107 protein-coding genes, 1 tRNA gene and 3 pseudogenes (1 of these 111 running past the window's edge) are annotated in these 114,680 nt (G+C 53.3%); 52 read left to right on the top strand and 59 right to left on the bottom strand.

The genetic code is table 11. From position 1 onward, the window contains the following. The 4 genes in view from AB9F27_RS15825 to AB9F27_RS15810 are tightly spaced (each overlapping or abutting the next) and all read right to left on the bottom strand, a layout consistent with a single transcriptional unit that may run on beyond the window. On the bottom strand, positions 1 to 468 hold the 5' portion of the coding sequence (locus AB9F27_RS15825; protein WP_039002232.1) for an alpha/beta hydrolase. It extends 198 nt beyond the left edge of the window; only the first 468 of its 666 coding nucleotides appear in the window; the start codon lies at positions 466 to 468; its stop codon lies off the left edge, out of view. Then, the gene (locus AB9F27_RS15820; protein ID WP_335584895.1) at positions 465 to 1,085 is read right to left on the bottom strand and encodes a DNA-3-methyladenine glycosylase 2 family protein; all 621 of its coding nucleotides are present in this window, start codon (positions 1,083 to 1,085) and stop codon (positions 465 to 467) included. The genes AB9F27_RS15825 and AB9F27_RS15820 overlap by 4 nt, the downstream gene beginning before the upstream one ends. Further along, positions 1,082 to 1,840, bottom strand: coding sequence for a cobalt-precorrin-6A reductase (locus AB9F27_RS15815; protein ID WP_335584894.1), 759 nt, complete (start codon positions 1,838 to 1,840; stop codon positions 1,082 to 1,084). Before AB9F27_RS15815 ends, AB9F27_RS15820 begins: the two co-directional genes overlap by 4 nt. Next, on the bottom strand, positions 1,837 to 2,883 hold the full coding sequence (locus tag AB9F27_RS15810; RefSeq protein WP_335584893.1) for a cobalt-precorrin-5B (C(1))-methyltransferase: 1,047 nt from the start codon (positions 2,881 to 2,883) through the stop codon (positions 1,837 to 1,839). Before AB9F27_RS15810 ends, AB9F27_RS15815 begins: the two co-directional genes overlap by 4 nt. Before the next feature lie 95 nt (positions 2,884 to 2,978). Here AB9F27_RS15810 and cobA point away from each other — a divergent pair, with 95 nt between their 5' ends. From cobA to AB9F27_RS15795, 3 genes are read left to right on the top strand one after another with little or no spacing between them, the layout of a single operon-like run. Continuing rightward, positions 2,979 to 3,854, top strand: coding sequence for a uroporphyrinogen-III C-methyltransferase (gene cobA, locus AB9F27_RS15805; RefSeq protein WP_039002229.1), 876 nt, complete (start codon positions 2,979 to 2,981; stop codon positions 3,852 to 3,854). Further along, positions 3,851 to 5,125, top strand: a complete 1,275-nt coding sequence (locus tag AB9F27_RS15800) for a cobyrinate a,c-diamide synthase (protein WP_335584892.1) — start codon at positions 3,851 to 3,853, stop codon at positions 5,123 to 5,125. Before cobA ends, AB9F27_RS15800 begins: the two co-directional genes overlap by 4 nt. A 51-nt stretch (positions 5,126 to 5,176) precedes the next feature. Beyond that, a complete protein-coding gene (locus tag AB9F27_RS15795; RefSeq protein ID WP_335584891.1) occupies positions 5,177 to 6,388 on the top strand; it encodes an MFS transporter in 1,212 nt (403 codons plus the stop codon). Here AB9F27_RS15795 and AB9F27_RS15790 read toward each other — a convergent pair. The 3 genes from AB9F27_RS15790 to cysS are packed head-to-tail and all read right to left on the bottom strand — an operon-like array spanning position 6,385 to position 10,183. After that, positions 6,385 to 7,149 (bottom strand): squalene/phytoene synthase family protein, encoded by a 765-nt coding sequence (locus AB9F27_RS15790; RefSeq protein WP_335584890.1) that lies wholly within the window; start codon positions 7,147 to 7,149, stop codon positions 6,385 to 6,387. The genes AB9F27_RS15795 and AB9F27_RS15790 overlap by 4 nt on opposite strands. Then, complete coding sequence (gene cimA, locus AB9F27_RS15785; RefSeq protein ID WP_335584889.1) at positions 7,146 to 8,765, bottom strand: citramalate synthase; 1,620 nt, start codon at positions 8,763 to 8,765, stop codon at positions 7,146 to 7,148. Before cimA ends, AB9F27_RS15790 begins: the two co-directional genes overlap by 4 nt. Next, on the bottom strand, positions 8,762 to 10,183 hold the full coding sequence (gene cysS, locus AB9F27_RS15780) for a cysteine--tRNA ligase (RefSeq protein WP_335584888.1): 1,422 nt from the start codon (positions 10,181 to 10,183) through the stop codon (positions 8,762 to 8,764). Before cysS ends, cimA begins: the two co-directional genes overlap by 4 nt. Positions 10,184 to 10,399: 216 nt before the next feature. On the opposite strand from cysS, the gene AB9F27_RS15775 reads away from it, so the two are divergent. The 4 genes from AB9F27_RS15775 to AB9F27_RS15760 all read left to right on the top strand — a co-directional run bounded on the left by AB9F27_RS15775 (position 10,400) and on the right by AB9F27_RS15760 (position 14,370). Beyond that, the gene (locus tag AB9F27_RS15775) at positions 10,400 to 11,203 is read left to right on the top strand and encodes an isocitrate lyase/phosphoenolpyruvate mutase family protein (RefSeq protein WP_335584887.1); all 804 of its coding nucleotides are present in this window, start codon (positions 10,400 to 10,402) and stop codon (positions 11,201 to 11,203) included. A 24-nt stretch (positions 11,204 to 11,227) separates the two neighbouring features. Next, the gene (locus tag AB9F27_RS15770; RefSeq protein ID WP_335584886.1) at positions 11,228 to 12,610 is read left to right on the top strand and encodes a pyridoxal-dependent decarboxylase; all 1,383 of its coding nucleotides are present in this window, start codon (positions 11,228 to 11,230) and stop codon (positions 12,608 to 12,610) included. A 51-nt stretch (positions 12,611 to 12,661) separates the two neighbouring features. After that, positions 12,662 to 13,549 carry a TPM domain-containing protein gene (locus AB9F27_RS15765; RefSeq protein WP_335584885.1) on the top strand — a complete coding sequence of 296 codons (888 nt, stop codon included), beginning with the start codon at positions 12,662 to 12,664 and terminating at the stop codon, positions 13,547 to 13,549. Between the two features lie 65 nt (positions 13,550 to 13,614). Next, positions 13,615 to 14,370: an SDR family NAD(P)-dependent oxidoreductase gene (locus AB9F27_RS15760; protein WP_335584884.1), complete on the top strand. Its 756-nt coding sequence runs from the start codon at positions 13,615 to 13,617 to the stop codon at positions 14,368 to 14,370. A gap of 23 nt (positions 14,371 to 14,393) precedes the next feature. Here AB9F27_RS15760 and AB9F27_RS15755 read toward each other — a convergent pair whose 3' ends face one another. Both AB9F27_RS15755 and AB9F27_RS15750 read right to left on the bottom strand, forming a co-directional pair. Further along, on the bottom strand, positions 14,394 to 16,214 hold the full coding sequence (locus AB9F27_RS15755) for an ATP-binding cassette domain-containing protein (RefSeq protein WP_335584883.1): 1,821 nt from the start codon (positions 16,212 to 16,214) through the stop codon (positions 14,394 to 14,396). A gap of 39 nt (positions 16,215 to 16,253) precedes the next feature. Next, complete coding sequence (locus AB9F27_RS15750) at positions 16,254 to 16,988, bottom strand: GNAT family N-acyltransferase (protein WP_335584882.1); 735 nt, start codon at positions 16,986 to 16,988, stop codon at positions 16,254 to 16,256. Between the two features lie 107 nt (positions 16,989 to 17,095). On the opposite strand from AB9F27_RS15750, the gene msrB reads away from it, so the two are divergent. Continuing rightward, a complete protein-coding gene (msrB, locus tag AB9F27_RS15745) occupies positions 17,096 to 17,485 on the top strand; it encodes a peptide-methionine (R)-S-oxide reductase MsrB (protein ID WP_335584881.1) in 390 nt (129 codons plus the stop codon). A gap of 44 nt (positions 17,486 to 17,529) precedes the next feature. Here msrB and AB9F27_RS15740 read toward each other — a convergent pair whose 3' ends face one another. Next, a complete protein-coding gene (locus AB9F27_RS15740; protein WP_335584880.1) occupies positions 17,530 to 18,003 on the bottom strand; it encodes an outer membrane protein assembly factor BamE in 474 nt (157 codons plus the stop codon). A 57-nt stretch (positions 18,004 to 18,060) separates the two neighbouring features. Between AB9F27_RS15740 and AB9F27_RS15735 the strand changes: the two genes are divergently transcribed. The 8 genes from AB9F27_RS15735 to AB9F27_RS15700 all read left to right on the top strand — a co-directional run bounded on the left by AB9F27_RS15735 (position 18,061) and on the right by AB9F27_RS15700 (position 25,009). Beyond that, positions 18,061 to 18,681 (top strand): DUF177 domain-containing protein, encoded by a 621-nt coding sequence (locus tag AB9F27_RS15735; RefSeq protein ID WP_335584879.1) that lies wholly within the window; start codon positions 18,061 to 18,063, stop codon positions 18,679 to 18,681. Positions 18,682 to 18,893: 212 nt separating this feature from the next. Then, positions 18,894 to 19,100: a 50S ribosomal protein L32 gene (gene rpmF, locus AB9F27_RS15730; protein WP_335584878.1), complete on the top strand. Its 207-nt coding sequence runs from the start codon at positions 18,894 to 18,896 to the stop codon at positions 19,098 to 19,100. Between the two features lie 25 nt (positions 19,101 to 19,125). Beyond that, the gene (gene plsX, locus AB9F27_RS15725; RefSeq protein WP_335584877.1) at positions 19,126 to 20,232 is read left to right on the top strand and encodes a phosphate acyltransferase PlsX; all 1,107 of its coding nucleotides are present in this window, start codon (positions 19,126 to 19,128) and stop codon (positions 20,230 to 20,232) included. Beyond that, positions 20,229 to 21,200: a beta-ketoacyl-ACP synthase III gene (locus tag AB9F27_RS15720; protein WP_039002213.1), complete on the top strand. Its 972-nt coding sequence runs from the start codon at positions 20,229 to 20,231 to the stop codon at positions 21,198 to 21,200. The genes plsX and AB9F27_RS15720 overlap by 4 nt, the downstream gene beginning before the upstream one ends. Positions 21,201 to 21,433: 233 nt before the next feature. Next, positions 21,434 to 21,733, top strand: coding sequence for an integration host factor subunit alpha (gene ihfA, locus AB9F27_RS15715; protein ID WP_039002211.1), 300 nt, complete (start codon positions 21,434 to 21,436; stop codon positions 21,731 to 21,733). A gap of 13 nt (positions 21,734 to 21,746) precedes the next feature. Then, positions 21,747 to 23,663, top strand: a complete 1,917-nt coding sequence (locus AB9F27_RS15710; protein ID WP_335584876.1) for a MerR family transcriptional regulator — start codon at positions 21,747 to 21,749, stop codon at positions 23,661 to 23,663. Positions 23,664 to 23,724: 61 nt separating this feature from the next. Then, a tRNA-Pro gene (locus AB9F27_RS15705) sits at positions 23,725 to 23,801 on the top strand. 131 nt (positions 23,802 to 23,932) lie between these two features. Then, entirely contained in the window at positions 23,933 to 25,009 is a 1,077-nt protein-coding gene (locus tag AB9F27_RS15700) for a 2'-deoxycytidine 5'-triphosphate deaminase (RefSeq protein WP_335584875.1), read from the top strand. 7 nt (positions 25,010 to 25,016) lie between these two features. Here AB9F27_RS15700 and AB9F27_RS15695 read toward each other — a convergent pair whose 3' ends face one another. Continuing rightward, the gene (locus AB9F27_RS15695; protein ID WP_335584874.1) at positions 25,017 to 25,544 is read right to left on the bottom strand and encodes an Lrp/AsnC family transcriptional regulator; all 528 of its coding nucleotides are present in this window, start codon (positions 25,542 to 25,544) and stop codon (positions 25,017 to 25,019) included. Between the two features lie 76 nt (positions 25,545 to 25,620). On the opposite strand from AB9F27_RS15695, the gene AB9F27_RS15690 reads away from it, so the two are divergent. Continuing rightward, positions 25,621 to 26,775 (top strand): MFS transporter, encoded by a 1,155-nt coding sequence (locus AB9F27_RS15690; RefSeq protein ID WP_335584873.1) that lies wholly within the window; start codon positions 25,621 to 25,623, stop codon positions 26,773 to 26,775. Here AB9F27_RS15690 and AB9F27_RS15685 read toward each other — a convergent pair. The 7 genes from AB9F27_RS15685 to AB9F27_RS15655 all read right to left on the bottom strand — a co-directional run bounded on the left by AB9F27_RS15685 (position 26,772) and on the right by AB9F27_RS15655 (position 34,122). Beyond that, the gene (locus AB9F27_RS15685; protein ID WP_039002204.1) at positions 26,772 to 26,981 is read right to left on the bottom strand and encodes a hypothetical protein; all 210 of its coding nucleotides are present in this window, start codon (positions 26,979 to 26,981) and stop codon (positions 26,772 to 26,774) included. The genes AB9F27_RS15690 and AB9F27_RS15685 overlap by 4 nt on opposite strands. Before the next feature lie 71 nt (positions 26,982 to 27,052). After that, positions 27,053 to 27,736: an SMC-Scp complex subunit ScpB gene (gene scpB, locus AB9F27_RS15680; protein WP_335584872.1), complete on the bottom strand. Its 684-nt coding sequence runs from the start codon at positions 27,734 to 27,736 to the stop codon at positions 27,053 to 27,055. Beyond that, on the bottom strand, positions 27,726 to 28,547 hold the full coding sequence (locus tag AB9F27_RS15675) for a ScpA family protein (RefSeq protein WP_335584871.1): 822 nt from the start codon (positions 28,545 to 28,547) through the stop codon (positions 27,726 to 27,728). Before AB9F27_RS15675 ends, scpB begins: the two co-directional genes overlap by 11 nt. Then, positions 28,540 to 29,565, bottom strand: coding sequence for a beta-N-acetylhexosaminidase (gene nagZ, locus AB9F27_RS15670; protein ID WP_335584870.1), 1,026 nt, complete (start codon positions 29,563 to 29,565; stop codon positions 28,540 to 28,542). The genes AB9F27_RS15675 and nagZ overlap by 8 nt, the downstream gene beginning before the upstream one ends. Continuing rightward, positions 29,562 to 31,049, bottom strand: a complete 1,488-nt coding sequence (locus AB9F27_RS15665; protein WP_335584869.1) for an SPOR domain-containing protein — start codon at positions 31,047 to 31,049, stop codon at positions 29,562 to 29,564. Before AB9F27_RS15665 ends, nagZ begins: the two co-directional genes overlap by 4 nt. A gap of 76 nt (positions 31,050 to 31,125) precedes the next feature. After that, complete coding sequence (argS, locus tag AB9F27_RS15660) at positions 31,126 to 32,868, bottom strand: arginine--tRNA ligase (RefSeq protein ID WP_335584868.1); 1,743 nt, start codon at positions 32,866 to 32,868, stop codon at positions 31,126 to 31,128. A gap of 69 nt (positions 32,869 to 32,937) precedes the next feature. Further along, positions 32,938 to 34,122 (bottom strand): deoxyguanosinetriphosphate triphosphohydrolase, encoded by a 1,185-nt coding sequence (locus AB9F27_RS15655; RefSeq protein ID WP_335584867.1) that lies wholly within the window; start codon positions 34,120 to 34,122, stop codon positions 32,938 to 32,940. 70 nt (positions 34,123 to 34,192) lie between these two features. Here AB9F27_RS15655 and AB9F27_RS15650 point away from each other — a divergent pair, with 70 nt between their 5' ends. After that, positions 34,193 to 34,516 (top strand): iron-sulfur cluster assembly accessory protein, encoded by a 324-nt coding sequence (locus tag AB9F27_RS15650; RefSeq protein WP_039002200.1) that lies wholly within the window; start codon positions 34,193 to 34,195, stop codon positions 34,514 to 34,516. Positions 34,517 to 34,547: 31 nt separating this feature from the next. Further along, positions 34,548 to 35,354 carry an exodeoxyribonuclease III gene (xth, locus tag AB9F27_RS15645; protein ID WP_335584866.1) on the top strand — a complete coding sequence of 269 codons (807 nt, stop codon included), beginning with the start codon at positions 34,548 to 34,550 and terminating at the stop codon, positions 35,352 to 35,354. Here the strand turns inward: xth and AB9F27_RS15640 are convergent. Together AB9F27_RS15640 and dksA are read right to left on the bottom strand one after the other, a co-directional pair. Continuing rightward, complete coding sequence (locus AB9F27_RS15640; protein ID WP_335584865.1) at positions 35,351 to 36,535, bottom strand: FAD-dependent monooxygenase; 1,185 nt, start codon at positions 36,533 to 36,535, stop codon at positions 35,351 to 35,353. The two genes, xth and AB9F27_RS15640, sit on opposite strands and share 4 nt — an antisense overlap. 72 nt (positions 36,536 to 36,607) lie before the next feature. Next, positions 36,608 to 37,030: an RNA polymerase-binding protein DksA gene (dksA, locus tag AB9F27_RS15635; protein ID WP_039002196.1), complete on the bottom strand. Its 423-nt coding sequence runs from the start codon at positions 37,028 to 37,030 to the stop codon at positions 36,608 to 36,610. 183 nt (positions 37,031 to 37,213) lie between these two features. Between dksA and AB9F27_RS15630 the strand changes: the two genes are divergently transcribed. From AB9F27_RS15630 to AB9F27_RS15605, 6 genes are all read left to right on the top strand, one after another. Continuing rightward, entirely contained in the window at positions 37,214 to 38,053 is an 840-nt protein-coding gene (locus AB9F27_RS15630; protein WP_369757924.1) for an AAA family ATPase, read from the top strand. Next, positions 38,050 to 38,493, top strand: coding sequence for a GNAT family N-acetyltransferase (locus AB9F27_RS15625; protein WP_335584863.1), 444 nt, complete (start codon positions 38,050 to 38,052; stop codon positions 38,491 to 38,493). Before AB9F27_RS15630 ends, AB9F27_RS15625 begins: the two co-directional genes overlap by 4 nt. Beyond that, the gene (locus tag AB9F27_RS15620; RefSeq protein ID WP_335584862.1) at positions 38,494 to 39,861 is read left to right on the top strand and encodes a DUF2927 domain-containing protein; all 1,368 of its coding nucleotides are present in this window, start codon (positions 38,494 to 38,496) and stop codon (positions 39,859 to 39,861) included. A 28-nt stretch (positions 39,862 to 39,889) separates the two neighbouring features. Beyond that, positions 39,890 to 40,057, top strand: coding sequence for a hypothetical protein (locus AB9F27_RS15615; RefSeq protein WP_169798746.1), 168 nt, complete (start codon positions 39,890 to 39,892; stop codon positions 40,055 to 40,057). Between the two features lies 1 nt (position 40,058). Continuing rightward, complete coding sequence (locus tag AB9F27_RS15610) at positions 40,059 to 41,240, top strand: VWA domain-containing protein (protein ID WP_335584861.1); 1,182 nt, start codon at positions 40,059 to 40,061, stop codon at positions 41,238 to 41,240. Between the two features lie 494 nt (positions 41,241 to 41,734). Beyond that, entirely contained in the window at positions 41,735 to 42,232 is a 498-nt protein-coding gene (locus tag AB9F27_RS15605; RefSeq protein ID WP_335584860.1) for a hypothetical protein, read from the top strand. Positions 42,233 to 42,317: 85 nt separating this feature from the next. Here the strand turns inward: AB9F27_RS15605 and AB9F27_RS15600 are convergent, their stop codons facing one another. The 4 genes from AB9F27_RS15600 to AB9F27_RS15585 all read right to left on the bottom strand — a co-directional run bounded on the left by AB9F27_RS15600 (position 42,318) and on the right by AB9F27_RS15585 (position 45,125). Next, positions 42,318 to 42,866 (bottom strand): RSP_2648 family PIN domain-containing protein, encoded by a 549-nt coding sequence (locus tag AB9F27_RS15600; protein ID WP_335584859.1) that lies wholly within the window; start codon positions 42,864 to 42,866, stop codon positions 42,318 to 42,320. After that, positions 42,859 to 44,058: an RSP_2647 family RNA methyltransferase gene (locus AB9F27_RS15595; protein ID WP_335584858.1), complete on the bottom strand. Its 1,200-nt coding sequence runs from the start codon at positions 44,056 to 44,058 to the stop codon at positions 42,859 to 42,861. The genes AB9F27_RS15600 and AB9F27_RS15595 overlap by 8 nt, the downstream gene beginning before the upstream one ends. 53 nt (positions 44,059 to 44,111) lie before the next feature. Then, positions 44,112 to 44,765, bottom strand: a complete 654-nt coding sequence (locus AB9F27_RS15590) for a DUF6778 family protein (RefSeq protein ID WP_335584857.1) — start codon at positions 44,763 to 44,765, stop codon at positions 44,112 to 44,114. Positions 44,766 to 44,957: 192 nt separating this feature from the next. After that, positions 44,958 to 45,125 carry an RSP_7527 family protein gene (locus AB9F27_RS15585; protein WP_335584856.1) on the bottom strand — a complete coding sequence of 56 codons (168 nt, stop codon included), beginning with the start codon at positions 45,123 to 45,125 and terminating at the stop codon, positions 44,958 to 44,960. A 231-nt stretch (positions 45,126 to 45,356) separates the two neighbouring features. On the opposite strand from AB9F27_RS15585, the gene edd reads away from it, so the two are divergent. Beyond that, positions 45,357 to 47,162 carry a phosphogluconate dehydratase gene (gene edd, locus AB9F27_RS15580; RefSeq protein WP_335584855.1) on the top strand — a complete coding sequence of 602 codons (1,806 nt, stop codon included), beginning with the start codon at positions 45,357 to 45,359 and terminating at the stop codon, positions 47,160 to 47,162. A gap of 58 nt (positions 47,163 to 47,220) precedes the next feature. Continuing rightward, positions 47,221 to 47,862, top strand: a complete 642-nt coding sequence (gene eda, locus AB9F27_RS15575) for a bifunctional 4-hydroxy-2-oxoglutarate aldolase/2-dehydro-3-deoxy-phosphogluconate aldolase (protein ID WP_335584854.1) — start codon at positions 47,221 to 47,223, stop codon at positions 47,860 to 47,862. Between the two features lie 47 nt (positions 47,863 to 47,909). Here eda and AB9F27_RS15570 read toward each other — a convergent pair whose 3' ends face one another. Genes AB9F27_RS15570 through AB9F27_RS15560 form a run of 3 tightly spaced genes read right to left on the bottom strand, consistent with a single transcriptional unit; the run spans position 47,910 to position 51,436 of the window. Then, positions 47,910 to 48,383, bottom strand: a complete 474-nt coding sequence (locus AB9F27_RS15570; RefSeq protein ID WP_407067049.1) for a dual specificity protein phosphatase family protein — start codon at positions 48,381 to 48,383, stop codon at positions 47,910 to 47,912. A gap of 1 nt (position 48,384) precedes the next feature. After that, positions 48,385 to 48,660 (bottom strand): hypothetical protein, encoded by a 276-nt coding sequence (locus AB9F27_RS15565; RefSeq protein ID WP_335584852.1) that lies wholly within the window; start codon positions 48,658 to 48,660, stop codon positions 48,385 to 48,387. Then, positions 48,653 to 51,436, bottom strand: coding sequence for a glutamine-synthetase adenylyltransferase (locus AB9F27_RS15560; RefSeq protein WP_335584851.1), 2,784 nt, complete (start codon positions 51,434 to 51,436; stop codon positions 48,653 to 48,655). Before AB9F27_RS15560 ends, AB9F27_RS15565 begins: the two co-directional genes overlap by 8 nt. Positions 51,437 to 51,580: 144 nt before the next feature. On the opposite strand from AB9F27_RS15560, the gene AB9F27_RS15555 reads away from it, so the two are divergent. Both AB9F27_RS15555 and AB9F27_RS15550 read left to right on the top strand, forming a co-directional pair. Next, entirely contained in the window at positions 51,581 to 51,892 is a 312-nt protein-coding gene (locus AB9F27_RS15555; protein ID WP_335584850.1) for a YbaK/EbsC family protein, read from the top strand. Positions 51,893 to 52,930: 1,038 nt separating this feature from the next. Further along, positions 52,931 to 53,629 (top strand): hypothetical protein, encoded by a 699-nt coding sequence (locus tag AB9F27_RS15550; protein ID WP_335584849.1) that lies wholly within the window; start codon positions 52,931 to 52,933, stop codon positions 53,627 to 53,629. Positions 53,630 to 54,618: 989 nt separating this feature from the next. Here AB9F27_RS15550 and AB9F27_RS15545 read toward each other — a convergent pair. Then, positions 54,619 to 57,129: pseudogene (locus AB9F27_RS15545) on the bottom strand (arylsulfatase). A 733-nt stretch (positions 57,130 to 57,862) separates the two neighbouring features. On the opposite strand from AB9F27_RS15545, the gene AB9F27_RS15540 reads away from it, so the two are divergent. The 9 genes from AB9F27_RS15540 to AB9F27_RS15500 all read left to right on the top strand — a co-directional run bounded on the left by AB9F27_RS15540 (position 57,863) and on the right by AB9F27_RS15500 (position 66,535). Further along, on the top strand, positions 57,863 to 58,741 hold the full coding sequence (locus tag AB9F27_RS15540; RefSeq protein WP_369757923.1) for an HlyD family efflux transporter periplasmic adaptor subunit: 879 nt from the start codon (positions 57,863 to 57,865) through the stop codon (positions 58,739 to 58,741). Beyond that, complete coding sequence (locus tag AB9F27_RS15535) at positions 58,742 to 60,433, top strand: glycosyltransferase (RefSeq protein WP_369757922.1); 1,692 nt, start codon at positions 58,742 to 58,744, stop codon at positions 60,431 to 60,433. Between the two features lie 33 nt (positions 60,434 to 60,466). After that, a complete protein-coding gene (locus AB9F27_RS15530; RefSeq protein ID WP_369757921.1) occupies positions 60,467 to 60,718 on the top strand; it encodes a hypothetical protein in 252 nt (83 codons plus the stop codon). Positions 60,719 to 62,044: 1,326 nt separating this feature from the next. Then, positions 62,045 to 62,194: a hypothetical protein gene (locus AB9F27_RS15525; RefSeq protein ID WP_369757920.1), complete on the top strand. Its 150-nt coding sequence runs from the start codon at positions 62,045 to 62,047 to the stop codon at positions 62,192 to 62,194. Then, positions 62,175 to 62,867 carry a Mu transposase domain-containing protein gene (locus tag AB9F27_RS15520; protein ID WP_369757919.1) on the top strand — a complete coding sequence of 231 codons (693 nt, stop codon included), beginning with the start codon at positions 62,175 to 62,177 and terminating at the stop codon, positions 62,865 to 62,867. The genes AB9F27_RS15525 and AB9F27_RS15520 overlap by 20 nt, the downstream gene beginning before the upstream one ends. 221 nt (positions 62,868 to 63,088) lie before the next feature. Further along, on the top strand, positions 63,089 to 64,168 hold the full coding sequence (locus tag AB9F27_RS15515; RefSeq protein WP_335586529.1) for a fibronectin type III domain-containing protein: 1,080 nt from the start codon (positions 63,089 to 63,091) through the stop codon (positions 64,166 to 64,168). A 409-nt stretch (positions 64,169 to 64,577) separates the two neighbouring features. Beyond that, positions 64,578 to 64,994 carry a DUF2852 domain-containing protein gene (locus AB9F27_RS15510; protein ID WP_039004335.1) on the top strand — a complete coding sequence of 139 codons (417 nt, stop codon included), beginning with the start codon at positions 64,578 to 64,580 and terminating at the stop codon, positions 64,992 to 64,994. Between the two features lie 92 nt (positions 64,995 to 65,086). Further along, complete coding sequence (locus AB9F27_RS15505; RefSeq protein WP_082802324.1) at positions 65,087 to 65,605, top strand: RDD family protein; 519 nt, start codon at positions 65,087 to 65,089, stop codon at positions 65,603 to 65,605. A 75-nt stretch (positions 65,606 to 65,680) separates the two neighbouring features. After that, on the top strand, positions 65,681 to 66,535 hold the full coding sequence (locus AB9F27_RS15500) for an arginyltransferase (protein ID WP_335586528.1): 855 nt from the start codon (positions 65,681 to 65,683) through the stop codon (positions 66,533 to 66,535). A gap of 97 nt (positions 66,536 to 66,632) precedes the next feature. Here AB9F27_RS15500 and AB9F27_RS15495 read toward each other — a convergent pair whose 3' ends face one another. The 3 genes from AB9F27_RS15495 to AB9F27_RS15485 form a co-directional block, all read right to left on the bottom strand. Then, on the bottom strand, positions 66,633 to 69,011 hold the full coding sequence (locus AB9F27_RS15495) for a TRAP transporter large permease subunit (protein ID WP_335586527.1): 2,379 nt from the start codon (positions 69,009 to 69,011) through the stop codon (positions 66,633 to 66,635). Positions 69,012 to 69,029: 18 nt separating this feature from the next. Continuing rightward, a complete protein-coding gene (locus AB9F27_RS15490) occupies positions 69,030 to 69,920 on the bottom strand; it encodes a TRAP transporter small permease subunit (protein ID WP_052275122.1) in 891 nt (296 codons plus the stop codon). 115 nt (positions 69,921 to 70,035) lie between these two features. Then, on the bottom strand, positions 70,036 to 71,124 hold the full coding sequence (locus tag AB9F27_RS15485) for a TRAP transporter substrate-binding protein (RefSeq protein WP_335586526.1): 1,089 nt from the start codon (positions 71,122 to 71,124) through the stop codon (positions 70,036 to 70,038). 342 nt (positions 71,125 to 71,466) lie between these two features. Between AB9F27_RS15485 and AB9F27_RS15480 the strand changes: the two genes are divergently transcribed. From AB9F27_RS15480 to ilvN, 5 genes are all read left to right on the top strand, one after another. Continuing rightward, positions 71,467 to 72,810, top strand: a complete 1,344-nt coding sequence (locus AB9F27_RS15480; protein ID WP_335586525.1) for a cache domain-containing protein — start codon at positions 71,467 to 71,469, stop codon at positions 72,808 to 72,810. 14 nt (positions 72,811 to 72,824) lie between these two features. Beyond that, complete coding sequence (locus AB9F27_RS15475) at positions 72,825 to 73,484, top strand: response regulator transcription factor (RefSeq protein WP_335586524.1); 660 nt, start codon at positions 72,825 to 72,827, stop codon at positions 73,482 to 73,484. 154 nt (positions 73,485 to 73,638) lie between these two features. After that, positions 73,639 to 74,388 (top strand): methyl-accepting chemotaxis protein, encoded by a 750-nt coding sequence (locus AB9F27_RS15470; protein WP_335586523.1) that lies wholly within the window; start codon positions 73,639 to 73,641, stop codon positions 74,386 to 74,388. A gap of 296 nt (positions 74,389 to 74,684) precedes the next feature. Then, a complete protein-coding gene (locus AB9F27_RS15465) occupies positions 74,685 to 76,439 on the top strand; it encodes an acetolactate synthase 3 large subunit (protein ID WP_335586522.1) in 1,755 nt (584 codons plus the stop codon). Between the two features lie 13 nt (positions 76,440 to 76,452). Further along, positions 76,453 to 77,019, top strand: a complete 567-nt coding sequence (ilvN, locus tag AB9F27_RS15460; protein ID WP_039004343.1) for an acetolactate synthase small subunit — start codon at positions 76,453 to 76,455, stop codon at positions 77,017 to 77,019. A gap of 267 nt (positions 77,020 to 77,286) precedes the next feature. Here ilvN and AB9F27_RS15455 read toward each other — a convergent pair whose 3' ends face one another. From AB9F27_RS15455 to AB9F27_RS15380, 16 genes are all read right to left on the bottom strand, one after another. After that, positions 77,287 to 80,979 carry a vitamin B12-dependent ribonucleotide reductase gene (locus AB9F27_RS15455; RefSeq protein WP_335586521.1) on the bottom strand — a complete coding sequence of 1,231 codons (3,693 nt, stop codon included), beginning with the start codon at positions 80,977 to 80,979 and terminating at the stop codon, positions 77,287 to 77,289. Positions 80,980 to 81,637: 658 nt separating this feature from the next. Then, entirely contained in the window at positions 81,638 to 82,510 is an 873-nt protein-coding gene (gene rfbA, locus AB9F27_RS15450) for a glucose-1-phosphate thymidylyltransferase RfbA (protein WP_335586520.1), read from the bottom strand. Positions 82,511 to 82,512: 2 nt separating this feature from the next. After that, on the bottom strand, positions 82,513 to 83,352 hold the full coding sequence (gene rfbD, locus AB9F27_RS15445; RefSeq protein ID WP_335586519.1) for a dTDP-4-dehydrorhamnose reductase: 840 nt from the start codon (positions 83,350 to 83,352) through the stop codon (positions 82,513 to 82,515). Further along, complete coding sequence (gene rfbB / locus AB9F27_RS15440) at positions 83,349 to 84,389, bottom strand: dTDP-glucose 4,6-dehydratase (protein ID WP_335586518.1); 1,041 nt, start codon at positions 84,387 to 84,389, stop codon at positions 83,349 to 83,351. Before rfbB ends, rfbD begins: the two co-directional genes overlap by 4 nt. 3 nt (positions 84,390 to 84,392) lie before the next feature. Continuing rightward, the gene (gene rfbC / locus AB9F27_RS15435; protein ID WP_335586517.1) at positions 84,393 to 84,950 is read right to left on the bottom strand and encodes a dTDP-4-dehydrorhamnose 3,5-epimerase; all 558 of its coding nucleotides are present in this window, start codon (positions 84,948 to 84,950) and stop codon (positions 84,393 to 84,395) included. Between the two features lie 166 nt (positions 84,951 to 85,116). After that, positions 85,117 to 85,848, bottom strand: a complete 732-nt coding sequence (locus AB9F27_RS15430) for a hypothetical protein (RefSeq protein WP_369757918.1) — start codon at positions 85,846 to 85,848, stop codon at positions 85,117 to 85,119. 106 nt (positions 85,849 to 85,954) lie between these two features. Continuing rightward, positions 85,955 to 86,425: a GNAT family N-acetyltransferase gene (locus AB9F27_RS15425; RefSeq protein WP_335586515.1), complete on the bottom strand. Its 471-nt coding sequence runs from the start codon at positions 86,423 to 86,425 to the stop codon at positions 85,955 to 85,957. Between the two features lie 268 nt (positions 86,426 to 86,693). Beyond that, positions 86,694 to 87,335, bottom strand: coding sequence for an SGNH hydrolase domain-containing protein (locus AB9F27_RS15420; protein ID WP_335586514.1), 642 nt, complete (start codon positions 87,333 to 87,335; stop codon positions 86,694 to 86,696). A 782-nt stretch (positions 87,336 to 88,117) separates the two neighbouring features. Continuing rightward, positions 88,118 to 88,489 carry an Imm8 family immunity protein gene (locus tag AB9F27_RS15415; protein ID WP_335586614.1) on the bottom strand — a complete coding sequence of 124 codons (372 nt, stop codon included), beginning with the start codon at positions 88,487 to 88,489 and terminating at the stop codon, positions 88,118 to 88,120. Between the two features lie 10 nt (positions 88,490 to 88,499). Beyond that, positions 88,500 to 89,213 (bottom strand): hypothetical protein, encoded by a 714-nt coding sequence (locus AB9F27_RS15410; protein WP_335586615.1) that lies wholly within the window; start codon positions 89,211 to 89,213, stop codon positions 88,500 to 88,502. Positions 89,214 to 89,234: 21 nt separating this feature from the next. Further along, on the bottom strand, positions 89,235 to 89,465 hold the full coding sequence (locus tag AB9F27_RS15405) for a hypothetical protein (RefSeq protein ID WP_335586616.1): 231 nt from the start codon (positions 89,463 to 89,465) through the stop codon (positions 89,235 to 89,237). Further along, positions 89,429 to 89,725 (bottom strand): hypothetical protein, encoded by a 297-nt coding sequence (locus AB9F27_RS15400; RefSeq protein ID WP_335586617.1) that lies wholly within the window; start codon positions 89,723 to 89,725, stop codon positions 89,429 to 89,431. Before AB9F27_RS15400 ends, AB9F27_RS15405 begins: the two co-directional genes overlap by 37 nt. Positions 89,726 to 90,173: 448 nt before the next feature. Beyond that, positions 90,174 to 90,827 carry a DUF2461 family protein gene (locus AB9F27_RS15395; RefSeq protein WP_335586618.1) on the bottom strand — a complete coding sequence of 218 codons (654 nt, stop codon included), beginning with the start codon at positions 90,825 to 90,827 and terminating at the stop codon, positions 90,174 to 90,176. An 81-nt stretch (positions 90,828 to 90,908) separates the two neighbouring features. Continuing rightward, complete coding sequence (locus AB9F27_RS15390; RefSeq protein ID WP_335586619.1) at positions 90,909 to 91,397, bottom strand: DUF2269 domain-containing protein; 489 nt, start codon at positions 91,395 to 91,397, stop codon at positions 90,909 to 90,911. Beyond that, positions 91,394 to 92,722 (bottom strand): SDR family oxidoreductase, encoded by a 1,329-nt coding sequence (locus AB9F27_RS15385; RefSeq protein ID WP_335586620.1) that lies wholly within the window; start codon positions 92,720 to 92,722, stop codon positions 91,394 to 91,396. The genes AB9F27_RS15390 and AB9F27_RS15385 overlap by 4 nt, the downstream gene beginning before the upstream one ends. Before the next feature lie 389 nt (positions 92,723 to 93,111). Next, positions 93,112 to 93,507, bottom strand: a complete 396-nt coding sequence (locus AB9F27_RS15380; protein WP_335586621.1) for a cupin domain-containing protein — start codon at positions 93,505 to 93,507, stop codon at positions 93,112 to 93,114. Between the two features lie 79 nt (positions 93,508 to 93,586). Here AB9F27_RS15380 and AB9F27_RS15375 point away from each other — a divergent pair, with 79 nt between their 5' ends. Further along, positions 93,587 to 95,104, top strand: a complete 1,518-nt coding sequence (locus AB9F27_RS15375) for a winged helix-turn-helix domain-containing protein (protein WP_369757917.1) — start codon at positions 93,587 to 93,589, stop codon at positions 95,102 to 95,104. A 469-nt stretch (positions 95,105 to 95,573) separates the two neighbouring features. Here AB9F27_RS15375 and AB9F27_RS15370 read toward each other — a convergent pair whose 3' ends face one another. Both AB9F27_RS15370 and AB9F27_RS15365 read right to left on the bottom strand, forming a co-directional pair. Beyond that, positions 95,574 to 95,711: a hypothetical protein gene (locus AB9F27_RS15370; protein WP_335586623.1), complete on the bottom strand. Its 138-nt coding sequence runs from the start codon at positions 95,709 to 95,711 to the stop codon at positions 95,574 to 95,576. Between the two features lie 87 nt (positions 95,712 to 95,798). Then, entirely contained in the window at positions 95,799 to 96,269 is a 471-nt protein-coding gene (locus AB9F27_RS15365) for an Lrp/AsnC family transcriptional regulator (protein ID WP_335586624.1), read from the bottom strand. Positions 96,270 to 96,360: 91 nt separating this feature from the next. On the opposite strand from AB9F27_RS15365, the gene AB9F27_RS15360 reads away from it, so the two are divergent. Together AB9F27_RS15360 and AB9F27_RS15355 are read left to right on the top strand one after the other, a co-directional pair. Beyond that, complete coding sequence (locus tag AB9F27_RS15360) at positions 96,361 to 97,365, top strand: pyridoxal-phosphate dependent enzyme (protein WP_335586625.1); 1,005 nt, start codon at positions 96,361 to 96,363, stop codon at positions 97,363 to 97,365. A gap of 2 nt (positions 97,366 to 97,367) precedes the next feature. Beyond that, on the top strand, positions 97,368 to 99,137 hold the full coding sequence (locus AB9F27_RS15355) for an MOSC domain-containing protein (protein WP_335586635.1): 1,770 nt from the start codon (positions 97,368 to 97,370) through the stop codon (positions 99,135 to 99,137). Between the two features lie 347 nt (positions 99,138 to 99,484). Here AB9F27_RS15355 and AB9F27_RS15350 read toward each other — a convergent pair whose 3' ends face one another. The 7 genes from AB9F27_RS15350 to AB9F27_RS15320 form a co-directional block, all read right to left on the bottom strand. Further along, positions 99,485 to 100,459: a hypothetical protein gene (locus AB9F27_RS15350; protein ID WP_335586626.1), complete on the bottom strand. Its 975-nt coding sequence runs from the start codon at positions 100,457 to 100,459 to the stop codon at positions 99,485 to 99,487. A 70-nt stretch (positions 100,460 to 100,529) separates the two neighbouring features. Beyond that, positions 100,530 to 100,739: a hypothetical protein gene (locus tag AB9F27_RS15345; protein ID WP_335586627.1), complete on the bottom strand. Its 210-nt coding sequence runs from the start codon at positions 100,737 to 100,739 to the stop codon at positions 100,530 to 100,532. Between the two features lie 262 nt (positions 100,740 to 101,001). After that, positions 101,002 to 101,367 (bottom strand): cupin, encoded by a 366-nt coding sequence (locus AB9F27_RS15340; protein ID WP_335586628.1) that lies wholly within the window; start codon positions 101,365 to 101,367, stop codon positions 101,002 to 101,004. 313 nt (positions 101,368 to 101,680) lie between these two features. Next, complete coding sequence (merA, locus tag AB9F27_RS15335) at positions 101,681 to 103,114, bottom strand: mercury(II) reductase (RefSeq protein WP_335586629.1); 1,434 nt, start codon at positions 103,112 to 103,114, stop codon at positions 101,681 to 101,683. Between the two features lie 18 nt (positions 103,115 to 103,132). After that, a complete protein-coding gene (gene merF / locus AB9F27_RS15330; protein WP_335586630.1) occupies positions 103,133 to 103,336 on the bottom strand; it encodes a mercury resistance system transport protein MerF in 204 nt (67 codons plus the stop codon). Between the two features lie 6 nt (positions 103,337 to 103,342). Continuing rightward, a complete protein-coding gene (locus tag AB9F27_RS15325) occupies positions 103,343 to 103,639 on the bottom strand; it encodes a heavy-metal-associated domain-containing protein (protein WP_039003454.1) in 297 nt (98 codons plus the stop codon). An 11-nt stretch (positions 103,640 to 103,650) separates the two neighbouring features. After that, positions 103,651 to 104,055: a mercuric transporter MerT family protein gene (locus AB9F27_RS15320; RefSeq protein ID WP_335586631.1), complete on the bottom strand. Its 405-nt coding sequence runs from the start codon at positions 104,053 to 104,055 to the stop codon at positions 103,651 to 103,653. Between the two features lie 74 nt (positions 104,056 to 104,129). On the opposite strand from AB9F27_RS15320, the gene AB9F27_RS15315 reads away from it, so the two are divergent. From AB9F27_RS15315 to AB9F27_RS15300, 4 genes and pseudogenes are all read left to right on the top strand, one after another. Next, on the top strand, positions 104,130 to 104,549 hold the full coding sequence (locus AB9F27_RS15315) for a helix-turn-helix domain-containing protein (RefSeq protein WP_369756114.1): 420 nt from the start codon (positions 104,130 to 104,132) through the stop codon (positions 104,547 to 104,549). 523 nt (positions 104,550 to 105,072) lie between these two features. Next, a complete protein-coding gene (locus tag AB9F27_RS15310; RefSeq protein ID WP_369757915.1) occupies positions 105,073 to 106,344 on the top strand; it encodes a cytochrome P450 in 1,272 nt (423 codons plus the stop codon). Next, positions 106,337 to 108,952 carry an amino acid adenylation domain-containing protein gene (locus AB9F27_RS15305; RefSeq protein ID WP_335586634.1) on the top strand — a complete coding sequence of 872 codons (2,616 nt, stop codon included), beginning with the start codon at positions 106,337 to 106,339 and terminating at the stop codon, positions 108,950 to 108,952. Before AB9F27_RS15310 ends, AB9F27_RS15305 begins: the two co-directional genes overlap by 8 nt. 761 nt (positions 108,953 to 109,713) lie before the next feature. Continuing rightward, positions 109,714 to 109,905 (top strand): annotated as a pseudogene (locus tag AB9F27_RS15300) (transposase); the annotation flags it as partial. Between the two features lie 94 nt (positions 109,906 to 109,999). Here the strand turns inward: AB9F27_RS15300 and AB9F27_RS15295 are convergent. Next, positions 110,000 to 110,890: a LysR family transcriptional regulator gene (locus AB9F27_RS15295; protein ID WP_369756111.1), complete on the bottom strand. Its 891-nt coding sequence runs from the start codon at positions 110,888 to 110,890 to the stop codon at positions 110,000 to 110,002. A 98-nt stretch (positions 110,891 to 110,988) separates the two neighbouring features. On the opposite strand from AB9F27_RS15295, the gene AB9F27_RS15290 reads away from it, so the two are divergent. After that, entirely contained in the window at positions 110,989 to 111,486 is a 498-nt protein-coding gene (locus AB9F27_RS15290; RefSeq protein ID WP_369757914.1) for a lactoylglutathione lyase family protein, read from the top strand. 181 nt (positions 111,487 to 111,667) lie between these two features. Beyond that, positions 111,668 to 112,327 (top strand): trimeric intracellular cation channel family protein, encoded by a 660-nt coding sequence (locus tag AB9F27_RS15285; RefSeq protein WP_369756109.1) that lies wholly within the window; start codon positions 111,668 to 111,670, stop codon positions 112,325 to 112,327. Positions 112,328 to 112,526: 199 nt separating this feature from the next. Here AB9F27_RS15285 and AB9F27_RS15280 read toward each other — a convergent pair whose 3' ends face one another. Then, positions 112,527 to 112,979, bottom strand: a complete 453-nt coding sequence (locus AB9F27_RS15280; RefSeq protein WP_369757913.1) for a GNAT family N-acetyltransferase — start codon at positions 112,977 to 112,979, stop codon at positions 112,527 to 112,529. A 114-nt stretch (positions 112,980 to 113,093) separates the two neighbouring features. Further along, positions 113,094 to 113,285: pseudogene (locus tag AB9F27_RS15275) on the bottom strand (transposase); the annotation flags it as partial. Positions 113,286 to 114,680 lie beyond the last annotated feature (1,395 nt).

The following is a 114,680-nucleotide window of genomic DNA, read 5'->3' as shown; positions in this document are numbered from 1 at the left end:
GCTTACCGTTTCTTGAGCAAGCTTTTCCGGCGCTAACAGTCGGCCAGAGAAGGCTACAACACCGGCGAAGGGCTTAGCTCGCCGCGGGGCCACATGGAGGGCCATCATCGTGCCTTGGGAAAAGCCCAAAAGCACGCAATTCTCTGGCGCGACGTCATTTTCCGCCAAAATACCATCCAAAAATGCGTTCAGGTCCTCGCTCGCCAATTTGAGGCCAGCCTCAGCCTGTGCTTCACTGCTACCGTCGATCCATGGAATCGGGAACCACTGAAATCCAAACGGCGCGCCCGGAATAGTTTCGGGCGCGTCAGGTGCGAAAAAGGCCGTGTCTTTGAGGTTGGGTCCCAATGGATCGGCCAACCCCATCAAATCCGCGCCATTCGCGCCGTACCCGTGCAGCAAAACCACAATGGACTTTGTGGTGCCAGAAACAGGTGCGCGCGAGGTGTATTTCAGAGTGCGAGTCATCGGATGCCTTCTCGTTGTTTTGCAATATGGTAATAGGCCCAGAGCAGCCGCGCCGCAACCGCCCGATGCGGCGACCATGCTTCAGCCATTTCGCGAAATGCACGCTCTTTTGGGCGGTCCGGCAGACCAAAGAGCAAGCGCGCGCTCTCCTGAAGCGCCAAATCTCCTGGTGCGAAGACATCCGCGTGACCCAATGAAAACATTGCATAAATCTCGGCGGTCCATGCGCCAATTCCAGACACTTCGGTGAGGGTTTTGATGACGTCATCGCTGGATGCCGTGCGCAAAGCAGCGTAATCAATCCGCGCCTCCGCTAGGGCACGGGCATAGCGCACCTTTTGACGACTCAGGCCAAGGTCGCGCAATTCTGCGTCGCTGGCCGCGATGATTTTTCGCGGCCCCATCATTTTTGCGTCTTTCAACCGTTTTGAAATTGCATTCGCGGAGGCAACGCTCACCTGCTGACTAATGATGGCATCAAACAGCGCGTCAAACCCGTCTTTCCTACGGCGCAAAGGAAGCGGCCCTGTCGCCTGATAGGCAGGTGCGAACCGTGGCTCAAGCGCGACAAGCCTCTCTGCATGTCTTTCAACGTCTTCCAAATTTTCAATTATCATACAGATACTTCTTGGAGGTTCTTAATCCACGAGAGGGCTTCAGAAACGGTTTCCACATGATCCCCTGAGAGCATCGGTGGACGGCGCAACATCAAGACCGGAAGACCAAGAAGGCGTGCTGCATCAAGCTTCGTACGGCTAGGCTCCCCGCCGGCGTTTTTTACGACGAGCACGTCCACATCCAAGTCGCGAAACAACGCCACCTCGTCTTCTACTGAAAACGGTGGTTTTCCAACGAGGTAACGCCCGTTCTTATACGGAAATGGACCGTCGGGCGGGTCAATTTGCCGGCAAATCAATGTCATTTCCGATAGATTTTCGAACGACGCCAAAGTGCTCCGCCCCGTCGCGAGAAATACAACAGATCCGGTTGGAATAAGATCCTTCGCTTCGGCAGGGTTGTCGATCATCGTCCAATCATCTTCTGGTACGGCCTGCCACTCTGGCCGCCGAATATGCAGGTAAGGCACTGAAATTTCGCTGCAAATTTCTTGCGTGCGCTCGGAAATCCGTGCTGCAAACGGATGTGTGGCGTCTATAACAGCGCCAAAACCTTCGCCCAAAATATAATCACGCTGCGCCGCATAGCCGCCAAACCCACCGATACGTGTGCTAACCGGCAAAACCGTTGGTTGCCGCGTTACACCAGCCAAAGAGGAAACCACGGTAACACTCTGATCCCGCGACAAAAATTCAGCTAAACGGCGCGCTTCTCCCGACCCTGAAAGAAGGAGGATTTTCAGTGTTTTGGTCATTCTTGCGCCCGCCCAATCACCAGACCAACACGGTCAATAATCACCACATCCACCTGAATTGGCGTGTCTCGGAGTTGTTTTCGGATTTGGAGTAACGCCTCACGCGCCACATCATTTGCAAGAGGTTTTCCTATTTTTTCATATACTTGCAAGGCTGTATTCATGTTGCATATGCTAGCATCGTCACATAATTCAGCCAGTCTTGAGAAATCCACCTGACTGCGCCCAGAATGCAAATCAACAGCCCCCTGCGCAAGCTTGACCATTTTTCCGATGCCACCGCCAATTGTGACTCGTTCAACTGGATGTTTTCGCAAGTATTTCAACAATCCACCCGCAAAATCGCCCATATCCAGCATCGCCTCCAGGGGGAGATCGTAGAGGCCCTGCACCACTTTTTCGCTCGTGGACCCCGTACATCCTGCGACATGTGTTAGGCCCGTTGCCCGCGCCACATCGATGCCACGGTGAATTGAAGCGATCCACGCCGAGCAACTGAACGGGCGCACAACGCCCGTTGTTCCCAAAACCGAAAGGCCACCGACAATCCCAAGCCGTGGATTCCATGTTTTCTTGGCGATTTCCAACCCATTATCTATGGATATTTCGATTTCAACCTGTGGGTCGGCGCCGTATTTTGCCGCCATTTCTGCCACAATATCCTGCATCATTTGGCGCGGCACCGGATTGATCGCAGGCTCTCCTACGCCAATCGGCAAGCCCGGCTTGGTGACGGTTCCAACGCCAGCCCCTGCCTTAAAACGGATGCCGTGGCCGCCCAAAGTGACGCGCGACCGGATCATCGCGCCATGGGTGACATCCGGATCGTCGCCCGCGTCTTTGATAATCGCGGCCTCGGCCCAGTCTGTGCCAAATGCGGTTTCTGCCAATGTAAAATCCGGTGTCTCGCCGCGCGGAAGCGTGATCGAGACCTCCTCATCAAACGCCCCGCCCCATAGGCGCACCAATGCCGCCTTGGTCGCGGCGGTCGCGCAGGCGCCCGTGGTCCAGCCACGACGCAATTCTTTGGGCTCCAATGTCATCAACGCGACTATAACGACTAAATTCCTGTCGCCAATTGCTCAATTCAGAGCGTTTCCAGACTTTCCGCCGCCCCAACAACGGGGCATAAGGGGATATGACTGATTCAACGCCACGCGCCGCTTCCCATTCTGCTGTTCTCCCGACGGGAGACTGGCCTGAACTTTTACCTGGATGGGTTTGGCTTTGTGGCGCTGGCCCCGGCGATCCTGGGCTAATGACTTTGCATGGCTTGAACGCGCTGCAACAGGCCGACGTGATTGTCTATGACGCGCTTGTGCAGAAGGATATTCTGGCGTGGGCACGCCCCGATGCCGAATTGATTTACGCAGGTAAGCGGGGCGGGAAACCCTCGGCGAAACAACAAGATATCTCCCTGACGCTTGTTGATTTGGCCAAAGCAGGACGGCGGGTTTTGCGGCTTAAAGGCGGCGACCCTTTTGTTTTTGGACGCGGTGGCGAAGAGGCGCAAACGCTGGTGCAACACGATGTTCCCGTGCGCATTATCCCCGGCATTTCGGCGGGAATTGGCGGGCTGGCTTATGCGGGCATTCCCGTGACCCACCGCGATGTAAACCAATCGGTGACCTTTGTGACGGGCCATGACCAGACGGGCGAAACAACCAATCTCAACTGGAAAGCCATTTCGCAAGGCTCCCAAGTCCTAGTAATATATATGGGAATGAAACACATCGCGCGGATTGCAGGCGCCCTTCTTGATGCGGGACGCGCGGCCGATGAACCCGTTGCCGTCGTCACCGAAGCCACAACGAAAAACCAGCAGGTCCTTGAAACCACGCTTGAAAACGTGGTCGCCGATATTGAAGCCAGCGATCTTGAGCCGCCCGCGATTATTTGCATTGGGCGTTCGGTTAAGATGCGGCAAGTTTTGGATTGGCAAGGGATGCTTGAGGGCAAGCCCGCGCGCAACCTTGATCCGCTCGGGCGCGGTCGCCCCGCCGAAGAACGGTGACATCTGGCGCGATCCTCCTCGCCGCTCCGACCTCAGGTGCGGGAAAAACCACGATCACATTAGGTCTTCTGCGGGCACTCAGAAATGCGGGCATTCCTGTGCGTGGTGCGAAATCCGGCCCAGATTATATTGACCCCCGTTTTCACGAGGCCGCAGCAGGGCAAACCTGTCTGAACCTTGATGCATGGGCCATGTCCCCCGACCGAATCCGCGACTTGGCCACCGGCGACGGGCCGCTTCTGATTGAGGGCGCAATGGGCCTGTTCGACGGTGCGCCGCCCTCCGGTAAAGGGTCTAGTGCCGACATCGCGCGCATCCTCGCCGTGCCCGTTGTCTTGATCGTTGACGCCTCGAAAACCGCGCAATCGGTCGCGCCCTTGGTAGCAGGCTTCGCAGGGTTTGCGCCCGACGTGACCATTGCGGGCGTCATCCTCAATCGCGTGGGGTCCGCGCGGCACGAAGCTATGTTGCGCCAAGCGCTCGCGCCTTTGGGCTTGCCCGTATTAGGCGCGGTTCATCGTTCGGATGCGCTTTCGCGCCCCTCGCGCCACCTTGGTTTGGTACAAGCAGGCGAACACCCCGATTTGGAAGCGTTTCTTGAAATCGCTGCTGCTGAAATCGGGGGGGCCGTTAACCTCAATGCCCTGCTCACCCTTGCACGCCCACCATGCACCTCTCAAGCGGCACCGCGCCTGCGCCCGCCAGCGCAGCGCATCGCCGTCGCACAGGACCGCGCCTTTGCCTTTGCATACCCCCATATGCTGGCGGATTGGCGTTCTGCTGGCGCAGAAATCACGTTTTTCTCACCCTTGAATAACGAAGCGGCCCCCGCCTCTGACTTCCTCTTTCTACCTGGCGGCTATCCGGAGATTTTTGCCGAAACCCTTGCGAATGCAGATGTTTTCAAGGCCTCCGTCAGAACTGCTGCCCAAAAAGGCACCCAAATCTACGGCGAATGCGGTGGCTATATGACTTTGGGTGAGGGCTTGATAGATGCACAGGGTGCGCGTCATGAAATGCTCGGCCTTTTGCCCGTTGAGACAAGCTTTGAAACCCGCAAACTGCATCTGGGCTACCGCGACCTGTATGCCGACGCGGGGCCATTTACCGGCCATTTCAAAGCCCATGAATTTCACTATGCAACGACGTTGCGCGCACAAGGAACACCCCTGTTTGAAGCAACGGATGCCGAAGGAAACGCCCTGCCTCCGATGGGCCTTCTTCAGGCGAATATCTGCGGATCTTTTGCCCATATAATTGATAAAAACTGAATTGCACTTTTTGGGGTTTCACCAGCGGGGTTTCGCCGCTACGAATTGCGCATGACCGAAATTCAATCGCTGTCTCGCGCCCGTAAAAATGTTCTCGTCCTTGTTGCCGCCCAAGCTATTTTGGGCGCCCAGATGTCGATGATCTTTACTTATGCAGGCCTTGCAGGGCAAAACATGGCGACAAACATTTGTTTTGCCACCTTGCCTATTTCGATGATTGTGATGGGGTCAATGCTGGCCGCATCGCCGCTCTCGGCCATTATGCAGAAATTTGGCCGCCAGATCGGATTTTTCGTCGGTGCATTTAGCGGCATGATCGGCGCGGCCATCAGTGCCTATGGCCTCTATTCCGATACTTTCGCCCTCCTCCTTCTAGGCAGTTTAATCACCGGCATCTATATGTCTTCGCAGGGGTTTTTCCGGTTTGCCGCCATCGATACAGCCCCCGAGGACTTCCGCGCCAAGGCGATTTCGTGGGTTATGGCAGGCGGACTTCTTTCGGCATTCATCGGACCGCAATTGGGCAAACTCACCGTCGACAGCACCGCGATCCCCTTCATGGGCGTCTACTTAACGGTCATCGTACTCAATCTGGTCGGCTCGCTTTTGTTCTTCGCACTCGACATCCCAACGCCGCCCAAACCAAGCGTGCACGATGTCAAAGGCCGCACGCGCTGGGAAATGATCAAATCACCGCGCATCCTTGTCGCCGTGATCTGCGCGATGGTTTCCTACGCCCTGATGAACTTGGTGATGACCTCCACGCCCCTCGCGGTGGTTGGATGCGGGTTTGGCAATGACGACGCTGCAAATGTCGTGACGGGCCACGTATTGGCCATGTTCGCCCCCAGCTTCTTCACGGGGCACCTTATTGTGCGGTTCGGCGTTGAAAAAATCGTCGCAACGGGCCTCGCGATCCTCGCGTTAGCGGGCGTTGTCGCCCTTGCAGGTGTCGAGTTAACGAACTTCTATGTCGCGCTCGTGTTGCTTGGCATGGGCTGGAACTTTGGCTTTATCGGCGCGACAACCATGCTCGCCACGGCCCACACCCCCGAGGAACGCGGGCGGATGCAGGGCTTGAATGATATGATCGTTTTCGGCTTTGTCACTGTGGCGTCGCTGGCATCTGGCGGATTGATGAATTGCTCCGGCGGCACCCCAGTTGAGGGCTGGACCAGCGTCAATCTCGCGATGATTCCTTTCCTTGTGCTCGCAGGAGGGGCCTTGATTTGGCTGGTGATGCAGCCCAAACAAACGGCCTAATACCGCCCCAGTACCGACTTGCGCAATAGCCGCGCTTTGCGGGAAAATTCTGGCAAATACAGCGAACCGTCGCCCACCCGTTCGGGGCTTTTGATCGCCAGCTTCAGCAAGGGTTCCGCCTGCCATCCCCACCGCAAAGCGGGAGCAAAATTGCGCGATGGTTTGGCTGATTGCAAACGCTCCAACCCTCGCTGGGCAAGGGATTTTACGCCTTCGTCACGTCCGTCGAGCAACGGAATTTTTCCCCGTTCCACAAGATCAGCAACCGCCGCAAGCCACGCAGCAACTCCGACACCGTATGCATAGGCCCGCACCGATTTCTCATCGTCAGGTTGCGCCCCCAACGTCTGGCAAGCCATCCACATCAAATGCCCCGCCGTGTGATCAATATATTCGTCAAAATCATCCTGATCGGCAAAGGGCTCAGTGTAAGCATCCCAAAGCCGCGCTGCTGCCATTTGGTCTAGATTCTGGGCCGAAAGCCCAAATTCCTGCACGCATTGCACCAAAGATGCCGAAATCTCATGCGTACGCACCACACCTTTCGCCGCGATTTCATCAATCAAATCGCGCCACCACTGAAGCCGCATTTCTGCAATCATCGGCTCTTTGCTCGCCCACGGCGCACGCGCCAATTCAAGGTTATAGGCCGCCAGAGTAAACAGACCGCCACGCACCTCAGGCGCCGCCGCCATCGTCGCTAAAAACCGATCTGGATCGCCCTTTTCCACAAGCGCCGCACACACTGCATAATCCATCATGGCTGCTTCACGTCGCGCACGAGCTTCCACTGAATCGCGTCCAAAAGCGCCTCAAAACTTGCGTCCACAATATTGGACGAAGCGCCAACGGTGGACCAACGCCGCCCTTGCCTATCTTCGCTATCAATCACAACGCGGGTCACAGCCTCGGTGCCACCATTGGTGATGCGCACCTTATAATCAACCAGATGCATGTCATCTATTAGGTCCTGATAAGGGCCTAAATCCTTGAGCAAAGCCTGCATCAACGCATTCACAGGGCCGCGATCCGTGCCGCCCTCGTCCATCGAGTCGCTCACCGACATTTTCTTCTCGCCGTTGATTTTCACAACCACCACGGCTTCCGAAAGGCTTACCATTTTGTTGCGCTTATTTTTGCGCCGCTCGACCGTCACCTTATAGCGTTTTACCTCGAAGAACTCTGGCAAAAGGCCCAACTCACGCCGCGCCAAAAGCTCAAAACTCGCCTGTGCGACGTCAAAGGAATAGCCTTCGTCCTCGCGCTCTTTGATCACCTCAAGAATGCGTGCCAGCGCCGGGTTTTTGACATCCACCTCAAGGCCGGCACTCGCCAAACGACTGCGTAAATTGCTTTGCCCCGCCTGATTGGACATCGGTATTATCCGTGTGTTTCCAACAAGTTCCGGATCGATGTGCTCGTAAGTCGTCGGGTCTTTCAGGATCGCTGAAGCATGCAATCCCGCCTTATGCGCAAAAGCGCTGGCCCCAATATAGGGCGCTTGCCGCATAGGAACACGGTTGAGGATATCATCCAACATTCGGCTAAGTTTCGTCAGCCCCAGCAAGGCCTTACGTTCAATTCCGGTTTCAAATCGGTCCGCATAATCCTGCTTCAAAATCAGGGTCGGAATCAGCGTTGTCAGGTTGGCATTGCCACAGCGTTCGCCCAACCCGTTGAGCGTCCCTTGGATTTGGCACGCCCCCGCTTCAATCGCCGCAAGACTCCCCGCGACGGCATTTTCGGTATCGTTATGGGTGTGGATTCCGACGTTAGCGCCCGCAATTCCGGTGGCGATCACAGCCGAGACAATGCGCCCAATCTCGCTGGGCAAAGTGCCGCCATTGGTGTCGCATAAAACCACCCACCGCGCACCTGCGTCCAATGCTGCCCGCAAACATGCGAGGGCATATTCGCGGTTGGCTTTATAGCCGTCAAAGAAATGTTCCGCATCAAACAGGGCCTCGCGCCCCTGTGCCACGATATAGGCAATCGAGGCGGAAATATTGTCGATATTCTCCTCAAGAGGGATATCAAGCGCGCGGGTAACGTGGAAATCATGGCTTTTGCCAACAAGGCAAACCGCAGGCGTGCGCGCATTCATCACCGCCGCAAGCACGTCGTCGTTTTCAGCACTACGGCCACTGCGTTTGGTCATGCCAAACGCAGTCATCATCGCGCGCGTTTTTGGTGCATCGTCGAAAAAGGCGCTGTCCGTCGGGTTTGCCCCGGGCCAGCCGCCCTCAATGTAATCAAGACCGAGACCATCAAGCGCCTTGGCAATCCGGATTTTCTCGTCGGTCGAGAATTGCACACCCTGCGTTTGTTGTCCGTCGCGTAATGTTGTGTCGTAGAGATAAAGGCGGGTTTTACTCATTTTAGAGCCTCCAGTTTGGAGCGATCAAAGTTCTCCTTAAAATCGAGTGTAACGCCGTCTTTAGACATCCTCACTTCTAATCCAGCTTCAACTAAAGCACTTTTGATACGATCAACTTCTGAAAAATCCTTTGTTTCTTTGCCAATTTTTCGCGCGTTGTCCAACAACGCCTCGTATTCGCCAAGATCAACGAGTATGGCATCCAACGAAGATCCGAAGGTAGTCACCCAAATATGTTTGTAGTCAAATCCGAGAAAATTCAGTGCGGCAGCAAGTTCTACTTTTGAAGTCAGGTCACTTTTAGCTTTAGCAGCCAATTTATGCAGGTGGGAAATGGCCATTGATGTGTTCAGGTCAGATGCAAGTGCCTCTACAACTTCTACTGGTGGGCGGGTATGCGGCAAAAGACGAGCAACATCGTCACGTTCTTCATCAATGATTTGTTTCCAATTCGTAAGCGTTTTTTCGGCCTCGTCCCGTTTTTTTTCGGTCCAGTCCATCGGTTTCCGATAATGCGTCGACAGCATCACAAAGCGGATCACTTCGCCCGGAACCCCTTGGTCGAGCAAATCGCGCACCGTGAAGAAATTGCCAAGGCTCTTGGACATTTTCTTGCCCTCAACCTGCAACATTTCATTGTGCATCCAAACCTTGGCGAACGCCCCCTCGGGATGCGCACAGCAGCTTTGCGCCACTTCGTTTTCGTGATGTGGGAACATCAAATCATTGCCGCCGCCGTGGATGTCAAACGCATCCCCAAGCAACTCATAGGCCATCGCCGAACACTCAATATGCCACCCCGGACGACCAAAGCCCCAAGGGCTTTCCCACCCTGGCGTCGCAGAATCCGACGGCTTCCAAAGCACAAAATCCATCGGATTGCGCTTATAGGGTGCCACTTCGACCCGCGCGCCCGCGATCATATCATCCAGCGAACGCCCCGAAAGAGCCCCGTATTTGTCATAGCTTTCCACCGCAAAAAGCACATGCCCCTCGGCGGCATAGGCGTGGCCCGTTTCGATCAACGTGGTAATCATCGAAATCATCTGGGGAATATATTGCGTGGCCCGTGGCATTTCATCAGGATCTTGCGCCCCCACGGCCCGCATATCGTCCAAGAACCAGCCAATAGTTTCGTCACAAATCTCGCCAATCGAGCGACCAGTTTCCGCCGCCCGCGCATTAATCTTGTCATCAACATCGGTGAAATTGCGTACATAGGTGACGTGCTCCGCCCCATACACATGCCGCAGCAAACGTTGCAAAACATCAAACACAATCACTGGCCGCGCATTGCCAAGGTGGGCGCGATCATAGACCGTCGGCCCACAGACATACATGCGCACATTCTGGGCATCAATCGGTTCAAAAACCTCTTTTTGACGGGTTCTTGTATTGTGTAGCTTTATCTCAACCATAGTGTCCTCACGCGGGTGCTTGCCGCGGGCATATCAACTTTGGTTTCAATTGGAAATGAGAAGACGGCCCGCTTTGATGTTAAGCAGGAATACAAATGCAAATAATGGCGCAAAATTGTCTCATAACGTGGGTGTAGCAAACTGTGCGCCCTCTGCCAAGGCGCTTGACCAGTCAATACCCCTGACCTACCCTCGGCCCACTTTGAGGAGGACCAAATGACAGATCTAGGCCAAACGTTCCGCGCGCTACACCAACGCGGCAATCCCTTTATTCTTGCTAATGCGTGGGATATCGGCAGCGCGAAAATGCTTCAGAACCTCGGCGCGCAAGCTGTCGCGACCTCCTCCGCGGCCCAAGCTTTCACCCTTGGAAAACCCGACGGCGTTACCCGCGACGAGGCCCTCACCCACGCCCAAGACCTCGTTCGCGCGCTGGACATCCCCGTTTCGGGCGATTTTGAGAACGGCTTTGGCGATAGCCCAGACGACGTCGCCGAAACCATCCGTCTTGCGGGCGAAATTGGTCTCGCGGGGGTCTGTATCGAGGATATCGCCCTCCCAAGTGATGCGCCCTATGACGTCGCCCTCGCTACGGAACGGATCAAAGCCGCAGCCTCGGCTGCCCGCGCGTTAAAAAACGACTTTTTCCTCTTGGCCCGCGCCGACGGGATCATGCATGGAGTCTATGATCTCGCCGAAGCCCTCATCCGGATCAAAGCGTTTGAAGACGCCGGTGCCGACAGTCTCTATGTACCCATGCCCGCCTCATGGGACGACCTCGCGACAATCTGTGCCAGCTCCACCTTACCCGTCAACGCGCTTGCGTCCGGTCCCTATGCCCAACGCCGCAAAAGCGAGTTTGCCGCCATCGGTGTCGCGCGCATTTCGCTCGGCTCCTCCCTTGCCCGCGTCACCCATCGTGCGCTTTACGACGCCGCAAACACAATACTGCGGGACGGGGATTTTTCGCCCCTCGCAAATGGAATTTCAAGCGATATTATCGACAACCTCCTCGTTTAAGCGGCTGTAATCGGAAGAAACTATATGAATCACGATGATCTGGCCCATTGGTCAAAAATCGCCGCCGATTGGGCGCGCGACTATCATGCGGGTCTGCGCGACGTCCCTGTACGCCCCAATATAAAACCCGGCTCGATTGCCGCACAACTCCCTGCCAAGGCCCCCGACGGCCCCGAAGATATGAGCACAATTTTCGCGGATTTCGAACGCCTCGTGCCCAGCAACACAACCCACTGGCAACACCCGCGTTTCTTTGCCTATTTCCCCGCCAATGCCTCGCCGGCTTCCATGCTTGCAGAGCAACTCGCCAATGCCATCGCGGGTCAAGCCATGCTCTGGCAAACTGCCCCCGCCGCCAATGAAATCGAGGCCGTGATGATCGGCTGGCTCGCCAATGCGATGGGCCTGCCCGACACGTTCACCGGTACAATCCACGACAGCGCCACCACGACAACCCTGTCGGCGATACTCACCATGCGCGAACGTGCGCTAGATTGGGCGGGCCTCACCGACGGCCTGAGCGGCCAACCCCGCTTGCGCATTTACGCCTCTGCCCAGACCCACAGTTCCGTCGACAAGGCCGTGCGCGTGGCAGGCATCGGCCAAGACAACCTCGTCAAAATCCCCACAACTTCGGATTACGGCATGGACCCCGCGGCGCTTGACGCGGCCATTCGCGCCGACATCGAGGCGGGCCACCTCCCCGCAGGCGTCGTCCTGTGCACGGGCGGCACTTCGATAGGCGCCTGCGATCCCATTGCCGCCTGTATCAAAGTCGCAAAAGCCCACAACCTCTTCGTACATGTCGACGCTGCATGGGCTGGAAGCGCGATGATCTGCGAGGAATTCCGCCCCCTTTGGGAGGGCATTGAAGGCGCGGATTCCATCGTATTCAACCCGCACAAATGGCTCGGGGTCCAATTCGATTGCGCCATCCAGTTCATGCCCAATCCAAGCGAGCAAATCCGCACTCTCGGCCTGCGCCCCGCCTATCTCAACACCCAAGGCCAAGACGAAATCGTCAACTACAACGAATGGACCGTCCCCTTGGGCCGCCGTTTCCGCGCGCTCAAAATTTGGTTTACGCTACGGGCCTATGGCTTAGATGGCTTGCGCGAACGCATCCGCAACCACGTCGCATGGTCACTTGAGGCCCGCGACGCCATCGCGTTGATCCCCGGTTGCCTCCTCACAACCTCGCCGCGGCTGTCCCTTTTCACCTTTTCCTATATCGATGACGTCGAAACAGCCGCCTTACTCGAACGCATCAACGCGGACGGGCGTATCTATCTGACCCAAACCACCCACGACGAGCGCTTTGTGATCCGCGTCCAAGTCGGACAATTCGATTGCACCCGCGATGACGTGATGATGATCCCCACGGTCATCCGTGACCTCATTGCTTGATTTCTATGAAAACGGGTCTAAACTCTGGTTCAACGTGTTTTTGGAGCTGAAATGACCCGTTTGTTAGCCGCTTTGGTCGTTGCCCTCGGCCTCCTTGCTGTCTCCCTCCCCGGCCAAGCCCAAACCCTTCCCGAATATGAAAACCTCTATGTCAATGATTACGCCAACATGCTTTCACCCGAAATTCAAGATACCCTGCGGCGCAAACTCAACTACCTCAGGGAGGACATCGGCACCGAGATGAGCATCCTCACCGTCACTGACATGGCGTCATATGGCGATCGGACGAATATCGCGGATTTTACCACGGCGGTTTTTAACAAATGGGGCATTGGCAAAGCTGAACGAAACGACGGCCTTTTGCTGGTGATCTCCAAAAATGACCGCACCTTCCGCATTGAAGTGGGCAGCGGCTATCCCCCGATTTACGACGATATATCCGAGGACATTATCCAGTTTTACATCACCCCCGCTTTCAAGGACGGGGATTTTGACGACGGTGTCTTGGATGGTGCGGACAAAATGATCTCGCTGATCGCCTTGCCTTTTAATGGCGGCGAGTTGTCTCCTGAGCGCCCCAAAAATCCAAACGGCATCGCGGATCTGATTTTTTGGGGCATGGCGATATTCTTTGGTGGCAGTGTAGTTGCGGCGGTCCTTGGCCCCAAACTTTCCGGTTTTCAATTCGCACGCAAACCCTGCCCTCAATGTGGGCAAAAAGGCATGGTGAGGAAAATAACCACCCTGCAATCTGCCACAACAAGCGATACGGGTCTGCGTGAAACAAACATCACTTGCCCAAATTGCAGCTATTTTAATGTCACACAATTCATAATTCCACGCGTCTCTGACACAGACGACAACAATAGTTCAGGCTCGGGTGGGTCAAGTTTCGGTGGCGGATGCAGTTCAGGCGGCGGTGCTTCAGGTAAATGGTAAAGGCTTGATTAAAACCGCCCTGGCCTTTATTGAACAAGTGTTCAATTATTTTCTGGGAGGTCGCAATGGACATCACAACGACAAAAGCCATCATCACCGGCGGCGCGTCTGGCTTGGGCGAAGGCTGCGCACGGGCCTTGGCGGCCTCAGGCGCACAGGTCACGATTTTTGACCGCGACGCGACACGCGGCCCCATGGTTGCTGCCGAAATCGGTGCAACATTCGTCGAAGTTGACGTGACCGACGAGGCATCCGTAATGGCAGCCATCGCGCAGGCCAAATCAGCGATGGGCGGCATCACAGCTTGTGTGAATTGCGCGGGAATCGTTACTGGCGCGAGCACGTTGGGAAAAAACGGCCCCTTCCCGCTCGCGGATTTTCAGCGCACCATCGACATCAATCTCGTGGGTACGTTCAACGTTGCGCGCCTCGCCGCCCAAGCCATGGCTGACAACGCCCCAAACGCCGATAATGAGCGTGGCGTTATTATCAACACGGCTTCGGTTGCCGCCTTTGACGGGCAGCGCGGCCAAGCAGCTTATGCGGCGTCCAAAGCGGGAATTGCGGGACTTTCCTTGCCGATGGCCCGCGACTTGGGACGCACGGGTATCCGTGTGATGGCCATCGCGCCGGGCATATTCATGACCCCGATGCTCGAAAGTCTTGGCGAGGAGATCATCGCAGGCCTGTCAAAAGACGTGGTGCATCCCAAGCGATTGGGCACCGCGCATGACTTTGCCCGCCTCGTAGAATTCATCATATCACACCCGTATTTGAACGCGGAAGTAATCCGTCTGGACGGTGGCCTGCGCATGGCCTAGGCGCTTAAAGTTGCAGAGCGGGCCTAAGCCTCGGCCCGTTCCGCAAGTTTCATCCACTCTTCTTCAGCCTTGGCCAAAGCATCGTGACGTTCCAAAAGCGCGTCAGTGCCTTTTTGGAATTTTACCGGCTCATCGGTAAACAAATCAGGCGCCGCGAGAAATTCTTCAAGCTTGGTGATCTCGGCCTCAAAGCGCGCAATTTCCTTGGGAAGCGCTTCCAAACGGTGTTGCTCCACAAAGGACAAGCCGTTGGATTTTGCGGCTGACTTGCTCGCGGAGGCGTTTTTCGAACCGCCCGATCCCGAAGATTTTGCGACGGGTGCAGCCTTTGCCTCTTCTTGACGCTGGGCGCGATAATCGCTCCATCCGCCAGCATAAGCGACGGCGTTACCGTTGCCTTCCATGGCGATGGTTGTTTGGGTCACGCGGTCCAGAAAATCACGGTCGTGGCTGACCAAAAGCACGGTACCGTCGTATTCGCCGATCAAATCTTGCAACAAGTCGAGGGTTTCGACGTCGAGGTCGTTGGTTGGCTCGTCGAGCACCAGAAGGTTGCTTTCACGCGCCATGATTTTCGCTAGCAAAAGACGCGCCTTCTCGCCACCCGAAAGGGAGGACACAGGCGCGCGGGCGCGGGTTTCGTCAAAGAGGAAATCCTTGAGATAACCGATAACATGACGCGGTACGCCACGCACGCTGACTTGGTCGGCTTTGCCCGAAACACGCATATCGGGATCGCCCGTCAGGCTGTCCCAAAGGGTCATATTCGGATCAAGTTGCGACCGATTTTGGTCAAAAACAACGGTTTGAAGTTTGGTGCCGCGTTTTACTGTGCCGCTATCGGCCTCAATGTCGCCAATCAGGATTTTGAGCAACGTGGTTTTGCCAACGCCGTTCGGTCCCACAAAAGCCACGCGATCGCCACGGGCAATTTTGATCGAAAAATCGCTGAGAATCTGTTTGTCATCATAGCGCATCGTCAGGTTTTCGGCTTCGATCACCTTGCGGCCCGATTGCGGACTGGCATCAAAGGCCATCGCGGCCGCACCTTGACGTTTAACTTGTCCGGAACGTTGTTCTTTGAGGTCCCCTAAAGCACGAAGACGGCCTTGGTTACGCGTGCGACGCGCCGAAATACCTTCAACGGCCCATTTGGCCTCGGATTTAATCAGACGATTTAATTTGTGGCGCTGCGAGTCTTCGTCTTCCCACGTTTTATCACGCCACCCCTCAAAAGCTTCGAATCCTTCTTCCAGACGACGCACTTTGCCACGGTCCACCCAGAGGGTCGCGCGGGTCAGGGCATTGAGGAAGGCACGGTCGTGCGAGATCAGAATGAAGCCCGCGCGGGTGGAACGTAATTGATCTTCGAGCCACGCAATGGCTTCGATATCGAGGTGGTTTGTCGGCTCATCGAGCAGCATAAGTTGCGGCTCTTCGGCCAGCAATTTTGCGAGGGCGGCACGGCGTTTCTCGCCGCCAGAAGCCGCAGAAATCAGGGTTTCAGGCTTAAATTTAAGGCCTTCGGCGACCATATCGACCTTATAGGATTCGATAGGGTCAAGTTCACTGGAAGCGAAATCGCCGAGCGTTTCGAAGCCACTTAAATCGGGGTCCTGCTCCATATAGCCAACTCGAACGCCGGGCGACACGATGCGCGCGCCATTATCGGGTTCGATCAACCCCGCCATCACCTTCATCAAGGTTGATTTGCCCGATCCGTTGCGGCCAACAAGGGCCACACGGTCGGCGGGTTGCACCACCAAACTAAGGTCTGAAAACAAGGGATCTCCGCCGAATCCGAGCGAAATATCCGTGAGCTGAAGAAGAGGTATACGTGCCATCAGAGTGCGCTAAACGCCTACCGCGCAAACGTCAAGCACTTAGCCCATGACCGCGCGAAGTAGTCGTTTTCGCGCCGGTGGGATTGCGCCGATTTCAATGCCGGTAAAAACATGCAGCGTGTTCATTTGACGATCCACCACCGCATGATCCGACACCCAGCCCCCCATCATCAGATAGGTTTTGAGCAACGGCGGCATTACCCGCATTGCGTTTTGCGCATTCGGTTTGCGCCGCAATCGTTGGGCAAACTTAAACACCGTCGGCGCTTTTATTTTCGGCAACCAGCGTTTTGGCGCAAGGTGGCGTGCCTTGAGCAAGGCAAAAGCATCTGCATAGGTCGCCGCTTCGACCCCCTTAAAAGACGAGCATCCAAACAGCAATTCCACGCCGCGCGCATCGACATATTGGGTCATAGCGCCCCACGCTACGCGTAAAATATCGGGGTCGCTCAAGTTAGGATCGACACAGAACCGCCCCATCTCGACCATAGGACCACCGAAATCACGCAGGCCCGAAAGCTCGTAATATTGCGCCGAATAGCTGGTGTCGATGTCGGCCCCATTGGGCATATCGAGCATACGAAAACAGCAAACCAGCGCATCTGAGGATACATCCTCGATCAAAACATGCGAGCATCGTTGGTCGTAATCATCCGCGTCCGACCCTGTATCTGGGCCAAAAAACGCCCGGTACCGCAGCGCCTGTGCCAAGGCGACATCGTCTGAAGTCTCGGCCAAACGCGCCCGATATTTTCCGCGGTGAAGATTAAACATAGCACCCCTGTCGATTGCGGCCCTTAAAATAACGAGCACCCCTTTCCATATGGTATACCACTGCTTTACGAAAAAGACGTGACAGGAAATTATTTACGGAGGGTCAAGTGGCTACAATTGAAAAAACGGACGCGGAGTGGCGCGCAATCCTGAGCGATGAAGCTTATAAGGTGACTCGCAAACATGGGACAGAACGCGCGGGCAGCCACGACAACTTCCCCAGAGACGCGGGCGTATTCCGCTGTATCTGTTGTGATTCTGCCCTGTTCGATCAGGACACCAAGTTTGAATCCGGCACAGGCTGGCCCAGTTTTTTCGCCCCAATTGAAGGCGCGCCCGTGGGCGAAACTGAAGATCGCAAATTATTTATGCGTCGCACAGAAGTTCATTGTGACACCTGCGCGGCCCATTTGGGGCACGTGTTTCCCGACGGGCCAAAACCCACGGGATTGCGCTATTGCTTGAATGGCGTAGCGCTTAAGTTTGAAGCGGATTAAGGCAAAAGGCCGGACCGACGGAACCTGTCGGTCTGGCCTGAACGTTATTGATTTCCGGTCAGCGTACTGCCAGTTAGGTTGCCAAAGCTGCCGAACATTTGCGCCAAGAACCCGACACCCGAGATGCCAGAATCGGTAACACGGCGAGACAAGGCCACGACATTGCCATCTTCAATACCAAAGCGTTCAACATTGGAAACAACGCCTTTGTTGTCAAACCGAATGGCAACAACCTGACGGTCGATTTCCTTTGGCTCGCGATATCCAAAGTTCTTCCAAATGGACTGAACATAGAACCAATCACCATCTTGCAAGAGGCCACGCCCCGAAGGCCGCCCAACCGTGGTTTCAACCGTATCAACGGTATCCACCCCCACAAGGACGTTATCGAGAACTTCTTCGGTCGGAACATAACCGTGCTTCCGGATCACAGGCGAACAGGCCGTAATTGTGAAAACGAGCGCACCAAGGCACACCAATTTTGCCGTTTTCTTGCCTAGGCCTGTATTAATTTGCATTACCACCCTCTTGATCTCTTGGTCCTTGGCTTTTATCCGACATACAGAAGGATGCAAATGTTATCAACAATGGAAGCTCCGAACATGACCAATGACCCAACGCCTCAATCGCCTGCTCTCGCACCTTGGGCACACCCTATGCGCGTCGCGGACTTGGCTCAACGCACCGAAACGAAGTTTTCGATTATTCCCAGCGCGGCTGTTCTGAAGGCGATTGCAGCGGATATTGATGTACTGACCCTCAAGAAAATGCGCTTTGAAGGCAAGCTTTCGGCGCGCGGCAAGACCGACTGGGCCCTTGTGGCCAAGCTCGGTGCGACCGTCACCCAGAATTGCGTGGTAACCCTTGTGCCCGTGAACACGCGGGTCGACGTGCCAGTGCAACGCGTGTTTATTGCCGACCACTCGGTTTTTGAGGGCGAGCCGAATGAAGACGGCGAGATTGAAATGCACACTGACGAAACCCGCGAGCCCCTCCAAGGGGTGATCGATTTGGGGGAGATCATGCTCGAAGCCTTGGCTTTGGCAGTTCCGCTCTATCCGCGGGCCGACGGTGCGGCGCTTGAATCGGCCCAATTTACCGCCCCAGGAACCACACCAATGCAAGATGAAGACGCAAGACCGTTTGCAGGGCTTGCAAATCTTTTAAAAACGGGTGACAAGCCCGATAAGAAATAACGAGCGACAGTGTAAAGATTTGCGAAGGCTCTTCGCGATTCGCGCACCAAGAAAGAATTTGCTTGCACCCTAGTGGAATCGCAGTATGTTCCCGGCCTCATTTACGAGACGGTTGGACATGAGCGACAAGCTCGGGTATGTAGCTCGTGAAGATAACAAACACTGGGGTTTAGCACCTGCTTCTCCCCCCGAATTGACCAAGGTTTTGAGACATGGCTGTCCCTAAGAGTAAGATTACAAAGTCCCGTCGCGGCATGCGCCAATCCCACGATTCTCTGACTGCAGAGAATCCGAACGAATGTGGCAACTGTGGCGAACTGAAACGTCCGCACCATGTTTGTGGCGCGTGTGGTCACTATGCCGATCGTGAAATCATCGCTGTAGCTGCCGACGTCGATTTCGACGAAGACGCAGCTTAAGCGGCGGTTTCGCTGGCTCCTGAGCATGACGATCAACACAAAAGATCTGCTGACTTCGGGGGCTTCGCGCACCATAATTTCGGTTGACGCCATGGGTGGCGATCGTGGACCGGCGGCAGTTGTCGCCGGTATTGGGCTTTCTGCATCAAAAAATCCGGCAATTGGTTTCATCGTTCACGGTGACGCCGAAGTGCTTAAAAAGCTTATCAAAAAGCGCCGCCTCGAATCAGTTTGCGAAGTTCGCGACTGTCCGGGCGTCGTCACCATGGATGCCAAGCCGAGCCAAGTTTTGCGCAACGGTAAGGATACGTCTATGTGGTCCACCATCGAAGCCGTCCGAAATGGCGAAGCGACGGTGGCGGTTTCCTGTGGCAACACGGGCGCGTTGATGGCGATTTCAATGATCCGCCTGCGCAAATTGCCGGGTGTGAACCGTCCGGCCATCGCCTGTCTTTGGCCCTCGCTCAGCAAAAGCGGCTTTAATGTCATGCTTGATGTGGGCGCCGATATTCGCGCCGATGAGCAAGATTTACTGCAATATGCCATGATGGGCGCTTCTTATGCGCGCAACGGGTTGGGTATTGCCCGCCCGCGCATTGGCCTGCTGAACGTCGGCACCGAAGAACACAAAGGCCGCGCAGAACTCAAAGCCGCAAATGATTTGATCGCGAGTCACGCTGAACAAGCGGGGATCGACTATGTCGGATTTGTGGAGGGGGGCGATATTCCGTCGGATCGGGTTGACGTCATTGTCACGGATGGGTTCACAGGAAATATTGCGCTCAAAACTGGCGAAGGCACGGCAAATCTGATTTCACAGCAGTTGCGTGCCGCCTTTAAACATTCGCCCTTGTCGCGCCTCGCTGCCCTATTGGCCCTCACCTCCCTGCGCCGTCTGTCCAAACGGATTGATCCGCGTCGGGTGAATGGCGGGGTGTTTTTGGGCCTGAATGGGACTGTGGTGAAATCCCACGGGTCCGCCGATGAAACCGGAATCGCTGCTGCGATCAAACTCGCCTTTACCCTCGCCGAGATCGGTTTTTCCGACAAACTCGCTGCACGGGTTGCATCCTCTGCCGCCTCGCCGCAAGATGCTCAAGAAATGGGCAATTTGGATGGGAACCAAGAATGACAATACGCGCCGTCGTCTCAGGCGTCGGGCATTATCTGCCCGAACGGATTGTTCCTAACAGCGAACTCGAAACCACCGTAGATACAACCGATGAATGGATTCGCACGCGCTCAGGTATTGAGCGCCGCCATTTTGCCGCCGAGGGGGAAAATACCTCCGATTTAGCGATAAATGCCGCCAATGCCGCGCTCAAAGACGCCGGATTGGTCGCAAACGACATCGACGCCATCATCCTCGCCACCTCCACCGCTGATTTCACCTTTCCATCGGCCGCGACCATGGTGCAAGCGGGCATCGGCATGACGCGCGGCTTTGCCTTTGATGTGCAGGCCGTCTGCGCGGGGTTTGTCTATGCATTGGCCAACGCGAATGCGCTTATAGTCTCCGGCCAAGCCAAACGCGTTTTGGTGATTGGCGCAGAAACCTTTAGCCGCATCCTTGATTTTAGCGACCGTGCAACTTGCGTGTTATTTGGCGACGGTGCGGGCGCTTTGATCCTTGAAGCCCAAGAGGGGTCCGGCGAAAACACCGACCGTGGCATTCTTTCCTGCGATTTGCATTCCGATGGCCGATTCAAAGACCTCCTCTATGTGGATGGCGGCACCTCTACGGGCACCTCTGGCCATCTTCGGATGCAAGGACGTGAACTTTTCCGCCACGCCATCGAAAAACTGGCCGAAACGGCGCATGCCTCCCTCGACAAAGCGGGCCTCGCGGGGGACGACGTCGATTGGATAGTGCCACACCAAGCCAACATTCGCATCATCGCGGGCACTGCCAAGAAAATGAACGTGTCCATGGATCGGGTTGTCGTTACCGTCCAAGATCACGGCAATACGTCGGCGGCCTCCATCCCACTTGCCCTCTCGGTGGGCAAGGCGCGTGGCCAGATCAAACAAGGCGATCTCTTGGTAACTGAGGCCATTGGTGGCGGTTTGGCGTGGGGCTCTGTCGTGCTGCGCTGGTAAGGCGACGACCGTTCAAAATCCAATTTTTCGCACGCCCAGACCATTTCTCGACATTTATCAACAAATAAATGCCGATAATCTTACTTTTACCTCCTTGCGCAAGTCATTGATATTGACTCGGAATTTTGACCCGCACTATGCTACACGCCAAGCACGCGGGGCGTTTCTGCCAAGTCCCGTCACTTTCGGATTGGCCCGCGTCGGTGCCAGTTTCAATCAATCAGGGGGTCATGATGAGTGATAAAACACTAACGCGTATGGATTTAAGCGAAGCGGTCTTTCAAGAAGTCGGCCTAAGCCGCAACGAAAGCGCGCAACTGGTTGAAGGCGTTCTGGACCATATTTCCGACGTTTTGTCCGCGGGCGAGTCTGTTAAAATCTCGTCTTTTGGGACATTTGGTGTCCGCGATAAAGCAGCCCGTATCGGTCGCAACCCAAAAACCGGCGAAGAAGTGCCTATTCAACCGCGCCGCGTTCTAACATTCCGCCCGTCGCACTTGATGAAAGAGCGCGTTTCAAACGGCAATAAATAGGCGCGTCTGACTCATGTCCAAATCACAAGATGCGTTTCGTACCATCTCAGAAGTCGCCGACTGGCTTGAAACGCCAGCCCATGTGTTGCGTTTCTGGGAAAGCCGCTTCACCCAAGTGAAGCCCGTAAAACGTGCGGGCGGTCGGCGCTATTACCGCCCCGCCGACATGGAATTGTTGAGCGGCATCAAAAAGCTTCTGCATGAAGATGGCATGACGATTAAAGGCGTGCAAAAACTACTGCGCGCCGAAGGGATTAAGCATGTCGCGGCACTGGGCCAGCCCTTGGATGACGTGGGGATCGACATTCCCCCCGCCCAAGCGGAGCGCACAGCAGACGAAATTCTTGAAGCTACGCGCAGCGCGGCAATTTTTATGCCGAACGCGGCCCCGCCGGCTGAAGAAATAGCGCCGACAAATCAGGTGATTTCGTTCCCTAAACCACCCGAAGTACCAGACGAGGCGCCAGAGGAAATCCCCGACGACGCGCCCGAAGAAATACCGGACGAAACGCCTGACACTCCTCCAGATAATCCTGAGGTTCAAACGGTTGACGAGCCGCCGCTCCAAGCTTCCTTCCTAGACGATATTCCCGAGGTTGAATCCGTTTCTGTGCCAGAGGACTCCGTTCCGGATGAGGTTGTTGCGTTGGAAACCGCCACATTCGACGCTACCGATGATACTTCCAATGTCGACCTGAAAACCGAGTTTGCGGAGAAATCCGAAGGTAACGTCGAAAGCGATGCAGAAGAAGAATCCCTTGTTTCTGAGTTCATCGCCCAAGACCCACCTTCCGAACCCGACATGACCACAGAGACCGATGAAGCCGAGGATAATGACCCTATAGTTCCCGCGTCCCAAGAGCCTGTGGCTTTGCCGCCCGAAATAACGTCCGTCTCACAGCTTTCGCTTCCTGATCCCTCGGAGATTCCCGAAGTTTCGGGCGGGTATTCTGCCTTTCACGCCGATGACCTCGAAGAGGACACGCAAGAATCTGAGCAGAGCGAAACGCCCACTGCGGAACCGCTCCAAACCTCAGATATCGAAGGCACCCCCGAGACGAGTGTTGAAGACAACGTATTCGATGTGGCCTATCCGGAGCCCGATGACTCGCCAAGCGAGGAAGACTTAAACGATCTTGCGGCGCTTGATATTCCCAAATTTGACAGCCCTAATAACCTTCAGGAAACATCCGTTGAGCCGGAGCCTGAAAACATTCCTTTAGAAGCGTCCTCCGATGAGGAGGAATCCGCAGACCCCGCCACGCAGGTCACTTTGGAGACAACGCCCGAATTCTCATCGGAAATTCCGAGTCATGTTGAAAGCGAAGCCACCGAAGATGCGCCGGTTGAAGTCACACCCGAACCCACATTTTCCGCGCCACAAGACCTTGAGCAAACTGACGACACTGCGGTTGACGCCATAGAAACATCGAGCTTCCAAGCGGCTTCGGACCCCCTGCCGGAGGACGAAACCACCTTTGAGCCTGAACCCGATCTTGAAAACAATCCTGAAGCCGAAATGGAAACTGCAGAGGTAACGACAGAGACCGCTCACGGGGATATCACAGACGATTCCGCCGAAGAAGTTACCGAGGGAGCAACCGAAAGTGTTCCTATCGAGGAAACCACTCCCGAACCGGAGGAGCAATCTTTGGAACCTGCGGTGGCTCCTATTCACCAAGAAGACGCCACCGCGCCTTCCCAGAACGCCCCTGTGCCAGACAGCGCACCATCAGACATTCCGAGCGAAGCTGAATCGACCGAAGACGATGCACCAGGCGTTGTTGTCACAACATCTCGCCACCGCCTCACGCGACGCGCAGCGCCCTTCTCGGCCGACAAAAAGTCTGAACTGGCGGAACTTACGGCCCGTCTCTCCGCCCTTCGCAAAACCTATGGCACCGTTTCAAAACCCTCTTTGAAAATTTGATGTTCAAGATGGTAATTCTTGCTTGCCCCCACCGCGAAAAACATTATGAAGAGGCACAAGTCGGGCTATGGCGCAGTCTGGTAGCGCGTCCGTCTGGGGGACGGAAGGTCGCAGGTTCGAGTCCTGCTAGCCCGACCAATTTCAAAAACGTCCGCACCTTTCGGGGCTGCGGACGTTTTTGTAAACTCCATATCCGCACACGTCGCGCGGACATCCGTTTTCCACGGTCCTTGACCGCAGCGCGCCGATTGGCAGCATAAGGTAGCTTCATGAACAACCCCGGCGTCCTTCCCAGCCAAGCCCTCGCTGACATGATTGCCCGTGGCGAAATCATCGGTTCACCTGCGATTGATGCAGCACAAATTCAGCCCGCCTCCCTTGATTTACGTCTCGGAACAGTCGCTTACCGTGTTCGCGCCTCGTTTCTGACCGGACATGGCGCGCGCGTTTCCGAGCGTTTGTCTGAGTTTGAAATGCACCGTGTAGACCTCACAAACGGCGCGGTTTTGGAGAAAGGCTGCGTCTATGTTGTTCCCTTGATGGAAAGCCTCGCACTTCCGGATGGCGTCCAAGCGGTGGCCAATGCCAAATCCTCCACAGGCCGCTTAGACTTGCTGACACGCACCATTACGGACGGCGGCACAGAGTTCGATCGCGTCCCCGCAGGCTACACAGGGCCCCTTTACGCTGAAATATGCCCGCGCAGCTTCTCAGTACTTGTCCGCCCCGGTATGCGGCTGAACCAAATTCGGTTTCGCGCCGGACAGGCCGTGATTTCAGATGCCGACCTCACAGTCATGCACGCCGAGCAAGGCTTGGTCTCAGGCGAAGCCGTCATCTCCGAAGGCCTCGGTTTTTCGGTTGACCTCAGTGCGGGCAAAACGGGCCTTGTCGGCTATCGTGCAAAACCCCATACAGGGGTGATCGACCTTGATTTAATCGGCCACTATGACCCAGCCGAATACTGGGAACCCATTCACACGCATGATGAACGCATTATCCTCGACCCCGGCGCGTTCTATATCCTTGTAAGCCGTGAAGCGGTTCACATCCCGCCAGATTGTGCAGCGGAAATGGCCCCCTACCTCGCAATGGTTGGCGAATTTCGCGTCCATTACGCGGGTTTCTTCGACCCCGGATTTGGCCATGATCCCGCCGGTGGCGCAGGAAGCCGTGGCGTTCTCGAAGTGCGATGCCATGAGGCCCCCTTTGTTTTGGAGCACGGGCAAATCGTGGGTCGCCTAGTGTATGAACGCATGTCCGAGGTTCCCAAACAGTTGTATGGTGCCGACATTGCGTCCAACTATCAGGGCCAAGGCCTAAAACTATCCAAACATTTCAAATAGATATTTGTCAGTAAATATTTGGTGTATCCTCAAGCTCGCTTGATATTCCGGCTTGGACGCTGCGCTCGGTATGCGTTGAAAGCGCCACATAGGTCCGTGTGCCGCGCACCCCCTCGGTCGCATAAAGGCGCGCAAGCAAGCCTTCCAAGGCTTCCGAACTGGCCACACGCACTTTCATAATAAGACAAGCATCCCCCGTTGAAGAATGAACCTCCTCAACTTCCGGAATGTCGGCGAACTGCATTAACGCGGGCGTCTTTCCCCAGCCTGTGGTGTCAACATGTACAAATGCGAGCAATGGTTTGCCTACGGCTTTTCCATCTAACATGGCGACCGTTCCCCGAATGACGCCACGCGCCCGCAACCGCTTCACGCGCTCATGTACGGCAGGGGCCGAAAGGCCGACGATTCCGCCAAGAGTTGCGAAACTCTGGGTCGCATCGACTGCCAACTCGCCTAATATTCTTCGGTCAACAGGGTCTAGTTCGGCGTTCCTTGAACCATTTCCCTGAATCCTGTCTGTATTTTTCGCCATGCTGTCGAATCCCTATCGCCGAATACAATTCGGTTGTTATAGGGTTTTTCAAACTCCTATTCAAATGAGACCCGCCATGAACCGTTCTGTCCTGTTGTTGACCGCCATTGTTGGCGTGGTCGGGTCCAACTCTCTGGTCCTGTCGCCCATTGCCGCCAAAGTCGCCCTCTCCCTTGGAGCAGACTCACCCGCTGGCGTGATGACAGCCGCCGCTCTTTACGGCCTCGGAGTCGCGGCGGCAGCGTTGGTTCTGGCTCCCCTCGCCGACCGGTTTGGCGCCGCCCGATCCCTTCGCGTCGCCCTCGTTTTACTTGCCCTAGCCCTTGCAGCTTCCGCCCTATCCAACACCGTATTCATGCTCTGTTTCGCCCAGAGTATCGCGGGAATCGGCGCAGGTGTCGCCATCCCCGCCCTCTATACTCTTGCCGCCCAGATCGCTCCAAAAGGCCAAGAGGCCCGCGTCATTGGCACGGTTTTGACGGGTTGGACACTCTCAATGGTCGGAGGCGTCACGCTTTCTGCCTATGTGGCCGACTTCTTTGGGTGGCAATATGTCTACGGAGGGCTTTGCTTTGCTGTTTTTGCGGTGCTCGTCCCCCTCGCGCGCATGGACCTGCCCCTGCAATTAGCGAGCCAATCGGCAACCTCCCCACTCACGGCCTTAAAGGTTGAAGGAATCGTCCCAGCACTCGTTGCGGTCGCGCTTCTTGGACTCGGATTTTATGGTGTTTACAACTACTTAGGCGCTCATCTTGAAGTAAATCTCAATCGCCCCGTTCGCGATGCGGGCATCCTAACGCTCCTCTATGGCCTCGGTTTCGCAGGGGCCATGGCCTTTGACGGGATCTTGGATCGGATCCCCGTTGTACGCGGATTGGCAGGTATATTTGCCCTGCTCACTGGGTTTTATCTGGTGCTTATTTGGGCGTCATCTAGCTATATGCTGCTGTTGTTGATCATCCCAGCATGGGGTATTTTGGAACATCTCGGCCTCAACCTAACCGTTGGATGGTTGACCCGTCTCGATCCCGCCCAACGCGGCGCGATTATGGGCCTAAACTCCGCGGTAATGTACCTCAGCGTTTTTGTGGCAACTCTCGTTTACCGTCCGGGCTTTACTACTTACGGCCTCGCGATTTGTGGTCTCATTTCCGCCGGACTAAGCCTGTTTGCCGTGGTCTACGTCCTACAATCGCGCAGAAAAACGGCGGTTCCGACCGCTGTTGTCTAAAACTTCGAATTCCGGCGTGTCATTTGTGCGAGTTTGCGACTGCGCTTGGCGTCTTCTTTGGCTTGAATCTGTTGCTCTGGCGTCAATTTGGACGTGCTGCCCTTGCCCATTCCCGAGGCCATATTGATACCTTTGCTAATACCGCCGTTAACCAAGCGACGTAAAATCTGGTTGATAATCATCTTAATAATCCGGTCGATATTCATGTTCGCGTCCTCATCGTTGCTGTGCACACAGGCCAAGTATCGCATAATTTCAGCGAAACTGTGGCGTAATCTTAAAACATTTCGCCTTGATCAATACCATCTATCGATTCATCGTCGTCATCTTCAGTATGGTCTGGCATCCCTGGAATAAGTCCGGGCGGTGGTCGATTTTCCAACAATCCAGCGGCACGCAACTCTTTAAGGCCGGGCAGATCGCGCGCGTTCTCTAGACCAAAGTGATCCAGAAACCCTTGAGTTACAACAAAAGTTACCGGTCGCCCCGGTGTCATCCGACGCCGCCCGAACCGAATCCATTCCATCTCAAGAAGTTGGTCAATCGTTCCACGTGACACCGAAACGCCGCGAATTTCTTCTATTTCTGCGCGGGTTGCAGGCTGGTGATAGGCGATAATCGCCAGTGTTTCGATGGCGGCGCGCGAGAGTTTGCGCGTTTCCACAATCTCTTTTTGCATCAAGTAACTTAGGTCACCCGCCGTGCGCACGGCCCAAGCATCCCCGACCCGATTGATTGTCACTCCCCGCCCTTCATACCGTTTACGAAGGTAAACAAGCGCCTCCGACGCATCGCACCCATGCGGCATCCGTGCTTCGAGTTCGCGCACAGTAACGGGTTCGGAACTCGCAAAAAGAATGGCCTCAACCATGCGCTCTTGCTCGGCCAGCGGAGGGGCCTCAAACAGGCTCTCTTCCATTTGTGGGGCCGGATCGGCGAGGTTTTGGGGGTCAATCGCCATTGGAAACTGCCCTCTTTCTGATTTGAATGGCCGAAAATGCGTCACCTTGACGTATCTCGATTTGCCCCGCTTTCACCAACTCAAGCGAGGCTGCAAATGTTGAGGCCGTGGCGCTGCGCCGTTTTGCGGGATCAAAGTTCCACCCCTCCGGCAAATAGGTCTCAAGCCCCGTCCAATCCCCCGCATAGCCAATCAACCCGCGCAGGCGTTCAAGGGCTTGCTCCATGGTTAAAATCGAGTGGCGATCCAAAACAAAGGGGCGAAAATCGTCTCGGGTACGCGTGCGCGCATATCCCTGCATCAGGTCCAAAAGCGTCGCCGAATACGTCACTTTGCGCACGCGCTCCACGGTTTCTGGGAAGCCACGCGCAAAGAAATCCCGCCCTAATTGATCCCGAGCCATCAGTTGGGCTGCACAATCGCGCATCGCTTGCAAACGTTCCAACTGATAGGCCAAGTGCGCGGCCAGTTCTTCGCCCGTAGGCCCGTCTTCACCGGGAATCGGGGGCAAAAGGAGCCGTGATTTCAAGAAAGCCAACCACGCGGCCATAACTAAATAGTCAGCAGCCAATTCAATACGCAACGCCTTCGCTTGATCGATAAACCTTAGGTATTGCTCAGCCAATTCGGTCACCGAAATACGCCGCAAGTCCACCTTTTGGGTGCGGCTGAGCGACAACAAAAGGTCGAGCGGTCCGGCAAACCCCTCCACATCCACAATCAGAGATTCCGCCGCCAAACGTTCCTCAACAGAGAGGTCATCCGCTGTTTTTTTGGCCAATTCTTCTGATGCGAACAGGTTTTCAGACACGGCCAGCTCCAGACAAAAGTGCGCGATGTTCAGCTTCTAAAATGGAAATATCCGCGTCATCTGGGGCGCGGCGTGTCGCCAAGGCATTTTGCGCACGTATTTTCGCAACATCTGTCAGAGGGCCCGCGGCCTCGGCGACGGCTTCCATTTCCGACAGGATTCCGTTGCAATGCAAAACCACGTCAATGCCCGCTTCCCGACAGGCCGCCGCGCGTGTGGCTGGCGTTCCCGAGAGAGCTTCCATCGACAAATCGTCACTCATCAGTAGACCAGAGAAGCCGATATACTGACGGATCAAACGGATCATTTTTAGGGATGTTGTTGCAGGAACCGTGTCATAAGCCTCGTAAACAACATGAGCGCTCATCGCCATGGGGAGGTCATTGAGCGCCTTAAAGGGAGCAAAATCATGCGCCGCCAGAAGCTCGGCTGTTGCGTCTGTGCGTGGGAGGTCTTTGTGGCTATCAACACTCGCGCGCCCGTGCCCTGGCATATGTTTCGCCACAGGGAAAACGCCCCCATCACGCAAACCACTGGCAACCGCGCGGCCTATTTTCACAACCATTTCAGGGATTTCGCCATAGCAACGGTTGGCCAAAACACCATGAGTTTCCGGACGAACCAAATCCAAAACGGGTGCGCAATTTGCGTCAATGCCGACGGCCAGTAATTCCTGTGCCATGATCCGCGAACGCAAATACATGCTGCGCTCAGGGTGAGAGGACGTCGCGACCTCGTCAAGTGCTGGCAGCCATTCGCGCCAATGTGGAGCGCGCATGCGGGCCACGCGACCACCCTCTTGGTCGATCAATATCGGCGCGTCACAACCAACACTGTTTCGCAAATCAGATGTCAATTTTGAAAGTTGTTCGGGCGACTCAATATTTCTGGCAAACAGTATAAATCCAAAGGGCTTGATCCGAGCAAAAAAATCGGACTCTGCGCGCAGGAGTTCTGGTCCTAAACAGCCGAAAATGACGGCGCTTGTCGCGGTCTGAATAGCAGTATTCTCGCTCATTTACGTATCACAACGGAAATACATTCCGCTCCTTCAGCTTGAAGCGCGGCACAAAATTGGCGGGCTTCGTTGATCGTGTCAAACCCGTGCACACGCAAACGATAGAACGCGCGACCGCCACTTTCGGCTTGCTGGATGACCCGTGTTTTTCCCGACATAAAGTCTTCAAATTTGGCCGCTTTCTTGTCCCATTCCGCGCGGGCAATTTCGGCACTTGGATAAGCGCCGAGCTGTGCCAAATTGGTACCGGCGGGTAGATTTTCAGGGGCTATTTCGACAGCACTTAATCCTTGCAACTCCCCGTCTTCGCCTACCTGTGTCGACGATACTGCGCTGGTTTGGCTCGCGATGATGCGTTGCTCCAAAACACGATCCGAGAAATCCGCAGGACGATCAAGAGGACGTGGCGATTTCGAAACGCCCGGTACTGAAATGGCTATGGCATCCGGCTGGAGATCATCACCGCTCAACTCGGTCGCAAGGGCTTGATCTTCGTTATCATCCAAGAGCACTTGTTCTGAAGCCGCAACAACATCCAACGCAGCAGGCGCTTTGATCGCAATCTCTTGCTTGGGCGTTTCGATGGAGATTTCTTCCGCAACTGCCTCTTCAATTTCATCAACCTCGGGCACCGAAGGAGTATCGAACGCTTGCGGGGCATTTGCTACAACTGCTTCAAGTTTTTTAGGGGTTTCGGGTGTCTGCTCCGAGCTTTTTTCGGTACCTTTGAGGGATATAATGGGGGCGGATAACACTCCATCCCCTTCCCGAATTTCGACCGGTGATGGCGCAAGAACCAACCGATCAGCTGTCGCTTCCGCCTCGCCTGCGGCCTGAACCGCGTTCACCGCGAGTCCTTGATAGGTCGCCAATTCGCCCCCTGGATCTTCGGGTTGAATGCGCATGGGCCCCTCAAGAGCCTTAACAATTGGAATGCCCGAAACGTCACGCACCGCCAAGCGATACCCCCAAAAACCGAGTCCCAAAACCAAAGCGATGGATGTCGCAGCGCCGACAAGGTTCAATATTTTTGCCATTGGCCGTGCAGGTTTATGCGCGGGTTCGGGAATGGGGTCGGGCACAGATTGCGCGCGGTTTGCCGGAACAAAAATATACGCGGATTCAGCCTCTACCTCTTTGGTATCAGCACGGGAATCCACACGCGAGTAGACGCGATCGAACGCCTCGGGTTGGTTAGAAACTTCGGGCTGAAGTGTGATTTGTGGCTGGTAAGATGGCGGTGGCAAATCCTCCAAATCGATGTCTTCACGGGGGCCACGACGGGTTGAACGGCTATCGTCCGCCTGCACTCCTGCGGGCCGACCTTGGACGTATTGCGTGGGATCAAAAGGCCGAGACGCCGTTTTCCGCGCCCCAGAACGGCCCGTCGGACGCCCGTCAGAATCCAACTCCTCGCCAAGGGAGGGCAGGGAAAAATCTTGGGGTTTGGGGGGTCGCCCAGAGGGGCGCTCCTGCTCGCTCATGTTTGCCTCGCCACAATCTTAACATGGGGCAAATGCCCCCTGTATTGCTTAAGATCCGGCTCAATTGCCCTTGTCGTCAGCGCATTTCCTGAACCGGAGTAACTCCGAGAATACCAAGACCTGAAGAAATAACAACGCCTGCTGCCCGAATGAGCGCAATTTTAGCTTGCGACGTTGCCACTTCACCCTCTTGGATAAACCGAAGCGTCACATCATCGTTGCCAAGGTTCCACAAGGCATGCACCTCGGAGGCAATATCAAAGAGGTAAAACGCGATGCGATGCGGTTCATTTGTACGCGCTGCGATTTCGACCATTCGCGGCCATTCCGCGATTTTCTTGGCCAAGGAAATCTCCGACGGATGGATCAGTCCACTAAGATCGGCAGCGATCAAGTCTTTGTCTTCGCAGGAAATTCCCGCCTCGGTCGCCTTGCGCAAAACCGAGTTCACCCGCGCATGTGCGTATTGAACATAGAACACGGGATTATCTTTGCTTTGCTCCTGAACCTTGGCAAAATCAAAATCCAAGGGCGCGTCGTTTTTGCGGGTAAGCATCACAAAACGGGTCACATCGGGGCCAACTTGCTCGACCAGATCGCGCAACATAATGAAGGTCCCTGCCCGTTTGGACATTTTGAACGGCTCGCCATCCTTAAACAGACGGACAAGCTGGGTCAATTTCACGTCAAGAGAGACTTCGCCGCCCGAAAGTGCGGAAACCGCTGCCTTCATGCGCTTCACATAGCCACCATGATCCGCGCCGAAGACGTCGATCAACTGGTCAAATCCGCGCTCTATTTTGGTATAGTGATAGGCAATATCAGGGGCGAAATACGTCCATGCGCCATCTGATTTCATAACGGGGCGATCCACGTCATCGCCATGCTCTGTTGACTTAAACAAGGTTTGCTCGCGGGGTTCCCAGTCTTCGGGGAGCTTGCCTTTGGGGGCCTCAAGAGTGCCCGTATAGATCAAGCCTTGCATGCGAAGCGCCTCAATGGCACCTTCGATTTGGCCCGTGCCATAGAGGGCTTTCTCGCTTGAGAAAACGTCCATCTCGACACCCAAACTCGCAAGGTCTTCGCGGATCAGATGCATCATCGCGTCGATGGAAAAATCGCGCAACATAGGAAGCCACTCGGCCTCCTCCATTTTTGTCAGCTTATCGCCGTAAACTTCGGCAAGAGTTTTGCCGACGGGGATCAAATAGTCGCCCGGATAAGTGCCATCCTCAAATGCCACTTCTTGGCCAAGCGCCTCAAGATAGCGTAGGTAAACCGACCGCGCGAGCACATCAACCTGTGCGCCACCGTCGTTTATATAGTACTCGCGGGTCACGTCATAGCCCGCGTAATCCAGCAAGCTTGACAGCGCATCACCAAAAACCGCGCCGCGTGTGTGGCCTACATGCAAGGGGCCTGTGGGGTTGGCGGAGACAAACTCAACGTTTACCTTAATGCCCGCGCCCAGAGTAGAACGGCCAAAATTTGGGTCCGCAAGAGCCGTTTTGACAATCCCATGCCAAAGATTAGGAGCCAAACGCAAATTCAAAAAACCGGGGCCAGCAACTTCGGCAAGGTCAATGCGCGGATCCGCAGTCAGCTTGAGCGCCAAAGCATCGGCCACATCGCGTGGTTTCATTTTGGCGGGTTTGGCCAAAACCATTGCTGCATTCGTTGCCATATCGCCGTGAGCTGCATCGCGCGGAGGCTCAACTGCGACGTTCGCAAAATCGAGTCCTTCGGGCAAAATCCCCTCGGATGTCATGGCATTAAGGCTCTCGATCACGAGGCCACGAATTTCGGCAAAAAGGTTCATTCTTTGGTTCCTATAGCTATGCTCGCGGTTTAGCATGATCTACGGAACATTCAACCATTCCGATGCGCGTTAATCTTTAAACTCGATCTGTCCCGTCACGATATTATTGGGCTTCACGCCGCCAATCAGACGCTTGTGTTCTTGGATCGCAAATCGGTCCGTCATTCCCGAAATATAATCCGCCACAATCCGCGCCAATTCGGTTTCGCTTTCGCTATCGGCCACATCTTTGCGCCATTGTTTGGGCAGCAAATCTGGCTGTGTCATAAAGAGCGGAAACAATTCATCCACCATTTGCGTCACTTTTCCACGCATCTTCACAACCATCGGCGCGCGGTACATCCGCGCAAACAAGAACGCGCGGATTTCTTTTAGGTCTTTCCAAACGGGAGTCGAGAATTGGATCATGGAACGCCCTGCGGCACGAATATCTTCGACGGATTGCGGGTTGAGGTCTGCGAGGCGAGCCTTGCTTTCAACCAGCACATCTTCGACCAAAACCCCAAAGAACCGGCGCAGGGCTTCGTGGCGACGACGGTAATAATTCAGGTCTGGATATTTAGCATCTACCCTTGCAAAACAATCGCTTAGAAGCGGGAGCTCAGACAGATCATCAGTTGAAAACAGTTCCGCCCGCAACCCGTCATGCAGGTCATGCGAGTTATAGGCGATATCATCCGCAAGGGCGGCACATTGCGCCTCGGCGCTGGCATAGGTATCCAATTCCAAATCGTGGCGGGCATTATATTCAACCAGCGCATAGGGCAAATTGCCCGTGACCGGACCGTTGTGTTTGGCAATACCCTCAAGAGTTTCCCACGTGAGGTTGAGGCCATCGAATTCGGCATAGTGACGCTCCAAATCGGTCACAATCCGCAAGGCCTGTGCGTTATGGTCAAAGCCACCATAGGGCGCCATCAGCGCCGATAACGCATCTTCGCCCGTATGCCCGAACGGCGTGTGCCCCAGATCATGCGCCAAGGCCACGGCCTCAGTAAGTTCTTGATTAAGCCCAAAACTTCCCGCCAAAGTGCGCGCAACCTGTGCCACCTCAATTGAATGGGTGAGCCGCGTGCGGAAATAATCGCCTTCATGCTCAATAAACACTTGGGTTTTGTGCTTGAGCCGCCGAAAGGCGCTGGCGTGGATGATGCGATCCCGATCCCGTTGAAACGGCGAGCGATGGGCGCTTTCCTCTTCAGGAAACAGGCGTCCCCTACTTCTAGCTGGATCGGAAGCAAATTTTGCGAGCATAATGTTCTGCCTGTTGTCGCTGTGCGTTAGACACCTTATATGTGTTTGGTAACAGAATGGAAACGCGCTAATGATTTTGCCACCCCGAGTGACCCCCCGTGCCTTTGAACGCCTCGCCGAAATCGGTGCTGCGGGTGAAGGAAAAGTTTTGCGTGTGGCCGTCGAAGGCGGCGGATGCAGTGGCTTTCAGTATGAAATCAAACTTGACGAAGCTTTGGATGAGGACTTGGTCCTTGAAAGCGGCGGCGAGAAAGTTGTTGTCGACAGCGTCTCCCTGCCGTTTCTTGCGAATGCTGTGATCGACTTCTCGGAAGAATTGATTGGCGCACGCTTTACCATCGAAAACCCGAATGCCACCGCAAGCTGTGGTTGCGGCACCAGCTTTTCCATGTAAAACCTCTCTAAAAACTGGCGACGGGGCGAAAATGAAAATTGCGACATTCAATATCAATGGTATCAAAGCCCGTATCAACGCCTTGCCCGAGTGGCTTCAAGAGGCCAAACCAGACGTTGTTTTATTGCAAGAAATCAAGACTGTAGACGAGGGATTCCCTTCCGAACTTTTTGAGGACATGGGATATATCGTTGAAGTCCACGGCCAGAAATCCTTTAACGGCGTCGCGATTCTGAGCAAATACCCTCTCGAAGATGTCACGCGCGGATTACCCGGAGATGAAGCTGACGAGCAAGCCCGCTGGATCGAAGCGACTGTCATGGGCGACACGCCGATCCGCGTTTGCGGGTTGTATTTACCAAACGGCAATCCGGTGGAACTGGACTCCGGTGGGAAGCCCGTCGCAGGCGGTAAATTCGCCTATAAACTTGGGTGGATGGAGCGTCTCTATACCCACGCGCAGGCCCTTTTGGCCGAAGAAATCCCCGTTCTGATGACCGGCGACTACAATATTATTCCCCAAGCCGAAGACGCTGCCAACCCCGCCCAATGGGAAGGCGACGCGGCCTACCGCCCCGAAAGTCTTGCGATTTGGCGTCGAATCCTAAATCTTGGCTTCACCGAAGCTTTCCGCGCCCGCGTGCAAGGCCCTGATCACTATAGTTTCTGGGATTATCAGGCTGGCGCGTGGAACAAAAACAACGGCATTCGCATCGATCATTTCCTGCTGTCGCCGCAATGCGCCGACTTGCTGCTCGATTGCCAAATCGACAGCGAAGTGCGCGGCAAAGAAAAACCCTCGGACCACGTGCCTGTCTGGGTTGAACTCGCCGCTTAGGTGTTTTTTGTGACGTCGTGGGTGTAAATCCAGTCGAACTTTTTCGCGGCCATCTGGGGTGCGATGTGCGATCCGAGTTTAAGTGCCCCATGTGCCAATGTGCGAAACGGTCCCGGGCGCAAATGATAGTTACGCGCATTTTGACTTGCGGCCTCAATAATTCGCGATACCCTGGAAAAACGAGTATTTTGATAAAGCGCAAACGCCTGATCCGCAGTTTCCGCCGCAATCATCGCATCTGCCAAAACCCACGCATCCTCCAACGCCATAACCGCGCCTTGCGCCAGAAAAGGCAAAGTCGGGTGCGCTGCATCTCCTAGAATTGCCGCGTTGTTTTTGTGCCAGATTGGCGCAACCGGATGCCTGAAAAGCCCCCAAAGTTGAGTGGTCTTAATTTTAGCAAGGAGGGCCTGAACTTCGGGGCGAAACGCAGCGAATGCGGTCCGCAAATTATCCGGATTGTCGGCATGATTCCAGCCTTCGTCAGCCCAAAGATCTCGCTCTTGAACCGCTACGATATTGGTCATTGACCCATCGCGTAACGGATAGCAAACGAGGTGACATCCGGGGCCCATATAGACCTTAACGGTCGTCTCGTTTCGGGAGTTTTCGGCAGAGGGCACAATTGCACGCCACGCGACTTGGCCCGTAAACCTTGGCGGCGCTTCACCGTTGAGCGCCGCGCGCACCTTAGAATGCAAGCCATCCGCGCCCAGCAAAATATCACAGGCAATTTCTGTGCCATCTTCCAGCTTCAGACGCGGGGCCTCTGCAGAGACATCAACGGCTTCAATGCGTTGTCCTAATTTAATTTCAACACCAGCAGCGCGGGCGGCCTCTTCAAGGAGGCCAATAAGATCGGCGCGATGGACAAAATAATAGGGAAACCCGTCGCCGTTTACGTCCAAATCAAGCGAGAACACAGGACCGCCGCGCCGAAAATCCAAAAGCTCTACGCGGCGTCCCCGTCGCGCGACGTTTCTAAGCGCGTCCCCCATCCCCAAGGCCCGCAAAACTGCAAACCCGTTGGGTGAAATTTGAAGGCCTGCCCCGACCTCTTTGATCTCGGGCGCTTGCTCATAGATCGTAACCTGCGCCCCACGATGCGCCAACGCTGTGGCGACGGTTAAACCGCCGATTCCCGCGCCAAGGACGCTAATTTTTTGACCAATGAGCAACATAGAACTGCCTTAACGCAAAACCGCCGCTGTATGAATACGGCGGCGGCTTTAATTATTGGTTATTAAGAGCGCTTAATCGTCGCGGTGAACTTTTTCACGGCGCTCGTGAGATTCTTGTGCCTCAAGGGACAATGTCGCAATGGGGCGCGCTTCAAGACGTTTCAACGAAATTGGCTCGCCAGTGACCGCACAATATCCATACTCTTCTTCGTCAATCCGACGAAGAGCGGCATCAATTTTGGACACCAGCTTGCGTTGACGATCCCGTGTGCGCAACTCAAGCGCGCGGTCGGTTTCTTCCGACGCACGGTCGGCAACATCAGGAATGTTGCGCGTTCCGTCTGCGAGACCTTCAAGGGTGTCTTTGCTTCCCGCGACAAGCTCGTGTTTCCAATCCAGCAATTTGCGGCGGAAATACTCTGTTTGGCGGTCATTCATGAAGTCTTCGTCCTCAGTGGGACTATAGTCTTCGGAAAAGATTTCAGTGGCTTTCATGCCTGCTCCTCGTACAGTCCTGATACCTTAACTTTGAGTGAGTCGGTTATCAGGCGCCCTCATACTGCGCGTGGTTTATTGCATCCTAAACCGATTGTCACCCCGATTTAGCCCCCCATTGAAGCATTTTCACCATGACGGTAAGCTCAACGGACACTTTACAGATAGGCCACGATAAACCTTATGAAATTCACTGGTACGGACGCTTATGTAGCGACGCAAGATTTGACGGTTGCCGTAAATGCGGCAATTACTTTGGAACGTCCCCTTTTGGTAAAAGGCGAACCTGGAACGGGCAAAACCGAACTCGCGGTTCAAATCAGCAAAGCGCTCAACATGCCGCTGCTGGAATGGCACATCAAATCGACGACCAAGGCGCAACAAGGGCTCTATGAATATGATGCGGTCAGTCGCCTGCGCGATAGCCAGTTGGGCGACGAACGCGTGCACGATGTGCGCAATTACATCAAAAAGGGCAAGCTTTGGCAGGCTTTTGACTCGCCTGAGCGGGTGATTTTGCTGATTGATGAAATTGACAAGGCCGACATCGAATTCCCGAACGACTTGCTCCAAGAGCTCGATAAAATGGCTTTTAACGTCTATGAAACAGGGGAAACAATCAGCGCGAAACTGCGCCCGATTGTGATCATCACATCCAATAATGAAAAAGAACTCCCAGACGCCTTCTTGCGTCGTTGCTTTTTCCACTACATTCGTTTTCCCGATTTCGACACGCTAAAAGCGATCGTCAAAACGCATTATCCGAACATAAAAGAACAGCTTTTGACCACAGCTTTGACCCAATTTAATGAAATCCGTGACACCCAAGGGCTCAAGAAAAAGCCCTCCACATCCGAGGTATTAGATTGGTTAAAACTATTGCTTGCCGAAGACCTCACCGCAGAAGACCTGAAACGCGATGCGCGGTCGTCCCTTCCGAAACTTCACGGGGCATTGTTGAAGAATGAGCAAGATGTTGCTCTCTTTGAACGCCTCGCCTTTATCGCACGAGGGCAACGATGACCGTCCATATTAGGCCCCTAACACTTGAGGACAAATCCGAGTGGAGTCGCCTTTGGCGCGGATATCTGTCCTTTTACAAAACCACCCTTCCCGACCACATTTATGACGTATATTTTGAGCGCCTCTTGGGGGATGACCCGCGCGATTTCAACGGGTTGATCGCAGAGATTGACGGTAAGCCTGTTGGCCTAACCCACTATATTTTCCACCGCCACGGATGGAAAATTGAAGACGTTTGCTATCTGCAAGACCTCTGGGCCGATCCGCATGTGCGCGGCAAAGGCATTGGGCGCGCCCTCATTGAAGCCGTCTATGAAAAAGCCGCTAAGGCGGGAAATCCGTCCGTTTATTGGAATACCGCTCAAGATAATGCCCAAGCCCGTCAGCTTTATGATAGGATTGCAAGTCTGACCCCTTTCCTCAAATATCAGGGACCATAAATGTTTAAAAAAATTGCCTTCCTCCTACTTCTTTCAGCCTGTGCAGCGCCAACGGTCCATGAACCTACCGCCCGCAGAGATTCTCGAACCCAGTTTGACGGCAATACATTTCCCGCGATGAAAACCTTTTCCGGCACCGCTATTCCACGGGCCAATCGCTCCAATAGCCAGATCGCACAAGACTTCCTTGATCTTTCGTTTCGTCTGGAAAGTGGCCGCCGGATCGAAACCCTGTCGCGCTTTGAGGGGCCGATCACCGTCCGCATGAGCGGCAAGCGCCCGCCGGGTGCCGACAACGAATTGGCCCGCCTTTTGGCGCGTATCCAGCGCGAGGCTGGCATTCAGATCACGATGGTTCCCCAAAATAAAACGGCGTCGATCAATATAGAAACCATTTCCCGCAGGACGCTGCAAAAGTACCTGCCTAATGCGGCCTGTTTTGTCGTGCCACGCATTACGAATTGGTCCGATTACAAGCGCAACCGGCGTGGCGCAGTCACCGATTGGACGACCCTAAGATCGCGCCAACACACAGCGATTTTCATCCCGAATGACGTGAGTACACAAGAGTTTCGGGACTGTCTGCACGAAGAACTCGCCCAAGCGCTTGGGCCGCTAAATGATCTCTATCGTCTGCCGGACAGCGTGTTTAACGATGACAATTTCCATACAATCCTTACGGGCTTTGACATGCTCATTCTGCGCACCTATTACGCGCCAGAACTACGCTCCGGAATGACCAGTAGCGCGGTTCAAGCCGCACTTCCCACGGTTCTCCAACGCCTCAACCCATCGGGAGGAGCTGTGCACCCGGCACCTGCCCTTCAAACGCCCGTAGAGTGGAAACGCGCCATCGAGACCGCGCTCTCACCGGGGAACCCAAAACAAAAACGCACACAGTCTGCCGCACAAGCCGTTGAAATAGCACAAAAGTATGGCTGGACGGATACACGACGCGCCTTTTCCCACTATGTGTATTCCCGTATGCTTTTGTCGACCAATACGGATTATGCCCTCAAACAATTTCTCACAGCACGCCAATATTACATTCAGACGGGCAACACCCAAGCACAGTTAGCGCATATCGGGATGCAACTGGCGGGGTTTGCATTGATCGACGGCAACGGCAAAGCCGCGCTGCAAATCGCCGACAGCCATCTGGCCGACGCCCGCGCCTCAGAGAACGCTATTTTGCTTTCAACCCTCCTGATGATTAAATCAGAGGCCCTCCTCCTTTTGGGGCGCGACGCAGAGGCACAGGCCGTCGCCCTCGACAGCCTTGGCTGGGCACGATATGGGTTTGCCGATATAAACGCGATCCGCCGTCGCCAAGCCGAGATTTCAGGATTGGTTTCTACACGGTCCTAGCGCGGTTCAATGCCAGAGTGAGAAATATATGAACACAATTTTTGCCTTGATCGCCGGTGCCCTTGTTGGGGCGCTTTTTGCCCGTCGTCGCGAGGGTGCAACCTTGGATTATGTCCATTACGCAACCGTTTTCGCCCTGATTTTCGGCCTCCTTTCAGTCATTATCACGTTGATTTTCGCACGCGCCGTGGGTTGACATGTTCCTGCGCTTTTTCACCGAAATGCGCAGCCAGAATGTCCCCGTGACTCTGCGCGAGTTTCTGGTGTTTTTGCGCGGCCTTCAGGCGGGAATCGCGACCTATGACATCGAAACCTTCTATTATTTCGCGCGCACCGCGATGGTCAAAGACGAACGCCACATTGATCGTTTTGACAAAGCCTTCGCGCTAAGTTTCGACGGCATCGCCGAGATTACGGATGCCCAAGTCCTTGAGGCAGTTGATATTCCCGCTGATTGGCTCGAGAAAATTTCAGAAAAGCACCTCACCGCAGAGGAAAAAGCCGAAATCGAAGGTTTGGGCGGGTTTGATAAACTGATGGAGACCCTCAAAGAGCGTCTCAAGGAGCAGCAAGAGCGCCACCAAGGCGGCAACAAATGGATCGGTACCGGCGGCACCTCCCCCTTTGGCGCGCATGGCTACAATCCCGAAGGCGTGCGCATTGGGCAATCCGAAAGCCGCCATCAACGCGCGGTCAAGGTTTGGGACAAGCGAGAGTTTCGCGATTTTGACGACAGCGTTGCCCTAGGGACGCGCAATATCAAAGTCGCGTTGAAACGGTTGCGCAACTGGGCGCGCGATGGAGCGAATGAAGAGCTTGATCTCGATGGAACTATTCGTGCCACTGCCCATAACGGCTATCTTGATGTAATCACCCGCCCCGAGCGGCACAACGCGATCAAGGTTGTGCTGTTTCTGGACGTCGGCGGCAGTATGGACGCCCATATCAAACTGGTTGAGGAACTTTTTTCCGCCGCACGGAGCGAATTCAAACATCTCGAACACTATTATTTCCACAACTGCCTCTATCAAGGGGTGTGGCGCGACAATTCCCGACGCTGGAACGCGCAAATCCCCACGTGGGATATTCTGCGCCGCTATGGAACGGATTACCGCTGTATTTTCGTGGGCGACGCATCGATGTCCCCCTATGAAATCGCCTATAAAGGTGGCGCGAACGAACATTGGAATGACGAGTCTGGGCAAACGTGGCTCGAACGCGCCTGTGAGCAATGGCCAAATCACGTCTGGATCAACCCACTGGACCAGAAATACTGGCCCTACACCCAATCCATCGACATGGTTCGCGATATTTTTGATGACAAAATGGTCCCAATGAGTCTTGATGGGCTTACAAAAGCGATGAAAATCCTGACATAGGCGGAAAATGTCCGACTATTTTGTCCGAAATTTGGCCTCATTTCTGTAATATTTTACCGCATCGACTTATTGCTCGAAGTTCACACAAACCTCCGACCCTAAATCGCATATTCAACTATACACTTGGAAATTCGGCAAAAATTATACCTACAGCCCCCCTGTGACGTTTTGAGTACGTCAACCCGCCCAAACTGTGCGGAAATGCAGATGAGACCTGCATTCGCGCCTGTGCAACTTTCCGCGCATGTTTGGTGCGGTCTTGCACAGCGCTACCTTGAAAAAAGCACCCTTTTATGATATTTTACTCATTCGGTGCGAGGGCGTTCTATTTCAACCCCCTCACGAAAAAATGACTTAGTTTCCAAAGACTAAGATCATTTTACTGTGAACGAAGCTCCCCTTTTTAAAGCTGCGAGCACCGCATATCTGTCTATCATAGAAACGCGGCAACGATTGCTGAATCAGGATCTTGTCGCATCCAAATGGAGACTATCATGTTTAACAAAATAACTCTTTCCGCTCTCGCTCTTGCAGTAGCCCTTCCTTTCGCTGGTGCTGCCAATGCAGGTAACGATCAACTCGCTAAAATTGCAGGAGTTGAAGCTGGCGTTTATACAACAGCGGAATTGATCCAAATCGACCAAGCACGCAAAACTCAAGACGATGAAAAACTGAATTTTTACCTCTTGGGTGAAAACCGCGTGTCGCGCGCAGACTACACTGGAAATGTAAGCGGAGGCGTCGCTGAATTGGCTGCTATCGAAGGCGTATCCACCAATGGATACTCTGCTTCGACTCTCATTGAGCTTTCTGTAGCCGAAAACGAGAATGATCTGGAAAAAATCGCGTTCATCAAAGCGCGCGCTGCAGGTGAAATCAGTGAGATCGCACCGAATGCTGTGAGCCCTGGCAAACGTCAACTTGCAGCCGTACTTGGCCTTGACCCTGCGTCCTATACAACTGCGGAATTGATCGAGATTGCCGATTGGTAAGCGACTTGGTTAATACCCCTTTAACGGAAAAAGAGGCGGCGTGGATTACACCCCGCCTCTTTCTAATTCTGCCATCGCACAGCATTTAGACTTGCTCTACGGCCTTGCCAAATCTTGGTAAACGGGCCTTTTTAAAGAGTTTGCGGGTTTCGATATCCGTACCAGACAGACGGCGTGCTTCTGTTGTTATCTCAGCTGCGATATCGTTCATTATCTTGGGATGTGTCGTACAAAACGCCCGCAGAAAATTATCGGGATCAAAGCGGTCCAGACCTTCTTCGGCCAGAATATTCCCCGGAAAATCTTTGCGATTCATCGTGACAATAGCATCCGCATGCCCTGCGATTGCAGCGGCAAAAACGTGAATGTCGTTGGCATCGGGTAGGTAAAGTCGGCGTTCAAGCCCCTTGGCCTCGGCGATGCAGGAACGCGGGAATTCCGCTTTTAAAACAGTCACTTCCCCACGAGCGATCATTTCGCCAACAGGGCCAAGCCGCGCCGCGGCCCGCGCCCATTCTTCCAAGATACGTTCCGACCAAAGCGGCGTATAAAGCCCTGCACGCGCAGCCCCAATGAGGGCTGCACGCATAACGGTAGGATAGAGGACACAAGCGTCGAGAAGGATCTTAGACATCAAGACGGAAAGTCAGCGCCTTGAGGTATCCACTTTCTGCCAAATGCGGCAAAAGCGGGTGATCGGGGCCTGCGAAATTCGTGCTGACCAATTGCATACGTCGACCAGCGCGGCCGATTCCACGTGCACTTGAGTTGCGGAACTTCTGGAGGTCTGCAGCGTGAGAACACGAACACACAACCAGATAGCCTCCCGGTTTTACCAAGGTTGCCGCAAGACGGGCAATCCGTTCGTAAGCGCGCAAACCTGCTTCGAGCGACTTTTTGGAAGGGGCAAAGGCAGGTGGATCACAGACGACGACGTCAAAGGTTTCGCCCTCTTCGGCCAAAGCGGCCAAGACGTCGAACGCGTCGCCTTTGCGGGTGGTGAATTTATCCTCAAAGCCACTGGCAACAGCCCCTTGGCGGGCGAGTTCGAGCGCGCCTGCGGAGCTATCAACGGCCAGTGCCGATGTCGCGCCGCCAGCCAAGGCCGCGAGGGAGAACCCGCCAACATGCGAGAACATATCAAGGACTTTTGCGCCTTTGCTGAGCTGCTGGGTGAAGGCGTGGTTGGGGCGTTGGTCAAAGAACAAGCCGGTTTTCTGGCCGCCCAGAATGTCCGCCATATAGGTGGCACCATTCATCGGCACAGGGATTGGCGCGTCGATTTCACCTGTCATTACAACAAGTTCCTCGGTCAGCCCCTCAAGGCTGCGGGCGCGGCCCGTGCCGTTTTTCACGACGGTTGTTACACCGGTAACTTTGATCAAGGCGGCACTCAATGTATCAAAGAGCTCCTCCGCCCACGCGGCATTTGGCTGGATCACAGCGACATCACCAAAGCGGTCGATCACAATCCCAGGAAGGCCATCTGCTTCGGCGTGCACAAGCCGGTAAAACGGCGTGTCATACAGCCGTTCGCGATGATCAAGCGCACGGCGAAGCTTGGCCTCAAACCATGCCGCGTCAATCGTGGCCTCTGGATCACGGTCCAGAATACGGGCGATGATTTTGGATTTTGTGTTGAGTGTCACAACGCCCATCGGGGCGCGATTTGTGTCTTCGAGAATGGCCAAAGCACCGGACGCCAGCGCTTTTGTGCGGCGGTCTGTCACGAGTTCATTGGCGTAAACCCAAGGGAAGCCGTGGCGGATTGCGCGAGCTTCGGCGTTGGGTTTAAGGCGGATAATGGGATAAGAGGGATGCGTCATGCCCCCTCTTATGCGTAATTTTCAGCTATGGAAAGGGTCTTGCGCCCTTTGTGCTATGCGGCGTCGTCCAAAACGTTCGTAGAGGGGCTCACGGTAAACATTTGACCCGGATTTCCTTCAAGTCGCGTGCTCAATTGGGTCAACTCACGTTGCAAGACACCTGCAATATGGGATGTAATACGCACCTTTTGCGTCAAACCACGTTGTTCCGCTGCAACGGCCCGCGCGCCACCATAGCCATTTAAGTCGGCCTTGATCACTTTTGAGTCCATCAGAAGCGCGCCCGTTTGAGAATCCCGTACATTCATGACGAATTTGATCGAATGAACACCGCCGACGGAATAGCGCGCCCGCTCGGTCAAGGAATGGAACCGAAGGACTTGTATGTCAACGACGACATGGCGCTTGCCGCTAAAGGCTTTCGCGCCGCGTCCCATTCCGGTTGTAAAGATAGAGGCAACTTGATCGTGGCGGTCGCCAAGCACATCACCGCGCCATACAATGTCGGCAAATGGGTAAAAAAGATGCGCCTCGGAGACCTTCAGCGATTCTGGTACAATAACGTTGACAGCATCAACGGTAAGAACCGCTGGAGCCATAACAACTGGAAACGCGGGAGTTGTGCCTCGGCTCACTTGTTCGGTGCCAGCACATGCTGAGAGTGTTAGGGCCACGGCAAAAACGCATATAGCTTTGATAGATTTCATCTTTCACCTCCGGGCTTCTGCCCTGTTTTCTGCTCACATTAACTTTGGAGGTGAATTGGGGCGACAATGCGCAGGATACAGGGCAATTTCGCGCTCATGATGGGGCTTTATCGTGAAATTCGTAGCCTTAGAAAACCAAAAAGGGTCGCGTTTTCACGCAACCCTCGACGGATCTTGTAGATTTAGTAGGTCTTACGCGCTTGTTGCGACGGGCTTTGCTGCACCGCTATGCACAAGACGGCTCACGAAGGCGCCAATGGCTTTAACCATATCGCGTGTTGCTTGTGCGCGAAGGGCGCGTGCGCGTTTTTCAATTTCAAACATGTCGATTTTAGTATTGTTATTGATCACTAGAGCCATGGTAGGCCTCCTACGGATAAGTCGATAATTTCTTACCTTCCATTTAGGCCAACTGGCTTTGCGTGACTACAGATGTTTCGACATGCCCGACTTGCGTTTTTCGAATACCTTAGGAATGCGCGGGTATTGTCAAAATCTGGTGAACAAGTTGAACTCTCTATTGTTAGCGCTAACAGGATGTGCTACCTGCCCCTATCACTTCCCTTTCCTCCTTGGCCCAAAGGATATGACATGACCGTCAACGCTCAACTCCAAGCCGTCACCGACCGTATTATTCAACGCTCCAAACCCAGCCGTGACATTTATCTGTCCCGCATGCGCCTTGCCGCCAGTGAAGGGCCGCGTCGCGCGCACCTCTCCTGTGGTAACCAAGCACACGCCTATGCGGCTATGGGCGATGACAAGGATACACTTGCCGCCGATCGCGCGCCCAACCTTGGGATTGTGACGGCCTATAACGACATGCTCTCGGCGCACCAACCGTTTGAGACCTACCCTAACCAGATCAAGGAAGCCGCGCGGTCTGTCGGTGCTACAGCGCAAGTTGCTGGTGGCGTTCCGGCCATGTGCGACGGCGTCACCCAAGGCCAAGTCGGCATGGAATTGTCGCTCTTTTCACGTGACGTGATTGCCTTGGCCTCAGGCATTGCCCTCAGCCACAATACGTTTGACGCGGCGGTTTTCCTTGGCGTCTGTGACAAAATCGTTCCTGGAATGGTGATGGCAGCAGCGACCTTTGGCTACCTTCCAACGGTCTTTATCCCCGCTGGCCCCATGAGCAGTGGCCTCCCCAACGACGAAAAATCCGCCGTGCGCAAGAAATTTGCCACCGGAGAAGTGGGCCGCGACGCGCTTATGGCTGCGGAAATGGCCTCCTATCACGGCGCAGGCACCTGTACGTTTTACGGTACCGCGAATTCGAACCAGATGTTGATGGAATTCATGGGCCTTCACCTGCCCGGAGCGTCCTTTGTGCCACCCGAAGGTGATATGCGCGGCGTCCTTACCAATGCCGCAGCCAAACGCGCCCTTGAAATCACCGCCTTGGGGGACGACTACACCCCCGTTTGCGACATCCTAGACGAGCGTGCCTTTGTGAATGGCATCGTTGGCCTGATGGCCACGGGCGGCTCGACCAATCTTGTGCTGCACCTCCCTGCTATGGCGCGCACGGCGGGGATTATCATCGAGTTGCAAGACTTTGAGGATATCTCGGCCATCGTTCCCTTGATGACCAAAGTTTATCCAAACGGCCTCGCCGACGTAAATCATTTCCACGCGGCGGGGGGCCTTGCCTTTGTTATTGGCGAGCTTCTGGCTGCGGGTCTTCTCCACCCCGATGTAAAAACCGTCATGGGCCAAGGCCTTGCGCCCTACGCGCTTGATCCCGTGCTTATTGACGGAATTGTTGAGTGGAAAACTGGCCCCAGCAAGAGCGAAAACGAAAAGATTTTGCGCCCCGCAACCAACCCATTCAACACGGCGGGTGGCTTAAAACGGCTCTCAGGCTCCCTTGGGACTGGCATGATGAAAGTCTCGGCGGTGGAGTCCGCGCGTCAAACCCTCACTGCACCGGCTCGTGTTTTCGCCAGCCAAGATGCCGTAAAAGACGCCTTCAAAGCGGGGGAATTCACCACCGACACGGTGATCGTCGTGCGCTTTCAAGGGCCCAAGGCCAACGGTATGCCCGAATTGCACGGCCTCACGCCCTGCCTCATGGTGCTGCAGGATCGCGGCCTCAACGTGGCCCTTGTTACCGATGGCCGCATGTCTGGCGCATCGGGCAAGGTTCCGGCCGCCATTCACGTCTCGCCCGAAGCGGCCGTTGGTGGACCACTGGCCAAATTGCGCGATGGCGATATCGTCGAGGTTGACGCGATCAACGGCAAGCTCAACGTCCTTGAGGAAGGGTTTGACGCGCGTCCCGCCGCACAGCCCGATCTGTCGGACAACGGCCACGGCATTGGCCGCGAGTTGTTTTCGGTGTTCCGCGATAACGTTGGCTCCTCCACTGAAGGCGCGGCTGTTGTCGTTTAGTTCGAGACATAATATAAGCCGCCCAGCGGCCCAAAATTCCTTTTAGGAGACCCCCAAAGTGACCCCACAAGACGCTAGCAAACGCGCCACCGAAATCTGCCTTTTGGCGCCTGTTGTCCCCGTTCTCGTTGTCGATAACGTGGCCCACGCGCGCCCCCTCGCCCAAGCCCTGATCGCGGGCGGGCTTCCTGCTCTCGAAGTAACCTTGCGTACGCCTTGCGCTCTTGAGGTCATCCGCGAAATGGCAAAAGTTGCCGGCGGTGTTGTCGGTGCGGGCACCCTGCTCACCCCTCAAGACGTCAAAAACGCCATCGAAGCTGGCGCGACATTTGGTGTGTCGCCTGGCGCGACCGATCTTCTTTTGGATGCCTGTGAAGAGTTGGGCTTGCCGCTCCTGCCCGGAATCGCGACCTCGACCGAGGCCATGCGCCTTTTGGAACGTGGCTATACCACCCAGAAGTTTTTCCCCGCAGAAGCCAATGGCGGCGCCAAAGCGCTGGCCTCCATCGGCGGTCCGATCCCGCAAGTGAAATTCTGCCCAACGGGCGGCGTGTCCCTTGCGAATGCGCCCGATTATCTCGGCCTTTCCAACACGCTTTGTGTCGGCGGAAGCTGGGTCGCGCCGAAGAAACTCGTCGAAGCTGGCGATTGGGAGGGCATCGAAGCCCTCGCCCGCGAAGCCGCAGCGCTTTCCCGCTAAGACCCTAAATTCAAAAATCCCGCTACGTATATGTGGCGGGATTTTTACTAGGGCCGAAAATCCTCAATAAAGGCGCGTTGCTCTGCAGTATCTGGCACATCCACACCCCGTGCCTTTGAGACCTGAACAAGTGCTTCCTGCGCCGTCGCACCAAATCGCATCAGCACCCCACATGCCACCATCCCCGAGCGACCAATTCCTGCGCGGCAATGAACTGCCACCGATTTGCCCGCCTCTAAATCGGTGCAAATCAGGCGCAAGATATCAGCGAATTGCTTACCATCCGGCAAGGCAAAATCGGCAATCGGCATATTGCGAAACTCAATTCCTTCTGCGGTACATTGCTCCGCCTCACGGGCCAATCCTAGCTTGTCCGCCTCGATTGCTTCCAAAAGGGAAACAATCGACTGAACGCCTCTTTTTGCCAACACAGAAAATGCCGCACTCTCAGCTGGATGTGGCATGATAAAAAACGCTCCTCGCGCAGGAGTCGCGACGGCAAACGCTTCAATCGTTGACACGTTACGTGCGACCAGTACGCCGCCCCGACCAGCCGCCACGGCGTCCTGTGACAGCGGGTTCCAACAAACTCTCCTTGAGAACCGTGAGCATGGGATGCCCCTCTGGACCCTGTTGATATTGCACATTTAGCGCCTCAAGCGCCTCACGCGTATCCACATCAGCTGGTACACTCAACGCCCAATCGACAAACACCGAACGACATTCCACGTCCGTGATGCCATCCATCGAAAAACAATCTTTAATCAATCCCTTGGGATCAAATCTCGCATCAGTCATCAAGGGGCTCCTTTGGTTGGCCAAACAGGTCTTCAATAACCATTTGGGCGGAATTCGCGGCTTCCGCAAGGCGATTTCTCATGTCATCGAGGCTTTCACACCCTGTTTCCCGCAAAAGAAAATGCACCCCGCCAACTCCGATGTCCTCAACATTCAATGGCCCCTCATTCAAAAGACGCGCCGCCGCTTGCAACTGCCACATTAATTGTCCCGCCTCCATAAGAGTTTGTTTTTGCGCAGGTAATAGATTTCCTGCCTGAATTTGCTCGGCGACGGAAAAGCCGGTAAATCCTGCCATCAAGGCCACCGCTTGCGCACAAAGTTCTACATCTTGCAAACGGCCTTCGCCGATTTTTGCGTCGTTGTCCCCCTGTGGAGTTTTTGCGACAGAAATACGCGCGCGCATTTCGGCAACCTGCGGAATCACCCGATCCGCAGCACCGTTTTGCCCAAGAACCTCCGCCCGAAAAGCTTCAAACTCTGCCGCCAGTGCCTCGTTGCCAGCCACAGGTCGCGCCCGCGTCAGGGCCAAATGCTCCCAAACCCAAGCTTCCTCAAGTTGATAGGACTTGAACGCGGCCCAGTTAGTGGCAACGGGGCCAGCGCGCCCAGAGGGCCGTAACCGCATATCCACTTCATACAAACGCCCCTCCGCCATTGGAGCCGAAAGCGCCGTAACAAAAGCCTGCGTTAAACGGGCGAAATAGGTCCGCACCGCCAAAGGCCGCCGCCCGTCACTCTCCTCAACATCTTGCGCGTCATAAATCACGATGAGATCAAGGTCAGAGGCGGCATGAAGCCTGCGCGCGCCAAGGCTGCCCATCCCCAAAACCACGCCCCCACGTCCCGGAACCGTGCCATGTTTGCGCGCGAATTCCACCCCGACGACGGGCCAAACCTCGGCCAAAACTGCCTGTGCCAAATCCGCATATTGCTGACCTGCTTCGTTTGCCGAAATCAATCCACGCAGGTGGTGCACACCGATCCTGAAATGCCATTCCTTCATCCAGCGGCGCACCGCGTCCAACTGGCTTTCATAGTCGGAATAGCCCGCGAGCATGACGGAAAGGTCGCCTTGAAGCGCCTCTAAACCCGGCCAAGCATCAAAGAAACTTCCGCCGATAACCGCATCAAAAACTTGTGCATTGCTGGCCAGATATTTGGCCAAATTCGGGGCAATGCTGGAGATATCCAGAATAAGGTCAATGAGTTGTGGATTGGCCTCAAAGAGCGAGAACAACTGCACCCCAGCAGGTAATCCCGCTAAAAACCCATCGAATTGCCTCAAGGTTTGCTCAGGATACGCCGAAGCCATCACGCGCGACAGTATCTCGGGCTTCAAGCGTTCAAATATATGCACCGCACGCGAGGACCGTAACGCGGGATAACTCGGCCACCCTGCCATCACATTCTTCATCTCGGCGCTCACTTCGGGGGCCGCGCGGGCTTGCGTGGGCGCAAAGAAGCTCTCGGTCAGGTCATGGACCTCTTCCAACCGCTCACGAATTTCGCGTTTCAAAACAGAGACATCGCCCTGCCCCATGAAATTTGCCAACCGTTGAAACCCTTTCTCGGTCTTTGGGAGGGTGTGGGTTTGGGCGTCGGAAATCATTTGCAAACGGTGTTCAACTTCGCGATGGGCCCTATAATGTGTGGCCAAAATCTTGGCCGTCTCTGACGGAATCCAATCCTTTTTTGCCAACTCCCCGAGCATCGCAACAGTGCCCCGCCCGCGCAATTCACGGTCACGCCCCCCTGCGATCAACTGGCGGGTTTGGGTGAAAAACTCGATTTCGCGAATACCCCCGCGACCCAATTTCATATTATGTTCCGGTAGGGTAATCGCGCCCGTAAACCCGTTATGCGCGCGAATTTTTAGGCGAATATCATGAGCGTCTTGGATCGCGGCAAAATCCAGATGCTTTCGCCAAACGAAAGGGACCAGTCGTTCCAGATAGGCCTCGCCCGCATCAATATCCCCCGCTGCAGGGCGCGCTTTGATATGGGCCGCGCGCTCCCACGTACGCCCCATGCTCTCGTAATAACGCTCGGCGGGGTCCATCGCCATACACACGGGCGTCGAACTCGGATCAGGCCGCAACCGCAGATCAGTGCGAAACACATATCCGTCGCCCGTGACCTCCGAAAGCAGCGTTGCCATCCGGCGAGTCGCGCGAATAAGGCTGGTGCGGGCATCGAAATAGGAGTCATCTTCGTATTGGCTTTCGTCGAACAGGCAAATGAGGTCGATATCGGAGGAGTAGTTCAACTCCCCTGCGCCCATTTTCCCCATCGCGAGCGCAACCATGCCTCCCGTAATTTCCTCGGAATCGCGCGCAAATCCGGGAAGTTTTCCGCGCCGCGCTTCTTGGGAAACTGTCGTGCGGATCGCGCGGTCGACGGCGGTATCGGCCAAATCCGTGAGGGCCTGTGTGACCTGCGCCAAATCCCAAACGCCGGCCAAATCCGCAAGCCCCGCCAACAGCGCAATACGGCGTTTACCGCGGCGCAATCCAGCGGCCATTTCATCGGGCGCGAGGGCCTTCAAGTCGTCCAAAGCCAGTGCCAAAGCCTCCTCCGGCGCACCATTGAGCGCGGGCGAAATCCACTCGGCTTCGCGGCACATTAAGCTAAACAAATAAGGCGAACACCCCGCCGCCCCTGCGATCAAATCCCCAAGGGGCCCCGTCACATCTGGCAAGGCCGCGCGCGCGTCAATTCCGCGATCAAGGTCAAAAGGAATCGGCGCGCGGGTCATACGATTTTGAAATGTCATTTTTTGATCGTGCGGGGGAAAGACGGGAGGGTCAATAAGCCTTGTGGACCCTGAAGAGATTTGAGGCATACCCCGATCAGCAAAAGTTTAAAACCTGTCCGAGCGGCCCTCTAAACCGCTGGCCTGAAAGTCGAAATTCTAGAAGTGAGCGAAGGCACGCGCACCGCTCAAGCCGCAGCAAATGCAGCGAGCTGTGAGGTGGATCAAATCGCCAAATCTATCATTTCCCGAAATGAGGAAGACGGCTCAGCAGTGCTTTTCATCACGGCGGGCGGCAAGAAAATCTGTGCGATTACGGCCAGCGCCCTCGTCGGGGGAACGTTGGGAAAAGCGGACGCAAAACTCATTCGCGCCCAAACAGGGTTCGCGATTGGCGGCGTCTCTCCGATTGGGCACCTTTCCCAACCACGTGCGTTTTTTGATCCCCGTCTCCTAGAATGTAGTTTGACACCGTAACCTGCAGTAAGCGGGAACAAGTGGGATGATGCTGTGACAGGCCTTATTTAAAGGGCCCGGCGAAAAGTTGTGCAACCAAAATTGGCATTCCATAGAGCCTATCATTCGAGTGTCAAAATGGCGGTTTAAGCCCGTATTGGCGAAATCAAAGAATAGCTGCAAACCCCACAGTTACGCTCAAAGGGCGCTAATTATGGGGTTCACGGGGCTTCAGGCGCCCGTTTGACCGGCAATTTAAGTTGATAAAACCTTCTGAACTGGAAAGAAATTTTGGACTTATTGTGGCACAAATCAAGGGGATCAACTCTGTCGGCGGGAACCGGACTTTCGCTGCGATTAGAGAATTTTGATCGACAGAGCGCCAAAAGAGAACTTCGCCGCTCGACCATACAGAGCTAAGTTGAAACCGCCACGACGGATGGATTGCGGGCCTTTGCTGCAATTCCGACGAATACCGGCCAGAAGCGCCCTTCCGAACTCCCCAGTATGGTGAACAGGTAAGGACGGTCCCAACTGAAAGCAACCCGCTGGAAAGGCTGAAAAGTTCCAGAAAATCCACGCCCTTTCTATCCCATAGCACTGCTCCTAGTTTACCCACAAAGGGAGCTGATGCATGTTCAAAGCCCAAGACGCCTTTAGAAGAGCTCAAATTCTGATCGCCATTAACTTCGACGCGAGCAACTTTAGTTTTGGGACAAAGATCTTGAAGCTATCCCACCGGAAATCAATACCCTTACAAACTTGACTGAGCTTGATCTCAACGCCACCGAAATCACTTCCGCAGAGCCTCTTTTTTCCCTCTTAAGCTTGACCAAGCTGGATCTTCGCGGCTCGCGTATCAGCGACCTGCGACCTGCGACCTGCGACCTGCGCACGATCAAAGATTTGAGAGTACAGGGAAACAGCTTACTTGATAATGGCCTACTTTTCGCAAATTGCGCAGCAGCAAACCTCGACCACAAACTCTAAGCTTTTTCTGAAATTGTCGCTACGTGCGAGCGTACAAATAAAACCTCGACTACCTGATTTGCTCACTGAATGGCCGCCGTCAAGATTATTCCAGACGAACGACCAAACGCCCCGAGCTATTTAATGCCCGATGACGGCCCCATCGGCGCAAACGACAAACCTCTTGGCCCGAACGACCGAGAACCGAGAGCTCTGCAGGAAAAATGTCGCCAAAAAGTCCGCGCTCTCATGGCCTCGGTCCGCGACGGCGATAACGAACGAGCCTCCCTTGTCGAAACTGCCTCCAACTATCGCAATTTGTTCGACCAAAAATCGCCAGATATCCTCGTTAGTTCCCTTTGGTCCGCAGCAAACACCCTCAGACCACGGCATGAAGCGCATTGCAGCGCCATTAACCAAGGTCGACTAAATGACGAACTCCCGCCCCTCACAGCTGCTACTCTGAAAGACCTGCTTGAACCCCATGGAATATTCTCTTTAAGCCATCTAGGAGCCTCAGAGGTTGAGCGGAAAATGCGTGAATACCTAAATGGGCCACGCGACCCAGAAGCGCAAAAAGTAGATGATAGGATTGCCGATACACGAACAAGCGCGACAACAGTGCTAATAGCCGAAGCTGCAGTTCCGTTATCACTACTCGATCAGGACGCTGCAAAGGGTGAAGGACCCTCTGCACAGATCGCCGAGGTGTCCTTACAGAACCGTATCAAAATATCATTAGTGCGATTGCTCGGAAGGTCTGGGCGATTTAATCGTCGAAGGTTGTAGTCGCCGTTAATGCGGTGATCAGTGCCGACGTCATTAGTTGGATCGCTGACAACAAACTGTTGATCGTCAAGTTCTACGAAACCGTCACAACCCAATACCCCTATTGGTTCGACGCCATTATGCAAATAATCACAAAAACGCTCATGTAACTCGACAGGTCCAACTGAGCATACCGGTTCGCGAGCGCAAGAACTTGCATGCCTCAATGTCCGCTTGTGTGAAGCTGCAATGCGGCATCAGCACAGACTGCAAACGGCAGCTTTGGGCAGTTCGCGACCGTGATGGGAAAGGGAAATGTCCCGAATCCTGCACCATGCACATTTCGACTTAGGGCGGAATGCAGACACTCGCTCTTTCAAGCGCTAAAGTCTGCTTTGCAGACAAGGAAGTGACCCAAATAACATTTATTGGCCTGTTGCTTTTGATATACATATTCGATTGCCAACTAATTTTATCAGACCAAACCTTTTACATTGTCACTCGTTAATTCGACCACGAATACTTTATTTGGAGCTGGAACAAATTCAATGAAACACTCGTTCATCGATCAATTTTGAACACTCGATATTCGCTCATTTTCGACGTTTAGTTGGTTGGCTTCTGGCAATTTAAAACGAGATTTAGACTAGAAACGTTCGATTTTGACGACGGTGGAATTCCAGACCAGAGTGCAATCAACAAAAGCGGGGCCAATGCTCGGCCTAAAGACGTTTTATTTAGAAGCGGCAACGTTAGCGGGGTTTAAAAATTCGCTTAGGGTTCGCAAAAAAACAAATTCCTTCAAGGCATGCCACCCGCATTGCTTTGCCATGGGAAAACTTTTCGACAGAACCAACTGGCGTCCTTGAGCGCCGTCAGTCGCTTTTGGGAGAGCTCGTTTCTGGTGAGGGAGTTTTTATAGCAATTTCCCCAACCAATCGTTGAGGACGTTTCAGTATTTCCACACCCCGAAGCGATTGACCGCGGGGTGTGGAAACTGTTGTTGCCGTTTAGTCTTTGGTAACCATAGCTTCCTTCAGCTTGGTTTTGTCAGCTTCTGTTAGAACCGGAGGAGCCACCTTAAGGGTCACTTTTTCCAGCGTACCAGTGAACGCAAACGGGGTTTGGTAATCCTTATCGTCGACGCCGGTGCCAGTGTCGGCCCCGACATCCAGATTTTCATCCCACTGCAAAATCAATGGAATGGTTTTTTCCATTTTTTGCGTGGCGACAACCTTACCGTCGACCTTCAACTCACCAGTCCCAGATCGACCAATGCCACTCATGCTATTGTAAGCCAGAGTGCCCATACCAAGTCCGTCATATTTAAAGTCGAACTCTACGGTATGTTTGCCAGCGCTAAGGGCATCAGCGCCTTCCCAGCGAATCCGCTCAAGGTCCAGCAGGTTCCAAGTCACCACGGGTTTGCCTTTGAGAAGATAGAAGCCGTATCCGCCGAAACGACCACCCTGTGTCAGGATCATGCCATCGCCGCCACCTTCGGGTACATCCACTTCTGCCGTGATCGTGTAGGACGTATTCAGAACCGAAGGAGCATCGCCGTTCGGTGTGCCTGTAAAGGTCCCTTTCCAGACGAATTCATCGCGTCCAGCCGTCAAACTTGGCCGTGGTGTGACCAAGCGGGTCGCCACGGACGCATCCAAGGGAAGGACTTGATATTTCTCGGCCTCTTTCCAGAAAAGCGCCTGCATCTCTTTGAGCTTTTCTGGGTTTTCGGCAGCCACATCGTGCGCCTGCGTCCAGTCTTTATTCAGGTCATAGAGTTCCCACGGTGTGCCTGCGGGGTCTTGGTTCACAGGACCGGTGATTTCCCACGGTGGACGCACAACTTTCGTGCTGCCAATCCAGCCGTCATGATAAATGGCGTGATCGCCCATCATTTCGAAATACTGGGTGTGGTGTGTTGAAGGCGCGTCGGCATTGGCGGCATCAAACAGATACGCCATGCTAACTCCCTCGATTGGGCTTTGAGGTACGCCATTGACCACGGCAGGTGGGGTAATGCCCGTCGCCTCAAGGATTGTCGGAACAATGTCGATAACGTGGTGGAACTGGTGGCGAATACCGCCCTTGTCTTTGATCACATCAGGCCATGCAATGGCCATCCCTTGACGAATGCCACCAAAGTGTGAAGCCACCTGTTTGGTCCATGAGAACGGCGTGTCAAAGGCCCAAGACCATGCAACTGTCATGTGGGGGTTGGTTTCGTTGCTGCCCCATTCGTCGTAGAATTCAGACAGCTGATCTTTGATTGGAACATTCACGCCATTGAACGCCGCGACCTCGTTCGGGGTGCCGATCAAAGCGCCTTCGGCGCTGCCGCCGTTGTCGCCGCTGATGTACATGATAATCGTGTTATCAAGTTTGCCCATATCATCGACGGCTTGAATGACGCGGCCGATTTCGTGGTCGGTATAGGCAACATAAGCCGCAAACACGTCAACTTGACGAATGAACATCTTCTTTTCGTCGTCCGTGAGAGTATCCCAAGGTTTCAGCAAATCTTTTGGCCAAGGAGTTAACTCCGCGTGTTGGGGAATAACGCCCAGCTTTTTCTGATTGGCAAAGATGGTCGCGCGCAGTTCATTCCACCCTTTGTCAAACAGGTGCATATCGCTGATCTTGTCGATCCATTCTTTGGTTGGGTGATGTGGCGCATGCACGCCGCCCGGAACATAATACACAAAGAAAGGCTGCTCAGGTGCCAGCGTATTAATCCGGTTCATATAATCGATGGCTTCATCCGCCATGGCCGTGATCAAGTTGTAGTCCGGGTCGCCTACATAAGGATAAATCGGAGTTGTGTTGCGCATCAACGGCCCTGGTGTCCACTGGCTGGTGTCGCCGCCCATAAACCCATAGAAATACTCAAAACCCATGCCGATAGGCCACTGATCAAAGAGGCCATTCTAACTGACTTGGAAGGCGGGTGTATTGTGGTTTTTGCCGAACCACGATGTGCGGTATCCGTTGTCTTTTAGGATGGTGCCGACGGTCGCTTTGTCATCGGCAATGATGCTGTTGTAACCAGGGTATCCGGTGGCTTGTTCGGCGATGACGCCAAATCCGGCGGAGTGGTGATTGCGCCCCGTGATAAGCGCCGCCCGCGTCGGCGAGCACAGAGCCGTCGAATTGAAGTTTGTGAAACTGACGCCCATCGCGGCGACCCGATCCAGAGCAGGAGTCGGGATCACACCCCCGAACGTCGACGGAGTGCCATAGCCCGTATCGTCGGTCATAATCAAAAGGACGTTTGGCGACCCTTTGGCCGGAGCAATTTGCGGTGCCCAGTAAGGCTCTGATGCCGTCGCATTGCGCTCGATCTTGCCTTTGAATTCTGGAGGTGGCACCGGAATCTGTAAACCATTAATGGTCGTCGTTGCCGACGGCGTTCCCGGAGTACCTGTGATTGTTTGCGCGGATGCTGTGACCGAAAAATGTGACGCCGCCGCAATTGCAACGGCCAATGTAAACTTGAACTTTGCTGAATTCAGGTTCATTGCTACCCCCCCTTATTAATCAAAAAGTTTAAAAAAATACTTCGCTATTCGATTCTAATTGTAGCCCCATTTGCAATTTTGGGAACTACTTTTTGAAGGAAGCGGGAAAGCAACAACGAACGAGTCGCCCTCTTTGTCAATCTCCTCGCAGAGGATAGACAAAGAGAGGTATCATGCATTCATTTCCTCGAATTTTCTCCAGACTGAACACGTTATTACAGTCAATACAGAGATAGATCGTGCGGGCGGCTATCGCAACGTCAGCGCACCAGAATTTTGGTGCTAGTGCCGCTTTGAGTTGGAAGCTGCCTTTAGTCGCTACCTATATGAAGGGCAGTTATCGGCCGTTCGTGTCATTAAACACTAAGGGCGGAAAGGATCCGTTCGCTACGGAATGCACCAGGGTCTGCTATGCAGACGAAATGAATATTAGTGGCCACAGAGCGAGTAGCGGCATGCGATTTTGATCCATGGATCATTTCTGCCGGAGACCATTCTTTGTCTAAACTTCGTGAGAACGGCTGCTTTGCCACCTGTGTATCTTCAGCCCGAAATTTTTATGGCGCTGGACAATACGTAATGAAAAATTCTCTCACTCTGCCATAATTCTAGACTAAGGATGACGTAGAAACTCGTCTTTACGAAGAGTTGATTCGTCTGCTGCATGGGGCAGTTTTCCACAAAATGAATGGGTTGCGAGATGCGATTTGGTAGGCTTTTGGTGGGGTTGATAGTGATCCTGTTTGCCCTCTGGGTTATTGTTGGTGAACAAATCACGGGCGTCAGTTCAGACGCGGTCGTGAACGCACGATTGTCGACGGTACGCGCGCCGATTGCGGGAACGCTGGATATGCCGATGCGTCCTTTCGGGACGGTTATTCAAGAAGGTGAGGCATTGGCGACGCTGAACGATCCGCTGGTCGATAGTGTTCGGCGTGACGACCTGCGCATGGAGCTTGCCTTTGCTGCGGCGGAAGTTGAGCGCCTCGTGGCTTTCGGTGCAGATCAGGTCGAAGCCAACACCAGCGACAGCTCCGCCGATCCGGAGGTTTTGGCAAACCGCAGCCCGCGGACAGATACGCGCATTGGGCAGTCGGACCTCAACGTCTATTTAAGCGAGGCCCGCAGCCGACTTGCTGCCATTGACGCGCGCCTTTTTGAGGAAAATACGCGGATTACCCGTCTTTCGAATGCCAACCTTACCGCCCCGACCGACGGTCTTTTGTGGGAAGTTCTCGCCGATGACAATGAGGTCGTGCAGCGCGGGCAGGATATCTTGAAACTGATGGTCTGCGATTCAGCCTTGGTCACTCTTTCGGTGCCCGACAACGTCTATAACCACCTGCGCGTCGGCCAACCCGCCAAGTTCCGGCTGGAAGGTGTCGAAACGCTGTATGACGGGACGATCACGCGCATCGCCGGCGCAGGTGCTGAAACGATCTACCGTAACTTGGCGGTCGCACCGTCGATCAAACACCTTGAACGCTATGACATTGCCTTGCTGGTGCCGGAGTTGCGCAAGAATACGGAATTGCGCTGCACGGTCGGCCAAACAGGTCGAGTGTTCTTTGAGACGCGCCCCTTGGACTGGGTTCGGGACTTGCTGAAGTAAATGCACGAGTTCCTATATCTGAGTGACATCGAAAGCAGCCTCATCCGTGTCATGCTGGTGTTGGGGATCGCCATTATTTTGCCGCTGTGGTTTGACGAAAAGAACCACTGGCATCGCAGCACGATGTTCGCGGTTGCTGGAGTGTTGGCGCTTCGGTATCTGTGGTGGCGCGCGACCGAAACTATCGCTCCGGCGGGATTAACTTGGGACTGTTTGGCCAGTTGGTCGCTGCTGGGGCTTGAGGCCCTGTCGATTATCAGCTCGCTTAGCTCATTCGTGATTATGTCACGCATCCGCCATCGCGGGGACGAAGCGACAGCGCAGATTAACTGGTGGGACGCCGCGTCCCCCCCACGTGTCGCCATTTTGATTGCCTCCTACAACGAAGAGCTTGAAATCCTTGAACGCACGATTATCGGGGCCAAAGCACTGAATCATCCCAACAAAGCGGTGCTGGTTCTCGACGATGGCCGCCGCGACTGGTTGCGCGATTATTGCGGCACGCAGGGTGTCCGATATGTTACGCGCGACGACAATGTCGGGTCCAAAGCAGGCAATATGAACAATGCGCTACGGGTGTTGGCGCAGGACGCGGTGCCTCCCGATTACATTGCCGTGCTCGACGCCGATTTTGTGCCGCACCGCGGTTTTCTCAGCCGCTCACTTGCACTGTTCCATGACCCGAAAATTGGACTGGTGCAAACCCCACAGCACTTTTTTAACGCCGATCCGATCCAGCATAATCTTGGGCTAAGCCGGTCTTACCCCGACGAACAGCGGTTCTTTTTTGATCATTTACAGCCCGCACGCGATGCTTGGGGCATTGCGTTTTGTTGTGGCACATCGTCTGTCATGCGCTGGCAGGCGGTACAGGATGTTGGTGGCTTTCCCACCGAAAGCATCACCGAAGATTTCATGATGACGCTGGTCTTGCGCGATGGCGGCTGGGACACCGCCTATCTGGACGAACCGCTGACGGAGGGGCTCGCCCCCGAGGGCCTCAAGGAATACGTCAAGCAACGGTCCCGCTGGTGTCTGGGCATGATGCAAATCGCGCGTAGCCGCGTCGGGCCGTTTGCCCGCAACAACCTGCGTTTGCGCGATAGGTGGAGCGTGATCGACGCCGTCCTCTACTGGCTCAGTACGTTCCCGTTCCGACTGGCGGCGCTGACCTATCCGCTGCTGTATTGGTATTTCAACATCACAGTCGTGAATGCCGAAGTTGCCGATGTGATCGGTTATTTCGGGGTTTATTACATGTGGGTTCTGTTGGCGATGAATGTGGTCGCGCGGGGCATGGTCATCCCTATTCTCAACGACGTCAGCCAGATCCTCGGGGCCATCCCCATCGCCCGCTCGGCCATCGTCGGCCTGATCCAACCCAATGGCCACCCCTTTAAAGTGACGGCGAAAGGCGGCGATCGCAGCCGTATCATCATTCAGTGGGATCTGCTGAGGCCTTATTTGATCCTGCTGCTGCTGACCATCGGGGGCCTGCTGATCGGCATATTCTTCGACGGGTTTTCATTCAATGACGCGGGACAGGGAAAATCTGTGGTGTTGTTCTGGACGCTCTACAATGTCCTCGTCTTGTCGATGACGTTGATAGCATTTGTCGAATTGCCGCGTGAGGAAAAGCATATCGCCGACGCTCCGGAGAAAACCTCTCTGATTGTGGCTGGAACGCCCTAACCCGTTCTCATCAAGTCGCTGACGCAAGACACGTTGCGCTATGAAGGGCTGGGGCACCCTCTGGGCACAGTCGGCACAATCAATCTTAAGGGCGTGGGCGACGTGCGCGTGACCGTAATCGCCAAGACCAACCACGGCGCAAGGTTGCGTCTGCAAACGAAACCTGCCCAAAAAGAAGCACTGCTGTTGCGGTTCTACGTCGACGGAGGGTCCCCCGGCGTGGCGCGCGCTAGAATAGTCGCACTGGTAAAAGACCTCGCCCGCAGACTATCGTTCAATCCCTGAAGGTCGTTAGGTAGGCATCAACGTTCTCAAATAGTTCAGGAGGTGGCGGTTAGCATTTGTTGGTGAAGCATGCAGCATCAATTAATTTGACCCCACGGTTGCCAATGGATGCAAACGCAGCGAAGGTCGGCTTAGAGCTCAAACTGCAAGGGTTCCGCAACGCAGCAGGGGCAAAAACCTTCAACAACTATTCGGATTCTGAATAGTGTTTAGTGACGTCAATCGGGTTTGTTGGCGATAGTGCGTGAAAGGAGCGTTTGTGGACCACGTGCAGCCTCTACGCTACTTTGCCGTTTAACCTATTCGCGCGTTGCCAGCGTCAATTTGATTGATCTGAGCTAGTCGTCCACGCGACTGAGCTTCAAGTTTAATTTTCATCGGGGATGATGCTTTGGATTTATTAATATCATCCCGCAGCTTGGAAAGATGGCCAAGTCGATTAAGAATTACTTATGTCCCAAACAGCACTTTCGTGGACTGTATCGCTCGACCTTGTAAGGTCACCAGCATCAACGCTTTGCTTGCAACCGTCGGCAGCTACCCGTTCATCGATCTCGATCTCGGTCTACATGTCGATATAAGCAAAGAATGCTAAAATAGGGCTACATGGGCTTCCCTGTGGCAACACGTCATTTTCAGTCGCAATCTTTGCCTAGATCAATGCAACAACTGGCGCGCACTGCATCTGCGAACGAAAAAACCACAGCACCTTATTAAAGGTGCAGCTTGGAAAAAATCTTCGATGTCGAGCAACCGAAAAGATCGGACGCATATATCCCCCAAAGTTCCGTCTTTTTTAGGTTTCTGAAAGGCGAAGTAACCGCCCTCTAGCTTTGTCAGTTTCTTCAGCTTTGCTAGCGATACGTGCAATAAATCTGCCCGTTTTGCCTTCGTGCGCAATCGAAAGAAAGGGTTGAATTTCTGGTCATACTTAGGTTTTGGCATGATCAGTTTTCGCCAAAAAAAATTGAATGAACTGTAAGATATTTCCTGCGATTGCAGTCCGTGTCTTTGCGGCCTTCCCCGGATTTTCTAAGTTCTCTGCAAAGAACAATATCTAGGAAGATGGTATCCCAAACCTCTCCGAGTACGTCTGGATCACATCCATGGATGGACCCATTTTCCAGTTCGGACACGTACGATTTGGAAAGGCCAAGTTCATTTGCCTGTAAGACGCAGAGCAAAACTGGGCCACCAAAGCGGCTGCAAGGCGCAGTTGTAGCGGAGTAAAATTCGCCAGTTTATGTCCTTCGTTTATTCGGAAAGCGGGGGATGTACTCTGCGTATACTTATAGTCGTGTAAGCCGTGCTTGTTTGAAGGACGGTATGTCTGCTCGAGAAGCCGCGCGTTATTTCAACAAGGACCGTAAGACGATAGCGAAGATGCTGCGCATAGACAAAGCCCAAATCAAAAAACAGCGCAACACAGCCAAGCGCATCTTTGAGCGCCTGCGGGATGAGCCTGCCGCATTCTAACGCAGTGTTTGTGAAGGGATACCCTGCGGAGACAACCGATCCGTTCTGTGATGGCCATGTGTCTGCCTTTGCGTTCTTTGATGGCATCCCGCAGTCCATTCTTTATGACAATACCAAGATCGCTGTTGCGCGTATCCTTGGAGTCCGACCCCGTGTGCGGACACAGAGTTTTACCGAGTTGCAATCGCATTGCCTGTTTGATGACAAGTTCGGCAGGCCTGCGCGGGGGAACGAGCGAGGAATTGTCCGCCATTGGTCCGAGAGACATGGACGAGCGGCAATGTCGAAGGCATGGTCGGATATACCCGCCGCAACTTCATGGCGCGGCCACAGCCAAACTATTGGCCAGCGTTTGGTATCCGATATTGATGCCCTGATGGGATTGCCTGTCGCAGAGTATGAGGCCTGCGACCATGTCAGCACGCGGGCCACATCAATCTCAATGGTGCGCTACCGTAGCAATGATTACTCTGTGCCGGTGGCCTATGCCCATCACGACGTCCACGTGCGCGGCTTTGTGCATGAGGCCATTATTGGCTGCGATTTTGAGGTGATTGCGCGGCATCAGCGGTCCTATGCCAAAGCGGATATGATCTTTGATCCGCTGCACTTCATGCCCTTGATTGAGCAAAAGGTTGGGGCCTTGGATCAGGCTACCCCTTTGCAGGGTTAGAATTTTCCGGATGTGTTTGCCACCCTGCACCGATTACTTGAAGCCAGAATGGTCAAGCCCGGAAAGCGGGATCGAGCCATTGTCCGCCATTGGTCCGAGGACAATGGCGAGGGTGCAAGTTCTACGCCCGCTGGAAACCTTCGAGATGGGCGTTGTGCAAGGTGCAATTCAACAGGCGGTTGATCTGGGGGCGATTGATTTCTGTGCAGGACGGTTTGCGGTTGAATTATTTTGGTGCTGATAGTTTTTTCCAGCAATCCATTCTCGGTTTGGTCACAACTCTTACAAATAACTTTGATCGGTGCCGTGTTGCTATTGTTGTTGAGGTGGGAAAACCGATCAAGGTTTATGCAAGTGGTGACGATGTTACAAACGCCACGGAGCATTTCTGTTTCCCTACTTTACCGCCTCACAGCCTGACGATTGATACCGATATCGAAGGGTGGACAACGCACCGCGTGGCGCTCCATGCTGGCGCGCTGGAAGGCGAAAAGCTTTACGAGGCTTTGCGGATGGGGGATGCCAGCGCGGTGCATATTTTAGGCGATAGTTTTGTGGTGCAAGAGTTTCCCGATGTTCTGCATGATTTGCTCGCTGAAAACGGCCTTGGTGACGTTATGACGTCTTTCGACGGGATCGGCGGCCTTGCCTTTTACGAAACCGATGGGCGCGGCGAATTGGTGATTAAAACATCGATTATGAGTGTCTTGGAAAAACTCAAATATAACGGCGCGCCAAAGCAAAATATTTTGCTCGAAAGCAACCCGTTGAAACGGGTCGGCGATAGCCGGAACGTTGAATGGTCGGACGCAATGGGCTGGGTGCGCGATGTCATTGGAACCCGTTTTGTCTATACGCTTGAGGCAATGTTTTGCGGCAATGACGGCAGCGCGGGCGATCTTGCGCAAATCGCGACTGGCCTTTGGCCGAGCAGCTTGACCGGCGACGGGACGCACCCGACCGAAGCCGGGCGCGAGATCTATGCCAAAGCGGCTTACGGGGCCTTGGTTGATTTCGGCTGGCTCGAAGGAACCATCACTGTGCCAACCGTTGTGCAAACCCTTGCGACGGCAGGGACGACAATCACATGGGCCGCGCCAGCCAATGACGGGGGCAGCCCAATCCTTGGCTATAAAATCGAGCGCAACACGGGGAGCTGGGTTGCGCAAACACCGCAAGGCTCGGCTGCTGGATATACAAAGCAATATATCCGCTCTTGGGTCGCTCCGGCCTCTGGCACTTATCGCGTGTCGGCGATTACTCGCAAGGGCACCGGATCGCCCACAACAATCGTGGTTTAATCTGCGGGGCGCAGGGCATCCCCCTGCGCTCAAAGAGGCCAACAGATGCCCAACTGTAGATCGATCCGCAGCCACCTGTTTAACGCCCGTTTAAACTTTGCGGGTCGACGGGCCACTTAAACGGTTCTATTAATCAGAAAAACGTTTTGCTGCAGATATCTCTGTCAATCACTGCAAGAATCCCTGTCGAGCTACATCGAGCTACAACAAATTGGGCTGTCGCAGGTACACCGCACCATGTTTTCTCGGCAAAATCACAAGAAATTACCTACGCGCAACATGCTGATTTAATTCAGTAAATCAAGTTAATGTAAAAAAGATTTACATTAGGTCTTGCGTTTTTCGCAAAACTCCCCATTTCTATTGATGTGAAACACATTAACATCGACCCCAACAAATGGAGACAGATATGACATCCGCCACCGCATGGCCCTCACAAGCAGAAACATGGCTTGACGAAAAAGGCAAAGGCGCCTGGATTGCCGCTATGGTTCTTGGATTTATCTTTTTTTGGCCCGTCGGCCTCGCCCTACTTGCCTATATGATCTGGAGTAAACGTATGTTCAAATCAAAATCACGTGGCGGTTGCCGCGCACATTCACACCGTCATTCGCATGGCTTCAGCAGCACAGGCAACTCAGCCTTTGACGCTTACAAAGCCGATACGCTGTCGCGCCTCGAAGAAGAGCAAGTCAATTTTGAATCCTTCCTAGAGCGTCTTCGTGAAGCGAAAGACAAATCCGAATTCGACACGTTTATGGATGAACGCGCCAAAAAGGCACAGTCGCCTAAAAACACCGACAAAGATGCCCCCATCGAGTTGTAATTAACGCCGCATCCCTGTCTCCTCGCGGACTTGCCACCTCCCAAATACTGGCAAGTCCGCAACTTAACGTCTTAACAATAGGTAGTTCTCAAATGGCAAGTGATTTTGATCCCCGCGATTATGGTTTTGAACCGGGTGCAGATACGTCCAACCGCCGCCAAAACCGCGAACAGGCGACGGGTCTCCCTGATCCTGAGCTCCATGCCGGATTTTACGCGGATGTCGCTAAAAAACGTTTTGGCGCGTGGATTATTGATACCATTGCCATCGGTCTTCTGACGGGGCTTGTGCTTATTTTTACAGCCTTTTTGACAGTATTTATTGCGCCCTTTATTTTCCTCGCCATCGGTTTCCTTTATCGCTCTGTTTCCATTGCCAACCATTCCGCGACCCCTGGAATGCGGATGATGGGCATTGAATTGCGTAACAGCGATGGCAACCAGTTGGACGGCTCAATGGCGGTTTTGCACACTTTGGGCTATTCGCTATCCTTTACAATCTTCCTCGTTCAGCTTCTGTCGGTTGGTATTATGTTGACCAGCAACCGCGGAAAAGGCCTTACGGATATGGTTCTAGGGACCGCGATGATTAACTCGATGTCGCGATATTAACCCTTTGTTCAGCATGGGCTTGGCGCAGACGGTTTGGCTTGCTATCCTTATAGGTAGGAAAACGAGCGAGAGTATATGCGTCATAGCCTTCCAGTAGCCCCACAATTTTATGTGACGGCCCCCCAGCCCTGCCCTTATCTTGAGGGGCGCCGCGAGCGTAAGTTATTTACTTCGCTTCAGGGGGAGTTCGCACAGGAACTCAATGACAGCCTTTCCAAACAAGGATTTCGGCGCAGTCAAAATGTTTTGTACCGCCCATCCTGTGCGGATTGTTCGGCCTGTATGTCGGCGCGCATCCGTGTGGCAGATTTCAAACCCAACAAGAGCCAGAAGCGCGTCACACGCAAAAATGCTTATTTGAAACGCCAGGCGCGCTCCCCTTGGGCCACCGAAGAACAGTTCAACCTGTTTCAACACTATCTTGAAACGCGCCATTCCGATGGCGGCATGGCGGAAATGGACGTCTTTGAATTCGCGGCCATGATTGAGGAAACCCCCATTCGCAGCCGCGTTGTGGAATATGTAACGCCCGAAGACACCCCCGATGTGGACACCGGCCTAACAGCCGTGTGTTTGACCGATGTTTTTGATGACGGCGTGTCGATGGTCTATTCCTTTTACAACCCAGATTTGGCGCGCAACAGTTTGGGAACGCACATTATTTTAGACCATATTGAGATCGCCCGCGAGGCTGGCCTGCCCTATGTCTATTTGGGGTATTGGGTCCCTAACAGCCCGAAAATGGGTTATAAGGGGCGTTTTTCAGCCTTGGAAGTTTACAAAAACGGTGCGTGGGTCAAAGTCGTTGACCCCGAAGATTTCAGCCAAGATGACGGCCCAGAATTTGGCGATCAATTGGCCGACCAAGTGGCCCAGATCACCCTACCAAACAGCCGCAACGCCGCGGCACGCCACCCAAATACAGAGTGACGTCTAGCCTAGGTTCCTTACGGTATCTATGAATTTAAACGAAAAAGGGCGTCTCAATCGAGACGCCCTTTCCTGTTTTAGTGTCCGTTGAACCTGATCATTTTCCGATAAGGTTTGGAACGATCGTCACAATCGACGGTATGAAGTAGAGAACCGCAAGCGCCCCGACTTGGATCAAGACAAACGGTACAACCCCGCGATAGATGTGTCGCGTCGTGACTTCCTTGGGGGCGACCCCTCGCAAGTAGAACAGTGCGAAACCGAAGGGCGGGGTTAGGAAGCTTGTTTGCAGGTTCACCGCGATCATGATCGTTACCCATTTTGGGTCCATCGTGCCGCCGTAAATGACCGGTCCAACAATCGGGATCACGATATAAATGATCTCGAGGAAGTCGAGCACGAAGCCAAGAATGAACAACACCACCATCACCAGCAAGAACACTTTGAACTCGTCATCAAAGCTGCGCAGGAATTGTTGGATATAGTGCTCACCACCAAAGGAGATCACCACAAGGTTGAGCATTTGGCTGCCGATAAGGATGGTAAACACCATGCTCGTGACCTTGGCCGTTTCGCGCACAATCGGGGTAAGCACCCTGTTGCGGAACAAAACATAACAGGCGAACAGGATGCCAAACATGGCCATCAAGTAAGCTGCAAGCGCCACAAAGTAGGCAACCCAATCTTCAAACGGAACGCTGGAACGTGTAATCCGAAGATCGAAGTTCACCCCAACGAGGATCATCACAACTACGGCGAAGGCCGAAACCAAGATGATTTTACCCGAACCGCCCTGCTCTTGGAGGCGACGATAGGCCGCCAGCAACAAAGCACCACCCGCGCCAAGCGCCGCAGCCGGTGTTGGGTTGGTGATCCCGCCAAGGATCGATCCCAAAACCGCAATGATCAGAACCAAAGGTGGGAACACCACCCGCAGAAGTTCATTGCGCGCCAACAAGCCAGAGGCATAGCGAACACCGTAGGCCAGCATCAACCCGGGAACGGCCAACAGGATTGTTGCCCCCCCGGGGGATGTTGTCGGCGCGATCAAAAATGCGTCGATAATGAAGGCGAGAAGCACCCCTGCGCCGCCAATAACCAAGGGACGTGTATTGGCATATGGTGCCACACCGCGCGCCGTAGTGAGCGCAAGCCCCATCAACACAAAGAAGATTGCAATGCCTGTGCCAATTGGTGCGATGCTAGAGATTTTCGCAACGGTTGCTGCTTCATACTCTTCTGGTGTCAGCTCGCGGCTTTTAACAGCCCCGCCGGACTCTTTAATCGCCTCTTGTTGATCAATCGCAAGATCCCAAGCTTCTTGGCCGTGCAAGTTAATCATCGCCGCCTGACAGCTGTCCCCGACATTTGTGCGCAAGCTAGCTGCTTTGGACGCATCGGAATAGCTGTCGACGTTGGTATTTTGGCTTCCCACGATATTCGCTTGGCTCAAAAGGATCAAACCACCGATGGCAATCACAGGCATCGCTACGAACCATGTGAGGCTGTTGCGACCACTGCCTTCCGTATTGGCAACGCCCTCAAAGACAACCGCAGGTGCTTTTAACGGGTTAAACAGCGCATAGATAAACGCATAGCCACCATAAAGAACCGCCAGCATGACCCCCGGAAGGATCGCCGCTTGGAACAGGGTCCCAACCGAAACCACGGCCGCTTCGCCAAGATAAGTCAGCGCATCCGTACAGCCAGCTTCCATTGCGCGGGCTTCTTGAGCGGCGGAATAGAGATCCCCCGCCAACGTGCCCAAAAGTACGATAACAATGGACGGCGGGATGATTTGCCCCAACGTCCCAGAGGCTGCGATCACCCCCGTTGCAAGCTCCGGCGAGTAGCCGTGGCGCAACATGGTGGGAAGTGACAGGAGGCCCATGGTGACAACTGTTGCCCCCACGATCCCCGTTGACGCGGCAAGAAACGCGCCCACAACCACAACCGAAACCGCCAAACCGCCAGGCAAAGGGCCAAAGACCCGCGCCATAGTTGTCAGAAGATCGTTCGCGATTTTGGAGCGTTCAAGTGTGATCCCCATCAGGACGAACATCAAAACCGCGAGCAGGGTTTCAATGGATTGCCCCGCGAACACCCGTTCGTTCATACGGTTTACGATGAACGACAAGTTGCGGTTCATCGCGATTTCCCAGCCACCGCCCACAGAGGGGTCTAATTGGCTTGGGAACAGCGGAACCTCAATAACGGGCAAATCCGGATATCGGAACAAAGAGATCACGTCTTGGTGTAACCCTGAGTCGATCAAGGCCCGATAGGCGACCGAACTGGTGTCCACCGAGGCGTGCATCAAGATGCCTGCGCTGTCTAATGCTGCGATAATCCCGAAGGATATCACCCCCGCCCCACCGATGGCAAACGCCACCGGAAAGCCCGAGAGAATGCCCGCAAAGAGGCTGAGGAAGACGATGATTAGGCCGACTTCGACGCCATCGAGTCCAAATAACATAGGTAGTGCCCCTTAAAATTAATGCGTGCCTTCGTAGGCTTCTTCACCCGCGCCAAGCGAGTCACGGTCGAGGTATTTCCCATCACTTTCGGGTCCTTCTTTGCGCTCAAGATAGGAGCGGTAGAAAAACGCGATTGCTTGGAGGAAAACCATACCGGTAAAGGCGACGATAAGGATTTTGAACAAGAAATAGCCGTTGAACCCGTTGGGCGAGAACCCGATGGTTTCGACGTTCCACTTGAGGATTTTGGCTTTCCTCGAGAGCAATTCGATGGTGTCGGTCGCCGAGACTTTCGGGGTCACGAGGTGACGCCACAAGAAGAACCATGCGTACATCCAAACCAGAACCGCGACGGGCATCATAAAGAAAATCGACCCGAACATATCAATTGCGCGTTTAGCGCGGAAACTCACGGCCGAATAGACAAGGTCCACACGTACGTGGCCGCCCTGAACAAAGGTGTAAGACGCACAAAGAGCCACGACCAAAGCATTGTAAAATTTCAACTCTTCGGCCCACCAACTGATGTCGAGGGCCAGTGCGGGACCAAAGCCAAACGTGATTTGGGCTTGAGTGAAAATCCGTTGCACGAACACGATGATAATCTGTTGCAGAACCATCAAAAGGCCGGCCCAAGCAAAGAACCGACCGACACCGTTAGAGATGCCTTCGAGCACCCGCACACAGCCCCACATGAATTGATTTTTCCACATCCCGAAGGCTGTGAGCACGAGAAAGCCGGTGAAGACCACAAAGAAAAACTCAATCGAGCCACCATAGTAGATGAACCGCATAAGCGATGCTTGGTCCGACCAATCGAGCCACATTTGCGGATGCGTTACCGCAAACCCGAAATTGTAGAACGCCATTAGGATGTTCTGAAAGAACCAGACAATGCCATTAAGCATCGAAGTCCCCCTGTTAATTTAATGTCTATGATAACGCCGCTGGTTGCGGGTCAGATTCGGGTTGGGCCTTCCACGAGATCGCAGAAGGCCCTTCCGATAGTGTTAGTGGGGCAAATTAGCCGTTGCCCAGAACACGGGTCCGTTGGTCTACGTAGAAACCATCCGATTTTTGGATCCAAGAAGACGAAGACGCCAAGGATGTTTCAAAGCTCGCACGGATTTTTTGGAACAATGCGTCATCCATGTTTTCGTCCATAACTTCTTTGGAAGCCGTCCCAAATGCATCCCAAACATCATCAGAGAACTGAAGGGTTTTAACACCCTGCGCCTGAAGACGGGCCAAAGCGGCACCGTTGTTTGCGAGCGTTTCGCTCAAGTTATAGTGTGTTGTGGCTTGTGTTGCATAATCAATGATCGCCTGATGTGTTGGCGACAGGGAGTTATACACGTCAAGGTTCATACCAACCGCAAGGCCGGAACCCGGCTCGTGGAAGCCCGCTGTGTAGTACACTTTGGCAACTTCTTGGAAGCCAGCACGTTCGTCCGCAAACGGACCAACCCACTCAAGACCGTCCAAAGCGCCAGACGACAGAGCTTGGTACAATTCACCACCGGGGATATTTTGAACAGACGCGCCCAATTTACCCAGAACTTTACCACCAAGACCCGGCATACGGAACTTAAGGCCGTTGAGATCTTCTGCGGAGTTAATTTCGGAACGGAACCAACCACCAGATTGCGAACCGGAGTTCCCAGCAAGGAAGGAACGCAGGTTGAAGATTTCACCCAGTTCATTGTGAAGGTCCTGGCCGCCACCGTGAAGGTACCAGTTGGTCAGTTCTTGTGCTGTGGCGCCAAATGGAACCGCAGTGAAGTAAGCATAACCTGGGTGTTGGCCCAAGAAATAATAGTCAGCCGAGTGATAAAGATCAGCTTGGCCCGAAGACACAGCGTCAAACACTTCCAACGCGCCAACAAGCTCGCCCGGTGCTTTTTTCTCGATGATGAGGTCGCCACCCGAAAGGGTGTTAACAGCGTTTTCAAAGTAGCTCGCAGCGTCGTCAAGAACAGCAAAGCCACGTGGCCAAGATGTTACCATTGTCAAAACGCGTGTGCCCTGAGCGAGCGCGGGTGTTGCGAGTGATGCAGCGGCAGCAGCAGAGCCACCAAGTGCAGATGTCCGTAGGAATGAACGGCGATCCATAAAGGTCTCCTCCCCTTTATAATGTCCGACTCTTTGGTCGGGACATTCGTTAATAGTAGGTGCAGACTACTTAGTTAAGGCCACGCCACAATACCCAGTCCTACGCAGACGGTCAGAAAAAATGACCAAAACCAATATTTTGACCTTTTAATCAACATTGATTCCCGCGCATTCCCTTGAAAGGGTGTTTGACCATCACGCGACTTGGCCTCATTCTCTATCTCACGTGCGAGGTGACTCGCCGCTTAATTAGGATAACTGCCCCCGTTGCGACCCCCGCGTTTCCAAAAACTGTCAGCTTTCGTAAATGGCCTCTCATTTGGCTATGGGCAAAAGCTGTTTATGTTGGCCACCCTGCCCCTTATTCTCGCGACGGCGGCGATTGCAGTTGTGGTAACCAACCAGTCCCGTGAACTGGCGGAATACGAGATAGCACAGTTGGAACGCGAACTGATTGAAGCCAAGAAGTCCGAATTGAAAAATTATGTAAACCTCGCCCGCTCCGCATTCTTCTTTATCTACGGTCGCGCCGCGCCCGACGATTATCAGGCAAAACTGCGGGTCACCCAAATCCTTTCGGCGATGACTTATGGCGACGATGGCAGCTATTTTGTGTTCGACTACGACGGAAATAACCTCGTCTCACCACGCCAAACCTATCTAATCGGGCGCAATTGGGCGGGACTGACAGACCCCGAAGGCACCCCCATTGTCGACGCGTTGATCTCACTGGCGCGCACGGGCGCGGGGTATCACACCTATACGTGGGAAAAACCCTCCACTGGCGAAACCAGCCAGATGATCACCTATGTGATTGGGCTGCAAAACTGGCGGTGGGCCGTGGGCACAGGCGTTTTCATTGACGATGTGGTCAAAACAACCGAAGAAGCCCGCGCACAGGTCGGCGACCGAATTCGCCAGACCTTTCTCTATATCGGGGCGATCACCCTTGGCGCCCTCCTTTTGGTGTTTTTATCAGGATTGACCCTCAATATTCGCGAACGCCGTTTGGCCGATGTGAAGCTTAAAAAGCTCACCCAACGGGTGTTTGACACCCAAGAAGAAGAGCGCGGCCGTGTGGCGCGCGAATTGCATGACTCCATTAGTCAAATCCTTGTTGGTGTGCGCTATGCGCTGGAACTGACCCGTCGCCGCATGAATAACGGTGATCCCGATGCCGCCGACAGCCTCGATAAGGGCGTGTCGCACCTTAACGGCGCGATCCAAGAAGTCCGCCGAATTAGTCGTGATCTGCGCCCCGGTATGCTAGATGATCTTGGCCTAGGTCCCGCGCTGCAATCTTTGATTAAAGACTTCAGTCTGCGCACCGGTATCAAAACCCAGATCGAAACCGCTGTTTTTCGCAACCGCCTCGACCAAGAAAGCAAAATCGCGCTTTACCGTATCGCCCAGGAAGCCCTGACAAATATTGAGCGACATGCGGGGGCTACGCATGTTAGCCTACGCGTAGGTGGCCATAAAAACGGTGCTTCTCTCGTGATCTCCGATAATGGCCAAGGGATCCCAGAAGCGCGCAAGGACCGAGTTGAAAACGGTATCGGCCTGCGTAATATGCAAGAACGTGTGGATCAACTTGATGGCACCTTTATGATGAATTCAACCAGCGATGGCACAACGATCGAAGTGCAAGTGCCCTTTAGCCACCTATTGCCCCCAGACCGATAATCCTAGGAGTCCAAATGAGCGACACGCCCCAAGTTACACCCACGCGCGTTTTGATTGTCGACGATCACCCGATGGTCGCGGAGGGCATTCAGTCTATTCTTGAGACCTATGACGATATTACGGTTGTAGGCTGCCTGAGCAATGGGCGAGAAGTTATTGAGAAAATTGATGAATTCTCGCCAGACGTCATCCTGCTTGATCTTAATATGCCCGAGGTAAACGGGCTATCCGCCACCGAAATCCTACTGGAAACGCACCCGAACACCCGCATTTTGATCCTGTCGATGCACGACACGCCCGAGTATATTTCGACCGCGCTCTCTGCGGGGGCAAAAGGCTATATTCTCAAGGATGTCCCGACCGAAGAAATCAAAGTCGCCATAGATACGGTGATGGCAGGTAACCAGTATCTTTGCCCCGGTGCAACATCGTCAATTGAGCCTAAAACCACCGATGGCCGCGTCCCCCTTACGAGTCGCGAGCAAACGATCCTGTTGGAATTGGCCCAAGGGCGCAGTAACAAAGAGGTCGCGATCAGCTTGGATATTTCCGTGCGCACTGTTGAAACGCATCGCAAGAATATCAAACGAAAACTGGGGATTAGTTCGACCGCTGGCCTGACGCGCTACGCCATGGAGCAAGGCGTCCTGCAAGGGACAGGCGTGCCGTTCTAAGCTTTTTCAACGCTTAAAACGGCTGTCATTCCGTTGCGGACCAAAAAATACCATGTGTGCACCATAACTTTTTGAGGTCGCGAGTTTCGTTAATGGAGCCTTCATCATAACGAAATAGATTGTGGAAAACGTATGCAGTTAGGATGCCACCCTTATGTCGATCTCGCAAAAATTTTCGCCCCCAAACGCCTCGAAAATAACGTCCTATTCTGATGGGTCTCGGTCCAAGAAGAACGCCGATTCCTTTCAAAAGGATCGCGAAATCTTGGATCAAATTACCCTGACACGCTCGGTGGCTCTGCAAATGAGTCTGCGCGTGATGGCCATCGTTGCCGCGCCATCAAGTAAAGATCGCGACGTGAGTATCGAGGAATTCAACGCTTACCAAGAAAAGTATCTTAAGACGCTTGGGCTTTTGTTTGGCAAAGAAAATATCCTTGACCTTCCCCAAGATAAACTCGACTGGATTAGACAAATCGCCTCACAGGATGGCGAGTTGCGCCAACGTGTTTTGTCGTGCGGAGAACGGATCAAGTCGTTGGGAACGCGTCTTGCGGAAGGGAACATTCCAACCTATCGCGAAGCCTCCCAGTTCTATGAAGCCATTTTTCCCGCTACATATGAAAGTATGAACGTGATTACAGAGGCTCTTTGGGGCGATCTAGAGTTGAAAAAAGGCGACATCGACGGGGCACGTCAGACGCTCACCTCCGCGTTTAACGATATTCGCAAAATTTCCACCTCCATTCGCCTGACAGCCATTAACGCGTCCGTAGAAGCAGCACGGGCTGGAGATGCAGGGCGGGGGTTTTCGGTCATTGCCAGTGAAGTAAAAACCCACGCAGAAGGTATCCAGGCGGCCACAGACAACGCGCAAAGCGTGATTAGCACCCTAATCAACTAACCTCGCCTTACTTAAAATTCCAATTTACCATCGCATTTTGCAACTTTACGCAACTATTTTACATTGCCGCGACACTTTAATCGCGTTTTCGGTGTTGACGCCCCCTTTTCCCGTGATTAATGTCTCTCTACACGCAAAGGAGCTTAGGCAATGTTTTCTATTGTCATTCTAGTCAGAAAGATGCGCATGGGCCGGTAACGGTACACCATTATGGAACCCATGCGCCCTCGGAAATTTCCGGGGGCTTTTTTGTTGCAACACCATACACGCAGATCGCGTGAACATCGGAGAGAAACATGACACGGCAGATGACCGGCGCAGAAATGATTGTTCAAGCCCTTAGGGATCAAGGCGTAGATACCGTCTTTGGCTATCCCGGCGGCGCCGTCCTACCAATCTACGATGCCATTTTTCAACAAAACGACATTCAACATATTCTGGTGCGCCATGAACAGGGCGCGGTTCACGCCGCCGAAGGATATGCGCGCAGCACCGGAAAACCGGGTGTCGTTTTGGTAACGTCCGGCCCTGGGGCCACAAATGCAGTAACCGGTTTGACGGACGCTTTGCTGGATTCCATCCCACTTGTGGTTCTGACCGGCCAAGTGCCGACATTCATGATCGGAACCGACGCGTTTCAAGAGGCCGATACCGTTGGCATCACCCGCCCCTGCACCAAACACAACTGGTTGGTAAAAGACACCGACAAACTCGCAGAAACGTTGCACCAAGCCTTCCATGTCGCGACCAGCGGTCGCCCAGGACCGACGCTTGTAGACATTCCCAAGGACGTTCAATTTGCGACTGGCACTTATACGCCGCCGCAGAAGGCGAAGGTTGATCACTACCAACCCAACCTAAAAGGCGACAAAGAGGCCATTACGGCAATGGTTGAACTGCTCGAAACCGCCAAACGCCCGATCTTCTACACGGGTGGCGGCGTTATCAACTCAGGCCCCGCCGCCAGTCAGCTGCTGCGCGAATGGGTTGCGGCCGCAAACATTCCTGTAACGTCCACCCTCATGGGTCTGGGTGCCTATCCGGCGTCAGGCAAAAATTGGCTCGGCATGTTGGGCATGCACGGGTTGTATGAAGCCAACATGGCGATGCATGATTGCGACGTGATGATCAACATTGGTGCGCGGTTTGATGACAGGATCACCGGCCGTCTCCAATCGTTTAGCCCAAAAAGTACCAAGGTTCACATCGATATTGACCCGAGTTCGATTAACAAAGTGATCCGTGTCGACGTTCCCATTTTAGGCGATATCGGCCATGTGCTCGAGGATGCTTTGAAAATTTGGAAAGCGCGCGGCAGTAAAACAAATGTCGGGGCATTGGCGACTTGGTGGGCACAGATCGACAAATGGCGTGCGAGCAGTTGTCTGACGTACAAAAATTCTGAAACCATCATCAAGCCGCAATATGCGCTGCAACGCCTTGAAGCGCTTACAAAAAAATATGACCGCTATATCACCACCGAAGTTGGTCAGCACCAAATGTGGGCCGCACAATTCCTTGGATTCGAGGATCCAAACCGTTGGATGACCTCCGGCGGATTGGGCACGATGGGCTATGGTTTACCAGCGTCAGTTGGCGTGCAGGTAGCGCATCCCGATAGTCTGGTGATTAACGTCGCGGGCGAAGCGAGTTGGTTGATGAATATGCAAGAGATGGGAACCGCAATTCAATATCGCCTGCCCGTCAAACAGTTCATCCTCAACAATGAGCGTTTGGGCATGGTTCGCCAGTGGCAGGAATTGCTGCATGGCGAACGGTATAGTCACTCATGGAGTGAAAGCTTGCCGGACTTTGTGAAGCTGGCCGAAGCCTTCGGGGGCAAGGGTATTCGCTGCTCCGATCCTGCGGATTTGGACGAAGCGATCATGGAAATGTTGGCCTATGACGGGCCCGTTATTTTCGATTGTATGGTCGAGAAGCACGAAAACTGTTTCCCTATGATTCCGTCTGGTGCCGCGCACAATGAAATGTTGATGGGTGATGCTGACACGCAAAATGCTATTGGAAACACTGGCGCGGTTCTCGTTTAAGAAAGGTCGATAAATGTCTGTTCTAAAGATTAAAAAAGGCGCATCCAAGCACTCGGCTTATGACTTAAAAGACCCGAATGCTGATGTCATAGAAACGCATACTCTAGCTTGTGTTGTTGAAAACGAGGCGGGTGTTTTGGCGCGGGTCATCGGCTTGTTTTCGGGGCGTGGATATAACATCGACAGCCTCACAGTGGCCGAAGTTAACCACGAGTTTCACCGCTCGCGGATCACGATTGTCACCTCGGGAACCCCGCAGGTCATCGAGCAAATCAAAGCGCAACTTGGCCGTATCGTACCCGTTTACCGTGTCAATGATTTGACAGTCGAAGGCCCGAGTGTTGAGCGCGAATTGGCGCTTTTCAAAGTGGCTGGAAATGGCGAAAAACGTGTTGAAGCCTTACGTTTGGCCGATATTTTTCGTGCCAATGTCGTTGACAGCACGCTCGACAGTTTCATTTTTGAGATGACCGGCACAAGTGAAAAAATTGACGCTTTTGCAGAGCTAATGCGCCCGCTTGGGTTGGTTGAAACTGCGCGTACGGGTGTTGCCGCCCTTGCACGTGGCGGGGAAAAATAAGCTGGCTTTTTTAAACTCTTTAAACAAAAAACAGCCGCGTTTTTAAAGATTTGAAACATTAGAAAGCCGAGGTTTTATCCTCGGCTTTTTGCATTTTCCTCGAATTCACACTCGTGGAAAGGAAAAAGGGGAGCCCAAAGGCTCCCCGAGTTTCGCTTATCAGGCTCATCATTCGTACCGCCCGGTATTCTGCCTGCGGCCTGATCCGCGTCAAGGGCGAGCGCACCCGCCCCGGAATTCCCCCGACCCGAAGGTCGAGGAGGTTTTCTAGCTACACCCAGATGTTCCGCCACAGGTGTTGCATTTCATACAGGTGCCATTGCGCACCAGTGTGTAGTTTCCGCAATCACCACAGGGATCGCCCTCGTAGCCTTGCATTTTTGCTTTCGAACGCAGGTCCATTTGGCCCAGGCCGGTTGAAACAGTTCCGGACGAAATCGACGTCGTTGTCGCCGTGGAAACCTCTGGAACAAGTGACCTCAACGTGGCGATTGGATCGGCGAAATCGCTCAATGCAGTTGCCCCCGCGCCGCCCTGAAGGACAATTAACTCTTGGGGAAACCGCTTGCGCAAATAGCCTGTAGAGCTGATTTGTTTCAAAACTTCCAAGGACTTGGATGCTGCAGCTTCACTCACAGTTTGTACGTTTGAGACGCCTTCCTGATCGCCACGACCAATGTCGTCAAAGCTTGCGCCCTCTGGTTTGACATGCGCGAGGTCGGTGCGATCCAAGTAGGAAATAGCTAATTCACGGAAGATGTAGTCAAGGATCGAGGTCGCGCTTTTAACGCTGTCGTTGCCTTGAACCATGCCAGCGGGTTCGAATTTCGTAAACGTAAAGGCATCGACGAATTCTTCGAGAGGCACACCATATTGCAGGCCAACCGAGACCGCGATGGCGAAATTATTCATCATTGCGCGAAAGCCGGCGCCCTCTTTGTGCATATCGATAAAGATTTCACCAAGATTGCCGTCTTCATATTCGCCAGTCCGCAGATACACTTTGTGGCCGCCGACATTGGCCTTTTGGGTATAGCCTTTGCGCCGCTGAGGCATCTTTTCGCGGTGGCTTTTGATGATCTCTTTGATGATGATCTTTTCGACAACTTTCTGCGCCAAAACCGCAGCTTTTTCCCGTTGGGAACCGCTTTCAAGAATGTCTTGTGCCTCCTCGTCGTCCTCAACCAAAGCAGAGGCCAAAGGTTGCGACAGTTTGGATCCATCACGGTATAGCGCGTTTGCCTTGATTCCGAGGGACCAGCTCAATTCATAAGCTTTTTGACAGTCCTCAATCGTAGCATCATTCGCCATGTTGATGGTTTTGGAAATAGCACCCGAGATAAAGCTTTGTGCCGCCGCCATCATATAGATGTGGCTGTTAACACTTAGGAAACGCTTACCAATTTTTCCGCAAGGATTGGCGCAATCGAAGATTTCGTAGTGTTCTTCTTTGAGGTGCGGCGCGCCTTCAAGGGTCATTGTTCCGCAAACATGGTCGTTCGCTGCGTCGATTTCCGCCCGCGTGAAGCCAAGGTGGCGCAGCAGATCGAAGCTTGAGTCATTGAGCTTTGCGACTGGAATTCCGAGCGTCTTGGTGCAGAATTCTTCGCCCAAAGTCCATTGGTTAAACACGAACCGGATGTCAAAGGCGCTTGGCAGCGCTGCTTCGATTTTATTCAATTCGGCCTGACCAAAACCGTGCCCAATGAGGGAGGTGTGATTGATGCTTGGGGCGTTGCCGATGCTGGCGTGGCCAACCGCATAGCTGATAATTTCTTCAATGTGCGCCGTGCCATAGCCTTGTTTTTCGAGGGCCGCGGGAACAGATTGGTTGATGATTTTGAAGTAGCCACCACCCGCGAGTTTCTTGAATTTCACCAGCGCGAAATCAGGTTCAATCCCCGTGGTGTCGCAATCCATAACGAGGCCGATGGTGCCCGTCGGCGCAATAACCGAGACCTGCGCGTTGCGATAGCCGTGCTTCTCGCCAAGGCGCAGAGCTTCATCCCAAGCGGAAGTGGCCAAGTCGATTAGGCGCATGTCGGGACAGTTTTTGTGATCGAGCGCGAGGGGTTTGATATCAAGCCCTTCGTAGCCGTTTACCTTGCCATAGGCTGCGGTGCGGTGATTACGGATGACGCGCAGCATATGCTTGGAGTTTTTCTCGTATTTCGAAAACGCGCCCAGTTCGCCCGCCATTTCGGCGGAGGTCGCATAGGCAACCGCCGTCATGATCGCCGTCAAAGCGCCGCAAAGCGCGCGGCCTTCGTCGCTGTCATAGCCAAAGCCCATGTTCATCAGCAAACCGCCGATGTTGGCATAACCAAGGCCCAACGTCCGGAAATCATAGGAGCGTTGCGCGATTTCTTTGGAGGGGAATTGCGCCATGGTGACGGAAATTTCCAACGTGATGGTCCAAAGACGCGTGGCGTGCATATAGTCTTCGGCTTGGAATTCGTCGTCCTTAAGGAAGGTGAGCAAGTTCATCGACGCAAGGTTACAGGCCGTGTCATCGAGAAACATATATTCGGAACAAGGGTTTGAGCCGCGGATCGCACCGTCTTCGGGGCAGGTGTGCCAAGCATTAACGGTGTCGTGGTATTGGATGCCCGGATCGGCACAGGCCCATGCGGCATGGCCAACTTGTTCCCAAAGGTCGCGGGCTTTTATGGTCTTGGTGACAGCGCCGTCGGTGCGGTTGATCAGGTCCCAATCCGTGTCTACTTCGACCGCTTTCAAGAAGGCGTCCGTGACGCGGATCGAGTTGTTTGAATTTTGGCCAGAAACGGAGCTATAGGCTTCGGAATCCCAGTCTGTGTCGTAGGTTGGGAATTCAATGCTATCATAGCCTTGGCGGGCATAATCCAGAACGCGCTTCACATAAGTCTCTGGGATCGCAACTTTTTTCGCGGCCCGCACGGCGTCTTTTAGCGCGTCGTTCTTTTTGGGTTCATAGGCATCTTGGACGGCGCCATCCCAAAGTTTAATTGCCGCGAAGATGGCGTTCAGCTTCTCTTCGTGCATTTTGGAGCCAGCGACTATGGAGGCAACTTTTTGCTCTTCAAGGACCTTCCAGTTGATGAATTCTTCGATATCTGGGTGGTCCGCATCGACGATCACCATTTTGGCCGCGCGACGGGTTGTGCCGCCGGATTTGATCGCCCCTGCGGCGCGGTCGCCGATTTTTAGGAAACCCATGAGGCCAGACGAACTGCCGCCGCCCGAGAGTTTTTCGCCCGCCGACCGGAGGGACGAGAAGTTGGTGCCAGTGCCAGAGCCGTATTTAAACAGACGTGCTTCGCGGACCCAAAGGTCCATGATACCGCCCTCGCCCACCAGATCGTCGGCCACGGATTGGATAAAGCACGCATGCGGTTGCGGATGCTCATAGGCGGAGGTTGAGAGGGTTAATTCGCCCGTTTTATAGTCGACATAATGGTGGCCTTGGCCCGGTCCGTCGATACCGTAGGCCCAGTGCAGGCCCGTGTTAAACCATTGTGGAGAGTTGGGGGCGGCGCGTTGGCTGGCGAGCATATGGCGCATTTCGTCGTAATAGGCGCGCGCATCGGATTCTGCCGAAAAATAGCCACCCTTCCAACCCCAATAGGCCCAAGCCCCGGCCAGACGGTTAAAAACCTGCTTGGCGCTGAGTTCGCTGGTTGTGCGTTCGGATTTAGGAAGTTTTTCGAGCGCCTTTTCATCAGGAACTGAGCGCCAAAGAAACTCGGGGACACCTTTTTCTTTCACTTTTTTCAGAGCAACCGGCACGCCGGCCTTGCGGAAGTATTTTTGGGCAATGACGTCGCTCGCGACTTGGCTCCACTTAGCGGGCACTTCAATGTCTTTGAGTTGGAACACAATTGTACCATCTGGATTCCGAATTTCCGACAGCGTCTCGGTGAATTCTATATCCGCATATGCGTCTTTTCCGGATTTGGTAAATTTGTGTTCGATTTTCATGTCTTTGCCCCGTCGCTGACCCTGCGGTCTCGTTTTAAAGTGCAAACCAAACCCACACACCGTGATGAAGCTTGATCCCAAATTCGTGCTGGTCGGTGAAGAAAAAGGAGTAAAAACCCGCCAATGATCATGCAATCAACGGCGTAAGCGCGATTTGAAAATTTAATTTCGCTCTTAAACTTGTCTCTGTCCCTTTTGCCGCTCTGCCACTAAATCTTGTGGCTTCCCCGACCGGCACCCACAAGGTGGCGTATTTGAAGCCATTTGGTCAACGCAAATATTTGACTTATCCACTGGTTTTTTTCGTTGACCTGAGCGGATTTTCGGGACGGGTGGCCTCATTTTGATTCTAATGGTTAATTTATTTTTTGCCCGCTTATTGAGCCGGTTTTGGAATTGTTCAATAGATCGGCTGAGTTAGGGAATTGGACTGAGAAACTGGGTGAAGTTATCCACAGCAGAGAGTATTAACAGAAGCCTAAATTCGAAAGATGGCCGAAGCGCCCCTCTCGCGATTGATTCCTAAAAAATGATTACCACCTAGGGTAGTTCTCTCTAAAATCTGTTCTAATTTAGTATCACTTTGGGTTTTGAACTCACAGGACGCAAGACGGGGGCACCTTATGGGACCCCCGTTGTGATTCTCGCCGGTGAAACGTTAATGGATCAAACTGGCCAAATAGGTGCCATAGGCATTTTTGCCATAGGTCTTGGCGTGAACGGCCATCATCCCAGCATCAATCCACTTGTTCTCAAACGCAATCTCTTCGGGACATCCCACCTGCATCCCTTGGCGCAATTGTAGGGTCCGCACGAAATTTCCGGCGTCCAGCAGGCTGCCATGGGTGCCTGTATCGAGCCACGCAAACCCACGCCCCATGGTTTCAACCGTCAGCGAGCCGTCCTCAAGGTAGGTCTCAAGGAGGCTGGTGATTTCCAATTCGCCCCGCGCGGAGGGTTGTACTTGATGCGCACGCTTTGGCGCATCCCCATCGAGGAAATACAGGCCCGTCACCGCGTAGTTCGACGGTGGGTTCTTTGGCTTCTCGATGATTTCATTAGCGTTTCCATCCGCGTCAAACCCAACCACACCATAACGCTCCGGATCGGCGACGTGGTAACCAAACACAGTTCCGCCAGAGTTCTTCTCATCGGCGCGCTCCAGAATTTCCGGAAGCCCGTGGCCAAAAAAGATGTTGTCACCAAGCACCAAAGCCGATGGCGCCCCCGCAAGAAAGTCCTCAGCTAGGATATAGGCCTGCGCCAACCCGTCTGGATTTTCTTGCACGATATAGGTCAGCGATAGGCCCCACTGGCTGCCGTCGCCAAGGGTGCGGATAAATTGGTCTTGGTCGTGCGGCGTTGTGATGATCGCAATTTCGCGAATGCCCGCGAGCATCAAAACCGACATCGGATAGTAAATCATCGGCTTATCATAGATCGGTAGAAGTTGTTTCGAGACGCCAACAGTAATGGGGTAAAGGCGCGTGCCGGAACCGCCCGCGAGAATAATGCCCTTACGTTTTGTCATAATTACTGGTCCAATTTATTTAGTGTTTTAGTCAATGAGGCGCGCCAATCTGGGCGCTCAAGGGAGAAAGCGGACAAATCATAACAATTCATCCGCGAGTTTTTCGGCCTTTTTGCGGGGGTCGGATAGGCCGTTGAGGGAATATCCTGAACCGCGCAGGTGATGCCAGTTTGGTGGAAAATTTCCCGCGCAAAATCCGCCCAACTTACGTCGGGGGCCCCCGCGAAATGATAGGTCCCAGATTTTCTTGGGTCCTGCGCTAGTTGTTGAACGATGTCAAAACAGGCCGCCGCGATATCCTGTGCGGCGGTGGGGCCGCCGACCTGATCGGCCACGATGTTTAAGCTGTCGCGTTCCCGTCCAAGGCGCAACATGGACTTCACAAAGTTGCTGCCATGCTCGGAGAAAACCCAACTTGTTCGCAGGATTGCGTGGATCGGATTTGCCGCCCGCACGGCCTCTTCGCCCGCAAGTTTTGTTGCCCCATAGATATTTAGCGGACCGGTGGTGTCCTCTGGCGATCTAGGACTGTCGCCCGCGCCATCAAAAACATAATCCGTCGAAATTTGAACGAAAGGAATATTCAAATCACGACAGGCAACGGCCATCGCCCCTGCCGTTGTCCCGTTGATCGCCTGTGCGATTTCGGGCTCATCCTCAGCCTTGTCCACATTCGTATAGGCCGCAGCGTTGATCACCCCAAGCGGTGCACGGTCCCGAATAATTCGCGCACAGCCTTCTGGATCACTGAGATCGGCCTCGTCCCGCCCAAGGCAAACCACCCCCGCAAGTTTCGACAATTCGCGCCCGACTTGACCCGTTTTGCCAAAAACCAAAATCATGATTTTGTCCCAAGGCGCGCGCCAACCCCGTCGCGGTTTTGCAACGCCGACCACCAGTCTTGATTATCCAAATACCAATCAACGGTTTTGGCGATACCTTCTTCAACGGTCACCGAAGGGCGCCAGTTGAGTTCGGTGCGGATGCGCGTTGGATCAATCGCATAACGCAAATCATGTCCGGGGCGATCGGCAACAAAGCTGATCAAATCGGCATGGGGCGCGTTTGAGGGGCGGCGTTGATCGAGCACCCCGCAAATCATTTTGACGAGATCCAAATTCGTGGCTTCGTTTTCGCCGCCAACATTATAGCTTCGGTTTAGCACGCCCTTTTCCAACACACACAAAAGCGCGTCGGCGTGGTCTTCAACATAGAGCCAGTCGCGGACGTTTTCGCCCGTGCCGTACACAGGGATCGCCTCGCCCGCGAGCGCCTTCAGGATCACCACGGGAACCAGCTTTTCGGGAAAGTGGTACGGGCCGTAATTATTGGAGCAATTGGTCATCACAACGGGCAAACCATAGGTTTCGGCCCATGCGCGCACAAGGTGGTCACTCGCGGCCTTAGACGCTGAATACGGCGAGTTTGGCGCATAGGGCGTGTCTTCGGTGAACTGCCCGTCGGCCCCCAACGAGCCAAAAACCTCATCGGTTGAGATATGGTGAAAACGGAAGCCCTCGGGCTTGCCCGCCCCTTCCCAATAGGCCCGCGCGGCCTCAAGAAGGATATACGTTCCAGTAATATTGGTCTGGATAAACGCCCCAGGTCCGTCGATCGAGCGGTCAACATGGCTCTCGGCGGCAAGATGCATCACAGCGTCGGGCTTATGCGCAACCAGAATGCGATCCATCGCGGCGCGGTCGCAAATATCGGCGTGCTCGAAGGCATAGAGAGGGTTTTCGGATACGCTTGCGACGTTTTCCAAACAGGCCGCGTAGGTCAACGCATCGACATTCACAACTTCATGGCCGCGCGAAACCGCCAAGCGCACAACTGCGGAGCCAATAAAACCTGCGCCGCCCGTAACCAAAATTTTCATGCTCTAACCTTTATATTCAAATGGGCTGTCGAAGGTGCTAAACACCTGTGCAGCCAAGTCTTTTACCGAAAGAACCGGAGCCGCCACATCAAGGGGCCACGTCACGCCACAACTGTCCCACCGCACCGCGCCGTCACATTCGGGCGCGTAATAATCAGTACATTTATAGACAATTTCCGTATCCGGCTCCAAGGTCATGAACCCATGCAAAAAACCCGCCGGTACAAGAAGCTGTTTGCCGTTTTCAAAGCTCAATATTTCGCATGCCCACTGGCCATAGGTCGGCGAGCCTTTGCGAATATCAACGGACACGTCAAACAAGCTACCTTTGCCACAGCGGACCAACTTGTCTTGCGCATGGGGTGGCGCTTGAAAATGCAGCCCGCGCACAGTGCCTGTTTGCGATGAAAGCGAATGATTGTCTTGGACGAAATCATACGCCAACCCCGCCGCCTCGAATGCACGTTTAGAATAGCTTTCGCTAAAAAAGCCGCGATGGTCGCCAAAACGATCTGGCGTGATCACGAGTACACCTGATAAATCGGTTTGAGCAATATCCACGGGGGCCTCTTAGGTCTAAATGATGGTTTTCGCGTCAATACCGCGAAAACACGCGATTGCCCAGCTTTATCAAATCCATATAGAAGCGGCCAGCCTCAAGCGCCAAATGGCAGGACAAACTCAACCGCCGTAAAGTTCAAATGAGGGTAAAGCCGTTTCTCCCGCCCTATTTTATTTCGCGGCCCGCCCACCACAGGCGCTCATCGATCATGAATAGGCTGGCTCTAGCGATTTCTCTACGATCCCCAACGGCAATGAGTAGGACAACGGTGTTATCATTCACCCATTCTTGGACCGAATCTCGGCACGCATCCTTCGAACGTTTAGTCTGCGCATGGCACTCAAGAAATTTCTCCCGATATATGCCTGACATTATCGTTTTATCGCGAGGCACGGCGTCACTGTAAGTCGTGCGATCAAATTCCATCCCATCAACGAATGTGTTTGATAGCGGAACAGTAATACTCCCAGTTTTGTTAGTCAGTGCTATATAAGCCTCATCAATCAGCGGGCCTTCACCGTCTGGCGCCAGAGTTTCAACAAGAAAGCCACATTCACGTACTTCGTTCCAAAGCACATAACGTACTTTGCCTGCCGTTTTAGAAGTTGTGTCCCAAAGAGCGATGTTTCCTTGCGGAGGATTGCCCGGAACATCCGCCAGTCTCAAGCGCGGATACGTGTTTCCACAGGTCTTTTGAATGCCAAATGGAAAGTAGGGCAGCCTTTGTTCCAATTCTGACCTCAAGCCTTCGGTCCCAGGATATAGGTCTGAGACTTCAGAGGGCGCAACGACCTTGAGATCAGGAGTTCCGGTACTGTTTGGCACACAGGCATTCAGCACAGCCACGGCAAGAACTGTCAGGGAGAGCCTAGCCCAAAATCCACCTATCCTAAACATAGCATCCTCCAACAAATTTTCATCCAATACCCGTAAGCTGCGTTAGGTTTCAGCTTCAGCTGTGCGGATGAAGCGAAAGTCTAATGTGAGCTGTGTGAGGAAGCAATCATCTGACTGTTGTCGCGGTCCAACATATGACATTTCCATCTTCCTCATCCAGCCTTTGCCCTGTTTCCACTAAACCGTTTCGAGCAAGGACGATCTGGGAAGCGGTGTTGTCGATACTGCATTCCGCTGTCACTTCTCGAACCCGGTCGTCGTCCCTCGCCCATGTCAAAAGCTCAGCCAATCCACGACTGACTGCGCCTTTCCTTTGACGTGTGGGGGCAATGCCAAATCCGATCTCGAGACGTCCATCTGCGTGTGGCTTCACAACGGAGCAAATGCCCACGACTTCACCATCTTCGACGAACATCCAGGCCGCTGGGACAAAGTCGAGAGCGATGGAAGAAGCGAGTGAGCGCAACATTTCAAGAACGGCCACAGGAGCCACCTGACTATCAGGGAGGCCTAAACCGCGCGGCGAACCGCCTCCAATTATTTGGTGAAAATCGTTATCGTCTATCGCAATTAGCATTCTATTTCTCTCGTTCTCGCACCTTTTGGTGCACGCTTTAGTGAATTGTCCCGTCGTTTAAGACATTCAGAAACGGGGAAGGCTCGCGAAATAACTTTTACAGCGACGCTTCAACATCTAAATTTTGGGGGAAGCGATTTCATTCCCTCCCAAAATGCGCCAGAACCGAAATGTAATGATATATAATTACATTCAACCACTTAGCGTTTAAAATTATCAGGGCACAACGGAAATAAATCAGGAATGTGATAGGCCGCATTTGTCCCCCCTATTTGGATTCAATGTTGCTGAGAAGAGAGCTTTCACGCGCCGGATCACGATCAAAACGCACGACTTCGGCTGTTAGGGGTGCAATCAATCGGGCACCTTTTACCGATAAATAGTCATCATCAGGGTAAAGGTTTACACCTTTCAAAGTGATGAAACACCTTCTTGTATTAGCATCACAGAGCGCGTCTGCGACAGAAACAACCCGTATCCTGTCGTTTCCACGAGCACGTTTTTCAAACAAATTCACGATGGGAGAACTCCGCTCCAAGTATCGCTCATACGATGTCGTCAACTCACCCTCAGGCACCGTTTCTAACATCCGTTGCTTTACTAAAGTCAGAGGTACGTTCCAGCCCGCCTCTGGAATTGGCGCCCCGAGCACGACATTGAGTTGCGCAGACAGTTCATGTATCCGAAGTTCGATAAGTGAATGAACTCTCTTTCTGCTATCCGCACTATCCCATCGCCAAAACGAATGAATGCTATCCTCAAGGGCTTTTTCTACAACTTCTAAACAGCGAAAATTTAATGGCATTTTATAATGCTGGAAGCCAACCAACGGTGCGCAATTTGGATGACTAGCAGTATAAACTGAAGGGGTCCGACACAACTGGACAGCGTGCTCAGGTGTATCCAACACAAGTGAATGGATACACGAATGACGAAGCGACGGGATTTTTCAGACAAGTTTGAGGCTGCTGTGGCGCTAGAGGCGTTGCGCGGGGACAAGACAGCCAAGCGCTAGCTGCATCCTACACAGGTGAGTACGTGGAAACGGCAGGCGATTGAGGGCATGGCAGGCGTCTTCTCAAATAAGGTTAGGAAGGCTGAGAACAAGGATGGTGAGATCAAAGACCTTCACGCAAAGATTGGTCAGCTGGCGCTTCTCGGGGTGCCCCCCCCCTGCCGGCCAACGGGTAGAGAACGATTTTTGTCACAGGGTCTAAAGCAATGTGCCCGTTAGAACGCCGCGAGATGATCCGCCGGTCATCGATCTATTCCATGCCGGTTAGCTTTGCCCCCGCGGCGTGGCGGTTCAGTTTGTGCCGATTGCGGTTTTGGTGGTTTTGACGGGGAGACGCGGAACATTGGAGGAGCTTGCCGAGCTTGTGGCGCCGCAGTTTCATGCGAAACCTAATCGAGTGAATTTTGTGGTAAGTCGTGGAGGGAGGAGCTTGGGTGTTTTGCATACTGGTCAATCTGGTCGTATTGTAGACTAATCTTGGTACATCTTCTTCATTTCATCGGAAAACTCTACGTCCTAAAATCTTAAGTAACCTGGTGCGCGGGGCGGATTTAGTGTGATTTTCGGATTACTGTCCAACACAGATCTATCTTGCAAGAACGGTGCAGGTCTTCGGCCTGTTGCCCGAAGCCGATCATGGTAAGAACTGCTAATCTTAAGACCATCCGTTAAACTGCTTAAGAAATTTCTTGGTGGTCTTCGTATTCCCACATTCCAAACCGCGCTAGTCTATGTGCAACTTCGTCCCAGCCTTTGCCTGTCGTTTCCGCGCATAGTTTTTCGATCATAGACCTAATCTTTTCCCAATAGTATTCTGCAACCACAAGCATGTGTCTACCGAATACCCCAAAATCCCCAAAATCTTGGTTGATTGACTTGGAAGCTATCCATTGTGGTGTACAAACGAAAAAGGTGAAATTATCAAAAGAGCTGCCTTTCTCTGGCCCAATCGAAGCTTCAATGTTGAAACCGAACGTATCTTCGATATCTGGCCAATATGTGCGTTCATCGATATCTATCGATGCAAGTGATTTGAGTTCGGCTTTCACATTTATATTCCTATTCGGATACGTCGAGGTGCGCATTTGATCTTACGATCCATTTCCCCTTAATAAGTACCCTTGTCTCAAAATTTACTTGAAGGCCAGTGTTAGTAAACGGACTATCCTTTGGGATTGGGGAGCAGAAAGTCCTCATTTTGTCCGCACTCACGAGTGTTCTAATGTCACTTGCAACTCGATAACCTGGCCCAACCCACGCCTGCCCATTTTCAGCCGCTTCTGCTCTTGTGGCACTACCGGCCAATGTAAGGTTACCTTGCCCTAGTTGGGAAGCTTCACGCAATACCCCTTGTTTTTGGGTAGAAGTCAGTGCCCTATTTGCAGCTTTTTTAATTGCAGAGTTTCCAATCGTTTTTGTCACGCTCATGATTGCTTGCAGTGTTTTAGTGATGAAGCCCAGACCAACTTCTACTACCGCGAAACCAAAACCCGCCACACTGCCGACGTAGCGGCCGTCCTCATTTGCCCTTGTCATGTCCGCGGAGCGTTGCATCCTTGGAACCACAACTTTCGCAACATCTGCAGTCTTATTTGCAATTGTGTTTGCTCTTTCTGCCGTACCTGACAACCCATCTAAATCTCCGTTGAAAACAAATTCACCAATTCCTGCACCTATGTTGACGGCTTGGTCGAACCACCCAATTTCATTCCCATTTGGATCGATTTTATTAGTCGGATCGTTAAAGCTATACGAATACCGATTGGTCCCCACACCTGGCAGCGTAGGATCAAATCAGTCTGGCTGGATGAACATGGCAAGTTCGGGGGCGTAGTATCTGGCGTTGAGATATTGCAGGCCGGCGTCGGCATCAAAGCGTTCGCAGATGAAGCCTTTGGTTTCCGCGGGATCGAGGGAAGCGACAATATCGTCGGCTTCACCAATGGGTGCATAGATCGATCGTTTGGCAATGCTGCCCGTGCTATCCGTCACAAGGCGCACGGAGGCGAGTTGATTGCCGTGCATATAGCTGACCTTGGCGCCGGTTTGGCCCGTTTTATAGGAGAGGCGGACGCCACTGAGGGGGCGAGGATGGTTTCCGTTGTCCCCGACTTGCGCAGCTCCACGCCGCCAAAATAGAAGGTCACTTCGCCGCCCACCATTTTGGATAAGCGCGTGCCGTCGGCTGCATATTTATAGGCCGTTGTGACGCCATCCATGGTGACCGATTTGGGCCGGTTCTCGCCATCGCAGGTCATGGTTTTGCCATGCAGACCCTGCTTCATGTTGCCATTCGCATCATTGGTGAAGGTCTCAAGGTCAACTTTATGAGGTGCGTTATGCGACTGCTAAGTGCCACACAGAGAAGCGCGGGCATTCATCGGGGAATAGTTAAAACTCTGGCGGTAAATCAAGTGATCCGCTTCAATCGTGGCTGCGGAAAAACTGCTTTTAATATCACAATCACAGCTCAAAGCAGACCGTCGCCGCCAAGTTCAGCAAGGTCGGCTACGGGCCGTTAGCGACATTGATGGGGGAATGATTTGGCCCAATTTCAGCACCAGACTTCGGCTCTTTCTTCCGGAGGCTGGCCCTTATGGAAAGCTCGCCTCATTCTATTAATGGAAAAATCTGGTGAGAGAAACGCGAGGTTCGCTTATACAGCTAGACCATACTAATGCGCAGCACCATGAAGGGCGGCGACTCCGCTTCGGATATCTCTCTTGCGCGCCTTCAATCGAAGTAGCGTACCAACGGGGTGCTGGCGCGAAATATCTCGATCAGCAAATCTATTACTTCGTCGTCGAGTAGGAGCGCGTCCGACAGGTCTTTGCGGCATCCAAGGCCGACCATTTTCAAATAGGGTTCAGCGGGACCGCTACTCTCAAAGCCGTCCGGCACAGCGCCCAACGTCTTTCGTGTGATCACTCCCTCTGGGAAAGTCTTCTTGAACGCAGCGTCGGCCAAGACGTCAGTCAGGCCTTCCGGATCATCGACCAAACGGGATCGCATCCGTGTGAGCGCTGGCTTAGAGGGTTGAAAAAGCGCGGCACCTGCGTGGCAGTTTCCTGGCTCAATGTGGAGATAGTATCCGAAGTCTTCCGAGGGATGACCTGCGTTGGCAAAAACATCCACACCAGAGCGGTACAGATCACGCCCAATGCGGTCGCGCGGCTCTTGGAATAATTTGGTGTAGCTTTGTTTGGGTTTACAAACCGCCTCCGCAACGAAGGGATCAAAGCGATGCGCGTAGTCGTGCAGTGTCATGGCAATGCCTGCGAAATTGCGCAGGGCGTCATCGCGCGCGTCGCGGTGGGCATCCAGCCAGACTTTGCGGTTGTTCTGTCCGAGATCCGTTAGGAACGTAAATGTTTCTGGCTCAACCATGGGTGTACCTCCAATTCCGCAGTTTCTGCGATGCGCGTACAAAATGCATCAACAAAGTGATTTCTAAAGGTATCAGAAAGGCTATCCAGCCCAAATCATGATCTCGGGTCTTACGGTCATAAGCCACAACAAAATCACAATTGCCAAGAAGGCCGGGATGCCGCACGCGAACCATATACGATAAAGGCGCATGTATCGTGGCGTGAGTGGTGCGCCGGTTTGTGCGGATGCGCGGGCCTCATCTCGCATCTTTGCTTGGATGGCTATAACCGGTAGCCAGAAAAGCCCAATAAAAACATAGAGTGCGAGCGAGAGAGCAATCCAACCTTCCGACAATGGCCATCCATGATTTAGCGCTAAAGTGATTCCAGTGAGGGGCTGTGCAATCGCAGCCGTTGCTGTGAACAGCATATCGGCAATGACCACGATGGCGGCGGTATGGGCGATGCTGGCGGGGTCTTTGGTGCGATGGGCCATGACCATGAAAAAGGCGATACCCGACCCCGTTCCGATCAAAACGCAGGCGCCCAGAACATGCAGCAGACGGACAATTTCGATCCAGTCGATCATCGAGTCTCCAATGCAATGCGTGCGATCATTGCAAGAGCGATTCCGGGTATGACTTTTACCAACGGGCCAAGAGGATCAAACCAAAGGTGCGGAACAAAAAGCGTCGATGCTGCCAGATAGAAAAGGCTGACAAGAACCGCGAGCCAACAGGCCAATTTTGCAGAGGGGCGATAGGCAAAGGCCGCAGCGATCCCAATGTCAACAAAAGCCCAGAAAAGGACACTTCCGAGAGCCAATACATGGGGCCAACCAACGTCTTCCAAAACAAGCGCCGCTTCGTTTGCGCGTATGATACCGATGGCCCCGGACAGGAACCAAAACGTGACGAGCGTGGCAATGATAATAGGGGTGAGTAAAGACATGCGCGCAAACAGGCGATCCTCGACCCGCGCGGGCATATGCGCCAAAGTTTGCGAGAGCGATTTGACCGCAGGTATGCCAAACGCCGAAAGGTCTGAGGGCACACCGGTAACACCATCGGCTAATACTCTAAGTGCGGTCGTGCGCAACGGAGAACGCCACCCCAGCATTGCCAAACCATCCGCGACCTTGGCAATTGAGCGGGTCAAAAAGCTTGAAATGGTGATCTCGCGTCTCGCGGGTGCAAAGCCCAGCCAGCCGCGCATAGAGGCTACGACTTCCCGCAACGAATGCGTTTCGTCTTCAACGAGGTCGCCAACAAAGCCGTCGGGAATATCGCCCCTGACCGCGGCGCTCACGACCTCAGCAAGAACATCCAGTGCAACGGTTTGAACGCTCGCGTCAGGAACCGCCAAGGGTTGGACTAGCGGAAAGGCCGCCAGCATGCGCAGCATGGTCGTGCCCCCATAACTATGTTTTGCCAAGACAAGTCCGGGGCGAAAAATAGTGTGTCGAACGCCCGCTTTCTGAATTGCCGCATCGCCCCTTGCCTTGGATGTAAGAAACAGCGTCGTCGCATCCAAACGAGCCCCAATCGCAGAAATTTGGACGATTTTAATGTCCGCCGAAACGCAGGCTTTGGCCAAAGCTGACACGGCGTGATGATGAACCGCCTCAAGATCATCCTTTGGCCCGTCCTGTAGGGCACCCGAACAATTCACGACAACATCAATGTCTCTCAGGAAGGGTTGCCAAGCATGCGCCTCGGTCAAAGAACGTAGATCGCCTGAAAGCCAACGGATCGTCGGAAGAACACGTTCTCCGGCGGCAATATCCCTGCCAAGCCCAATGATCTTGTGGCCATCTCGTTCCAAACGCTGCGCTATCCCACAACCAATGAGGCCATAAGCTCCGACAACAAGGACATTCACCACAGTTCGGCTTTCCTGATCATGACTATTCATGCAGTTTCTCTAGTGGGTGAACGGGGGAATGGCTATAGGGATGCGAGTGCGCGGTCTTGATCTAAATACACAATTTTACGGCATGGTGAAATTGATCCGTTGCAAGTATCCGCCTTTCGCTGTGGTGTGGAACACTTGCAGGATAGGCTCAAAGCCGCAGTTAGCTGCAACTTTCACGAAGTTCAGCAAAGGGCCGCTCGCGTCAATGCCACGATTACCAATGGGGGCAAGCATAGCGAACAGCGGCTATGTGCCGATATTGAATGCAAATCTTAGTCCCTATGCAAAAATTGGATTAAGCATGTTTTATGATATAATCATGACTTGCGATCCGCATCCTGACTTATGGGCTGAAAACGATGATCATGTTTGCGGACCACTATCACACTCTATTGCGCCACCATAAGTGGACTTCCAGCCTCGCCAAATTGGAAAACAACAAATTTGGCGCGCTCGGTAGCGCTCAGATTCGCACCGGTCATTCCGAGGTCGGGCAGTTCGTAAAACGCTTCACCGGCCGCATAGTCAACAGGTTCTGCGCCATCAACCTCCAGACGCAATCCACCTTCAAGTATGTAGACGAATAATTGTCCTGGATGGATATGATGGTCGGTTTTCCAACCCGGATCGACGTCGAACAGTAGAACTTTTGCCTCTGTATCTGGCATGCCCTCGATGGGGGTTGTCAGCACCGGTGTGATTACCGTCTCCGCCGATACTGGCGCCAGAGTTAGGGCCAAGTGGATCGCGAATGCGGTGAAAGCCGTGATGATAGGTCGTTTCATGGTTCGCTCCTTGAAAAATGTGCCTCAGGGCACTCTTGAACTGTGTTAGTAAGGAAGAGTATTTCGCGGAGACAAAGAGATGTCAGGAAATCCAAACGAAAAAGAACCGAAATATTCTGAAATTGCGATCATTGGGGACTTTCGATTTGATGTCAGAAGCTTGACCCTTTTCGATATTGAATGGCAGCCAGTGTCTTTACGCCATCAGTCGGCATTAGTTTTATGCGAACTTGCAAAGTCACCAAGCAAAACTGTGTCGAAGGATAGGCTCGTAAGTGCCGTTTGGGGCGGGACATTTGTAAGCGACGACAGTCTTGTGCAGTGTATCAAGGACATCCGAAAAGCGCTGTGCGACAATGATCGTAAACTTGTGCGAACGGTCGCCAGGATAGGCTATCGTCTGGATACTTACCAACCGGTCCCCTCATTCACTACGAACCAGAAACCCAGTATCTTTATCGAAAACATTCAGTCCTCCGGAAATCGAAAAATATCCAAGGTTTTTGCTACGAATCTTCGGGACAAACTCGTTTTGGTCATGGCGCCGCGCACCGAAGTGAGGGTCTTCACCAGCACCGGAAACCAAACGGCGACAGACTACATCGTGCAGGGCCGAGCGAATGTCAGCGGCGACTGCGTCAAGCTTTTTTTGTCTCTTTCCGAGGTGACGTTGCACGGCCATTTCTATGCCGAATCTTTCGAGAGAGACGTATCGGAAATAGATCAGCTGGCAGAAGATGTCGCGCGAAAGATTTCAAGTGTTTTGCGTATTAGCGTCTTTAATCATGATGGCGAGAAATATGGTAATAAGCCAGACGGACAACTTGATTTCCAACAACTGATGGCCAAGGCGCACTACTTTTACGGTCGCATTACAGTCCCTGCGACCGCGATCGCTCGAACAACATTGCAGGTCGCCGTCGAAAGATCGCCTGACGACCCGAAAGCACTTGCGATGTTGGCACATTCAACCACGCAGATGCGCCCATACATTCGCATTGAGGACAATGAAGCGGAGACAATTTGGGCGTTGTCACTGGCGGATAGGGCCGTCGCACTCGGCGCAACATCAGCTTTTGCATTCCGCACCCGTGCCAACCTGAGACTTTGGTTGTTGGGGGATCATAAGGGGTGCCGCACCGATTGCGTCCGGGCGCTGGCGATTAACCCGAACTTTTATTTGACTCATCTGACGCTCGCAACCAGTGAAATATTAACAGGGGCGCATATCGCTGGAATTGACCGCATAAGATCTTTCGTTTCCCTGACAAAGATCGATCGTCAATATGCATACTTTCAGTCGTTGATCGGATTGGCGTGGATCTTGGCGGGCGACGATGTTGCCGCAATTCAATTTGCAAGCGACGCCTATGAACGCTTGCTGGATTCCTCATGGCACGCAATGGTCTATGCTGCCGCAGCCTCTGTTAATTCTTCTATCACCAAGACCGAAGAGTTCAAAAAAATGATATATGAAATAGACCTGCCTTTTACGCATTTCAGATCGTTGCCGTTCGCGGACGTGAAGGACGTTGAAATGCTAGAATCCAGGCTTCGTGCAGTAGGCCTTGGGGCGGAGCAGACTAACCTAACATGAGCGCAGGGGCCAAGAAAGGAACGTTGCTCCAGTGCCACGCTCGATAGGCCCCTGCCCTTGTCCAATCAGCTCCGAGTGTGTGAAGCGCTATCGGAGTTCTGTTGATTGCGTAGAAGTTGGCCGCCACAGAGCCTTCATCACGGGCTTCGATGACCATTTATTGCGCAACGTCATGCGAGAAAGCGTCGATTTGGTTGATCTTCAAGCTCTCAAGGAGGCTCGCTTGCGCTTAATCGAAGGGCGCATCAAACAGAACCACGTATTCTTCAGCCAATGCAGCAGGTGCAGATAACAGAGCGGTATAGACGGCAGCCAACGTAATATACCAAGACATCGATTTTCTCCTTTTGGTGAAATTTATCTACTCAAAGTTCACTCCCACTTCATATCAAAGGCCACCGATGTTGACCTGAAAACGGGCGGAAATTTACGCGAAGATCTCCAATGCCCTTCATCTACATCCGTCTTTTTACAAATTTTTGGCAATTGTAACGCCTTGCTCGACACCGATGTCGCTGGATTGACGTTCGCGTTGCTCCGCTCGTCCAGAGAGCACCAAAATCGGGCAGTTTCCGGCGTTTTTTTCCAAACCCTCAATAGTTTTCACAAAGCCTTGGCCCTTAGCCGACCTTCGGATTCCTGTTGTTGGAAGACCGCTTTGCAACTTTCGAAATCGGTCAAAACAAAATATCGTTTATCCAAAGTTTTCCAAAGACACTTCTAAACCAATTTTTTTGCGCCCCATAACGACGGAGGTTCGAAAGCGTCGTACGTTCGAATTTTCGAAAAACAATCGGTGCGTCAATTCTTCGAATTCATGCATATCTTTCGCAGTACAAATAAGACAGAAATCGGCCTCCCCTGTTACGTAATAGCACTGCTGGACCAAGATTTCATTCAGGGTTTGGCGGACAAAAAGGTCAATTTGGTCGCGACGCTCACGCTCTAGCTCGACCATCACGATAAAACTCATGTGTTGGTCAAGCTTACTCGGGTCCAGAATCGACACATCCCGCACGATGACACCAGAGTCGCGCAAAGCTCTTAACCGCCGTTGCACGGAAGCCGTCGATAGACCTGCAAGATGGGCAAGTTTATCTAAACTCGTACGTGCGTTTTCTTGAAGAGTATTTAAAATAACGACATCGGCCTTATCGATCTTCATCGTGCGGTCCCTTATCTAAAATTGAAAAGTTTTCCCATAAATATTTGAATTATGATCATTAGCCATCACGCGTCTTTGATATATTACCTCTATGAAACATTCAACTTTCGCACTTTGCCCCGCTTCTCCGTCCCATCTTCTGAAGCATTGGCCAGCCTATGCGCCATCTCCCTTGGTGCGAGCGCACCTGTCCCAGACACCTCTCCTGCTCAAAGATGAAACAAGCCGTATGGGCCTTGGCTCGTTCAAGGCTCTTGGCGGCGCATATGCGGTTGCGCGGTTGATCATGGGGGACGAAGAGTATTGGGGCCGCCCTCTGGCGGATTTTCATGCAAAGGCCAAGGGCATGACATTCATTTGTGCGAGCGCCGGAAATCATGGGATTTCAGTTGCCGCCGGTGCGCAGTTGTTTGGTGCAAAGGCGCGAATTCATCTTTCAACACTCGTGCCCGAGGCCTTCGCTGTGCGGCTTAAATCTCTGGGAGCTCAGGTGGTTATCTCTGGCGAAACCTATGAGCAGAGCGTGCAATCCGCCATTGAAGAGGCCGCGCGAAGAGACGGCATCCATTTGGCCGACGGATCGTGGGAAGGATATACTGAGCCCCCTCGTTTGGTGATGGAAGGCTATACGATCATTGCCGAGGAAATGCGGATTGAGTTTGAGGAAAAGGGCGACTGGCCGAGCCATGTCTTTTTGCAAGCGGGCGTTGGCGGCATGGCGGGTGCGATCACATATATGATCCGCAAAAATTGGTCCGTTCAGCCCCACATCACTGTGGTCGAACCAAATCGCGCGCCTTGCCTGCGGGATAGTGTGGAAGCTGGCCGGCTTGTCGAGGTGTCCGGGCCTGTTTCCAACATGGGGCGCCTGGATTGCAAAACCGCTTCAATGTTGGGATTTGAAATTTTGCGTGAGAAAGCAGATCATTTCACGACGATCACAGATGCGCAGGCGCAATCAGCGGTCAATGATCTTTGCTCCTATAATTTATACTCGACGCCCTCGGGTGCTGCAGGGTTTGCCGCCGTTGAGCAAGCCAAACTTGGGAAAAATGCGCGCGCATTGGTTCTCATCACCGAGGGTGTGTTATCGTGATTATGATCGAGGACCTCTATCGTTACCCGCTCAAGGGATTTCCTGCGCAGCGTCTGGAAGTCGTTGATCTCAAGGTGGGCCAAGGGATCGCTGGCGATCGCGCGCTTGCACTTGGGTTCAACTCGCAACATGTTGAACCTGCGGGGGGATGGACGCCCTGCCAAGCATTTCAACGCATGAGTATTCGCCCAGATCTAACGCGCTACCAACTCGATGTGCTGGATGAAACGCTTAGATTGACGTCCCCACAGTTGCTGGTTGAGCACATTGATGAAGACAGCAAATGTTTGGTCAATTTAGCAACAAATTTTGGTGAGAAGACGCCGGTGCATCGCAGGAAAGAAGGCGGCGGATATTGGGACCATCCCGACGCTGCACTCTCGATCATCAATATTGCGACCATCGAGGAAATTGCGAAAACTCTCAAGAGGCCTATTGCCCCCTTGCAGTTTCGGGCAAACATTTACGTCCGCGCGGAGCCTTGGGCGGAATTTCACTGGCTGGGGCAGTCTCTTGAGATCGGCGACGCGCGGATTGACATTATACGCCCAATTGATCGGTGCAAAACGACGTCAGTGAATGTCGACACGGGTGAGCTTGACGTAAATATGCCAGCCGCACTGCAACAGCACTTTGGCCACATGTTTTGCGGCGTCTACGCATCGGTTCGTAATACTGGGCGGATAGGCACCCCTGCTATTGCTCAGATCACGCCGAGCGCAGGCCAATCTGCGGTCCGCAAGGCCGCGTCCGTTTCCACCGCCCCGTCTTTGCCGCATTGGCCACGGCCCGCGACTATCTGTGAAACACGCCATGAAGCCGAAGATATAAAATCCATTTGGATCGAGGACAGCCTTTCGGACATCGGCGCGCTCAGCGATTTCAAAGCAGGTCAGTATATCCGCATTCATGGTCTGGGCGGCGAGAGAATTTGGCGGAGTTATACAGTCTCGCCAGTACAAGAAGGCAAACTCCGTGTCACCGTCAAGCGTGACATCGGTGTTGGGTCACAGGCCATGCACAACCTCGTTGCAGGCGATATGGTCACGTTGACAGGCCCCTTTGGTGAGGCAACTCTGCGCGATCCTTGCAAGGCCATTCATTTTGTGAGCGCGGGCATCGGCATCACGCCGATTATTGCAAAATTAAGCGCGCTCGCAGTGCTAAAATACGCCGGCCCTATAGTTGTGCATCACGTTGCGCGTGATCCGGAGAAATTGGCACTGTGGGACGAAATTGAACAGGCTGCGGCGGCATTACCAAATATCGAATTGCATCTTTATCTTACGCAAAATACGGGCGACCGGAGAACGGCACATCACGGACGCCCAAATTGTCACGCCGTGATTGAACAGGCCAATATAGCTCAAGCCGATATCCATATTTGTGGGCCCAACGGGTTTGTTAGAAGTTTGGATGACCACATAGAAGCGGCGAATATACCAAGGGAACGGGTTTTCCGCGATTCATTTTGCTCCTCAAGTGTTACAGTAAATATGCGGGAAATAGCCCCTTCACCGCCAATCAAAGTTACTCTGAGCAGATCTAACATCACCGATTATTGGAGACCGCAAGACGGCACCTTACTTGAATTCGCTGAAAAACGCGGTGTCATTACGCCCTCGCATTGTCGCGCAGGCATTTGCAACACTTGCCAGTGCAACGTGATAGCTGGGGCGACCGAACGGCTTGTCGGGGAAGAAGGCGAAGATCGTGTGAGAACGTTGCTTTGCACCTCAATTCCCACTGAAACTCTGACGTTGGATATTTAAAATGGGTAAGCGCGGGCATTCATGCACGAAGGTCGTGTGGTAAACTGGTGCACTAAATCAGAACCAGTTAGTGTTGCCACCTCACTGCTTGTAAAATGGATATCTCCGTGCGCTATGCGGCGCGCGTCTCGTTCCCGCTCTTTAAGTCGAAAAGTGCGTGGTGCAGAAATTGGGCCAAATCACTCGCCCGTTAATGTCGCGAATGGCCCAGTGCCGCCGTTTGCGACAATATCAAATGCTGCGGCGCAGTCCGTCATTGCAGACATTGGTGAAAAATCGCAGCGATTTCTCATGCACTAACGTCGGTTATCCAGAATAGAGCCGTCGCCCAGAACAGCAAACAAATTTCAGTCCGGACCTTGCGAGTTTAACAAGCGTGACAGCAATGCGGCTTGGTTATGGGTGTCGGTCTTTTCAAACATTCGCCTAACTTGAGTGCGCAAAGTATTTATCGAAACCCCAAGCTCCAACGCTGCAGTTCCCAAATCTTGTCCCAAAGCGAGTAACTCAGCGAGTTTCAATTGCGCGGGCGAAAGTCCGAACGTTGGGACCGCAGCTTCCAATCGCCCACGTAACAAAAACTCATCATCAAACGATATCAACACCCGCTCTTGCTCGGTCGCGATCCAGCAAAAAATAGGATGGCCAGCCTCGTTTTCGCCAATTGGGACAATACTGGCTGGTTCACTCTGAAAGCCGCGTGGCAGATTTGTTGCGAGACGGTTTTTTGCGCGTTCAATTGCCTTGTGAAGATCTGCGTCAAATTTCCTAATCCGTGCATGAAGTCTTCCGCCTGAAACCACCAACCCAGAATGAGCCCCTAGCCGCTCGCTGGCCAACTTATTGATGCGAGCAACACGCCCGTCTGCAGCGAGTTCTATGAGCGGAACATCCTCGCGGCGAATTCCGGGAACAACGACTATCAAGCATATTATCTTCCAAGAGCACTTAAATTTCTGAATGATTTTAACTTCATGCGACATCGGCGAAACATGCATTTTCGGAACGTGTTTAACTGCAATCTGATCATAGGAAATCCATGCCATATCAGCAGTTATTTGAAACTGAATATTTTCCCACCGCAGTAAATCACGCGCTTCAAAATTTTGCGGAAATTGGCGAAAGCCCTCTTGAAAACGAAGGAGCAGTTCATCCCAGCCAGAATGAATGCGGGTACCGACTTGCGGCCCAGATATAATGCGCCGCACTTCGGGCCCGTGATGCCAATGATCGACGAAGGCATCAAAGTCGCCGTGGTAATAGCTTTCTTGTTCCGACCGCAGGAAGGTAAGAATTTCTTCCTCTTCATCTGTAAAAGGCATTGATCGGCTCCACTTGTTTGCCAACTGCACGCTTTCATCCCATGTGGCAGGAGGTTAAAATGACTTTACCTCAACTGTGACGTTTACCTAGGCTCAAAATCGCAATCGAACGCGAGTATTGGGCAACTGTGCCACCCAATACGCGCATTCTTTGCCACGCTGCACGCCGTTGCACACGGCGTTCCTCGGCGCGCAAAATTGAGCGTTCCATCGCGTCCTGATCGAAGCGGAACTGATTGTTGGGAAGGCGTTGAGCGGATATTATTTGATTGAAGTCCATGATGAGTTTCTCCTTGTTGCCACTTCATCATAGTCAATACTCGTGCCGCCACATGTCATCCCAATGCATGACACGTGGACCTTTCGGGAGCCTAAGCGGACCGCCGCGACTGGAGTCAAAGCAATGCATACAGGTCGCTGACCCGCGTTTGGCTTGAACCCGCGATGGCGCAGCGCGGCCATAAAAAACGGCCCTTCAAGCATTTCGACGTCTAGTGTCTTCGGGCGGCCTTTTCCGCCGTTTCGACTGATCTAGGGGAGCGTTATTCGTATTGAATGATAATGGATTCAAAGTCCTCTTTGCTGGTCACCGTGGTGTGGTGACCTTTTCCATGCTTGTCTTCCATATGCCAAACGTCACCCGGGCCAATGTCGCGGAATTCGCCATCGCTGGCCGTCACTCTTACTGTGCCCGCGAGACACACTAGTTTTTGCGCGACGGGTGTTGGATGAATTGGTTCATTCCATCCCGACCGCAGCCTCAAAAACATAGCCTGTTTCACGCGTTCTGGCTCTGATATTTCTATAGCTTGAGCTGGTGGCGCAAAGCTGCGTTCTGTCAATGTGACGCTGACATCCATCCAATGACTCTCGCCATTTTCGTCAGCAATTAGTTTTTGAAATTGCATACTGAAAACCCCCATCCTATGCATAAAATTGATTATTGCTGGAATAGAATGCTATGTCTAATGTAACTGACATGAACGGGGCCTTTGGGCCGATCACGACAAAGACAATATGGGCGGAGAGCGTTTGTTCGCTGCGTTCGCAAACTAAATTGGGCAACCTGAAGAAAGAGGACGCTCGGGGCTGCGACCCAGTTTTTTCGATGCGCAAACGCTGCTAACGGCGGCAGTGAGCCCATAGCTTAGCTTTTCCGCGTCGCTGCCAATGTCTGCTAACGCGAAGATGAAACAATTTAGTGCTTGGAAGATGAATGTACTACCCCGCACAACAGGATAGCTTTGCGACATCCTTTTCGAATGTCTGCGCGGCCAGTTTTAGCCCCTCGACGGTTGTGAGGTAGGGAAAGATCATCGCGCCCAAATCGTCGTAGGTCATGCCCATTTTGAGGGCCATGGCGGCCGTCTGAATGCTATCTGCGCCTTCTGGGGCAATGATGTGCGCTCCAAGGAGCTTCTTACTTTCCTTCTCCGCAATCAACTTGATGAGCCCACGTGTGTCACGCGCAGCCAAAGCACGTGGTACATGCTCCAACCCAAGGACAGATGTGACCACCTCATATCCCAATGTCTTAGCTCGCGTCTCGGTAAGGCCGACACTGGCCACTTGTGGGTCAGAGAAAACAACAGCAGGCATGATGCTGTTGTCATAGCTCAGTGTGTTTCCGTTCATCGCGTTTTTGGCCGCGAGCTTTGCGCCATAAGCGGCCATATAGACGAACTGATCGGTCCCCGTCACATCGCCTGTGGCATAAACGCCGTCCCGCGTGCTGCGCATTTGAGGATCAATCACAATTCCGCCGCGTGCATTCGTGTCGATACCGGCGACATCAAGCGCCAAAGAACCCGTGTTTGGGGCACGGCCTGTCGCCAGCATCAGCTTTTCGGCTTTGATCTCGACTGCGACGCCATTGTGTTTGGCGTGAAGGATGACAGTCTCGTCCGACTTTTCAAATCTATCATATGACAATCCGTCCAGCACTTTGATGCCTTCATCGGCGAAGGCTTTCGTCAGGGCCGCGCTGACTTCGGGTTCAGCCTCTGGCAGCAAACCGCGACGCGTGACAATAGTCACTGCGACGCCAACTCGGGCGAAGATCTGAGCAAGCTCAACGCCAATATACCCGCCGCCCATCACCATCAGCGATTTTGGAAGTTGCTCCTGTTCAAGTGCCGAAGTGCTGTCCAGCCAATCGATACCGTCCAGTCCGAGTATATCTGGAACATGCGGGGAGGAACCCGTTGCGATGATGATTTTTGGCGCGCAAATGGTACGACCGCCAATGTGTAAGGAACCATCTTTCGCGAAGCTTGCCTGACCTTCGATGTACGTAATGCCCTCATAGTTTGGCAGAACATCAACGTATTTTGCGACGCGCAAATCATCCACCAAGGCTTGTTTTTGGGCCACCATTGCCGCCCAATCCGTCACTCTTGCCGTGGCCTCCACGCCGTCAAAGCGGGCGGCACCTTTGGCTGCGTGAAGTGTTTCGACCGCACGGATCATCGCTTTAGACGGGACGCATCCGACGTTGACGCAAGTGCCACCGATGGTTCCGTAGCCTATAAGAGCAACCCGTGCTCCATCCTCCGCTGCGGTGATCGCCGCGGAAAATCCAGCCGAGCCAGCACCAATGACAGCGAGGTCAAATGTATCGGTATCAACCCCATTTGTGTTCTGTGAATCAAGCATGTGGTTGGTCCTTCAAGTTCAGATTTTCCGCGCACGGCGGAGGACAGCGAAAATCGTGATCAGTACAAATATGGCAAAGGCGGGCAACAGAACGTAGTCGAGGTAGCCGACGAAAGCCGAAAGGCCCACGACGCCGAAAAGCACCACCAGAACGGGAGTGAAGCAGCACAGCGCTGCAATAAGCGTGCCGACGATGCCCATTTTAAGTAGTCTATCTTTCATTTACGCTCACGAATTACTGTCGTTGGGTACAAGCTCAGCCTCATAACCCGCAGACGTAGAGGCGCGTGCGATATCATCTGCACTGGTCATGGCATCATCAAAGACGACAAATGCTGTGCGCGTGTCAGAATCTGCGCTCACTGAATTAACGCCCTGTACGGCGCCCATCGCAGATTCAACGATAAAGGGGCAGCTTGCGCAGGTCATACCAGGAACAGAGAATGTCACTGTTTGCTCAGCCGCAAAGATAGGGCTGGCGGCCATAAAACCAAGCAGGGCCAAAACGGAAGTGTGGAGTTTCATTGTATGTCCTTTCAAAGACCAAGAAGAATGGGAGCAACGACCGGCGCGATCCAATTCCAGAACAGCGCGATCACGATAAGAAATGTTGATGCCCACAGCGCGGATTTCACCAACCGGTTGGGAAGTGGGCGGGCACAAGTGTCACCCTCGGCACAGGCTTTGGGCGTGCGGTAAACCATCCAGTAGCCGTAGCCGAGAAACCCCAGCGTAATCACAATGAAGATTGGCTTGTACGGTTCAAGGGCCGTCAGATTGCCGATCCATGCACCGGATATACCAAGACTGAATAGGATCAACGGAACAATGCAGCACGTAGAGGCGGCAAGAGCGCCAAGAATGCCGCCCGCAGCAACCATACGCGCCTTTCGGCTGTCAGGGTCGCTCTGGTTTAGGTCAGCGTCTATGGTGTCAGTCATGCAGGCCCTCGCAATTCAGGTTTCTTCATGTAAGATGCGGTCTGTAGCCACTACAGAAACAAGGGGTTTTTTCGATGTCCGACTTCACGAATGCGCGAGGGTATCCCATTGGCGAAATGTCCAAGCGAACCGGCGTGAATATTGAAACAATTCGCTACTATGAACGCATCGACATCATGCCGAAGCCGGATCGCACGGCAGGTGGCAATCGCCAATACAACCACGACCAGCTCAAGCGGCTGTCCTTTATCAAAACGTCCCGCGAACTTGGGTTCAGCATTGATGAAATCCGCCAACTGCTGGAAATGGTGGACCGGCAAGATTTCACATGTGGTGAAGTGCATGGATTGACCGTTGGGCACTTGGCGTCAGTGCGCGAAAAGATCAAAGGGCTGCGGAAATTAGAGAAAGCCCTTGTTGGAATGGCCGCAGAGTGCAGCCAAGGCGATGTGCCTGATTGCCCCATCCTAGACACACTGTTCGAAACACGGTGACCCTAGGGTGTTCCACCATGAGGCTAAGCGGACATAAGATAACTCTCGGTCAAACGTCGGTTTGTCCGCACGCCGAGGTTTCAACCGACAAAAATGCTGCACCAATCACCAGTCGCCGGTTAAGGCCGTTCACGACGTTGATGGGTGAGTGATTTGGCCAATTTCCGCACCGAGCACATTTCGACCTAAGGGGCGGGAACCGGACATTCGCTGCACCACGCACAAATGCCTTCTGTTTTGATAATTATACAATTCACTGAATTGCGTTGTTTCCTAAGTTTAGGCTCAGCTATGCTCCTGAATCTTTTCAAGTTTTTTATTGTGCGTTAACTTTGATCACTCTGTCTGCGGGACGCGCGGGCTATAGAATTGCCGGCTAAATTGGTTGATTGGATAAAAGAGTGTTTTGGGCTCATCCCAATCGCTAAGCACAGAGACAAGGGACCAACAACTTAATAGCAGAATCGGCGACACTCTGACAGAATTACACCTTCATACTTTTGCAACTTGGGGGCAGGAATAAGTGAGCATTCTTTCGCGGTTTGGAAACCGCCTTCGAAACCGTATTCCGCACGGTGAACTTGAAGATCTGGAAAAACTCGAACGAACCAATAGGTTTATACTTTCTGATCTCTCCGCAGTGCATGGACCAATATTTAAAATAAAAGAAGAAGACCGACCCCAGATCTGTGTTGTTGGTCTGGAGCTTGGTCGTGCGCTCTTGAAAACGCATGCAGAAAGTTTGCAGCCGGTTAATATCGACATTACGCCTGTAGTGGCCGCTGGCTTCATGCGCCACATGACCGGAAACGAGCACATTCACTATCGAGCGGCCTTGACCAAGGCCGTAAGTGCTATGAGCGCGGAAGGTACGCAAGAAGATTACAGAGCACTCACTTTAGCTGCGCTTCAAAAGTACTCGGAAGCCAATCTTGAAGGTGACGACGCGGCGTCAATGCTCCACGATACGCTTTCCGAAATTTCCACAGGATTTCTAATCCGTTTGTTCTTTGGCCTGCGCCCTGAAACAGTGGAATTTGCAGAAGTTTGCCAGCTCTTCCAAAGACTTGGTCCCCACGGAGTTGTATGGAATGTGGGCGATAATCAGAAGCTTGCATTTGATGCGCTTGTGGCCAAGTTGGGCACCCTGCTTGCGACAGATGTTGGGGAAACTGACGACTGCGTGATATCGACGATAAATAATAACGGCCAGCTTGACAGCACAATGCTCGGCAACCTGATCTATATGGTCGAGATTGGACGATACGATATGGCTGGCTTGTTTCTGTGGATCTGCAAAAACGCAGGCCTGTCAGGTCATAGCAGTGACCAAATCCGCAATGAGGCCGATGCTAAAACGGCACGAAGTTTTTCGCGCGCCTTTGTGCTCGAAACTCTAAGGCTTGATCAAAGCGAGCGGCTCATTCGTCGTATCACGCAAGGTTTCACCTTCGAAGGTTTTAAGTTCCCCAAAGATTGGCGGGTTCGCATTTGCATGTGGGAATCCCATAAACTGCCCGATAAGTTTGAAAATCCGTTCGATTTTGCACCCTCTCGTTTCATGAATAACGCGCCCTCGCCTAACGTCTATTCCCCATTTGGACTGGACCATCATCAATGCCCGCTTGCCTCTGTGTCGGTCGCTCTGGGGGCGCGTTTTCTAACATGCCTTGTTGGGAATTACCGTGTGCTGCCAGTGAACGACGGCCCGTCGGTTCGCGGGCCCTACCATTGGGAACCTCCAGTAGATTTCTACGTTGAGCTGCAACATATTTCCGGAGACGAACATGCGTGATGACAGCCCGTTTGCACTGGAAAAAACTGTTTTCGATCTCTTTTCCGCTCAGGTCAGACAAACCCCAAATGCTCTCGCCGTCCGGGCAAGTGATGGCACGCGCAGCTACGCGCAAGTCGAGGAATTTGCGTTCAAGGTCGCGAGCGCGTTACACGCCGACGGCCTTGAGCGGGAAGAGCCTGTTGCCGTGTTCATGCAGCGAACGGCTGATCTTCCGGCGGTACTTCTGGGCATTATGCGCGCTGGCGGAGCCTATCTGCCGATCGACCTTCAAGAACCGCCGGAACGGGTATCGGCGATGGTGAAGATTGCCGGATGCCGCCGCTCAATTGGCGACCGAAAAACCTTCGAAAAGCTGAGTTCCGGCGGGGGCCCCGAGATCAAGTTTTACGATGTGGATGCAATTGGGAGCGTTGACCTCAACCTACCACCGCCGCCATCCTCTACTGATCTGGCCTACGTGATATTCACCTCAGGCAGTACGGGCGCGCCGAAAGCTGTGGAAGTCGAACACCACAGTATGACCAATGTTTTGGTTGAGGCGCGCAATTTGTTTGAGTTCACCTCGCAGGATACCTTTCTGGGCGTCACTACGCTGGCTTTCGATATTTCGGTGATCGAGTTTTTCTTGCCGTTAATCGTCGGCGCCGACATTTTGTTGCGTGATAAGTCGACACTCCTAAAACCGAGGGAAATCGCGCGTCTCGTCCGCGAAGAAGGTGTAACTGCAATCCACACCGGCCCTTCCGTTTGGTCCGTTATCCTCGATTATGTTCCGGATTTTCCGAGACTGAGGATTGCCGTCAGCGCAGGAGAAGCGGTCACCCCGTCGATGGCAAGAACAATAGCGCGATATGCAGACCAAGCGTGGAATATGTACGGCCCAACGGAAGCTACGGTCTGGGCAACGGGGCATTTACTGGAGCATACGGCGGCGGAGAATTTGATTGATATCTCAGCGCCAATTGGGCGTGAATTTCATGGCGTATCGGTGCGCATCGAAGACGAATATGGCAATCTGGTTTCACAAGGCGTCGAAGGTGAGTTGTTGCTCGGAGATATCTGCGTTGCGAGAGGTTATCGAAATAGACCTGATCTGACAGAAGAGCGGTTTGTTTTGCGAGGAGACACGCGTTTTTATAGAACTGGTGATAGGGTCGTTCGAAGTCCTGCGGGATTTTTGTCGTACAAGGGGCGGTTTGACGATCAAATTAGCATACAGGGCCGCCGCATTGAGCCGCGAGAGATCGAAGTTCTGCTTGAGAACGAAGCTGGTATTGCCCAAGCCGCCGCGACTTGGTTTGAAACCGAGAGCCGCACGCGCGCCATTGTGGCTGCCATCGTCCTTGATGGCGAAGAACAACCAGATTTGTTCTTAGTCCGGAAACACCTTGAAGCTCAAATCCCAGAAGCGATGATACCGGCAAAATATCTTGTGCTGGATAGGTTGCCGATAACAAAAAACGCTAAAGTTGACCGTGCGGCGATCCGTGCTCTTCAAGGCGAGGTAGCGATTACGTCTCTGCCGAGCGTAGCTGAAAGCAATATGACGGCAACGGAAGCGATTGTCGCCGAAATCTGGGGCCGCTCAATGCGCGACCCTAACGTTGGCCCTGAATCGAATTTTTTTGAAATCGGTGGCGACAGCCTTGCCGCTGTGAACATCAGCTTGCGATTGGAGCACAAACTGGAATTGTTCTTGCCGTCTCAACTGGTTTTCGAGGCTCCGGTTCTGCGTGATTTTGCTGCCATGGTTGATGAAATCCGGGCCAAGCAGTTTGTGCGCTCCGACAGCAGTTTCATTTTCCCTTTGGTCGAACGGCCAGAAACCACTCCGGTATTCTTTGTTGGCGTTGATCTGAAAATGGCCCACCGTTGGCGTCTTCCATGCTCGCTTTATGCGGTTGCCTATTGGGCGACTGGCGGGCGAATGGTCGAGATGGAGACCGTCGAGCAACTTGCCGCCACATACATAGAGAGTATTCTAAAATTGCAACCACAGGGGCCCTACAGGATTGCGGGATACTCGTTTGGTGCCTTGGTCGCATTTGAGATAGCACAGCAGTTGCAGGCGCTTGGGAGAGATGTCGAACAGCTTTTAATCCTTGACCCCTTTAAGCTTTCACGCACATCTAGCGATGGGACAGAAATGGTCGCCCATCACGAAAGTGCAGCATCTCAAATGTCCAAATACGGCCGAAACAGCATGGGCCGTATTCGTCGGCACGGGCTCGCTGGATTGATCACATCTTTATATAGACCGATTCAAATGATCCGCGGTGGGAACTGGTTGATGTATCAAATATTCCACCTTCATCGCCGCTACCCCAACCTTGTTCAAGAAAGCCTTTTGCCAAAGAAACTCTGGCCTGTTTTCTGGTATTCGGCACGAAGGAAGGCTGGAGAGTATATTGCGAAGCCATACACGGGGCAAACTTTAGCGGTATTCACACCAAAGCAGGGTGGAGAAGATGCGTGGAAGAAGGTTCTGAAGACGGCGAACTTTATGGCACTGAGTGCTGATCACGGAGCCATTTTCGATTCCGACGTTTCGGAAAAGTGGGAGACAGAACTGCGAGAAATGCTGGAAAGGCAAACGTCCACCTGACACGGGAAGCGAGTGTCATACTAATTTGAACCAACGACTTCAATGACAGGTGATTTCAATCGGTCGACGCAATACTTTACTCTTTTTGGAAAGGTGGAGTGTAAATCAGGAAGTATCGGCAACGAACGTTTTATACAGATACGCAGAAGTCGGAGATGTGGGATCCCTCTCAGCCATGCAAGCATCGCCAGTCGGCAGTGGAGGGCCGCGCGGAGCGGGTGAGATCACGTTTGGCGCCGACACTTAATGATCGTGAGGAGATATCGAGGGGGCTGCGTGGAGAGATGTCTTTGCGATCAATTGCAAGATTCCTGAAACGATCAGCCGCCATGGCGCAACCAAAAAGTATCGTGCGGCACGATCAGATGCCGCAGCGTGGGACCCATTGGCGACAGGTGATGGGCACAATCACCGAGAGGGGCTCACCGCGCAAAACCCTGCAAGCTGGCAGGCAATGCCTATCTCTGCCGCGCCATATCGATCCGTGACAGAGGGCCGAGATCGAAGACCGCGCAGTCCCGGGCCACAGGAAAGGCGATCTGATTGCAGGTTCCGAGAACAAGGACAGAAACAGCGTTACCCAAGCCTTGATCAAACAGTCCCGCAAGCTGGCCAAAGAGCTGTACCGCTCACTGACTTGGGACCGCGGATGCGAGATGGCCGAGTGTGAGATGGTCACCTTAGTGACGAAGATCGACATTTTCTTGGGCGCCCCACACAGCCCCTCTCATCGCTGCAAGCAGCGACTGCCGGGCAATGCATGGCAACGCGGTTCAAACGAAAATACCAACCGCCTGCTACGACAGTACTTTCCAAAGGGCACCGATTTGTCGATACATAATCAAGCAAAGCTGAGCGCCGTCGCAAGACAGCTCAACGAACGACCCCGAATGACGCTCGGATACGAAACCCCCGCAGCGCGTTTAAATGCATGTGTCTCGTCGACCAGTTGAGATCGCCGGACGAAGCTACCGTTCAATATACTCATCTGAACGTCACCTATCTGTTCCGGCCAATACCCATTTTGTTTGTTACCCCTGTGTAACGTTATCTCAAAGCCGTTGCCGTACGGCTAATGAAGTCGCTCAAAGCCGCGACACGCGCGATGTCGCTCCGTCCCTTACGGGAAATTACCCACAGATCATGGTACCGTTGTTTCGGAAGTTGAATGATCGCCAACTCCTGATTTTCAGCAAAGGCATCCACGCCGGATTTTGGCAATATTGTGTACCCTAGCCCCTGCGCAACGGGAATTGGGATTTGGCCGATCTGGTTGACGAAAGTCCTGACTCTTAAGCGATCAGAGCCTTTGTAGTCCTTGGGGAAGTTCAGCGAAAAAAGATCATCCGCATATGCATACCCGTCTGGGTGCGCGACAAAACCAAGCTCGTTTAACTGATTAAGATCAAGTTTTCGCCCAGAAAAGGGTCGCGGAACCACCAAACACAACTCTTCTCGGGCCAATTCATGTGCGTCCAGTCGGGGGTGGCTGATGGGTTCCGCGACGACCCCCAGATCAAACTCTCCATTCAGAACGGATGTCACAATGCTCATATGTGGAGCAGCCGTAACACTGATCACAAGCTCTGGCGCGTGCTGCATCCGATCAAGAATATGCGGATAGAGCCACATGGCAAAGCTGCCGGAACACCCGATGCTGATGTCGCCAACGTCTGGATCATCAGTTTGAATGGTGTCTTGCAATTCGCGCTCTTGCTGACGTCGCGCAAGGCCGATGGCCAGCACGGCTTCACCAGCAGGGGTGAGCGTAAAGGACTTACCATCCTTTGATATCAGCGGTTTGCCGACTTGGGACGCCAGTTTGTGCAGATGCTGCGAAACACCAGGTTGTGTCATCCCCAATAGCTCCGCCGTCCGCGTAAAATGTCCGACGTCGCACAGCGTTGTAAAGGTATCCAACCACGTGGCATTTAGCATGACTGCCTCAAAAAATTATGAAAATCATACAAAATGATAATTTTTAATGCGGGCGCAGTCCATCTAATTCTCTTTCAACACTCTTGAAAGGAAACACCATGCAACCGACACCACGTTCATTCTCTCATATCGGTCTATCTGTTCCGGATTTAGACAAGGCTATCAAATTCTACGGCGACGTTCTTGGCTTCTATGTCATCATGGAACCTACTGTCATTATCGAAGACGATAGCGACATTGGCCAGATGTGCTCGGACGTTTTTGGCAAAGGTTGGGGGCGCATGCGCATCGCGCACTTAGCGACGGCTGATCGCATCGGGTTTGAGCTGTTCGAATTTGAAGGACACAAGGCACCAGAAGATAACCTTAACTTCAGACAACACGGCATGTTTCATTTTGCCATTCAGGATCCAAACCTTGAAGATCTACTGGAAAAGATTGTTGCGGCCGGTGGCAAACAACGCATGCCAGTGCGCGAATATTTTCCCGACGAGAAACCATATCGCATGGTCTACGTCGAAGACCCTTTTGGGATCGTCTTTGAACTCTACAGTCACAGCTATGAACTGACATACTCTAACGGTGCATACTCCTAAGCCAGACGCCGACATTCACGTTGCAAGTGAGTGTCGGCACTTTGGCCTCGTTCCGGACCTTCGCTGCAATCATTTCCGACGGCAACTTAACCGAATCTGTCAAACCACGATTGATGAGAGCGGGGGGAGCTTCTAGTGTATCCACCAGCGACGAACTTAATCGTCAAGACATGAGGCTTGGATGAGCATTGTTATTTTCCTAGATTTTATAGGCGTCACACTTTTCGCAGTGACTGGGGCACTGGTGGCGTCACGCAAACAGTTGGATATCATCGGCTTCATTTTCTTGGCGATGGTTACTGGCACAGGTGGTGGAACCGTTCGCGATCTCATACTTGGAGTGCCGGTGTTTTGGGTTGAACAACCGCTGTTCATTCTGGTCTGCACGGTGGCAGCAGTTGTAACGTTTTTCATCGCGCACTTTCTGGAGTCGCGCTACCTTTGGTTGTTATGGCTCGATGCGGCCGCGCTGGCTGCCTATGCCGTGTTTGGCGCCTATAAAGGGTTGCTTGTCACCGGATCGCCAGTGATAGCGGTCGTGATGGGGGTACTCACAGGAGGGCTTGGCGGTGTGTTTCGAGATATTTTGGCTAGCGAACCTTCGGTTTTGATGCGCAAAGATATCTATCTCCTTGCGGCGATGGTTGGCGGTTTGACTTATGTCGGTATTCTAGGGGCCGGAGTTGATCAATTTGTGGCGGCCGGCCTAGGATTTATTTTGGCGTTCCTAACACGCAGCGGTGCGCTGGCTTATGGTTGGAGTATGCCAGTATATCGCTCACGTCCAGGGCGCGACCCTGAGGTCAGCCTTGATGCCGCCAACCGCAACAACCCTGATTAATCTTATTGTTAATGCTGCATTCGACAAAAAGGGCGGAGAGCTACCCCTCGCTGCAAATTGGTCCAACGCCCGCTTTTCGCACAACCTCAATTTGAAACCGCACCAAACGAAACGCTAAGCACACCAAGGTAGATTGTGGCGGCATACTCATACTCCGGAGCTGGGACGCAAAGAGCAGACCGACCGTACGGTAGCCTCGTCAGTCATTCGCCAGTCGCTTATTCATGGAGACGGTGTTGCCGCTTCGGGCCATCTCAGTCCATCCCAAGTGCTGATAGAGGCGAACATTCTCAGGCATATCGACGTGGGTGTTCAGACGCATTTCACTAAATCCTTGCCGCTTGGCCTCACATTCTGAAAGCTCGATCAGTTTGCGTCCTAAGCCCTTCCCGCCATGATCGGGGTGAACCGCCAAGTTCGCGAGTTTCATGAATCCATCACCGGTAACAAGAACGAGACCGGCAATAACCTCCTCGCCTTGCACGGCGACCCAGACCTGATTGTTGGCAATGTCGTCCGCACACCCGTCGGAAACCGATGGCATATCAGAGATGCGCTCCGCGTACTGGGCATATGCCGCGTCAATGCAGGCTGCCAACGCACTAGCATCCGTCGCTTGTGCGGGGCGAATTACTGGATTTTGAATTCTCAAATCATTTCCTTCCTTCAGGCTTGTTTCATGTACCTCTGATCATAGCGCGGAACTCAAAGTCATTGAAGCGGACCTTGGCCGCATCGCAGAAGATAGGTAAAATGGGCGGCGATCTCAACGGGTCGACGCGACACATGCATTTAAACGCGCTGCGGGGGTTTCGTATCCGAGCGTCATTCGGGGTCGTTCGTTGAGCTGTCTTGCGACGGCGCTCAGCTTTGCTTGATTATGTATCGACAAATCGGTGCCCTTTGGAAAGTACTGTCGTAGCAGGCGGTTGGTATTTTCGTTTGAACCGCGTTGCCATGCATTGCCCGGCAGTCGCTGCTTGCAGCGATGAGAGGGGCTGTGTGGGGCGCCCAAGAAAATGTCGATCTTCGTCACTAAGGTGACCATCTCACACTCGGCCATCTCGCATCCGCGGTCCCAAGTCAGTGAGCGGTACAGCTCTTTGGCCAGCTTGCGGGACTGTTTGATCAAGGCTTGGGTAACGCTGTTTCTGTCCTTGTTCTCGGAACCTGCAATCAGATCGCCTTTCCTGTGGCCCGGGACTGCGCGGTCTTCGATCTCGGCCCTCTGTCACGGATCGATATGGCGCGGCAGAGATAGGCATTGCCTGCCAGCTTGCAGGGTTTTGCGCGGTGAGCCCCTCTCGGTGATTGTGCCCATCACCTGTCGCCAATGGGGCCCACGCTGCGGCATCTGATCGTGCCGCACGATACTTTTTGGTTGCGCCATGGCGGCTGATCGTTTCAGGAATCTTGCAATTGATCGCAAAGACATCTCTCCACGCAGCCCCCTCGATATCTCCTCACGATCATTAAGTGTCGGCGCCAAACGTGATCTCACCCGCTCCGCGCGGCCCTCCACTGCCGACTGGCGATGCTTGCATGGCTGAGAGGGATCCCACATCTCCGACTTCTGCGTATCTGTATAAAACGTTCGTCGCCGATACTTCCTGATTTACACTCCACCTTTCCAAAAAGAGTAAAGTATTGCGTCGACCGATTGAAATCACCTGTCATTGAAGTCGTTGGTACAAATATTAGCGAATAGCCGCTTTTAGCAAAATTATTCTGCTGCAAATATCCTCGTCACCATTGCAGAAAACCGTGGCGAGCGACAACGAGCTCATACCGTTACTGCAAGTATCCACGTCGAAGAACAGAACAAAACTGGGAGAAAACGGCATACCCTATGTGTAAACAGTATTTAGGGATTTGATGAAAAACAATGTGGGTCATTGTTCCAATTGGTCGGGATGGAAGGATTCGAAACTTCGACATACAGCACCAATAACCACCTAAATCTTTAGAAAAAAAGAGAATTATTACAAATGGGCCCAATTTCCTCGATTATAAATCAATAGGGTACACGTGAAATGTAAACGGGATTTAGCTTAACGTAACGAGCCCCATATGTTCTAGAAAGCGGAATGCGATGCATTCTGTCTCTTTCCCTGCAGTCGGAGAACAAAAATCGGGCCCAACTTTTTATCGCATTTGTGTAAACCAGGGCTGTAGACCATCACTACAGAATCCAAGAATACCGCAGTGCGAGACTGGTTCCCAACGCCCACCCAAACGAAAGGGGCGAGCCTCTTAAGCCCGCCCCTTTATGCATTCAATTGCGCCTCTTTAAACGAAATCAAAGTCGCTTGCGGTGAGATCTGCGCGGTCGAGGCCGGTGAGGAAGATGCTG

This window comes from Falsihalocynthiibacter sp. CO-5D18, from assembly GCF_041205445.1.
GTDB classification, from domain to species: Bacteria; Pseudomonadota; Alphaproteobacteria; order Rhodobacterales; family Rhodobacteraceae; genus Falsihalocynthiibacter; species Falsihalocynthiibacter arcticus.
The sequence above is the reverse complement of the archived record's forward strand: the minus strand, read 5'-3'. Positions and strand labels throughout refer to the sequence as shown.

What these genes read in the sequence shown, in the direction of transcription:
- AB9F27_RS15820 (WP_335584895.1), bottom strand. Translation starts at nt 1,085, where the DNA reads ATGATAATTGAAAATTTGGAAGACGTTGAAAGACATGCAGAGAGGCTT.
- AB9F27_RS15815 (WP_335584894.1), bottom strand. Translation starts at nt 1,840, where the DNA reads ATGACCAAAACACTGAAAATCCTCCTTCTTTCAGGGTCGGGAGAAGCG.
- AB9F27_RS15810 (WP_335584893.1), bottom strand. Translation starts at nt 2,883, where the DNA reads ATGACATTGGAGCCCAAAGAATTGCGTCGTGGCTGGACCACGGGCGCC.
- cobA (WP_039002229.1), top strand. Translation starts at nt 2,979, where the DNA reads ATGACTGATTCAACGCCACGCGCCGCTTCCCATTCTGCTGTTCTCCCG.
- AB9F27_RS15795 (WP_335584891.1), top strand. Translation starts at nt 5,177, where the DNA reads ATGACCGAAATTCAATCGCTGTCTCGCGCCCGTAAAAATGTTCTCGTC.
- AB9F27_RS15790 (WP_335584890.1), bottom strand. Translation starts at nt 7,149, where the DNA reads ATGATGGATTATGCAGTGTGTGCGGCGCTTGTGGAAAAGGGCGATCCA.
- cimA (WP_335584889.1), bottom strand. Translation starts at nt 8,765, where the DNA reads ATGAGTAAAACCCGCCTTTATCTCTACGACACAACATTACGCGACGGA.
- cysS (WP_335584888.1), bottom strand. Translation starts at nt 10,183, where the DNA reads ATGGTTGAGATAAAGCTACACAATACAAGAACCCGTCAAAAAGAGGTT.
- AB9F27_RS15775 (WP_335584887.1), top strand. Translation starts at nt 10,400, where the DNA reads ATGACAGATCTAGGCCAAACGTTCCGCGCGCTACACCAACGCGGCAAT.
- AB9F27_RS15770 (WP_335584886.1), top strand. Translation starts at nt 11,228, where the DNA reads ATGAATCACGATGATCTGGCCCATTGGTCAAAAATCGCCGCCGATTGG.
- AB9F27_RS15765 (WP_335584885.1), top strand. Translation starts at nt 12,662, where the DNA reads ATGACCCGTTTGTTAGCCGCTTTGGTCGTTGCCCTCGGCCTCCTTGCT.
- AB9F27_RS15760 (WP_335584884.1), top strand. Translation starts at nt 13,615, where the DNA reads ATGGACATCACAACGACAAAAGCCATCATCACCGGCGGCGCGTCTGGC.
- AB9F27_RS15755 (WP_335584883.1), bottom strand. Translation starts at nt 16,214, where the DNA reads ATGGCACGTATACCTCTTCTTCAGCTCACGGATATTTCGCTCGGATTC.
- AB9F27_RS15750 (WP_335584882.1), bottom strand. Translation starts at nt 16,988, where the DNA reads ATGTTTAATCTTCACCGCGGAAAATATCGGGCGCGTTTGGCCGAGACT.
- AB9F27_RS15740 (WP_335584880.1), bottom strand. Translation starts at nt 18,003, where the DNA reads ATGCAAATTAATACAGGCCTAGGCAAGAAAACGGCAAAATTGGTGTGC.
- AB9F27_RS15735 (WP_335584879.1), top strand. Translation starts at nt 18,061, where the DNA reads ATGTTATCAACAATGGAAGCTCCGAACATGACCAATGACCCAACGCCT.
- rpmF (WP_335584878.1), top strand. Translation starts at nt 18,894, where the DNA reads ATGGCTGTCCCTAAGAGTAAGATTACAAAGTCCCGTCGCGGCATGCGC.
- plsX (WP_335584877.1), top strand. Translation starts at nt 19,126, where the DNA reads ATGACGATCAACACAAAAGATCTGCTGACTTCGGGGGCTTCGCGCACC.
- AB9F27_RS15720 (WP_039002213.1), top strand. Translation starts at nt 20,229, where the DNA reads ATGACAATACGCGCCGTCGTCTCAGGCGTCGGGCATTATCTGCCCGAA.
- ihfA (WP_039002211.1), top strand. Translation starts at nt 21,434, where the DNA reads ATGAGTGATAAAACACTAACGCGTATGGATTTAAGCGAAGCGGTCTTT.
- AB9F27_RS15710 (WP_335584876.1), top strand. Translation starts at nt 21,747, where the DNA reads ATGTCCAAATCACAAGATGCGTTTCGTACCATCTCAGAAGTCGCCGAC.
- AB9F27_RS15700 (WP_335584875.1), top strand. Translation starts at nt 23,933, where the DNA reads ATGAACAACCCCGGCGTCCTTCCCAGCCAAGCCCTCGCTGACATGATT.
- AB9F27_RS15695 (WP_335584874.1), bottom strand. Translation starts at nt 25,544, where the DNA reads ATGGCGAAAAATACAGACAGGATTCAGGGAAATGGTTCAAGGAACGCC.
- AB9F27_RS15690 (WP_335584873.1), top strand. Translation starts at nt 25,621, where the DNA reads ATGAACCGTTCTGTCCTGTTGTTGACCGCCATTGTTGGCGTGGTCGGG.
- AB9F27_RS15685 (WP_039002204.1), bottom strand. Translation starts at nt 26,981, where the DNA reads ATGAATATCGACCGGATTATTAAGATGATTATCAACCAGATTTTACGT.
- scpB (WP_335584872.1), bottom strand. Translation starts at nt 27,736, where the DNA reads ATGGCGATTGACCCCCAAAACCTCGCCGATCCGGCCCCACAAATGGAA.
- nagZ (WP_335584870.1), bottom strand. Translation starts at nt 29,565, where the DNA reads ATGAGCGAGAATACTGCTATTCAGACCGCGACAAGCGCCGTCATTTTC.
- AB9F27_RS15665 (WP_335584869.1), bottom strand. Translation starts at nt 31,049, where the DNA reads ATGAGCGAGCAGGAGCGCCCCTCTGGGCGACCCCCCAAACCCCAAGAT.
- argS (WP_335584868.1), bottom strand. Translation starts at nt 32,868, where the DNA reads ATGAACCTTTTTGCCGAAATTCGTGGCCTCGTGATCGAGAGCCTTAAT.
- AB9F27_RS15655 (WP_335584867.1), bottom strand. Translation starts at nt 34,122, where the DNA reads ATGCTCGCAAAATTTGCTTCCGATCCAGCTAGAAGTAGGGGACGCCTG.
- AB9F27_RS15650 (WP_039002200.1), top strand. Translation starts at nt 34,193, where the DNA reads ATGATTTTGCCACCCCGAGTGACCCCCCGTGCCTTTGAACGCCTCGCC.
- xth (WP_335584866.1), top strand. Translation starts at nt 34,548, where the DNA reads ATGAAAATTGCGACATTCAATATCAATGGTATCAAAGCCCGTATCAAC.
- AB9F27_RS15640 (WP_335584865.1), bottom strand. Translation starts at nt 36,535, where the DNA reads ATGTTGCTCATTGGTCAAAAAATTAGCGTCCTTGGCGCGGGAATCGGC.
- dksA (WP_039002196.1), bottom strand. Translation starts at nt 37,030, where the DNA reads ATGAAAGCCACTGAAATCTTTTCCGAAGACTATAGTCCCACTGAGGAC.
- AB9F27_RS15630 (WP_369757924.1), top strand. Translation starts at nt 37,214, where the DNA reads ATGAAATTCACTGGTACGGACGCTTATGTAGCGACGCAAGATTTGACG.
- AB9F27_RS15625 (WP_335584863.1), top strand. Translation starts at nt 38,050, where the DNA reads ATGACCGTCCATATTAGGCCCCTAACACTTGAGGACAAATCCGAGTGG.
- AB9F27_RS15620 (WP_335584862.1), top strand. Translation starts at nt 38,494, where the DNA reads ATGTTTAAAAAAATTGCCTTCCTCCTACTTCTTTCAGCCTGTGCAGCG.
- AB9F27_RS15615 (WP_169798746.1), top strand. Translation starts at nt 39,890, where the DNA reads ATGAACACAATTTTTGCCTTGATCGCCGGTGCCCTTGTTGGGGCGCTT.
- AB9F27_RS15610 (WP_335584861.1), top strand. Translation starts at nt 40,059, where the DNA reads ATGTTCCTGCGCTTTTTCACCGAAATGCGCAGCCAGAATGTCCCCGTG.
- AB9F27_RS15605 (WP_335584860.1), top strand. Translation starts at nt 41,735, where the DNA reads ATGTTTAACAAAATAACTCTTTCCGCTCTCGCTCTTGCAGTAGCCCTT.
- AB9F27_RS15600 (WP_335584859.1), bottom strand. Translation starts at nt 42,866, where the DNA reads ATGTCTAAGATCCTTCTCGACGCTTGTGTCCTCTATCCTACCGTTATG.
- AB9F27_RS15595 (WP_335584858.1), bottom strand. Translation starts at nt 44,058, where the DNA reads ATGACGCATCCCTCTTATCCCATTATCCGCCTTAAACCCAACGCCGAA.
- AB9F27_RS15590 (WP_335584857.1), bottom strand. Translation starts at nt 44,765, where the DNA reads ATGAAATCTATCAAAGCTATATGCGTTTTTGCCGTGGCCCTAACACTC.
- AB9F27_RS15585 (WP_335584856.1), bottom strand. Translation starts at nt 45,125, where the DNA reads ATGGCTCTAGTGATCAATAACAATACTAAAATCGACATGTTTGAAATT.
- edd (WP_335584855.1), top strand. Translation starts at nt 45,357, where the DNA reads ATGACCGTCAACGCTCAACTCCAAGCCGTCACCGACCGTATTATTCAA.
- AB9F27_RS15565 (WP_335584852.1), bottom strand. Translation starts at nt 48,660, where the DNA reads ATGACTGATGCGAGATTTGATCCCAAGGGATTGATTAAAGATTGTTTT.
- AB9F27_RS15560 (WP_335584851.1), bottom strand. Translation starts at nt 51,436, where the DNA reads ATGACATTTCAAAATCGTATGACCCGCGCGCCGATTCCTTTTGACCTT.
- AB9F27_RS15550 (WP_335584849.1), top strand. Translation starts at nt 52,931, where the DNA reads ATGGCCGCCGTCAAGATTATTCCAGACGAACGACCAAACGCCCCGAGC.
- AB9F27_RS15535 (WP_369757922.1), top strand. Translation starts at nt 58,742, where the DNA reads ATGCACGAGTTCCTATATCTGAGTGACATCGAAAGCAGCCTCATCCGT.
- AB9F27_RS15525 (WP_369757920.1), top strand. Translation starts at nt 62,045, where the DNA reads ATGTCTGCTCGAGAAGCCGCGCGTTATTTCAACAAGGACCGTAAGACG.
- AB9F27_RS15520 (WP_369757919.1), top strand. Translation starts at nt 62,175, where the DNA reads ATGAGCCTGCCGCATTCTAACGCAGTGTTTGTGAAGGGATACCCTGCG.
- AB9F27_RS15510 (WP_039004335.1), top strand. Translation starts at nt 64,578, where the DNA reads ATGACATCCGCCACCGCATGGCCCTCACAAGCAGAAACATGGCTTGAC.
- AB9F27_RS15505 (WP_082802324.1), top strand. Translation starts at nt 65,087, where the DNA reads ATGGCAAGTGATTTTGATCCCCGCGATTATGGTTTTGAACCGGGTGCA.
- AB9F27_RS15500 (WP_335586528.1), top strand. Translation starts at nt 65,681, where the DNA reads ATGCGTCATAGCCTTCCAGTAGCCCCACAATTTTATGTGACGGCCCCC.
- AB9F27_RS15495 (WP_335586527.1), bottom strand. Translation starts at nt 69,011, where the DNA reads ATGTTATTTGGACTCGATGGCGTCGAAGTCGGCCTAATCATCGTCTTC.
- AB9F27_RS15490 (WP_052275122.1), bottom strand. Translation starts at nt 69,920, where the DNA reads ATGCTTAATGGCATTGTCTGGTTCTTTCAGAACATCCTAATGGCGTTC.
- AB9F27_RS15485 (WP_335586526.1), bottom strand. Translation starts at nt 71,124, where the DNA reads ATGGATCGCCGTTCATTCCTACGGACATCTGCACTTGGTGGCTCTGCT.
- AB9F27_RS15480 (WP_335586525.1), top strand. Translation starts at nt 71,467, where the DNA reads ATGTTGGCCACCCTGCCCCTTATTCTCGCGACGGCGGCGATTGCAGTT.
- AB9F27_RS15475 (WP_335586524.1), top strand. Translation starts at nt 72,825, where the DNA reads ATGAGCGACACGCCCCAAGTTACACCCACGCGCGTTTTGATTGTCGAC.
- AB9F27_RS15470 (WP_335586523.1), top strand. Translation starts at nt 73,639, where the DNA reads ATGTCGATCTCGCAAAAATTTTCGCCCCCAAACGCCTCGAAAATAACG.
- AB9F27_RS15465 (WP_335586522.1), top strand. Translation starts at nt 74,685, where the DNA reads ATGACACGGCAGATGACCGGCGCAGAAATGATTGTTCAAGCCCTTAGG.
- ilvN (WP_039004343.1), top strand. Translation starts at nt 76,453, where the DNA reads ATGTCTGTTCTAAAGATTAAAAAAGGCGCATCCAAGCACTCGGCTTAT.
- AB9F27_RS15455 (WP_335586521.1), bottom strand. Translation starts at nt 80,979, where the DNA reads ATGAAAATCGAACACAAATTTACCAAATCCGGAAAAGACGCATATGCG.
- rfbA (WP_335586520.1), bottom strand. Translation starts at nt 82,510, where the DNA reads ATGACAAAACGTAAGGGCATTATTCTCGCGGGCGGTTCCGGCACGCGC.
- rfbD (WP_335586519.1), bottom strand. Translation starts at nt 83,352, where the DNA reads ATGATTTTGGTTTTTGGCAAAACGGGTCAAGTCGGGCGCGAATTGTCG.
- rfbB (WP_335586518.1), bottom strand. Translation starts at nt 84,389, where the DNA reads ATGAAAATTTTGGTTACGGGCGGCGCAGGTTTTATTGGCTCCGCAGTT.
- AB9F27_RS15430 (WP_369757918.1), bottom strand. Translation starts at nt 85,848, where the DNA reads ATGTTTAGGATAGGTGGATTTTGGGCTAGGCTCTCCCTGACAGTTCTT.
- AB9F27_RS15425 (WP_335586515.1), bottom strand. Translation starts at nt 86,425, where the DNA reads ATGCTAATTGCGATAGACGATAACGATTTTCACCAAATAATTGGAGGC.
- AB9F27_RS15405 (WP_335586616.1), bottom strand. Translation starts at nt 89,465, where the DNA reads ATGCACGGCAATCAACTCGCCTCCGTGCGCCTTGTGACGGATAGCACG.
- AB9F27_RS15400 (WP_335586617.1), bottom strand. Translation starts at nt 89,725, where the DNA reads ATGAAGCAGGGTCTGCATGGCAAAACCATGACCTGCGATGGCGAGAAC.
- AB9F27_RS15395 (WP_335586618.1), bottom strand. Translation starts at nt 90,827, where the DNA reads ATGGTTGAGCCAGAAACATTTACGTTCCTAACGGATCTCGGACAGAAC.
- AB9F27_RS15390 (WP_335586619.1), bottom strand. Translation starts at nt 91,397, where the DNA reads ATGATCGACTGGATCGAAATTGTCCGTCTGCTGCATGTTCTGGGCGCC.
- AB9F27_RS15385 (WP_335586620.1), bottom strand. Translation starts at nt 92,722, where the DNA reads ATGAATAGTCATGATCAGGAAAGCCGAACTGTGGTGAATGTCCTTGTT.
- AB9F27_RS15380 (WP_335586621.1), bottom strand. Translation starts at nt 93,507, where the DNA reads ATGAAACGACCTATCATCACGGCTTTCACCGCATTCGCGATCCACTTG.
- AB9F27_RS15375 (WP_369757917.1), top strand. Translation starts at nt 93,587, where the DNA reads ATGTCAGGAAATCCAAACGAAAAAGAACCGAAATATTCTGAAATTGCG.
- AB9F27_RS15365 (WP_335586624.1), bottom strand. Translation starts at nt 96,269, where the DNA reads ATGAAGATCGATAAGGCCGATGTCGTTATTTTAAATACTCTTCAAGAA.
- AB9F27_RS15360 (WP_335586625.1), top strand. Translation starts at nt 96,361, where the DNA reads ATGAAACATTCAACTTTCGCACTTTGCCCCGCTTCTCCGTCCCATCTT.
- AB9F27_RS15355 (WP_335586635.1), top strand. Translation starts at nt 97,368, where the DNA reads ATGATCGAGGACCTCTATCGTTACCCGCTCAAGGGATTTCCTGCGCAG.
- AB9F27_RS15350 (WP_335586626.1), bottom strand. Translation starts at nt 100,459, where the DNA reads ATGCCTTTTACAGATGAAGAGGAAGAAATTCTTACCTTCCTGCGGTCG.
- AB9F27_RS15345 (WP_335586627.1), bottom strand. Translation starts at nt 100,739, where the DNA reads ATGGACTTCAATCAAATAATATCCGCTCAACGCCTTCCCAACAATCAG.
- AB9F27_RS15340 (WP_335586628.1), bottom strand. Translation starts at nt 101,367, where the DNA reads ATGCAATTTCAAAAACTAATTGCTGACGAAAATGGCGAGAGTCATTGG.
- merA (WP_335586629.1), bottom strand. Translation starts at nt 103,114, where the DNA reads ATGCTTGATTCACAGAACACAAATGGGGTTGATACCGATACATTTGAC.
- merF (WP_335586630.1), bottom strand. Translation starts at nt 103,336, where the DNA reads ATGAAAGATAGACTACTTAAAATGGGCATCGTCGGCACGCTTATTGCA.
- AB9F27_RS15325 (WP_039003454.1), bottom strand. Translation starts at nt 103,639, where the DNA reads ATGAAACTCCACACTTCCGTTTTGGCCCTGCTTGGTTTTATGGCCGCC.
- AB9F27_RS15320 (WP_335586631.1), bottom strand. Translation starts at nt 104,055, where the DNA reads ATGACTGACACCATAGACGCTGACCTAAACCAGAGCGACCCTGACAGC.
- AB9F27_RS15315 (WP_369756114.1), top strand. Translation starts at nt 104,130, where the DNA reads ATGTCCGACTTCACGAATGCGCGAGGGTATCCCATTGGCGAAATGTCC.
- AB9F27_RS15305 (WP_335586634.1), top strand. Translation starts at nt 106,337, where the DNA reads ATGCGTGATGACAGCCCGTTTGCACTGGAAAAAACTGTTTTCGATCTC.
- AB9F27_RS15295 (WP_369756111.1), bottom strand. Translation starts at nt 110,890, where the DNA reads ATGCTAAATGCCACGTGGTTGGATACCTTTACAACGCTGTGCGACGTC.
- AB9F27_RS15290 (WP_369757914.1), top strand. Translation starts at nt 110,989, where the DNA reads ATGCAACCGACACCACGTTCATTCTCTCATATCGGTCTATCTGTTCCG.
- AB9F27_RS15285 (WP_369756109.1), top strand. Translation starts at nt 111,668, where the DNA reads ATGAGCATTGTTATTTTCCTAGATTTTATAGGCGTCACACTTTTCGCA.